Here is a 91682-nt window from a genome sequence, read left to right as displayed (position 1 = left end):
CGTTGGATGATTGAGGGGAGCTGCTCCTAGTACGAGAGGACCGGAGTGGACGAACCGCTGGTGTTCGGGTTGTGTCGCCAGACGCATTGCCCGGTAGCTAAGTTCGGCACAGATAAGCGCTGAAAGCATCTAAGCGCGAAGCTGGCCCCGAGATGAGTCATCCCTAGAGCTTCGAGCTCTCTAAAGGGTTGTTCTAGACTAGAACGTTGATAGGCAGGGTGTGTAAGCGCTGTGAGGCGTTGAGCTAACCTGTACTAATTGCCCGTGAGGCTTAACCATACAACACCCAAGAGGTTTTGGGTTGGACTCGAATAAAGCCAGTTGATTGTGGCGAGAACGAACAGCTTTCTAGATTACCGAATTTGCTTGGCGACCATAGCGCTTTGGACCCACCTGACTCCATGCCGAACTCAGTAGTGAAACGAAGCAGCGCCGATGGTAGTGTGGGGTCTCCCCATGTGAGAGTAGGACATCGCCAGGCTTTGATTACAATTGATTAAAGCCAAGAGATATAAGTCTTTAGTCATACAGCATTGGTGCGGAGTGGTAGTTCAGTTGGTTAGAATACCGGCCTGTCACGCCGGGGGTCGCGGGTTCGAGTCCCGTCCACTCCGCCACTACTTAGAAGCCCTGCTAATTTTAGTAGGGTTTTTTTGTTATTGGCAGGTTCGCCCTGCGGGCGAATGAGTCCCGCAGGATGGCCTGCCCGTTGTCCGCAACCCCGGCCCTCCGCCACTATTTAGAAACCCTAGCTGAGAAGCTGGGGTTTTTTGCGTTTAAGCCCCAGCATCATTGTGTTGGGGCTTTTTGTGTTTATCGCATGACATCGAGTAGAGCGTTGAGTAAAGGCTCTTTTTCGCGGGAAGCTTTACAACAAAGGCCCAGTTCGAGAGGTTGCACAATTTCTTGACGTAATCGCTCAACCTTGTCTTTTACTGGGCTGTTATCAATCACTACATCGGGCGCGACACCAATACCACAGCCCAATGCCACCATACTGACAATCGCCTCATGGCCTGCTATTTGTGCGTAGACGTTTGGCTCGATCCCTTTATTGGTCAACCATTGATCAGCGAGTTCGCGCGCTGTCCCTGCTTCGGGCAAGATTAATGGTGTGAGCTGCCAGTCAATGGCTTGTAGGTCAATGCCACTGCTGGCCATTGCCGGTGCGATAACCGACAAACTGACTGTATCAATCGGTTGAAACACTAAGCTGGATGACAAGCGTTTGGGTTTAGCGGCAATGGCAATGTCGGCACTATTGTCTTGCACCTTCTCTTCTGCTTGAGCGGGGTCGCCGGTTAGCAGTTGTAGCTCGATATTTGGGTATTGTTGACGAAACCGCGCGAGGAGCTCAGGTAAATGGCTATAGCTTGCCGTGACTGAACAAAAGAGCGTGAGCTTACCGCCGAGCAAAGAGGCATGTTCATTGATACTGGCTTTAGTGGTGTGCCAAAGCTGCAGGATATCGCGTGCGACGGGAAGCAGCGTTTTACCTGCTGGGGTGAGATCGACCGCTTTATTGGTGCGAATAAACAGAGGCTGACCAATATCTTCTTCGAGACGTTGGATGATTCGGCTCAGAGCAGAAGGGCTGACGTGCATTGCTTGTGCGGCTCGGGTATAGCTTTTGGTGTCACAGAGGTGGAGAAAGCCCGTGAGTTGCTTTGCATTCATGATTTTATTGTTGCTGTAATTGCAATGTTATGTTGTGAATATATCACTTTAGGCAATATAGTGGTTAGGGTAGTATCAAAAATACGCGGTGAAAACACACCCAATCACGGATTTGAATCAATGGAGCACCCCATGGCGAACTACTTTAATACCCTGAATTTGCGTCAACAATTGGAACAATTAGGCGTATGCCGATTTATGGATCGTGACGAATTTTCCACCGAGGCCGAATTTCTCAAAGGTAAAAAAGTGGTGATTGTCGGCTGTGGTGCGCAAGGGCTCAACCAAGGCTTAAACATGCGCGACTCGGGTCTTGATGTGGCTTATGCACTGCGACAGGCTGCCATTGATGAAAAGCGTCCTTCTTATCAGAACGCGGCTGAGAATGGATTTGAAGTGGGTAGCTACCAAGATTTGATCCCACAGGCAGACTTGGTGATTAACCTTACACCAGATAAACAGCACTCCAACGTCGTCGAAACCGTGATGCCACTGATGAAAGAGGACGCCGCGCTCGGTTACTCACATGGTTTTAATATTGTCGAAGTCGGTCAGCGTATCCGTGAAGACATTACTGTGGTTATGGTGGCACCTAAGTGTCCGGGTACCGAGGTGCGTGAAGAATATAAACGCGACTTTGGTGTGCCGACGCTGATCGCTGTCCATCCAGAAAATGATCCTAAAGGTGAAGGCTTTGAGATTGCAAAAGCCTGGGCAGCTGCAACTGGTGGCCACCGTGCTGGCGTACTTGCCTCTTCATTCGTGGCAGAAGTAAAATCCGATCTGATGGGCGAACAAACCATCCTGTGTGGGATGCTGCAGGCAGGCTCGGTCGTTTGCTATGAGAAAATGATCGCAGAAGGTGTTGATCCAGGTTATGCGGGTAAATTGATTCAGTATGGCTGGGAAACCATTACTGAAGCGCTAAAGTTCGGTGGCATCACTCACATGATGGATCGCTTGTCCAATCCAGCGAAAATCAAAGCCTTTGAGTTGTCGGAGTCGCTTAAAGAACTGATGCGCCCCCTCTATAACAAACACATGGACGACATCATCGCTGGCCATTTCTCCGCGACCATGATGGCCGATTGGGAAAACGGCGATAAAGACTTGTTCACATGGCGTGAAGAAACCGCACAGACCGCGTTTGAAAACTATCCCGAGTCGGATGTAAGCATCAATGAGCAGGAATTCTTTGATAACGGCATTTTGATGGTAGCTATGGTGCGTGCAGGGGTCGAGCTTGCTTTTGAAGTCATGGTGTCATCTGGCATTATCGAAGAATCAGCGTATTACGAGTCATTGCATGAATTGCCTTTGATTGCCAATACTATTGCGCGTAAGCGCTTGTACGAAATGAACGTGGTCATTTCCGATACGGCTGAGTACGGCAACTACTTATTCGCAAACGTGGCGACACCGCTGCTGCGCGAACACTTTATGCCAACAGTGAGCGCAGATGTGATTGGTAAAGGGCTTGGAGAAACCTCTAACCAGGTCGACAACGCCACCTTAATCGAGGTCAATGACCGTATCCGCAACCACCCAATTGAGTATATCGGTGAGGAATTGCGCGGCTATATGACCGATATGAAACAAATTGCGCTCGACAAATAAAAGCGCGGATCGTTTGAGATAACGCGGAAGAGAAGCCTGGCCTGAGGGTCAGGCTTTTTTATATCTGCGTGGGTTATTCTTGGTTATCTGTCGATTGACCCACTTTTGCTTCCATGGCATCCAGCTTGGCTTCGAGTTCGGTGAGCTTTTGACGGGTGCGCAGTAACACCTGGGTTTGTACATCAAACTCCTCACGGCTTACTACATCCAGCTTAGTCAGTTGGCCTTGGATGGCTTGGCGCACACGGCTTTCCATATCCGTGCCTAACTCTTTAACAGGCTGAGGCATGGCGTCGTGAATTTGCTTGGCCATTTGCTCAAGTTTTTTGGGGTCAAACATGGAATACTCCTTTATTAACTGTCTTTATTCTATGTAAATACGCACAGCTTGTCGAAAGGATGATAAAAGAAAAGGGCCCGAAGGCCCTTTGGGTTAGTGTGATGCGCGATAGTCTTCATCGAGCTTATCAAGTTCATCGTCTTCGACAAACACAGGCAGTGGTTTGTGCTTGCTGGCCAGGTAGGTGTAAATCACTGGCAGAACGAATAGCGTGAATAACGTACCGATAGCGAGACCCGCTACGATCACAATCCCGATGCTAAAGCGTTGCTCGGCGCCTGCGCCGGTGGCGAACATTAGCGGGATGAGGCCTGCAATCATCGCGGCAGTGGTCATTAAGATCGGACGCAGACGAATTTTGGCCGCTTCTTTTACCGCGTCCATTCGGCTGGCTTGATGATGCAGTTGCTGCTCTTTAGCCACCTCACAGATCAGAATACCGTGTTTGGTAATCAGACCTATCAAGGTTATCAACCCGACTTGTGAGTAGATGTTCATTGATGATAGCCCCCACGCGAGTGCAATTAAGGCACCACAAATCGCAAGTGGCACAGAGACCAAGATCACCAGTGGGTCGAGCAAGGATTCAAACTGAATCGCCAGTACCAGATAAATGATCGCTAAGGCGAACAAGAAGGTGGCATACAGCGCACTGCCTTCTGTCACGTATTGGCGAGACTCACCGAGGTAATCGTGCTGATAGCCTTTAGGCAACTCTGCTGCCTTGCTTTCGAACCAATCCACCGCGGTACCCATGGTGACACCGGGCGCAGATACCGCACTGATGGTCGCAGCGTTTAGCTGATTAAAGTGCGGGAGTGAGCGAGGCTCCGCGGTGACTTCAATGTCAATCAGCGAGCCCAGCGGAATGGAATCGCCGTTGGCCGCACGAACATAGTAGCTCTCAATGGACTCAGGGTTGAGACGATATTTACGCTCCACTTGCGGGATCACCTCATATGAGCGGCCATCAAAGTCGATACGGTTGACGTAGCCATCCGCCATCATGGTGCCAATGGTGGCGCCAATATCACGCATCGTCACGCCATATGACCCAGCTTTGTCTTTATCAATGCTGATATTCATGGTGGCCGAATCAAAGTTAAGGTTCAGCTCCGAATAGACGAAGTTCGGGCTAGATTGTACCTCGGACATAATTTCGGCGGTCACTTGATAGAGACTTTCGAAATTATTCGGGGTCGTCACCACAAATTGGATCGGCAAGCCGGAGGAGGCACCGGGCAGCTCTGGCATTTCAAAGGTGGTGACCTTCATACCCGGAATGTCTTTCACTTCGTCAGCCATGCGTTTTACCACTTCGGACTGACTGGCTTCCCGCTCACTCCAAGGCACCAGTGAGGCGATACCAAACGCTTGATTCGACTTCGGCACCCCAGAAAAGACCTGAGAAAAGGCCACTTCTGGTTGTTCGTCGAGCTTTTGGTTCACTTCCGCCATGCTGTTTTGGATGTAATCCAGGTTAGCCGTCGAGGGCGCCGTCCCCATCATGACTACCACGCCTTTATCTTCCGATGGTGCGAGTTCACTGGGGATAAAATTAAATAGCACGGGTAAAGAGGCAAAGACGATGACCGCAAAAGATACCACCACAGGACGGCGTTGCATCACCTTACTAAGAAGATGAGCATACTTGTCGGTCATTCCATCCAAGAAGCGATGAACGGCAAGCTCAAAGCGACTTGGCTTGGCGTTGGCTTTCAGCATGGTCGAACACATTACCGGTGAGAGTGTTAATGCGACAATCCCGGAGACAAACACAGCCCCAGCAAGCGTTAACGCAAACTCTTTAAACAGCGAGCCGGTGATCCCGCCCATCATGGCGATAGGGGCATACACCGCCGCCAATGTCAGTGTCATGGAGATAACTGGCACGGCAATTTCCCGTGTACCAATAATGGCCGCGCGGAAAGGGGACTCTCCCAGCTTGATATGGCGGTCGATGTTTTCCAATACCACGATCGCATCGTCGACCACCAAGCCGATAGCCAGCACCATCGCCAGCAGGGTCATCAAGTTCAGTGAGAAGCCAATCATTTCCATCACCAGCGCCACACCAATCAGGGATAGCGGAATGGTGATAATAGGGATAATTACCGCGCGGAATGAGCCCAAGAACAGGGTGATCACCACCAACACGATCAGTGCCGCTTCAATGATGGTTTTGATCACCTCATTGATGGACTCATTGATTGCATTAGATGAGTCATACAGCACATTCATCTCGATATTGCTTGGCATGTTGCGCTCAACTTCCGGCAACATATCCATGACGTCAGCGGCAATATTGATGGGGTTAGCCGACGGGGTAGCATTGATCGCGGCGACAACCGCCTCAGAGCCATTGGCCAGTGCACGTACCCGATCATGGCTTTTCTCGAGTGAGACCTTAGCGATGTCTCCGAGGCGTACGACACGACCATCTTGGGTATCCACCACCAAGTTACTCAGTTCTTCAGGAGTGGAGACCTGGGTATCGGCACTGCCGTTATAGATCATAAAGGTACCAATCGCCTGACCGGTGGCCGACTGGTAGTTGTTGGCATCAAGCACGGACATCACGTCGGTGGCCGCCAGCTTAAATGCCGCCATTTTCTCCGGATCGAGCCACACGCGAAGGCCATACTTCACCCCGCCGTAAAGGTCGATTTTGGAAACGCCATCCACGGTAAACAGCTGAGGTTTGACCACGCGTTCGAGGTAGTCGGTGATCTGACTGGAGTCGAGCTCGGGTGAGGTAAAACCAACATACATCACCGCGGTGGTCGAACCGGTCGACATCGATACTGACGGATCTTCGGCTTCAGCGGGGAGCTGAGCACGCACCGAGTTTACCTTGGCGAGAATATCGGCCAAGGCGGCATTTGGGTCGGTATTAAGCTTCATATTGACCGTAATGGTCGAAGAACCAAGCACCGACTCTGAGGTCATAAAGTCAATATTATCAGCTTGGGCCACGGCTTGTTCGAGTGGCGTCGTAATGAAGCCCTGAATCAAGTCGGCACTGGCGCCATAATAGCTGGTTGTGATGGTGACCACGGTATTGGTCATCTCCGGGTATTCCCTGACTTGCATCTTAAATAAAGATTGCAGGCCGAGCAGCGCAATCAGAATACTGATTGACGCGGCTAGCACGGGGCGCCGGATAAAAATATCAGTAAAGCGCATCACATCCTCGTCTTACAATTGAGGTAATTGTTCTGGTGGTGTGAGAGCGTCGTTTTCGACGATTTTCACTTTGGAGCCATTGCTTAATCGCACTTGGCCGGAGGTGACGACCTGATCGCCAGGTTGCAGACCTTCGATAATGCGTGCTTGATGGCCACGACGCTCACCGACTTTGAGCACTTGTTGGAACGCGCGTTTTTCCCCTTCTTCTTCGCGGATCACGTACACACTTTCCCCGTACAAGGTGAAATTAATCGCGGTTTGATCAATCACGATTTGCTCTTCAATGGTAGGTAGAACGATATCGGCACGGGCAAACATCCCTGAGCGCAACTGACCATCGTTATTCGGGATGTTCGCTTCCACCTTGATAAGACCACTCTGGCTATTGACCGCAGGCTCAATGGCACTGATAGAGCCGATGAATTCCTTTTCAGGATACGCATCGACAGTAATGCGCAACGGCTGGCTCAGACGGATTTTAGAAATATCTGTTTGTGGCACGGTAAAGCGCAGCTTCATCACCGAGGTATCCTCGAGGCGAGCAATATCCGTACCTGGCTGCAAGTATTCACCTAAGAAAACATCACGCAGGCCAATCACACCATCGAAGGGTGCTTGGATATTACGACGGGCAATGGTGGCTTTCAGTGCGTTAATGTCAGCTTGTAGCGAACGATAATTGGCCTCGGCTTCATCCAGCGCTTCTTTAGAGATAGAGCCTTTAGCAAACAGTCCTTGGTAGCGTTTAAACTTGGCTTCCGCCGCCGGTAGGCGCGCTTGGGTGCTGGCTAAATTGGCTTTTTCAACGCTCGAGTCGAGCTCGACCAGGTTTTGCCCACGCTCAACGGTTTGGCCAGACTCAAAATTAATCACATCGACGACACCGGCAATTTGGGTGGTTAAGGTGATCCCTTGGTTAGGCTCAACAAAACCAATGGCGTCAAGCGTTGGTGTCCAAGGCTCAGCCTCAACCGTCACCGCGGTGACTGGGTGGGTGGGCTCTGGCATGTTTGCCATATACTCTGCAATCTTTTGCTGCTTGAACAGGTTAAAGCCAATCACACTGCCAAACAGCAGCAGCGCGAGGATAACCATAAAGAAAAACCATTTTTTCATCGAAGTAAGCTCCGAACGTCGTTAGTGAAGAGAAATTGCATCCCAGCAAGCGTGGATCGCATCTGCGATAGCATGACTGTCCAGGGTTATAACACCCCGAACCTGTTTGCGAGCTAAACAAAAAGCGGGTTCGAGTCCCAAGGTGATTAATGCCTCATCATCGAGGGGCTTGAGCACGCCTTGTTGCTTACCTTCTTGAAAGACTTGATAAAGGTCGGAGAAGGCATCTCGCTCCCGCTGAGCGTGTAACTGGTCGTCCCGTGGCAGCGCATCAAACTGGTCTCGAGACAATAGCAGATGATCGCGTTGTAGCATCATGGTCCAAGTATTGCGCCATAAGCGTTCAAACTGACGTTTGAGTGTTGGTTCATCCTTGACCCCTTGCTGGATATGGGTCGCACACTGCATCATCAGGTGTGAAGACAGTTGGCGAAGCAAATCATCCTTGTCTTTGAAATAGCGATAAATGGTCCCTGCAGCGACGTGTGCTTGTGTCGCCACTTGTTGCATTGAGACTTTATCGAGCCCGACCGTCGCGATTAATTGCTCGGTCGCGGCAAAGATTTGCGTACGTTTGTCCATAGATAATGCACCAAGCAATGAATGAACGTTCATTCATTTTAGAGCGTTTTTCGCGCAAATGACAAGCATAAAGTGTAGCAAGCAAAATGCACTCTGCTGCGGTGAGATAGACATCAGTTGGATTCGCTCTACAATGCTCATTCAGCCACTGATGAGGTGTTGTCACCATGAAACTTAACCCCGCGCAATCCGATGCCGTACGACATATCTCTGGACCTTGCCTGGTCTTGGCAGGGGCCGGCTCGGGAAAAACACGTGTCATTACCCATAAAATTGCCTATTTGGTTCAGCAATGTGGCTATAAAGCGCGCCATATCGCTGCGGTAACCTTTACCAACAAAGCGGCACGCGAGATGAAAGAGCGGGTAGCACAAAGTTTAGGAAAGCAAGAGTCGCGTGGTTTGATGGTGTCGACCTTTCATACCTTGGGCCTCAATATCATTCGGCGAGAATATAAAACCTTGGGGCTCAAGGCAGGCTTTTCGCTGTTTGATGATCAAGACCAATTAGCTTTGTTAAAAGCCCTGACCGAACAAGAGTTGGATAACGATAAAGATTTGCTCCGTCAGTTAGTGCATACCATTTCCAACTGGAAAAATGCCATGTTGGGGCCGGATGAAGCACTGGCTCAGGCGCAAGGCGAGCGTGATCAACTGTTTGCCGCCTGTTACGCGCGCTACCAAAAACAAATGCGTGCGTATAACGCGCTGGATTTTGATGATCTCATTTTGATGCCGGTCGCGCTACTTAGCCAAAACCAAGCCGTACGCGAGCGGTGGCAAGCGCGCATTCGTTATTTATTGGTTGATGAATATCAAGATACCAACACCAGCCAATATCAGTTAGTGAAGCTGCTAGTGGGTGAGCGTGCACGTTTCACGGTGGTCGGGGATGACGATCAGTCAATTTACTCGTGGCGAGGGGCTCAGCCGAAAAATCTGGTGTATCTTCAGCAAGACTTTCCGCGTTTGCACGTGGTGAAGTTGGAGCAAAATTACCGCTCAACCAGTCGCATCCTCCGCGCGGCCAACATCTTGATTGCCAATAATCCCCATGTATTCGAAAAGACCTTATTTTCTGCTTTACCTGATGGCGACATGCTCAAAGTATTGACGGCCAATAATGAGGAACATGAGGCGGAGCGCGTGGTCGGCGAGCTGATAGGCCATCGTTTTCTCGGACGTACCCAATACAAAGATTACGCCATCCTTTATCGCGGAAACCACCAATCGCGTTTAATCGAAAAAGCGCTGATGCAAAACCGCATTCCTTACAAGATCTCGGGTGGGACGTCGTTTTTCTCACGTGCAGAAATCAAAGATATCATGGCCTATCTGCGCCTGCTCACGAACCCCGATGATGACAACGCGTTCTTGCGAGTCGTTAACACGCCACGACGTGAGATTGGCCCTGTGACGTTAGAGAAACTCGGCAGTTATGCCAACCAACGCGGAAAGAGCTTGTTTGCGGCAAGCTTCGAGCTCGGGCTAAGTCAACATTTATCGGGACGTGGTTTGGCGTCGCTACAAGCGTTTACCCGCTGGGTGGTAGAATTATCCGATCAAGCCGAGCGAGGCGATACCGTGGCGGCGGTGAGGGCGCTTTTGCGTGACATTCACTACGAAGAGTGGCTGTACGAAACGTCTTCAAGCCCTAAAGTGGCTGAAATGCGGATGAAAAACGTCTCACAGCTTTATAGTTGGATTGTCGCCGACTTAGAAGGTGATAACCCCGATCAGGTCGAACGCAGCTTAAGAGAGGTGGTTCAGCGCCTTACACTACGTGACATGATGGAGCGGGGGGAAGACGATGATGACGCAGACCAAGTCCAGTTGATGACCTTGCATGCCTCCAAAGGGCTCGAATTTCCTTATGTCTACCTGATTGGCATGGAAGAAGGCTTATTGCCGCATCAGTCGAGTATTGATGAAGACAATATCGATGAAGAGCGGCGTTTGGCTTATGTCGGACTGACTCGTGCGCAAAAGGCGCTGACCTTTGTAGTGTGTCGAGAACGGCGTCAATTTGGTGAAGTGATTAAACCTCAGCAAAGCCGCTTCCTGGAAGAGCTTCCTTTTGACGATGTGGAGTGGGAGTCGCAAAGAAAGCCTGTTTCACAAGAAGAGCGGATGGAGAAAGGGCAAGCCGCGATCGCCAACCTAAAAGCCATGCTGGATAAAAACAAATAACGCCGCAAGGGCGGCGTTATTGTCACACGGGTTGCGCGGCGGTATTAAAGTGCGTCGAGCATGTGCTCGATAGCCGCCACAATCTCATCATCCGAGCAATCCATACACGTCCCTTTGGCAGGCATCGCATTAAAGCCGTTGATAGCGTGCGTGGTCAGCGTTTCCATGCCTTTATCGACACGTGGCCCCCAAGCGGCGGCATCGCCTGTTTTGGGCGCGCCGGCTGCGCCTGTGCCGTGACACGCGGTGCAGTAGGTGTTGTAGACCTGCTCGCCGCTGCGTGGGCCACTCGGCTCTGCGGCGGCGGTTTGCGTTGGCGCTTCGCCGTCAATATACACATCACCAACCGGGGCAATGCGTTCAGCAATAGCGGCTTTTTCTTGCTCAGACACTTCTAGCGCTTGCGCAGCAGAAGCAAATAACAGGGCCGCCACGGTGGCAACCATAATTTGACCTAGACTTTTTCCCTTTGCGCTCACAATGACACTCCCACATTACTGGTGGCTTAACGCCTTTTTTATCTTATTTGCCGCCAACCTAAGGGGGTGAATCAATCAAGGGTGATTCGGTTGCGGCCTGTCAGTCTCGTCTTAACGGATTTGCCAACGTTGCTGGGTTAACTCCGTGTAAAGATTAGGTGATTATAGCGCTTTAGATTGTTACGTTAAACCGTTATAGTAGAGACCTTACTGACGATTTCTACGCAATTTGTTGAAAAAGAGACCAGTCAGTAAAAAAATTAAAAAAAGTGCTAGACGGCTGGTGGTGATATCCGTAATATTCGTCACCGCCAACGGGGCAAGCGCCCGTAGCTCAGTTGGATAGAGTGTTGGCCTCCGAAGCCAAAGGTCACAGGTTCAAATCCTGTCGGGCGCGCCATTCCGGGGATAAAGGAAATTGGCAAAAAATCAGTGGTGGCTGTAGCTCAGTTGGTAGAGCCCTGGATTGTGATTCCAGTTGTCGCGGGTTCAAGTCCCGTCAGCCACCCCATTATTTTCGCTAACAGCGAATATGTCGGTGAATAGCGCAGTTTGGTAGCGCATCTGGTTTGGGACCAGAGGGTCGGGGGTTCGAATCCCTCTTCACCGACCACTATTACAAACCCTAGCCTAACGGCTGGGGTTTTTTTGTTTATGCCTGTTCGTTGGAGAGCGAGGGTCGGGGGCCGGAAGCCCGGTCGCGCGGTAGGCCGCCCCATCGAATCCCTCTTCACCGACCACTATTACAAACCCTAGCCTAATGGCTGGTTTTTTTCGTTTGGCCCCTATGAACATGTCTTCCCCCCTTCAAGCTTCCCTGTTATGGGACTGCTTTATATCGCTTTGCGAGTACGTGTTGGTGATTCTTTTCTCTACGTGGCGACGTTGAGAGAGGATAAAATGCAGAAATTAGAACTCTATCAAGATTCTGATAGATAAAAAGTCACCAATCAGCAATAAAAACCACACCTTTTGATGTGACTGCTATACCTATCATTGTGTGGTTCAAAAAACTGCCTTTCATTTATTAAGTAATCAATTAACTCGAAAAATGCGTTTTTTTTGGTGCTTATCGCTGTCATTGTTTACACGCTGTTAAATAACTTTGCTTTATTCTATGCGCGATTTGCTTTAAAACAGGGGAAAGCGTAATACCTTATATCTTTATGATATGAAGTGTGTTTTTTGTTTGACGCTTGGGTACACAATCGTAGCCAAGTGAATGAATATTCGAGCCGACTGTGTCATTATGGCATTTTCTGCTGTGATGTTGATTTTTTGTGAAATGTTTGCCAGATTAAATCCGCATCTCTCCGAGGCAAGATCATATCACCTTGTTTTGGTAAGGAAGTCGATCGTCACCTAAGACGATATCAAGGATGAAAAATGTCACTGCTAGAAGTAAATAATCTACGAATAGAGTACCCGTCTCGCCATGGCGTTCACGCCGCCGTGACGTCATTGTCATTAACGATTGAGCGCGGTGAGATTGTTGGCGTGGTGGGTGAGTCTGGGGCGGGCAAGTCCACGGTCGGTAATGCCGTGATTGATTTGCTCAGTCCGCCGGGTCGCATTGCCAGTGGCGATGTGTATCTGGACGGTAAAAAAATCTCCGGGCTAACCCCCAACGAAATGCGCAAAGTGCGCGGTGATAAAATTGGGTTTATCTTTCAAGACCCGATGACCTCCCTGAATCCGCTGTTTACGGTCGAGCAGCAGCTTACCGAAACCATTTTGACCAACTTGAATGTGACGCAGCAACAGGCCTATCAGCGCGCGCTTAATTTAATGGAGCAGGTGGGGATCCCTGAGCCAGAGCTGCGCATCAAACAATACCCCCATCAGTTTTCCGGCGGGATGCGTCAGCGCGTGGTGATTGCGGTTGCGCTGGCCGGGGAGCCGGATCTCATCATTGCCGATGAGCCGACCACGGCGTTGGATGTGTCCATCCAAGATCAAATCCTTAACCTCATCCGCGACTTATGCCAAAAGAAAAATGTTGGCTGTATGCTGGTCACCCATGATATGGGCGTGGTCGCCAATGTGACCGACCGTGTCGCGGTGATGTATCGTGGTGATTTGGTGGAGCTGGGCACCACCCAGCAAGTGTTAGGTGAGCCTCAGCATCCTTACACGCAAAGTCTCATTTCAGCGGTGCCACGCTCTGATATCAAGCTGGACCGCTTTCCGCTGGTCAATTATATCGAGGAAGCCGGTGAAACCCTTGAGCTTGATGTCAAGAATCACTGGCTGGGGCAAAGCCAAGATCAGCGCGCTTATAGCGGTCCGCTACTGCAGGTGAAAGATGTGTCCTTGCGCTTTATTACTAAGGATTCTCTCTTTGCGAGCCGCCGCGAATACGTCCAAGCCTCTGATCATGTGAGCTTTGACGTGGTTGAGGGGGAAACCTTTGGTCTTGTCGGTGAGTCGGGCTCAGGAAAGTCGACCATTGCGCGCGCGATCACCGGGCTTTATCCGCCCAACACGGGGCAAATCATTTTTGAAGATATCGATCTGACTGCGATTAAAAACGAACGCGCCCGACGTCCTATCCGTCGCCAAATGCAAATGGTGTTTCAAAACCCGTATTCATCCATGAACCCACGGATGAAGATATACGACATTATCGCTGAGCCCATTCGTTTTCACCGTTTGGCCGAAAGCGAGTCTCAAATCCGCCAAATCGTCGGCGACTTGCTTGATCACGTTGGCCTGGGTCGCGGCGCAGGGATTAAATATCCGCACGAGTTCTCTGGGGGGCAACGCCAGCGTATTTCGATTGCTCGCGCATTGGCGACGCGTCCGCGTTTACTGATTTGCGATGAGCCGACATCCGCGTTGGATGTGTCAGTACAAGCGCAAATTTTGAACCTGCTCAAAGATCTGCAGGACGAGCTCAATCTCACCATGTTGTTTATCAGTCACGATTTGCCGGTGATTCGCCAAATGTGTGACCGCATTGGTGTGATGCGCAAAGGCCAGCTGTTAGAAGTGGCACCGACAGAGCAACTGTTTACTAACCCACAACACGAATATAGCCGTCAGCTTATCTCATTGATGCCAGAGTTTAAGGGAATGAGCACGGAAGGTTTGCAACCGGCATAGCACGCTATGTCGACGCGGCATTGCGCCGCACCTCATCCATGATGCAAACACAGCGGGGGGCAACCCCTACGCATAAAGGAGCTATGCAATGAAAACAATGAAGAGCAAGATTGCCGTGGCGCTTATGGCCGCCGGCCTGAGCGTTAGTGCCGCGGCTGCAGATATCACCGTCGCGTATGATGCGGATCCGGTTTCACTGGACCCTCATGAGCAGCTTTCCGGTGGTACGCTACAGCTATCACACATGGTCTTCGACCCCTTGGTCCGCTTTACCCAAGAGATGGACTTTGAGCCTCGCCTCGCCACGTCTTGGGAGCGTATCGATAATGAAACCGTGCGTTTCAATCTTCGCGAAGGCGTGACGTTCCATTCCGGAAACGCGTTTACTGCCGACGATGTGGTGTGGACCTTTGATCGTTTGAAATCATCCCCCGACTTTAAAGGGATTTTCACCCCAATCGTTGATATCAAAAAAGTCGACGAGCACACGGTGGATGTGGTGACGGACGGTACCTACCCGCTGGTAGAAAACGTCATGACCTACGTGTTCCCGATGGACAGCAAGTTCTACAGTGGTGAGACAGAAGACGGCCGTGATAAATCCGAGCTGAAGAAAAATGGCTCAACCTATGCGTCGACACACCTGTCAGGCACTGGGCCGTATGTGGTTGACGAACGTGAACAAGGCGTGGTTGTCGAGTTTGACCGTAATGAGAATTACTGGGACAAAGACAGCGAAGGCAATGTGGATAACATCACGCTGCGTCCGATAAAAGAAGATGCCACCCGCGTCGCGGCGCTGCTGTCTGGTGATGTCGACATGATTGCGCCTGTTTCTCCTAACGACTATCGCCGTATCGAACGTGCCGACGAGCTGCAATTGGTGACCATGCCAGGGACGCGGGTCATCACCTTCCAAATGAACCAGAGTGTGGTGGATGAGTTTAAAGATCCACGTGTTCGTCAAGCGGTGGCTTATGCGGTCAACAACGAAGGTATCGCGCAGAAGATCATGAAAGGGGCGGCCACGCCCGCGAGCCAGCAAAGCCCAGTCGGGTATGCAGGCTATAATCCTGATCTCGAGCCACGTTATGACCTGGCGAAAGCGAAAAAACTGATGGAAGAGGCCGGTTACCCAGATGGTTTCTCAATCACCATGATTGCCCCTAACAACCGTTACGTGAACGATGAAAAAATCGCTCAAGCGGTGGCGGCAATGATGGCGAAAATTGGTATCAAGGTTGACTTGCAAACCATGCCAAAAGCGCAGTACTGGCCTGAGTTTGATAAGTGCGAAGCGGGCATGCAGATGATCGGTTGGCACCCAGATACAGAAGATTCTGCCAACTTCACCGAGTTCCTCACCATGACACGTGATGCGGACACCGGTAAGGGTCAGTATAACTGTGGCCACTACTCGAACAGCGAAGTGGATAAGCTGGTGATGGAAGCCAACTCAGAAACGGATCTGGAAAAGCGTAGTGCGATGCTGCAAAAGGTCGAGAAGATCCTGTATGACGAAGCGGCCTTCTTACCTCTGCACTGGCAAGATCCATCATGGGCAGCCAAAAATAACGTTAACATCGAGCCGATCGTTAACGGTATGAACTTCCCTTACTTCGGCGATCTAGTGGTCGAGTAATGGACTAAAACAGGGCCCCAACCGCTGGGGCCCTGATTATCCAATCGCTTAGAGGCACACATGGTAACGTTTTTAGTCAAACGTCTGGTACAGGCACTGATTGTGATGTTTGTCATCAGTCTGGTGGCGTTTGCTATCCAAGACAACCTCGGCGACCCCTTGCGGGAGCTGGTGGGGCAATCAGTATCAGAAGCGGAGCGTGATGCGCTGCGTGATGAAATGGGGCTTAACGATCCCTTCTTAACCAAATATACCCGCTTTGTAGGCAAGGCCCTACAAGGGGATTTAGGCAATTCTTATTTCTTTAAGCGTCCAGTCGTGGACGTCATTTTAGATAAATTGGTGGCAACGCTAGAACTCGTGGCGGGGGCGGCACTGATCATTGTCGTGGTGTCGATTCCACTCGGGGTGTACTCGGCGATTCACCCCAATAGCATGCTCACCAAGATAATCATGGGCTTTAGTATCGTGGGTATCTCGATACCTGTCTTCTTGACCGCGATTATGCTCATGTATGTCTTCTCGATTGAGTTGGGCTGGCTGCCTTCTTATGGGCGTGGAGAAACGGCCAATTGGCTTGGCTGGGAGTCCGGCTTTTTCACCCTGGATGGCTTAGCGCATTTGGTGCTGCCCTCCGTGTCGCTGGCATCCATCATGCTACCTTTGTTCATTCGCTTGGTGCGCTCTGAAATGCTGGAAGCCTTGGGAACCGAGTATGTGAAATTTGCACGTGCTAAAGGGTTGCCCGAAAACAAGGTTTATTATCAGCATGCGCTGAAGAACACCATGCTGCCGGTGGTAACGGTTGGTGGTGTGCAAATCGGTACCATGATTGCGTATACCATTTTGACCGAGACCGTCTTTCAGTGGCCGGGGACGGGCTTTTTGTTCCTTGAAGCGATTAACCGTGTAGATACACCGTTGATTACCGCTTACGTGATTTTCGTCGGGCTGATCTTTGTGGTGACCAACACCATTGTCGATCTGCTGTATGGCTTGATTAACCCAACGGTTAACTTAACCGGCAAGGAGGCGTAAGCGATGACACAAGCGAATACAACACCAAGTCGTTGGCAGCGCTTCTTGGGCTCTGACTTCTTCTACCACTTTAAGCGTGACAAGGTGGCGATCGCTAGCTTCACCATTTTCATGGTGTTCTTATTGCTCGCGGTCTTTGCGCCCTTAGTGTCCCCAACCAATCCCTATGATTTAATGGCGATTGATATTATGGACTCTGAGCTCCCCCCTGTCTGGATGGAGTGGAGCGATCCGCGCTTTTTGCTCGGCACGGATAACCAAGGGCGAGATATTTTGTCGACCATTATTTATGGTTTGCGGATCTCTTTGACCATAGGTTTGTGTGCCGTCGGCCTGCAGTTGATTCTGGGGACGGTGATTGGTCTGAGTGCCGGCTATTTTGGTGGCCGCATTGATAGCTTTTTTATGCGTATCGCCGATATCCAGCTGTCTTTCTCGACCATGATGGTCGCTATTATTGTCTCAGCGATTTTTAAAGCCAGCTTTGGCAGTGAGTTTTATAGCCAATACGCGATTTTAATGCTGGTGGTGATTATCGGGATTGCCGAGTGGCCACAGTATGCGCGGACCATTCGTGCCTCTGTCCTGGCAGAAAAGAAAAAAGAATATGTGGAAGCAGCGCGAGTGATGGGTTTCCGCTCGCCACGGATCATGTTCCGTCATATTCTTCCCAACTGCTTGTCACCCATCTTGGTGATTTCAACCGTGCAGGTTGCCAATGCGATTATGTCTGAGGCGGCACTGTCTTTCTTGGGGCTGGGGATGCCGGTCGATCAGCCATCACTGGGCTCATTGATCAGCATCGGTTTTAATTACATTTTCTCCGGCGCGTGGTGGATAACCGCCTTCCCAGGCATTGTGCTGGTCTTACTGGTGCTAGTGATCAATTTGCTCGGCGATTGGCTACGAGATGTTTTCAATCCCAAAATCTACAAAGGGTAAGGAAAATGGCTGCGTTCGCAGCCATTTTTTTTGATGGTTGTCTGACAGCTTGGTGATCCCTTGCTTGAGTCAATGTGTGACTTTGCTTAAGCTGAGCAGATTAGATTATCAAGGGAGCGACTCATGGGGCGGTGGCGAGGTTTGGCTGTCAGTGTGGTAGCAATGTGGGCAATCAGTGCGCCAGTGCGCGCAGAACAGAACCCTTGCGCCATTATCGACCGCCAACAAGGCTGGCCAATCATTGGCGAGACATGTGATATCGGACAAGGGTTGTGGGGCAATCAATCTCCGGATCCGCAGAGCACGGCGTTTTGGGTGCAATGCGGCGCCACGCAAGGCGTGCCATCACGCCAATTCTATCAGTCTCTGCGTCAAGGCTTACCGGACTTGCCGTTTCAAGTGCAGGTGCGTGAGGGCCGAGGACGTTGCTTGATTGGTCCGTATCCTAACCTAGACGTGGCTCAGTTGGTGCTAAAACGGGTTCGTCAATTTGGGCCAACCAAGCAGGCGGTATTAAGACAAACCCGTCAGCCATTGTCGCAACCGGCTGTGATCCGCTTACCGCCGCTGTCTCAAACCCAATCGACCTCGGGAGCTGAAAAGTCGGCGCCGATGGAAACGGCGATTACCTTGAGCCATTTTGGCTTACCAGAGCCAGAAGCTGGCGATAAGCAATACACCGAAAAATCCATGAGTTGGTTGCGTGTCCCTTATGCGCAGGCGGCACCCCGCTGTCAACGTGAAGGGATGGTGTTGGCCTCCCAGCAGGAATTGGTGCAAGTGGCGCAGGCGACAGATCAGCTCCCCATGCGCTTACCGTACTGGGTACAAGGCGCCAAGGGCGTAGATGCTCGAAGTGGCAAAGTGGTGACACGTAACGCCGATGCGGCGCTCAATGTCTTGTGTAAAAAGCGGTAGTTGCTATCCGCAATAATAAGGCGCCCCGCAGTGCGGGGCGTTTTTTCTCATTCGAAGGTAATTGACTGACTGCCTTTTCGGCTGGCGGAAATACTATGCCGCGGGAGGTTGTTCAGGCAGTGCTAACTTTAACGCTGTACGTGAGACATCACTCGCGGCTTTTCCCTGATCAAGCTTATCCAACACATCAGCCAAATACGCATAGTCGGTGACGTCGGCACGATACTCCAGGGCTTTCTCAAAGTGGCTGCGCGCATCTTGCCATTTTCCCGACTGCATAAGCAGTTGCCCAAGGGCGCTGTGAAGTACAGGGTTGCGGCTATCTTGCGTGAGCAACTCTTCCAGCATCACCACCGCGGGGTAGTTATCTGGTAATTTTAGCGTCGGGATCAGGGCAATCAAGCGATCATCGGTGCGCTTTTTCAAGGCCTCGCGTAGCAGAATGTAGGCTTCTGAGTCGGCATTGCGCGCCGCCAGATGTTTGACTAACCCCGCTAAGAGTGAAGGCTGGTTGCGTTTGGCTTTAGGGAGTTGGTTCCAATGCGCCAGCAGTCCCTCGGTGCCTTGTTGACTGGCGACATGGGCCATTACACCCAGCTCAGCTCGCTCGTGTAGGGCATCAAATTGCTCATGATCAAGCAGTTGAGCCTTTTTCAAGGTGGGCAGAAGGTTAAGAAGCGCTGACCAATCTTCGAGGTGAATATAGGTGTCTTTTAGCAGCGCCAGCATCACCGGGTTGCGAGGATGCTGACGTTTAATCGCACGCAACGAGGCCAAGGCTTCTTCGTGCTGACCACTTTGGCTATGGAGCTGCGCACGAGTCAGGGCGAGAGCTAAGCTATTGGCGTTAAGATCAGCAGCTTGCTGAAGGTATTGGTCGCGAGCCTGCAGGTTTTGTCGCTGTTGTGCCGCCTCCGCGGCAGCCAATAAGTTATGCATAGGCGCATCGCTGTGAGGCCGGGCTTTGGCGAGGAGTTTTTCGGCTTTTTTCCACTCCCCTTCGCGTAACTTGATTAAGCCGGTTTGGGTTTGCTGGCGCGCTTTACGTTGCTTACGGCCGGATAACCAGCCTGTTGCGGTGCTGCTGATGGATAAAAGCTTTCTCAGTAGCCACTCCAGTGCCCATAATACCGCGATTAACATGCCAATCAGTACCAACAAGGTGGTAACACTCATTTCCAGTGTTTGTTCTGCCGCGGAGATCAAAACATAACCTTGCTGTCCGGCTAATTGAGGGCCAACCACCAGCCCTGCCGCCAGCACAAGGACGAGCAAAAGCAATCTAATCATGATTGGCCTCCTGTCAGCGGTGCTATGTCTCGACGCAGTCGGGTATTAATTTCATCACTGACTAGCGACTGGCTTTTCAGTTTTTGCGGCAGGTCGACGCCAATGGTTTGTTGGTTCAGCTCGTCAAGCTGCTCGACAAAGCGGCGAGTGGCATTGGCGTCTTGATTATAAAAGCGCAGTGTCCAGTCTTTTCCCATCTCTAGCGCTTCGTGATACAGGGTATCATTGCCTTCATACACGGCGCGCATCGCTTGATCGAGTTTGTTTTTTAAATTTTCTTGCAGGTAGTAACTTTGGGTGGGTGATAACAAGGGCACCACGTTGCCGTCACGTTTGCGGTAGGTGACAAAGTTATCGACAAAGTCTTTGACTGAAGTGGTGAGGTTACTTTTCCAGTCATTCACTGACTCAGAGACAATAGGCGTGTCCACCGCCTCGGCGTCGGGAATGACCGCGCTGGCAAGCGGAAGATTTTCGACCCGCTGTTGCATGCTGGTCAAGCGCAGTACAATCCCATCTCTATCGACCCGTTTCACCGCCTTTAACGCGGTGATATCGTCAGCCATCGCCTGGCGAATCGGCATCAAGGACGGGTCGTTGAGCTGAGCAATGCGGTGATCGGCCGCTTCCATCAGGGCAGTGGCGCTTTGTGCATCTTGTTCGAGCCAAATTTTACGCCCAGCCATTCGGATCAGATAGTCGGCTTCTGCCAGTAACCAGTCATTGGGACGTCGGCCTTTCACTTCAGCGACGGCTTTTTGCAAGCTAGATAAGCTGCTGTCCTGCTGGTTCAAACGTGTTTGAGTGGTGGCTTTCAGTTGCTCTCGCGCTTGTTCTGCCGCTTGCTTTTGTTGGTTAAGATCTTGTTCAAGGCGCGAGATATGAGATTGTTGCGCGGATACGGTGTTTTGCAACACGGTGGCTTGCTGGTGGCCATGATAAAATACCCAGCCACTTGAGCCGAGGGCTAATGCGATGGCGATAGCGCCGAGTAATATGCCGCCACGTCCCCCCGATGAGGTTTGGCTGGCTTTTTCAGGCGCCGGCGCATCTGTCGCGTGGGTCTTGGGTGAAGATGGCGTGGTAGCCTTGCTTTGTTTGGTGTCGGTATTTTTGTTGTCAGTCATCCGAAAGTCCCGTTTTACTTAACCTGAGCAGCGTGTTAACCAGTGCATCATTGGCCACGCTGTCAACGGTCGTAATCGTGTCAAAACCAAGCGCAGTGGCTTGATCTTGAATCCTTTTACTGGGCACCAGTATACGGCATTGGCGCAGCCAGTGCTGTCCGCTCAGTGTGATAAGTTGATCAAAGTAGGCTAATTGTTGGCCACTGGTGATAACGACTGTGTCGATAGCGTCATGCGGCCAGCTTACTACTTGCGATACTAAAGGCTCAATCGCCCATTGTCGCCGATAGGTCTCGCAATAGTGAACTTGTGCGCCTTGTGCTTGTAACGTTTGCCCCATCATATCGCGTCCACTCTCCCCGCGCAGAATCACCACTTGCGTCCCTGTCACGGCACTAAAAGGAGCAAGTGTAAGCATGCCTTCGCTGTCTTCACGGGTGGGGGTCAAGATAGGCTGCCCTGAGACGGCCTGCCACTCGTTGGCAGTGCGTTGCCCAACCGCGACGTAGTGACAGTCAACAGGCCACCTCCCGTTTTGGTGTTGCAAGGCTTGATGAGCAAATGCCACGGCGCGCGGGCTCACTGCGACCAAGATGCTACCGGAAGGCAGTGAGACGAGCAGACTGGCCAGAGACGGTAAGCCTCGCCCCGGCGTAAAACTGACCAGTGGACAGGGGATCGCCGCTAGCCCTTGCTGGGCGAGTAGGGCGACTAACTGACTGCAGTCTGGCTCGGGGCGAACAACAACCGTGGTCATGCGTCGTCTTGATAAAGCTTATCCAAGATTTGACGCGCGCCTTGAGCGAGAAGCTGCTCTGCTAAATCGGTGCCGAGCTGTTCGCCTTTTTCAAGCGGGCCCGTGACTTCGCCACGTAAAATGGTGGAGCCGTCAGGTTCGCCGACCAACGCACGTAGCCAGATTTTATCGCCTTGAATGTCTGAATAGCTACCAATCGGAACCTGGCAGCCGCCCTCTAGGCGGTTGTTCATTGCGCGCTCACATAAGACGCGCTGCGTGGTGCTGGCATCAGACAAGGGCGCGAGCAAGGTGCGAATGCGTTCATCATCAAGGCGGCACTCAATCCCTACGGCGCCTTGGCCGACGGCGGGTAGAATGACTTCTGGTGGGATTTCGCTGCGAATGCGTTCATTCAAACCTAATCGTTTTAAGCCAGCGGCAGCGAGGACAATCGCATCGTACTGGCCGTCATCGAGTTTACCGAGGCGTGTCCCCACGTTGCCCCGTAATGTGTTAATGACCAGATCAGGACGACGCTCGCGCAATTGACACTCGCGGCGCAGGCTAGAGGTACCTACCACCGCGCCTTCAGGTAAGTCGTCAATGCTGTCGTAGTGATTGGAGACAAACGCATCACGTGGGTCGCCGCGTTCACAAATCGTGACCAGCCCTAATCCTTCGGGGAATTCAACCGGGACATCTTTCATTGAGTGCACCGCAATGTCTGCGCGGCCGTCGAGCATGGCTTGTTCAAGCTCTTTAATAAACAAGCCTTTACCACCGATTTTCGCCAAAGGCGTGTCCAGAATCACGTCACCTTTCGTGACCATCGGCACCAGTTCAACCGTTAGCCCCGGGTGAGAGCGCTCTAATGCGTCTTTAACAAATTCAGCTTGCCAGAGAGCCAAAGGGCTTTTGCGCGTGGCAATGCGTACAGGCGTTGAGTACATGGTTTGTTTTCCTTCTTGGTTCATAACACCCATCGTAACATTGGCGCTGGACGACTCGTAATCTCTGCCATGCGGTTTGGCGATTTATGACGGCGTTATGGTCATATAGGTGAAAAAATGTGATCGATAGCGTATTATTTGCGCAAATAATGAGATCTGAAGGCGGCAATATGGCTGACTTACGACTAAGGTAGTAGAGCAAAAAAGTTGATATTGGTCTCAAAAAGCACCTATAGTGCGATGTTGATACCACCACACAGGCATCGGGGTTATTGGCTTTACCCGAGTTGTCGAGAGTGTTACATTGATCACGTTTTGTTATCTGCAATTGGGCGGATACGGTGAAGACAGTAACGTCGACCTGTTGACCGGGATGTCAACGAATCTGGATGATTGCCTTGCAAACATACGTAGAACAGCAAACTGAGCGCATAGAAGCGTTTAACCGCGTGAGAATGGATCGCGCGCGGTCCGCGATGAGCCGTCAGGCGCAAGCTATCTTTGATGTGCTGCCAGTGCTTTTACATCTAAATCACCCCGCATTACCCGGGTTTTGTGGCGACAGCGTGCCTTTCGGTATTGCTGATTACGCGCTCGATGAGACACAACGAGAGTTTGTCTCTGATTGCCTGATCCACTCAAACACCCGCTTCTCTTCTTTAACCGCCTGCGTGGAAGGCCGTGAGCGCCATCCGATCAAAGGCATGTATACCATGGGCAGTACCGGCTCGATGGGGCAAAGCCTCACCAGTGATCTCGATATTTGGGTGTGTATCGATACCTCGGTAACGGCCGCTCAGCGCGATAAGCTTGATGCCAAATGCATGGCGATCTCGGAATGGGCGTTAGGCCAAGGGATAGAAGCCAATTTTTTTGTGGTTTGTGAGGGGCGCTTTCGTCATCATCTCTCCCAAGCGATGACCAGCGATAACTGTGGCACCAGCCAGCATTTCCTTTTGCTGGACGAGTTTTATCGCTCCTCTATGCGACTCGCCGGGCAAAAGCTGTTGTGGTACATGGTACCACCAGAGATGGAAGGCTGTTATGAAGAGTACGTCGACACACTGGTAGCCGAACATGGCCTTGACCGTCGTGATTGGGTCGATTTTGGCGGCCTGCCGACCATCCCGGCCGAAGAATATTTTGGCTCGAGTTTGTGGCAGCTGTATAAAAGCATTGATTCGCCGTATAAGTCGGTGCTCAAAGCGATTTTGCTCGAGGCCTACTCGTGGCAGTATCCCGGCACCCAGCTTTTGAGTGTGGATGGCAAACGCCGCTTCTATGCAGGCTGGGTCGATGTGTATCAATCTGATGCTTATTATCTGATGCTGGAAAAAGTCACCCGTTACTTGGAGTCGATTGGTGACACGCGCCGTTTAGATTTGGTTCGTCGTTGTTTTTACCTTAAAACCCATGAGAAATTGACCCAGTCCCCAGCGACTGGTTCGGTCGCTTGGCGCCGCGAAGTGCTGCGCTTATTGGCGCGTGAGTGGGGCTGGGATGAACAGGCATTGGCGTATCTCGATAATCGTCGCCATTGGAAAGTCGAGGAAGTACAGCACGCCCACAATGAATTGCTTGATGCTTTGATGCAAAGTTATCGGAACCTGATCCGCTTTGCGCGCCGTAACGACATTACATCCGCGATTAGCCCGCAAGACATCAGCATTCTCGCCCGCAAGCTCTACGCGGCATTTGAAGAGTTGCCGGGTAAAGTCACCTTGCTCAACCCGCAAATTTCGCCAGACTTACACGAACCGGATCTCACCTTTATTCAAGTACCGGAGGGGCGGACTAATGCGCCGGGATGGTATTTGTATAAGCACTCGCTTGATCCGGTCGATATCATCGGTCGTGCCCCACTTGAGCACAACAGCTACCTCTCCAAGCTGGTCGCTTGGGCATTTTTCAATGGGCTGCTAACAGAGTCTACACGCCTGGATACCGTGGTACGCGACGCCGATGTTGATATTGATACCTTGTATCAGCTGGTCAGTGATATTCGTAATACCTTCTCGCTCAACCCTCCACGTCCGACGCTGGATGCGTTGTCGAGCCCATGCGAAATCCGTCAGCTCGCCTTGTTTGTCAACCTGGAGCACGATCCGACATCAGCCTACAAAAAGCCGTCGATGCGCTTTGATTTTAAAAATAGCGATATTTTTAGCTATGGCCCTGAACAAACCTGCTTGGTGGGGAGTGTTGACCTCGTTTACCGCAACTCATGGAACGAAGTGCGCACGCTCAATTACCGTGGCGACGATGCCATTTTGGAAGCGCTAAAAACCATGTTGGGTAAAATGCACCAGGATGCGGTGCCGCCTGAGTCAGTCGATGTGTTCTGTTATTCGAGCAAAATGCGCGGTTTAATCCGAAACTTGGTTTACCAACTGGTGGCTGAGTGCATTGAATTACGTTTAAAGCCGGTTGAAAAAGAGAAGCGTCGTCGTTTTAAAGCCTTACGCATCGGCAAGCAAACTCATGGTTTGTTCTTTGAGCGTCGTGGTGTGTCAGTCCAGCGGTTGGAAAACTCGGTCGACTTTTATCGCTGTATTTCCACCAACAAGGTAAACGGCACGCCAGTGATGGTGGTGGATAATCCGCAGGATGTGCATCCGCCGGAAGTCGTGGATGCGTATGCCAGCGAGGGCTTAGTACAGTTTTTCTTTGAAGATTGTACCAATGGTTACAACCTCTATATTCTCGACGAGAACAATCGGGTGGAAGTGTATCGCCAGTGCAGCGGGGATAAAACCGAAATGGTACAGGGCGTAAACCGTTTTTATACCTCGTCCCACGACCGTTACAGCTACAGCGCGAATTTCATTAACTTTAATTTGCCGCAGTTTTATCAGATTGTCACCGATGACGGGGGCGACACCCAAGCCTTGCCCTTTAAATGTGATGGTCAGTGGCAGCCACCACGTCCGCCTTCCCAAGGCGGGTTTACCGGGCAAGTCGCATCATTTAAGTGAGCATAAGCGCCCGAGCCGCGGGCGCTTATGCGTGACCATGTATCACCAAGAAATAGGTTCGCCAGCGTGCTTGCTGCACTCTTGCTGAACTAAATCCATCAGGATCAAGCCGGTTTTGCTGCAGGTCCACTCGCCGTCTTTGAGGGCGAAGTGGAACCCACCACTTTTTGACGCCACCCAAATTTCTTGCATGGGCTCTTGGCGATTAATGATGATCTGGCTACCATCATCGAACTCCAGCGTCATCACGTTGCCAACGCTCTCATAATCGATGTCGGCGCCTGAGTCATCGATACCTTCTTCAATGGCCTGCATTTGTAAATCGACCAACTGATGATATTCCGTTGTGTTCATCCCGTTACATCCTATTGCTTTTCATGGTTGTGATGCGATTATAGAGGGCATTGACTCGATAATCACTGGCATTCACTATGCGAAAACTCGTCATTTTACTGATGTTCACTGGCATCATGACACTGACCGGCTGTGGCCAACAAGGGCCCCTGTATTATCCGGACCAACAACCGACGCAAAATCAATAACCAACGACGACAGGGAAGAGCACCTTGGACTATTTCAATTATCAGGACGACGGCCAGCTGTGGGCTGAATCACTGCCCTTGACCCAACTGGCCCACGACCACGGCACGCCCTTGTACGTATACTCGCGTGCCACCTTTGAGCGCCATTGGCACGCGTTTGACCGCGCCGTGGGCGACCACCCGCATTTGGTGTGTTATGCCGTTAAAGCGAACGCCAATATTGGCGTATTAAATGTGCTGGCACGCTTGGGCTCAGGGTTTGATATTGTCTCTCAAGGTGAGCTTGAGCGCGTGCTCGTCGCCGGTGGTGATCCCGCGAAAGTGGTGTTTTCTGGCGTGGGCAAAACGGCCGCAGAGATGCGTCGTGCGCTGGAAGTAGGCATCAAGTGCTTCAACGTGGAATCACACTCTGAGCTGGACCGCTTAAACCAAGTGGCGGGCGAGTTGGGTGTGCAAGCGCCGATATCGCTGCGTATTAACCCCGATGTGGATGCCAATACTCACCCTTATATTTCTACCGGGTTGAAAGACAATAAGTTTGGCATTGCCTTTGATCAAGCGCTGACGAGCTTCCGTTATGCGGCCAGCTTGCCACACCTTAAGGTCGAAGGTATTGATTGCCATATCGGCTCGCAGTTAACCGAGCTAGCGCCTTTTATTGAATCCACCGACCGTTTGCTGGCGCTGATTGATACCTTGGGCGATGAAGGCATTTCTATTCGCCATCTCGATGTGGGTGGCGGCTTAGGCGTGACCTACAGCGACGAGAAACCGCCGCAGCCATCGGAATATGCCAAAGCGCTGTTGGCGCGTTTGGACAATCATCGTCATCTTGAGCTGATTTTTGAGCCGGGCCGTGCGATTGCTGCCAATGCAGGGGTGTTGCTGACCAAGGTCGAATTCCTCAAGCACAGTGAGCACAAAAACTTTGCCATTATCGATGCGGGGATGAACGACTTAATTCGTCCGTCCCTGTATCAAGCCTATCAAGAGATCATCCCTGTGGTGCCGCGCGACGGTGAACCGCAAACCTATGATTTGGTTGGCCCGGTGTGTGAAACGGGTGACTACTTAGGTAAAAATCGCTCGCTGGTGTTAGAAGCAGGCGATTTGCTGGCGGTGCGCTCAGCCGGCGCGTATGGCTTTGTGATGGCGTCAAACTATAACTCACGCTGCCGTCCTGCCGAAGTGATGGTCGATGGCGACCAGGCACATCTTGTGCGCGAGCGCGAGAACTTGGCGTCGTTATGGCAGCTTGAACAGCGCCTACCAGAATAAGGATTGGCATGCAGGTACAGTTTGCAAAAATGCACGGGCTGGGCAACGACTTCATGGTGGTTGACTGTGTCACGCAAAACGCGTTCTTTTCGCCGGATCTGATTCGGCGTCTGGCTGATCGCCAGCGTGGCGTCGGGTTTGACCAGCTATTGGTCGTGGAGCCGCCTTACGATCCCGAGACGGACTTCCACTACCGCATTTTTAACCCTGACGCATCGGAAGTCTCGCAATGCGGAAACGGTGCGCGCTGCTTTGCGCGCTTTGTGCGAATGAAAGGCCTGACTAATAAGCATCAGATCAGCGTGAGCACCCAAGCGGGTAAAATGCTGCTGCACATTGAAAACGACAACCAGGTGCGCGTGAACATGGGCGAGCCGGTCTTCACACCGGGGAAAATTCCGTTTCGTGCTAACTCACAAGAGAAAACCTACCTAATGCGGGTGGCAGAGCAGACCTTATTTGTTGGCGCCGTGAGCATGGGCAACCCGCATGTGGTGACCGTGGTTGAGGATGTCGACCACGCCGACGTGGACACCTTGGGGCCGTTACTTGAAAGTCACGAACGCTTCCCTGAGCGGGTCAATGCCGGCTTTATGCAGATCCTTTCCCGCAATGCGATTAAGCTTAGAGTGTACGAACGCGGTGCCGGCGAAACCCAAGCCTGTGGCAGTGGCGCGTGTGCCGCGGTTGCGGTCGGGATTATACAAGGCGTGCTTGATGAGCAAGTAACGGTGAGTTTACCCGGTGGAGATCTACGCATTCGCTGGCGCGGGCCGGGCCATCCCTTATCAATGACAGGCCCAGCGACACATGTATTTGATGGACAATTGCAATTATGAATGATGGGGTAGAAGCCTCGACTCTGGAAACCATGCCACTGAGCGACGAGGCGGTGGCGGCGTATTTAAAAGACAATCCAGACTTTTTTACTCGTCACCGCGATTTGCTGACGCAGCTGACCGTGCCACACGGTGAGCAAGGCGCGGTATCGCTGGTGGAAATTCAACTTAAGCGCCTGCGTGAGCGGGTGGCGGAGTTGGAAGAAGACATTACCCAGCTGATGAGCCTGGGGGCGAAAAACGATGCCCTTTTCCGTGCTTTTGCTGAAGCGCATCAGGCACTGTTGCGTGCTAACACGCCACAGTCGGTGCAAGCGGCGTTAACGGCACTTAGCGAGCAACTGCAACTCACCGTTAGCTTGCGGGTGTATGCGCCTATCGACGGGCTGCAGACCATGTCGCGTCAGGCGGTGGATCAATTAAAAAGCCATCATTTTGCTGGTCGTCGTTGCTATCTTGGGCGCTTACGCCGTGTGGATGCGGAAGCGGTGATGGCAACGCCACCGGAGCTAGGCTCTTTTGCGCTGGTACCGATTAAAGGGGAAGGCAAAGAGTGGGGACTGTTGAGCTTTGCGAGCCCAGATGGCGGGCACTTTCAACCAGACATGGACACCCTTTTTATCGAACAGCTGGCCTCGCACTTGGCCATTTTATGCAGCCAATGGGCGAAAAAGGGTGAGCGTCAGTGACAGCGGTAACGCCTGACCAAGCTGCTCCCCGTTCACTGACGGTCCCGCTCGACCGCTTTTATCAATATCAGCTCAGCGAACGGGGCCTTAGTGCCCATACGCAACGCAATTATCAGCGCCAGTTAGATAAGATTGTCGACTTTCTGACCGCGCGGGGCATCGCCCATTGGCAAGACGTGGATGCGGACTGGGTGCGACAAATTTCGAGCCAAGCCAAACGCGATGGCCTTAAACCGGGCAGTATTGCGTTGCGGCTGTCCGCGTTGCGCAGCTTTTTCGACTACCTCGTTCTCACCGAGCAGCTCGCGGCTAATCCGGCCAAAGGGGTCGCCGCGCCTAAGCAAGGGCGTCAGTTGCCGAAAAACCTTGATGTGGATGAAATGAATCAGCTGCTCGAGGTGGATCAAGACGACCCGCTGTCGGTGCGTGATCGGGCGATGATGGAGCTGATGTATGGCGCAGGATTGCGTTTAGCCGAGCTGGTGGCTCTCAACGTGCGTGATGTCTCGGTACGTAAAGGGGATTTGCGTGTCACCGGTAAAGGGGAAAAAGAGCGCATCGTGCCTTTTTCCGGCATGGCCAAAACCTGGGTGATGAACTGGCTGAAAGTGCGTAACCAGCTCCTCAAAGGGCCAGAAGAGGCACTGTTTATCTCTAAACTTGGCCAGCGAATTTCGCACCGTAGCGTGCAAAAGCGTATGGCGGAGTGGGGACAAAAGCAGGCGGTGAATAGCCACATTAATCCTCACAAACTGCGTCATAGTTTTGCCACTCACATGCTGGAGTCGTCCGGGGATTTGCGCGCAGTGCAAGAGCTGCTCGGCCATGCCGATTTAAGTACCACACAAATCTATACCCATTTGGACTTTCAACACTTGGCGAAAGTGTATGACGCGGCGCATCCTCGCGCCCGCAGCACAGGGGCTAGCAAACCTCGCGCAGGCAAAAAAAACAACTCGGAGTCGTGATATGAAATTTTATCGTCGCTTAAACGCGTTTGATGCGGTGAGTTTTGACTTGGATGATACCTTGTACGATAACTGGCCGGTGATCGCACGTGCGGAGGCGGCGCTAAACGACTATTTGAGTGAGCACTGCCCGCCGCTCGCCGCGCTTGATAAAGCGACCCTTGCGGGATTTCGCCGCCAAGCCCGTGATGAGAACCCAGCCCAACGCTTTGATGTTACCGCGATGCGGGTTGCGCAGCTGACGCTTGCCGGTGAACATGTTGGTTTAACCGCGGAGAAGGCGCGCGCACAAGCCCAAGCGGCGACCACCTTCTTTTGCGGATATCGCAGTGACTTTACTCCGCCAGCGCAAAGTTTGGCTTACTTAAAAGCCTGGTCCGAGAAACTGCCATTGGTGGCCATCACCAACGGTAACGTCGACACCGATGCGATTGGCCTGACGCCGTTTTTCCAGCATATTTTCCGTGCCGGTGAACACGGGGCAGCCAAGCCGAGCCCAGAGATGTTTGATAAAGCCGCGCAGGCCTTGGGCATCGCCCCGGCGCGTATTTTACATGTGGGCGATCACTTAAGTTCGGATGTGTCTGGGGCGCGCCAAGCGGGCATGCAAGCATGTTGGATCCGCCCAGAGCGCCAATCCCCCATGATGCATAAAGGACGCACCTTACCGGATGTGGCGATCGACGATTTATCTGAGCTCGATACCCTTATTCAGCAACGGCACCGCTAATGGGTGCCGCTTGGTTTGCGGGTTAGCCAGTTATCGAGGTTAAGCCAACCCGGCCCCCACACACTGACCACCAACAAGATCACGCCCCACATAATGTGGTCATCATAGCCACGCTCCCATAGCAGTGGGTAGGAGGCGACCGCGACGATGTTGAACACAAATAACGCCAACGTCATGGGCCGTGCGAGCAGGCCCAAAGCAACAAATATCGGCAAAATCAGCTCCGCCGCGGTCCCTAAATAAGCGGCCAGCTGCCACGGCAGCAACGGCACTTGATACTCATACTCGAACAGGTATAGGGTGCTGTCCCAATTTTGGTATTTGATCAGCCCGGATTGAAAAAAAATCCACGCTACATAGACGCGACCCACCAGAAGAAGTAGCGGTTGCAGTGGGGTAAGCGCGCGGGCGAAGGTGTGATTGATTGTGGTTAGCCACATGGCTTACTCCTTAGCATTGCAGGCAGTCGTTGGGGTGGTAAATGCATTCATGGCCGCGAGCTCAGACACACACGCAAGTTGCGTCTCTGACAGGGCGCCTAATGGAGTGTGTGGGCAGGCGTTGAGCACACTGACATGATGGGTATTGAGCGCGTACCAATGCACCTTGTCTTGGTTAGCAACCAGTAATAAAGCTTGCGGCTTCTCGACCACCAAGCCTTCGAACTGCTCGGTGGCGATTGCTTGCCACACGTCACTCACCGCGTAGTCGCTTTCAAATAAACGCGCTTGATGGTTGAGCGGTAAACAAACCTGCGCTTGTTGCTCAGGGCTTAGCGACGCGAGCGCGCTGCCTTCAAACGCCGGAGAGGGAGGGGTGAGAGTGAGCACCACTTGCGCCCACTCAAAACGGGCAAGTTCGGCGCAACACGGCACGGGCTCGATAATATTGGGTAGGGCGCGCAAGGTCGCATCGAACTGTGCGCCATAGTCTTCCATCACCCCGGTTTGTGGGGGATGCACCATCGCATGATGACGCGCTACCGCGTCAAAACACGCCTCACCCAGTAGTGCACAGGTCTTGGGATACACGCATTTTAGCGTGTCAGTGAGGGTGACCACATAATGGTTACGATAAATCTGCAATCGTTTGTCAGCGGCAAGGCGACCGTCTTTTATCGGCAGCGGCTGAGGGTCATCTCGCAATGTGGCAGCAAAGGCCTGCTGCAGGGTTGCCAGCGTCATACCGCCTCCTTATGTCGAGCCAGTCGGTGGTGGGCTTTGGCCGCTTCTGCTAACAATCGCTCGGGTGCGGGCAAGTCGCTATCCCACTCAATGAGGGTGTGGCGAGGGCCGTGGCGGTCAATCCACTGTTGATAGAGCGTCCATACTGCCTCGCTAACCGGCTGGTTATGGGTGTCTATCCAAATTTCTCCTGCGGGGGTGTGTTTGACGGTAAACCCAGCAAGGTGAATTTCTTTCACCGCATGGGCGGGAATCGCGTCAAGGTAGGTGCTGGCGCTGAAATCATGGTTAAACGCGCTGACATGAACGTTATTTAAATCGAGCAGTAAATCGCAGCCCGTGCGAGCGTGTACTTCGGCGAGAAAGTCCCATTCGTGGTAGTCACCCTGAGCAAAGCTTAAATAGCTCGATGGGTTCTCAATCAGCAGAGGACGCTGCAGCGCGTCTTGAACCTGTTGCACATTGGTGCAAAACACCCGCAATGCCTGCTCGGTGTAAGGGAGGGGGAGTAAATCGTGAAAGTGCTGCCCGTCTATCCGGCTCCAACTTAAATGGTCAGACACAAACAGTGGCTCGACGTGTTTGACCAGTGTACACAATTTGTCTAAATGTGCCCGATCAAGCGGCTCGTCGCTCCCCAGCGACAGCCCCACGCCATGACAGCTGATGGCGTAATCCTCACGTAACCGCATCAGGGTTGAGAAGGCAGGACGGTGGGGACGGAAATAGTTTTCACTGTGAATTTCTAACCAGCCAAGCTTTGGGCGATATTGGTCGAAGTAGGCGAGATGTGGTTGTCTGAGCCCCACGCCGGTCAAAACGGTTGCCTCATCCATGGTTGCTCCTTGTGGTCAAATGACAAAGCCCGGGGTTAGCCCGGGCGCGCCATATCACGATGACGAGGTACTGCCGCCGGCTAAGCGATCGCACAAGCCTTTTGGTACCATCACAAACGCATCTTTTTGGCCGTCTTCGGTGGAGGTGCCCGCGCAGGAGCTGGTGTTGGTGGCGCAGTCATTTTGTCCGGCTTTGGCGACGCCATAGCATTTTTCTTTTTCTGCCGCATGGGCCGGTGCGCTAGTGAGTGTGGTCGCGCCTACGGCCAGCAATCCTGTGACAGCGGCGGCAACCGCTAGGTTAGTATGTTTCATCATGCTTCCTCTTCTTGTTCCGTGTTGGTGTTATCAGCCCACTGATTGGTGGTGGGCATATAAACCAAGATAGGAAAACACTGCGCAATCTTTCACCACTTAAGCGATTTTTTGCGTGCTGGTGGCTAACCTGCTGAATTATTGTTTAAAAAAGTTGCGTCGGGATCGGGCGCGCAATTTAGTGGCGAGCTGGTATAATCGCTAACCAGTGTATAAATACCCAGTAAAATGGCAGGTGGCGATGGACGTATCAACTCTTCTTGACGGACTCAACGACAAACAGCGTGAAGCCGTGGCCGCGCCGCTCGGCAACCATTTAGTGTTGGCAGGTGCTGGCAGTGGTAAAACCCGGGTGCTGGTTCATCGTATGGCTTGGCTGATGCGGGTCGAAGAGGCATCGCCATTCTCGGTGATGGCGGTCACCTTTACCAACAAAGCGGCAGCGGAAATGCGCGGTCGTATCGAGCAATTGATGCAAGGCACCGCCTCTGGCATGTGGTGTGGCACCTTCCACGGCATTTGCCACCGTATTCTCCGTGCCCACTATTTGGACGCCAACCTGCCACAAGACTTCCAAATTCTTGATTCAGACGATCAGCAGCGTTTGCTACGTCGGTTAATTAAAGCGCAAAACTTGGATGAAAAACACTGGCCCGCCAAGCAAGCGAGTTGGTATATCAATGGCAAAAAAGATGAAGGCTTGCGCCCCAAGCACATTGATACCCGCCATGATCCGGTTGAAAGTACTTGGCTGCGGATTTATCAGGCTTATCAAGAAGCCTGTGATCGCGCCGGTTTGGTGGATTTTGCCGAGATCTTGCTGCGAACCTTAGAGCTATTGCGCGATAAAGCGGTGATCCGCGAACACTACCAAGCGCGTTTCCAGCACATTTTGGTGGATGAGTTCCAAGATACCAACAACATCCAATATGCGTGGCTGCGTATGATGGCCGGCCAACAGGCGCATGTGATGATTGTGGGGGACGACGACCAATCCATTTACGGCTGGCGTGGCGCGAAAGTCGAAAATATTCAGCGTTTTCTGGATGATTTCACCACCCCGCAGACCATTCGTTTGGAGCAAAACTACCGCTCAACCAGTACGATTTTGCAAGCGGCGAACACCCTGATTGAAAACAATGCCGACCGGATGGGCAAAAGCCTGTGGACCGAGGGCAAAGAGGGTGAGCCCATCTCTGTGTATGCCGGTTTTAATGAGCTGGATGAAGCGCGTTTTGTGGTCGGGAAAATCAAAACCTGGCAAGACGAAGGCGGCGCGCTCACCGACAGCGCGATTTTATACCGCAACAACGCCCAATCTCGGGTGCTGGAAGAAGCCTTAATTCAAGCCGGTCTCCCTTATCGTATCTACGGCGGCATGCGCTTTTTCGAACGTCAGGAAATCAAAGATGCGCTGGCCTATTTACGTTTGATGGCGAATCGCAATGACGATGCGGCGTTTGAGCGGGTGGTAAACACGCCCACTCGGGGGATTGGTGATCGCACCCTTGAGACGCTTCGTGGCGCGGCGCGCGATCGTGGCCAAACTTTATGGCACACGGCCGAGCAAATCTTGGCGGAAAAAGCACTGGCAGGACGGGCGGCCAATGCGTTGGGCCGGTTTATCGAGCTGGTCAATGCGCTAGAAGATGACACCCGTGACATGGCACTGTATCAACAAACCGATGCGGTGATCCGTCACTCCGGCTTGCGCGCCATGTACGAGCAAGAAAAAGGTGAAAAAGCGCAAGCGCGTGTCGATAACTTGGAAGAGTTGGTGACGGCTACGCGCCAATTTACGCCTCCTGAAGAGGCGGAAGCGGAAGGGATGACACCGCTGTCGGCGTTCTTGGCCCACGCCGCCCTTGAGGCCGGTGAAAGCCAAGCGGACGAGTTTGATGATGCGGTCCAATTGATGACCTTACACAGTGCCAAAGGCCTCGAATTCCCCTTAGTCTTTATGGTCGGGGTGGAAGAGGGCATGTTCCCCAGCCAGATGTCAGCCGAAGAAGCGGGCCGCTTAGAAGAAGAGCGTCGCCTTTGCTATGTCGGCATGACGCGAGCGATGGAAAAACTCTATCTGACCTACGCAGAAATGCGCCGTGTGTACGGCAAAGACATGTTCCATAAGATCTCGCGCTTTATTCGTGAGCTGCCCGAGGCCTGCTTGGAAGAAGTGCGGATGCGTGCCAATGTCTCACGCCCTGCCGCAAGCGGTGGCCGTTTTTCCAAAACGCAGACTCAGGAGAACTTTAACCAAACCGGGTTTAGTTTGGGTCAGCGGGTTCAACACCCTAAATTTGGTGAAGGCACCATCATCAACTTTGAAGGCAGTGGCGGACAAAGCCGCGTGCAAGTTGCCTTTAATGGGGAAGGGATTAAGTGGTTGGTGACTCAGTATGCCAAACTGGAAGCGCTTTAAGCTCGACCGGTTAACGCCAAAAACACGCCCAGCCTCGGCTGGGCGTGTTGGTATTTATCCTATCACCTGCGTTTTTCAGCTGCATCGTTAGCCGAACACGCCAGCTTGCCAAACGACCGCACCACCTAGCAGCAAAAACAACAGCGCACACAGGCCATCGATAACTGGGGCGACTTTGGTGAGCACTTGTTGTACGCGACTGCCTGATAGCAGCCAGGCGAGTGACGAAAACCAGCCTAATGAGAGCAGAAACACCACCGCCACGGCCATGGCTTTGCCGCTGGCAGACATGCTGGCCGGCACCAAGGTACTCATCAACGAAATAAAAAACACCAAGGCTTTCGGATTAAAAAGGTTGGTCAGCACCCCTTTCCAAAAGGCCTGTTTTTGGCCGCGTACCGCAGGCGCATCATTGGCGGTTTGCGCCGGTGCTGTGGTGGCGGCGAGCAAGCCTTTGATTGCGCTAAGGCCTAAATACATCAGCACACTGCCCCCTGCCACTTGCACCCACATAAACAGTTGTGGGTGCTGATGTACCAACAGGCTGATGCCGGTAATGCTCAGTATTGTGTGCGCCAAAATACTCAGCGATAACCCCAGCGCAATCGCCAAACCAGTAGCACGGCCATAACGGGTCGCATTTTGGAGCACCAAGGCAAAGTCGGGCCCGGGGCTTAGCAGCGCAATCATATGCACCCCCGCCAGCGTGGCGAGAATAGTTAGCTCGTTCATCCTGATTTTCCTGCTGACAAAGGCGTGGTCTCTATCTTGGCTTCTTGCTGTCGTTTCGCTCGATAGGCATCAAAGCTAAATATCGCCAAGGCGGCCCAAATAAAGGCAAAGGTGGTGGCTTTATCTGGGGTAAAGGGTTCGTCATACAAGCCGACGGCAAGTAAAAACATTAAGCTGGGGCCGATATATTGGAAAAAGCCCAATACCGTCAAGGGTAAGCGGGTGGCGGCGCCGGTAAAGCACAGTAAAGGCACCGTCGTGATCAAACCGGCAGCGGCCAGTAGCATATTCAGGCTGATGGGATTATCGAGCAGGTTGGCGCTGGGTGTATCGGCAAACTGCCACAGATAAATCAGCGCAACGGGCAAGAGTGTGCAGGTTTCCACAAACAAACCCGGCACCGCAGGGAGATTGATTTTTTTGCGCAGTAAGCCGTAAATCGCAAAACTGGTGGCCAGCACCAACGCAATCCAAGGCAGTGAACCAAAGGTGATCAGTTGTACTAATACCCCTACCAACGCTAGCGCGGCGGCAAGCCACTGTAGACGGCGGAAACGCTCACCAAGAAAGATCATCCCCAGCGCTACGTTCACCAGTGGATTAATGTAGTAGCCAAGGCTGGCATCTAGCATGCGGTTATTGACAATCGCCCAGATAAAAATCAGCCAATTACAGCCAATAAAGCAAGAGGTGAGCATCAACATCAACAGCTTTTTCGGCTCGCGGATAATCGGCTTGAGCTGATAAAAACGACGGGTGAAAAAAAGCAGTAATGCCAAAAAAACAAACGACCACAATACCCGGTGCGCTAAAATTTCCGGCGCCGGAATATGGTTGACCGTTTTAAAGTACATGGGGGCGATACCCCACATAATGTAGGCCGCAAGGGCCAGTAACACGCCTTGGCGTGTGCGTTTTGGATCAGGAATCACAGCGCAGTCTCGTTATAAGTGTCGGTCAGGGATGAACACGAACGTGTGCATGTTGCCTAGATGTAACAAGTTGTAAGGGCGGGCGCAAGCACCTTTCTCTGTGCTCAGGGTTTCATCGCTTACGGGGTGTCGGTAGAATGAGCGCCAGTTTGAGTAATGAGCTTGATTATGTCCGCCACCCCCGCCCATGCCGATGCGTCAACCGAAACTGACGTCGCTACCGCTGATCCTGCCATGAGTCCTGCCCATCAGGTACTCAAAGCGGTGTTTGGTTATCACCAGTTCCGCGAGGGTCAGCAAGCGGTGATTGATGCGGCGATTGCGGGGCGTGACGCCTTGGTGATTATGCCGACCGGGGGCGGGAAATCACTGTGCTATCAGATCCCTGCGTTGGTGCGCACTGGCTTGACCGTGGTGATTTCACCTTTGATTTCATTGATGAAAGATCAGGTTGACCAGCTTAATGCCAATGGTGTTGCCGCGGCGTGTTTAAACTCAGCGATGACGCCTGAGGCGCAAGCGGACACCTTGCGCACGTTAAATCAGGGGGAGGTTAAGCTACTCTATGTGTCGCCTGAGCGCGCGTTAGGGCGCGACTTTATCCATCGCTTAACGGAGTGGCAACTGGCGTTGATTGCGGTCGACGAAGCGCACTGTATTTCCCAATGGGGCCATGACTTTCGCCGCGAATATGCCTCTTTAGGCCAGCTCAAACAGCACTTTCCTGACGTGCCTGTGATGGCGCTGACGGCCACCGCAGATGCCACCACGCGCGAGGATATTTTATCCCGCCTTGCTCTGCACGATCCCTTGGTACATCTGGGTAGCTTTGACCGCCCTAACATTCGCTACACCTTGCTGGAAAAGCACAAACCTTTGGCGCAATTGGTACAGTTTCTGAGTGGTCAACGCGGCCAATCAGGGATTGTCTATTGTAATAGTCGTAAGCGGGTTGAGCAGGTCACTCAAAAACTGTGTGATAACAATATGCTCGCCGCTGCCTACCATGCGGGAATGACCACCGAGGCGCGCGGCTCCGTGCAAGAGGCGTTTCAACGTGATGATGTCAACATTGTGGTGGCGACCGTAGCATTTGGGATGGGGATCAATAAGCCCAATGTCCGCTTTGTGGTGCACTATGATGTGCCGCGCAATATTGAATCTTACTACCAAGAAACCGGCCGAGCAGGGCGAGATGGATTACCGGCTGAAGCGGTGTTGTTGTACGACCCCTCCGACATGGGATGGCTCCATCGCTGCTTGGAAGAAAAGCCGGATGGGCCCCAAAAGCAGGTCGAAAGCCATAAACTGACCGCGATGGGCGCGTTTGCTGAAGCGCAAACCTGTCGCCGTTTAGTGCTCCTAAACTACTTTGGCGAGAATCGCCAAACCCCTTGTGGCAACTGTGATATTTGTCTCGACCCACCCACCCATTTTGATGGCACCGAACAAGCACAAAAAGCGCTGTCGTGCGTGTACCGTGTTAACCAAAGCTTCGGGGTTGGATATGTGGTGGAAGTGTTGCGCGGGATGCAAAATCAGCGCATTAAAGATCATGGTCACGACAAGCTCTCTACCTATGGCATCGGGCGAGAGTGGAGCCATGAATACTGGGTGAGTATTATTCGCCAATTGATCCACCGCGGTTATCTGGTGCAAAACATTGCCCGTAGTTCGGTGCTGCAGTTGACCGAACAAGCGCGACCATTGCTGCGCAGCGAGATTGCCCTCGAGCTGGCGGTGCCGCGTATTGGCCTCAGCCCTCGCACCAAAGCCAACAAGCTGAGCCAGCGCCATTACGATAAAAAACTGTTTGCCAAGCTGCGTAAGTTACGGAAAGCCATTGCTGACGAAGAAGATATTCCGCCTTACGTGGTATTTAACGATGCCAGTTTGATGGAAATGGCCGAGATGCTGCCGTCATCTCAAGCAGAGCTCCTGGCGGTGAGTGGCGTGGGGCAGCGCAAGCTAGAAAAATTCGGCGATGCATTTTTGGACTTAATTGATGATCATCTCAGTGTGAGTGAATTTGGTTATGGTACCGAGTAACTGGCAACTGATGGCGTCCGACGGCGCCTTGGCGTTTTATCAGCCGCAGCTGGATGCGGATAATGCTAAAGAAGTCTGTCAGCCATTGTTAGAAACCCTCGCAGCCTCTGTGCTTGAGTGGCAACAAGACGCTGACATGATGACCTGGCTGATTGATTTTGAAGGCACGCGCTTGATGCTTAAAGCGGCACATTATACCCAGAGCGTGTGGTTAGAAGCGCTGGATGAGGAGGGCGACGAGGTGATTAGCTTTTTGCGCCGCTGGTGGACGCGTCATCCGCCTCTCTAAATTGCACTGGCACCGTCGATTGATTGCTGTATAATTCGCCACCTCGCGCTACCTGCAGACAGGTAGCTAAGTTTTTTGGGTTCCCTCGCCCCCAATAACAAAAAGGTGCACTATGAGCCACTTTTCTCTTGCTCAGCAGCGTAAAGCGCTGGGCTACCTCGTGATTTTTCATTTACTGATCATTGCCTCCAGCAACTACTTGGTGCAGATCCCCTTTACGGTATGGGGGTTTCATACCACGTGGGGAGCGTTTACCTTTCCGTTTATTTTCTTGGCGACGGATTTAACGGTCAGGATCTATGGTCCAGCATTGGCACGCCGTATTATCTTGCTGGTCATGGTACCTTCGCTGCTGATTTCTTACGTATTATCCGTCTTGTTTTACCAAGGCAGCTATCAAGGCATGGAACAGCTGGGTACGTTTAATCTCACCGTTGCGCGAATTGCGATTGCCAGCTTTATGGCTTATCTGCTCGGCCAGATCTTAGATATTCATGTGTTTAACCGGTTACGCCAGCAACGCCAATGGTGGGTCGCGCCGAGTTGTTCTACCTTGTTTGGTAATGCGTCAGACACGCTCGCGTTCTTTGCGATTGCGTTTTACCAAAGCCAGGATGCCTTTATGGCCGAGCATTGGGTTGAAATTGCCTTGGTAGACTATGCCTTTAAGCTGATTATTAGCTTGGGGCTGTTTATTCCTATGTATGGGGTGTTACTCAACTTGATTATTCGACGAATCACACAGGTGACGCCGTCGGCGACGGTACAGCAAACGTCCTAATTAGTAGCAGAATAAAGAGTCGCATCGCGGCTCTTTTTTTACATCAATGCGGGGAGGTGAGATGGAAATTCGTGCTGGGCACTTAGAGGAGGCGGTAACGGTGCTTAACAGCGTGCCCGAGTTGGATGCGGGTGTATCCTTGGAGCAATGCCACGCGCGATTAGCCGGACGCACGGCATTGGTATTGGTGGGATATCTACACGGTGAGCCTGTGGGGGCGAAAATAGGCTATGCCATCAGTGAGACCCAGTTTTATAGCTGGCTCGGCGGAGTGACCAAAGCGGCCCGTGGCAAAGGGGTGGCGAAAGCGCTACTCAAGGCTCAAGAAGCGTGGGTTGATGAGTCGGGTTATCAAACGCTTGCGGTTAAATCACGCAACCGCTTTACCGCGATGGTGTGCATGCTGGTTTGTCATGGCTATCAGATTGTGGCGTTGGAGGAAAAGGGTCAGCCTGCTGACTATCGCCTTTATTTTGAGAAGAAGATCAATAATTGAGCAGTGAATGCAAAATAATCGCATTTTCTTCTTGATGAACGATAATGAGAATGGTTATTATTAACTTGCACTCAGGGCAAGCCCACATGCTTAACCCTGAAGGCACGACATTGCTCACATTGCTTCCAGTGTATTAGCGGGGCGCTTATCAGACAGTGATTAAGTTAGCCTATTTTTGCTAGGCGACACCTCTCGGGGTGTCGCTTTTTTCTTTTCTGGGCAAGGGCTTTTCGAACCTGGGTTGTTGGTGTGATGGCTGTGGGTGCAATGACAGTTTGATGACAGTGAGAGAGTCTGCGCACAAGATCAACAAATGAAAAAGATTCTCAATTAAGTGTTGAAAACGGTAATGAGAATGGTTATTGTTAACTTGTCTTCAGGGCCAAGCCCACATGCTCAGCGCTGAAGGCACGACATTGCTCACATTGCTTCCAGTGTATTGGGGCCAGCAAACTGTTACTAAGACAGCTTTGACTTTGCGCTCACTTGTTATAGCGACGCCCATCTCGGCGTCGCTTTTTTCTTTTCTCTTCTTTGTCTCTTTGTGGATGAGCGTGGCTTAGGCGAGCTCAACCAATTTTTTTACCATACGATTGATACCAACGGCCGCATCAGTGACGGATGTCGCGAGCATATAGGCGGGGGTGGAAAGCAGATGGTGACGTTGGTCTAACACATAATCCGATACCGGACACTCTATATGTTCACCGCCCATACGGTTAAAGGCGGCGGCGATATCGGGCTCATTACCAATGGTGCCTTTGACGCCTTTCGGGTAGATCTGCGGGATCATAATAGGGGCAATACACATATAGCCAGCAGGCTTCTCGGAACGGGCAAAGGCCTGACACACCGCAAACATATCTTGGTGCACCTGAACCGGATCGCCATTGTAGGCAAAATCCGACAAGTTTTTCGCTGCCCCAAAGCCCCCGGGAACCAGTAAGGCGTCGAAGTCATCGGCGTTCAGATCGGTCAGCGGAAGAATATCTCCACGTACAATGCGGCTGGCTTCAGTGAGCACATTACGCGTTTCGCTCATCGCCTCGCCAGTACGATGGTTAATGACATGGTGCTGATCGATATCTGGCGCAAAGCACTGCCATTGGGCATCGTTTTGCTCAAGGGCAAGTAGGGATAACACAGTTTCTTGGATCTCGGCACCGTCAAACACGCCGCAGCCAGATAAGATCACAGCAACCTTTTTCATGACGCTCTCCTTGTATCGGCATTTACAATATTGCAATCAGAGTGGGCAATGCATAAAGCATCGTCTACGCTTAATGGCGTTTGACAGTGTCGCATTGGCCAAGGGCTTATGCGAAATAGTAGTCAAGATCGCAAGATAAATTGGTGATTATCTCCGCAGTTTGTGATGACTTTCTCTGCAACCTTTGACACCGATAGCGATTTCTTTTTCCACACCACAGGATCCTTTTTCGATCAAGATCTAGATCCTGGGTTTTTATTTAAGTTGATGTTTTTATTTAATAAAAAATCCATTTTTCATGCTTGTTTAGACAAAATCAAAATCCTATAAAATAATTACCAACAAAGTTATCCACAGATTGGCGACCTTGTGGGAAAAACCATGGTTAACAGGGGTCGAGACTCGTGGCATGCTTAACGGCTAACGTGTTTAACTGGCGATCAAGATTCTGATATGGCAACTCTTCCCGACAATCCGTTAATCCTTGTGGATGGCTCTTCGTATCTTTACCGGGCATACCATGCGTCTCCCAATCTCACTAATAGCCAAGGCGAACCCACTGGCGCGGTGTTTGGGGTGGTGAATATGCTGCGCAGCCTGTTGCGACAGTACCCGCATTCGCATGTGGCGGTGATTTTTGATGCCAAAGGGAAGACGTTCCGTGACGACATGTACGAGCAGTACAAAGCCAACCGTCCACCGATGCCAGAGGATCTACGCGGGCAAATTGAACCTTTGCACAAGATTATCAACGCGATGGGCTTGCCTTTACTGGCGGTAGAGGGCGTGGAAGCCGACGATGTTATCGGCACGCTCGCCGCTCAAGCCTCGAAAGCGGGGATGCCGGTGCTTATCAGTACGGGTGATAAAGACATGGCGCAGTTGGTGGATGAGCATGTCACCTTAATCAACACCATGACTAATGTGGTGATGGATCCTGAGGCGGTGCGTGAGAAGTATGGCTTTGGTCCTGAGCATATGATTGATTACCTTGCTCTGATGGGCGACAAAGTCGATAACATTCCCGGTGTACCTGGGGTCGGTGATAAAACCGCGACCGCGTTGATTGCCAATCTGGGCGGCTTGGATGATATTTACGCCAACCTTGATAAGATTGCTGAGCTCAGCTTCCGCGGCGCCAAAAGCATGGCGAAGAAACTGACAGAGCATAAAGAGTCGGCTTATTTGTCACACCAGTTAGCAACGATAAAATTGGACGTTGAACTGGACTTCACCCCTGAACAGCTGGTCAAGCAAGCGCCTGATAATGACACCTTGGTGACCATGTATCGTGATTTGCAATTCCGCCGCTGGCTCAAAGAGCTGGATGAAGGTGATGCGCCGGAAGAAGTGGTGTCTGATGAACCTATCTCGCAAGCGGCCACGATTGACCGTAGTGGCTACCAAACGCTATTAACGCGGGACGCACTAGACACTTGGCTGAAGAAAATTCGTGACGCTGAGGTGGTGGCGGTCGATACCGAAACCGATAGTCTCAACTATATGGAAGCCAATCTGGTTGGGATTTCATTTGCCGTCGCGCCAGGTGAAGCGGCCTATGTACCCGTGGCTCATGATTATCTGGAAGCGCCCGCGCAGTTATCGCTGGATGAAGTGCTGGAGGTGTTACGCCCTTGGTTGGAAGACCCTTCAGCGGCGAAAGTTGGCCAGAATCTGAAATATGATGCCAGTGTGTTTGCGCGTCACGGGATCGCCTTAAAAGGGATTGCCTATGACACCATGCTGGAGTCGTACGTCTACAACAGTGTCGCGGGACGCCATGACATGGACAGCCTCGCTGAGCGCTACTTGCAGCACACCTGCATCAGCTTTGAAGAGATAGCGGGGAAAGGCAAGAAACAACTGACCTTTAATCAAATTCCTCTTGAGCAAGCGGCACCTTATGCGGCGGAAGATGCCGATATTACGTTGCGTTTGCATCAATACCTGATTGGTAAAGTCACCAGTGACGAGAAACTGAAAACCATTTTTGAGTGCTATGAGATGCCGTTAGTCAGCGTGTTGTCGCGTATGGAACGTCATGGTGTGCTAATCGACAAAGACAAGTTGGCGACCCAATCAGAGGCACTACATACTCGCTTGATTGAGCTTGAGCGTGAAGCGTTTGAGATTGCTGGTGAGGAGTTCAACTTAAGCTCGCCCAAGCAACTACAAGCGATTTTGTTTGAGAAAATGGGCCTGCCGGTGGTAAAGAAAACCCCCTCAGGCAGCCCCTCAACCAATGAAGAAGTGCTGCAAGAGCTCTCACTCGATTACCCGCTGCCAGCGCGGATTCTGGAATACCGTGGGTTGGCAAAACTCAAATCGACTTACACGGACAAGTTGCCGCGCATGATCAATGCGCAAACCGGCCGCGTGCATACCTCGTATCATCAAGCCGTTACTGCAACAGGGCGCTTATCGTCCACCGATCCGAACTTACAAAATATCCCTATTCGTAACGAACAGGGTCGCCGTATTCGAGAAGCCTTCACCGCGGAACCGGATCACACCATTCTGGCGGTCGATTACTCGCAAATCGAATTGCGGATTATGGCGCACTTATCCGGTGATAAAGCCTTGCTAGAAGCCTTCCGTGAGGGCAAAGATATTCACGCCGCCACCGCAGCGGAAGTGATGGGGGTAAGCCTCGATGAAGTCACCAGTGAACAGCGTCGCCGCGCTAAAGCGATCAACTTTGGCCTGATTTATGGCATGAGTGCCTTTGGCTTATCTCGTCAATTAGGGATTGGTCGCCATGAAGCACAAAGCTATATGGATACTTACTTTGAGCGTTATCCAGGCGTGAAGGCCTACATGGACCGCACCCGTGAACAAGCAGCGGAAAAAGGCTATGTGGAAACCATTTTTGGTCGTCGCCTCTATTTGCCAGAAATTAAATCGCGTAATGGCATGCGTCGTAAAGGGGCAGAGCGCGCGGCAATCAATGCGCCGATGCAAGGAACCGCCGCCGATATTATCAAGCGTGCGATGATACTGGTTGATCAATGGATTCAAGCCAACGCGGCGGATGATGCTCGCCTAGTGATGCAAGTTCACGATGAACTGGTGTTGGAAGTCAAAACGTCATCAATGTCCAAAGTTGAAAGCCAAGTACGGAAATTGATGGCATCAGCGGCTGACTTGGATGTCCCTTTGATCGCCGAAGCCGGTTTCGGGGATAACTGGGGAGAAGCCCACTAAGTTCAGGGTTTTTATTGACCTTTCTGTCGTTTTATACCGAAAGCCGATATTTTTATCGGCTTTTTTTTGGTCACTATCCACCTGATCTTTGGCGTTTTTACTCTAAACCGCCTTATTTTTATGAAAAAAAATTACGTAAGATACTTTTCAATACTGAGTGATTGATATACAGTTAACAACGTAGGGTACAGAGGTAAGATGTTCTATCTTTCAGACCTTTTGTTTCACGTTATTGGATTTGGCTGATTCAGCAGCCCCAGTCAGGATACTGACTGGGGCTTTTTTTATTGGCTAATCGTCAACGCGATGAGTCGACCCTGCCACTGCCTTTTTTGTGTTTTGCTGATTCGCATCATCCCATTCTTTTCAAAAAAATTAGAGTAATTACTTTAATTATGGCTGGAGGCTTGGTTATAATGCGCACAGCTTCTTGTTCTTTATGTGTCTATGGGGGCTGATTGAGCTCGCTTACGCACAAAGATTCGCCGACTCTCGTATTGAGGGTCGGCTTTTTTTTATCTGCGTAAGCGACAGGTGGGCCCTATCCGTCCAAGAGGGTTAATCGGTTGGCTGTGGGTCGTCTGCGATCACCGGGGGTGTTTGTTGATACCAAGCGTCTAGTTTACGGCGCAATTTGTCGACGCCCATCCCTTTGAGCGATGAGTACAACTCGACCTCAACATCCCCGCAAAAGGCCAGTGACGCTTCGCGGATTTTCATCAGTTGCTGCTTACGTGCCCCTGATTTCAATTTGTCGGCTTTGGTCAGTAGCACTAACACCGGTAAGTGAGATTCAACCGCCCAGTAAATCAGTTGCTGATCCAAGTCTTTCATCGGATGACGAATATCCATCAAGACCACTAATCCGCCAAGTTGATCACGTTTTTGTAAATATTCCCCCAGCGAACGCTGCCACTTCTCTTTCATTTCCAACGGGACTTGGGCATAACCATAACCAGGTAGGTCGACAATGTGACACCCTTCGTCCACTTTAAAGAGGTTAATTAATTGTGTGCGCCCGGGTGTCTTACTGGTCTTTGCTAGGCTCTTTTGGTCACAAAGACGGTTAAGGGAGCTAGACTTACCGGCGTTGGAACGGCCAGCAAACGCAATCTCTATCCCCGTATTATCAGGAAGATGGCGAATGTCGGGTGCGCTGGTAACAAACTGGGTGTTACGGTAATTAAGTGATTGCTCCACTGTTAACTCCGTCTCGTCTTGGTGTAGTAGACTGATTACTTTTGTGTGAATTTGTGTAAAATAACCGTGCTCGGTTTTTGATCGGTAATTGTACCATGACGGTAACTAAGTAGTGGTACTGGAAGCTTGATAATTATAAACGGAATGTCATGAAGAAATTAGCGCTAATATTGACTCTCCTCGCCAGCACTTCAGTCTGGGCCCAAGGAGATGCTGAAGCGGGCAAAGCAAAATCCAATACCTGTGTCGCCTGTCACGGTGCTGACGGTAACAGTGTTTTGCCTGATTACCCAAACTTGGCGGGTCAGCACGCCAACTATCTAGAGAAACAACTGAAAGAATTTAAGCTCGGCGCGCAAAGCGGCGGTGAGCAGGGGCGTTATAACGCTGTGATGGCTGGTATGGTGGCACCGCTCTCTGAGCAGGACATGGCAGACTTAGCGGCTTACTATGCAACCTTAACACCCAAGCCTGGCACCACGCCCGAAACGGCCATCGAAGTAGGCCGTCAGCTCTACATGGCGGGCGATCCGGAGCGCGGTATTGCAGCTTGTACAGCCTGTCACGGTCCTCGCGGGAACGGCACCCCTTCTTCTGGTTTCCCGAAAATTTCTGGCCAGCCTGCGAAGTATCTAGCCAGTCAGTTGAAAATGTTCCGTGCCGGAGAGCGTCATAATGATATGAACAAAATGATGCGCTCGGTTGCGGCGAAACTGACGGACAAGGAAATTGATGCACTGTCTAACTACTTAGGCGGACTCCACTAATAACCGAGCTGTCCAACGAAAACGGTGGCGTAATGTACGCCACCGTTTTTTTTATCTCTTCCATTTATGCGACAGTCTATGACGCTTGGCACGCATTTTGTCAGCACATCACTGATAGCGACAACGGCGACCTTCTGCGTAAGAGATTGGCTATTCTCTTGCAAGAAAAACACGTCATTTTTTGAAAGACATATTTTGTATTCATTTAAAATCAGCAATTTACCTTTGTGCCTTGTTTCCTGATTTAATGTTTTATGGCTGGCATTCTAGGCAGTCGCGCTCATTGCGATATGCTACCACTGTCAACAGGACGTTGGTCTTAAGGACAAGTGATTGAGCCAAGCAAGGCACATGAGCACCAGGACGGTCTGACCACAGGATGTGGATGTTGCCAAGGTAGGCGCACAAGGACGACGTGACACAGGATGTGTGGTGGGTTCGAACGACAAGGACGCAGGAAGCGACTGACACGCAGGTATGCGACCCACGATAACAGGACGTTGATACTAAGGCGCCAAGCGCCATGAGTCAGGGATGAACAAGGTACCAGGACGGACACTATCCGCTTATTATCGCAAGCGCGATACGCGACAGGCTTTATGCCTGTCGCTTTTTTATTGACCCACTTTCTGCTACATTCGCGCCAGCTTTTGGCATAGATGAATGATATGCAGCATTGCCCTTTATGTGAGCACACAACAACCCATCTTTATCATACCGACAAACGCAGAGCGTACCTTCAGTGCGCGGCGTGCGCGTTGGTGTTTGTTGAGCGCCAGGCATTGCTCGCGCCTGAAAATGAGAAAGCTATCTATGACTTACACCAAAATCACCCTGAGGATGACGGTTATCAGCGTTTTTTATCGCGCGTGATCAACCCTTTACTCGACCGCTTATCGGTGCCAGCAAAGGGATTAGATTTTGGTTGTGGTCCTGGGCCTGTCTTGGCCAGTATGCTGCGAAACGCAGGGCATGATGTCGCCTGCTATGATCCCTTCTATGCGCCACAAACCGACGTACTGGATGCACATTATGACTTTATTACCTGTACGGAGGCCATCGAGCATTTCTATTGGCCAAAGGTGCAATGGCAGCAGTGGTTGTCGATGCTCAAGCCGGGGGGGTACTTGGGCATCATGACCAAGCTGGTTAAAGATCCAGACGCTTTTTCACGCTGGCACTATAAGAATGATCTGACGCATGTCAGCTTTTTTAGCCGATATACATTCCAGTTTTTAGCTCACCAAGCGGGGTTGGAACTGACGTTTATCGGCAACGACGTAATTTTAATGAGGAAACCAGAGTCATGACGCGTAAAAAGAAAACGCGCCGCGTAGGATCGGAAGGCCCGGCGCAATACGTAGATAAGAATCAGAACGAGCAAGACCGCATTGCGCGAATGCTGAAAAAGCAAAAAAAGCGTAAAGGCAAAAAAGCCGGCTCGCGTCATTCAGAAGAAGACAACAAGCAAGTGCGTCGCAGCGGTGGCAAAAAAGACCCGCGCATAGGCAGTAAAAAGCCGATCCCATTGGGTACGGATGCAGAAAAACCTAAGCAACCCAAGCTCACACCAGAGCAAGAGCTCGCCAAGCTTGAGCAAGATCCACAATTGAACGTGTTGTTGGATAGAATCGAAAATGGCGAGAAATTAGGGGCGGGTTTACAAGCTTATGTGGATGAGAAGCTGGATCGGATTGAGGTGCTGATGGATAAACTGGGCCTGCTTGCCGACGATAACGAGTTGGATGATGACGACGACCTGCTGGCTAAATTTGAGCAACAGGACGATTAACAAGGAGTAACCGGTGCAGGAGTGGATCTGGATATTGGCAGGACTTGGGGCGCTCATTATTTTAGCGCTATCGGTTTACGCAGGCGTATTGCTGGCGAAGTTAAAGCGACAAACCAAGTGGCAAGCCGAGATGAAAGAGGCAGCGATCAACCAACGCAATGACAAAATCATTGAGAGTGTTGATGTGATTGCGTTTGCCGCACTACAGAATCAATGCGATTTATCGGAGGCTGCGATCCGCCTTTACATGATCATGGATCATCTACAAGGCGATAAACGGGTTGCGTTTGATAGCCGCTACCCGGCCTTGTTTGAACTGTATGAGGCGGTAAAAGATACCCCTCGCGGTGAGGCAAGGAAGGGATTGAAAAAGAATGAGCGCATGCGACTCGACTTAGACCGAGCCAAACATGAAGCGCGTTTGGAAGAGGCGATAAAAGTTGAGCTTGCGGAAATCCTCGCTTTCACCGGCGCGCGTCACATCCCTGATCATATCCTCACGCACTAAGTGTGACTGCCTGGAATGCAGCCTATCGTGGCTGCTTTCCTCTGTCATTTTGCCTCAATACCCTTATAATTATTGGGCGAAAATCGATCTCACCGACACTTTCGCAACACCAGTGCGGGTAGTGCTAAACACCTTACTCAAGGCTGTGGCACACTAGACGCTGTTACTCCTTTCCTAAGCGCTTTTGCGGAATGTAAGCCATGTCATCACCACAAATCATTTGGGATCAAGCCCTTATAAATAAGTACAACTATTCAGGGCCCCGTTATACGTCGTATCCGACGGCACTCGAATTTCATGAGGCGTTTGCGCCCGCGGAATTTGATATGGCGTGTAGTCAGTACCCTGAGCGCCCGTTGTCGTTGTATGTGCATATCCCGTTTTGCCATAAACTTTGTTATTACTGTGGCTGCAATAAAGTGGTGACACGGCACCAACACAAGGCGGATGAGTATTTAGATGCGCTTGAGCACGAAATCCGTCAGCGTGCTTTCTTGCTGGGTTCACGTCGAGTGACTCAGCTGCATTGGGGCGGTGGCACGCCCACCTTTCTCACCAAGGCGCAAATCTCCCGCTTAATGGGATTGTTGCGTCAAGAGTTTGGTTTTGAGCGCGATGCGGAAATCAGCATTGAAGTCGACCCGCGCGAAATTCCACTCGATATGCTCGATCACCTGCGGAGCGAAGGTTTCAATCGCATCAGTATCGGGGTGCAAGACTTTGATAAAAAAGTGCAGCAGCTGGTCAATCGCGAGCAAGATGAAGATTTTATTCACGCCTTGGTTGAACGTGCCCGTGAACTGGGCTTCCGCTCCACCAACCTCGATTTGATTTATGGCTTGCCCAGCCAATCTCCAGAGGGGTTTGCCAAAACCTTAGCGCAAGTTTTGACGATGCGTCCGGGTCGACTCTCAGTGTTTAATTACGCGCACTTGCCTAATTTGTTCGCGGCGCAGCGCAAAATCAAAGAAGAGGATTTACCGTCTCCGGACGCCAAGCTCACCATGTTGCAAGACACCATCAATACGTTAACAGGGGCAGGCTATCAGTTTATCGGGATGGATCACTTTGCTCTGCCTGATGATGAGCTGGCGGTGGCGCAGAGAGAAGGGCGTTTACATCGCAACTTCCAAGGCTATACCACGCAAGGTGACTGTGATCTGCTCGGACTCGGCGTATCGGCGATTTCGATGATTGGTGATTGTTACGCGCAGAACCAAAAAGAGATGAAAGCGTATTATCAGCAAGTGGATGCTGAACGCCATGCACTGTTTAAAGGCGTGATGCTTGAGCCGGATGATCGCATTCGTCGTGATGTCATAAAAGCGCTGATGTGTAACTTCACCTTAGAGAAAGCGGACATTGCGACACGTTACCAGATAGATTTTGATCAGTATTTTGCTGAAGATCTGGCGTTACTGCAGTGCTTTATTGATGACGAGTTGGTGCAAGTGACCGATCAAACGATTACGGTGACCAAAACAGGCCGTATGCTGATCCGCAATATCTGTATGAGCTTTGATGTTTATTTGCGAGATAGAGCGCGTCAGCAACAGTTTTCGCGGGTGATTTAGCCTAAAAAAACCGCCAAATGGCGGTTTTTTTACGGCGCGAGGCTCGCGTGGAGAGGCTCTACGGCGACCTAGCGTGTTGCCGCGTGGGCTGTCAGTGCGGCTTTCTCGCTATCAGACAAGAAAGCAATCGAAAGACCATTTTCTTGCAATGTGGTGATTTGCGCAGGGGTTAAGCCTGCGGCAGGGGCAGCCACTTCATACTCATAGGGCAGCTCAATGCCTTCTACTGCTGGGTCGTCGGTATTCAAGGACGCCAAAATGCCATGGTCGAGGAATTGACGCACAGGATGTTGTGCGAGATCGGCAATGGTGCTGGTTTGGATGTTTGACGTCAGGCAAGTTTCGATACCTATCTGGTGTTTAGCCAAATAATCCATCAGCGCTGGGTCCTCTATTGCCTTGACCCCGTGACCGATTCGGGTGGCGCCGAGCTCATTGATTGCCTGCCACATACTGGCGGCGCCAGCGGCTTCGCCCGCGTGCACGGTGACTTGCAGGTCGCTGGCCCGTACTTTGGCAAAGTGCTCGGTGAATTGGTCACCTGGTTGGCCCAGCTCATCACCGGCCAGATCGATGGCGACTAAGTGTGATTTTTGCGTCAGTAGCGCATCGAGCTCGGCCATACATGCTTGCGTGCCGAAAGTACGGCTCATGATACCAATCAAGTTGGTTTTCACGCCAAAGTCGCGGCTACCCGCCTGCACACCATCTACCACGGCTTCTACCACCCCTTCGAGGGGGAGCTGATGCTTCAGCGCCATGTAGTAGGGCGAAAAGCGCAACTCGGCATAATCAATTTGAGCGTTTAAGGCATCTTCTACGTTTTCGTAGGCGACGCGACGAACGGCATCTAAATCACCTAATACTGCCACGCCCCAATCGAGCTTAGACAGAAACGCGACCAAATCGGGTTCGGCCTCAACCACTTGCACATGTGGGCGCAATGACTCGATATCAGTAGCGGGTAGCGGCATCGCAAATTTTTGCCCTAATGCCAAAATGGTTTCGATACGAATATTGCCGTCTAGGTGGCGGTGTAAATCCGTCACGGGTAAGTCTTTTCTTATCATCATCGGTTCCCAGCAGGTGAGTTGGGGCTCAGTATAGCGAGTGACCTGCTCATCGTCAGTAGTCAGTGTGTCGATGGCGTGACAGCTATCGCGTGGGGAGCTTGTCCGTTACCCGTTCTGTTGGTTGCTCGGTGAGGGGCAGAGGTTTGGCAAACAAGAAACCTTGTGCAAAATGGCAACCGATGTCGCGCAGCCGCTCTGCTTCTTCCTGGGTTTCTATCCCTTCGGCCACTAGGTGTACATCCATGCCACGTGTCATAGCAACCACGGCTTCAATGATGCGTTGGTTGGTGCTGTTTTCAGTCATCGAGTGAACGAAGCTGCGATCAATCTTAAGGCTATCAAACGCCATTTGGTGAAGGTATGCCAGCGATGAATAGCCGGTGCCAAAGTCATCGATAGCAATTTTAATTCCCAGCGCACGGATTTTGGTTAACCCTGAAGTTGCCAAGTGTTCGTGGCTCATCAGCTGTGACTCAGTGATCTCCAAGGTTAAATTATCCGCTGGCAGTTGAGTACGATCCAGCACGCTTTGCAGTTTGTCGATAAAGTCGGCCGACAGTAGCTGACGAGCGGATAAGTTCACGTGTAGCTGATAATTGGCTGGCCATAAGCCTTTTTGAATCTGCGCCACGGTGTCATAGGCGGCTTGCTCAAGTACCTGCATGCCGATTTGATTAATCAAGCCACTTTGTTCGGCCACGGGAATGAATTCAGCCGGGGAGACCATGCCGCGTGTAGGGTGGCGCCAGCGCACCAAGGCTTCTGCGCCGCAGAACCGGCCATCAAGCAAGCGGACAAAGGGTTGGTAATAGACCTCAAACTGGTGATGCTGAACGGCGTGATGAAGCTCGAGGAGAAGCCGTGATTGCTCTTGAATCCGTGCCTGCATATTGGCTTCAAAGTACACGTACATCGCTGTTTCACTGCGTTTGGCTTCACTCAATGCGAGACCAGCGTGATCAAGGCCTTCATAGATGGCATCGCCAAAGGTGTAGCCAAAGACTACGCCCGCACATGCGTCGACCAGGACATCATCGTTGCCGATGGTGACGGGGCGCTTAAATAAACTCAGTAACTGATCGACCAATGCCTCTGATTGCGTTCGGTTAGTGGTATTGGGCGCGAGAACGGCGAACTCATCGCCACGTACGCGTGCCAGTAGCATCCCAGAGCCATCGGAGAGGGCGCTGAGTCGATCGGCAATCGCGCATAAAAGCGTGTCCCCGCCTTCTTGTCCCAGGCTGCCATTAATATTACGAAAGCCATTGATCCCCAAAATCACCAAGGTATTGGGAGCGTGATAGCGTAAGCCCGTGGCCTGTTCAATCAAGCCTTCCCGCGTATAAAGTTGCGTGAGGTTATCTTGGCGGACTTGTTGGCGCAGCGCATCGAAAGAGTGCTGCAATTTGACCGACATATTGTTAAACGCTTCTTTGAGTATCGCGATTTCCCGCAGGCTTGCGGGTGTATTAATGCGGTAAGTCAAATTGCCGGATGCCAGTTTGGCTGCCGCTTCAGCGGTGTCTCTCAATGGGCGAGTCAGTTGGCGTATAATGAAATACACCACCGCAAGCCCGACCAGTGCCATGGCTACCACCAGATAAATACTGATTTCTTGCTGGCTAAGAAGGTTTTTTAACAGTAGCTGATCGGGCAGTGCGACCACCACATACCACTGATGCTGAAAGGGAGCGGGCATCGCCACTTTTTTAATGGTGCCATAAAAATGGCCCTTATCGGCAATATCGAAATTAAAGGGCTTGCCTAAACGGCTGGGGTCGGGCGGCCACGCATTTGCGACCTGGCTAATCGTATTGTCGAGGACTGGATTATGGGTAATATCAGGAAAATGTAAGATATTGCTGGGGCTCTCTTGGCCACTGTGGGCGACCATTCGGCCCTCATCGTCGACAATAAATAATGCCCCGCCGAGCTTTTGTTGACGTTCGCTGAGGAAGCGGTTAAACGCATTGAGCTTGATGTCGCTGGCGACCACGCCCCACACATTATCATCGACCATCACCGGGGCGATGGCCGATAAGGAGACTTCACCAACTTCATCGGCATCACGGTAAATGTCGGTCCAGCGCGGTTGCTCGCGATTAAAAGCAGGAATGTACCATGGTCGGATGCGTGGATCGTAATCGCTGTCTTGGTAAACGACGTTAGCGTTTGGCGTGCGGCCATCAAAAATACGCAGCGTGCCTTGGGTTGCGTCACTCTGCTCCATCAAAATATATTGACCCGCTTGGCTTTTGCGGTAGCCAAAATACGTCCCTTCGGCATCCACCCCAATACTGAGTACCTGCATGTAAGGCATGGCTTGGTAGAGGGAGGTGTAGCTATTGAGAAGATAATCACGCAGCCCTGAGTCAGTCATTGGCGCATCGCCAAGCCGGGCGGCTAGGCTGTCGGCGACAAAGATGTTGGCATTAAAGGGGTGAGCAAGATACTGGCGCAAGTCTCGCTCAATACCGACGGAGTAGTCTTCGAGTAACAATTTGCCGACAAATTGCGAGCTGGCGCGATAGTGGTTGTTGATGGTAATAATGATCACGACCAACGTCAGTGTTAGGACGAGAAACACGGGAAGCATAACGGCAGCGCGTATTGACAATGGGCGTACGTTTCTCATCAGGACAACAACTTCACTCTTATCAGAAAAATAACACGATTGTTGGATTTTACCTCAATCTCTTTACTTAAATTTAGCAGAGGTTCAAAGAGTGTCAGTTTCAATAATGAGTTACGACTCAATATTTAGCTCTTTGAGTTTGCGTGTCAGGGTATTACGTCCCCACCCTAAAATTTTAGCCGCCTCTTGTTTGTGGCCATGAGTGTGCTTGAGCGCCGACTGCAACAAGATGCGTTCGACGCTGGGTAGCGCTTGTTGCAAAATGCCGTGTTGTCCTTGTGTTATCGCATCTTGGGCCCATTGGGTGAGGGCTTGCTGCCAATCATGTGCTTCACTGTCGGCCACCGTGCTGGGCTGGTTGAACAGTTCCCTTGGGAGATCGGAGGGAAGCACTTCCTTACTGCTGGCCATCACGGTCAGCCATCGGCAGGTGTTTTCTAGCTGGCGGACGTTACCCGGCCAAGGTAACTGGCTCATCATGGTTTCTGTGTCTGGGTGGAGTTGCTTGGCTTCGACATCCAGCTCTTTGGCGGCGCGGGCAAGAAAATGCTGACATAGCTGGGGAATATCTTGGCGCCTATCTTTGAGTGAGGGTAGATGAACGCGGATCACGTTCAAACGGTGAAACAGGTCGTCTCGGAAACTGCCTTCTGTCACCAAGCGTTCGAGATCTTGGTGGGTAGCCGCGATAATGCGCACATCCACATCGACCGCCGCGTGACCGCCGACCCGATAGAATTGACCATCCGCTAGCACACGCAGTAAACGCGTTTGCACATCCAATGGCATATCGCCAATTTCATCGAGAAATAACGTCCCCCCATTGGCTTGCTCAAAGCGTCCTTGCCTGACCGCGTTGGCCCCAGTAAATGCGCCTTTTTCATGACCGAACAGCTCGGACTCAATCAAGTCTTTGGGGATGGCGGCCATATTCAGGGCGATAAAGGCTTGATTGGCCCGCGGACTATGACGATGTAGCGCTTGGGCGACTAGCTCCTTACCCGTGCCCGACTCACCATTGATTAACACCGAAATCGAGGAGCGTGACAGCCGGCCAATGGCACGAAACACCTCTTGCATCGCGGGGGCCTCGCCGATGATCTCTGGTGTCTGCGTTTGCGGCTGTTGTGACGTTTGTTGCTTTTGCTGCTCTTTATAGTGGGCCAGTGCGCGCTCAACCAGAGCCAGCGCTTCATCAATATCAAACGGCTTGGGCAGGTATTCAAACGCGCCTTTTTGGTAGGCGTTAACCGCGGCATCTAAATCCGAGTGCGCGGTCATGATGATCACGGGTAAGTCAGGGTGTTGCTCTTGTACCGCTTTTAGCAGCGCCAGCCCATCGCTACCTGGCATGCGAATATCGGAGACCAACACATCAGGGCGACGTTCATGCAGGGCACTGAGTACATTTTCAGCATTGCTAAACGTATCGCAGGTGAGGCCGGCGGCACTGAGGGTGCGTTCCATCACCCAACGAATGGAGCTGTCATCATCAACAATCCAAATGGTCCCTTTACTCATGTGGCGTGTCCTTTTCAATGATTGGCAATTGGATGGTGAAGCAGGTATGGCCTGGCCAGCTATTCACGTCAATTTTGCCTTGATGCTGATCGATTAAATGATGGGTGATAGCGAGTCCAAGCCCATTGCCGTCAGCCTTGCTCGTCACCATGGGGTAGAACAAGGTGTCCTGCAGATGCGGCGCGATCCCGGGCCCATTGTCGATGATTTCAATTTGCGCGACCACTCGGTGACGCTCGCCATGGATCACGGTTTGAAAGCCTGTGCGCGTGCGGAGCGTCAAACAGGCGTCAGGCTGACCGCGTATGGCATCGGCAGCATTGGTGGCGACGTTGAGAATCGCTTGCTCAAGCTGCTCAGGATCCATCTCAAAATCGGGTAAGCTGGGGTCGTAATCGCGAATGATCTGGATGCCTTCGTGGTTATCGAGGCTGATCAATTGGCGGACTTTTTCCAACACAACGTGAATGTTTTGTCGTTGGCGCAACCCAGGGCGCTGTGGCCCCAGTAAACGGTCGACCAAGTTTCGCAATCGGTCGGCTTGCTCGATAATAATTTGCGTATATTCAGCCAAGCTCGCATCAGGCAGCATCTTTTCTAGCAACTGTGCCGCCCCGCGTAAGCCGCCGAGCGGGTTTTTTATTTCATGTGCCAAGCCGCGTACCAACTCTTTTGCCGCTTGTTGTTGCGCTTTTTGGGTAAGCTCCTTACTGATCCTTTGTTGTTGGCTGACCACATTCACTTCCAGTAACAGCCGTCCCTCATCTGCTTGATCAAACAACGGACTGGCGCTGAGTTGCACCTTTTGTGGCTGGCCGTCCACCACCCAGGTCACATCACTGTCCGTCAAGCTTTGCCCGGCACGTGTGGTGTTGGCAATTTGTCCCCAGTCGACGCTGGCGTGCTGAATCTGCGCGGTGAGCGGTTGTGTCAGCAGGCGCCTGGCACTTTGGTGCATCAGCTGCTCGGCGGCCGCGTTGACGTACTGAATACGCCATTGGCTATCCACCACAATGATCGCGGTGAGAAGATGATCGAACAGTTGAGCGGGGGTCATCCGTGTTGCGTCCTTGTTTGCACTGTTTTGGTGCATTGAGTGTAATCGAGATCCTTGCTTGATGCAGCTTGCACTGCCGGGTTTGTGAATTCATCGGCGTTGTCGCGGATTAATCATGCGTTCGATGTGGCTGATTCACATGGGCGCGATGCAAATACACCTGATGCTCAGAGGATGATGCAATTACCTTGCCGCTTTCTAAATAGCGGACTTGAAAACGATGGGTGCCCCTGTCTATCGGGCTGAGGTGCCATTCTAGTGTGAGCTGTGAGGCGCTGCGCGTCTGCTTAGGGTGAGCCTGAACGGGGTTACCGTCCATCACCAGCTGGACCTGGTCGCTTGGGGAAGCCGCCGGAGCAAGGGTGGCTTTTACTGAAACCTTACCGGGATTACTACGTAACGTCGCGCCATCACTGGGGTGAACCAGTGTGATCGCCACGTTTGATTGACTGGCGGGCTGGGTGGTTGTCTGCGGCGGTTGCGTTAACGATGGCGACATCGACGAGGGAGCATAATACCGCACTTGGTGGGGCGCATTGGGAGGCTGATCGCTGATATGCCACTGTCCGTTTTGATCCCGCCATTGGTAAATCGTGCCAGCCTGGCAGGTGACAGTGAGGCTGAACACGATGATGGCTATCCAGCGCATCGCTTACCCTTCTTTTTCTGCAGATATGGACCATGATAAGCCACATCGTGCGGGTAAAAAGCACAAAAAAGCCCACCTGCGAGGTGGGCTGCAATTTGTGGTGTATGAGCCTTTACACTGAGTAGTACAGCTCGAACTCCACAGGGTGGGTCGTCATTTGGATGCGCTCAACGTCTTCGCCTTTCAGCGTGATGTAAGAGTCGATGAAGTCATCAGAGAATACGCCACCTGTGGTCAAGAATTCACGATCCGCGTCAAGCGCTTGCAGGGCCTCTTTCAGTGACTCGGCAACGGTTGGGATTTCCGCTGCTTCTTCCGCTGGCAAGTCGTACAAGTCTTTGTCCATGGCATCGCCAGGGTGGATCTTGTTCTTAATCCCGTCTAGGCCAGCCATTAGCATGGCTGCGAAGCAGAGATACGGGTTGGCTGTTGGATCGGCAAAGCGAAGCTCAATACGGCGTGCTTTCGGGCTCGGTACCACAGGGATACGGATTGACGCTGAGCGGTTACGTGCTGAGTAAGCCAACATGACCGGCGCTTCAAAGCCTGGGACCAGACGCTTATACGAGTTGGTTGAGGCGTTGGCGAATGCGTTGATCGCACGTGCGTGCTTGATGACACCGCCAATGTAGTACAGTGCGGTTTCAGACAAACCACCGTACTTGTCACCGGCAAACAGGTTTTGACCATCTTTGGCAAGCGACTGGTGGACGTGCATCCCTGAACCATTGTCACCAACCAGTGGCTTAGGCATAAAGGTTGCCGTTTTACCAAAGGCGTGCGCGACATTGTGAACCACGTATTTGTAGATTTGAATTTCGTCGGCTTTGGTGGTCAAGGTGTTGAAACGGGTGGCAATTTCATTCTGACCCGCGGTCGCTACCTCGTGGTGATGTGCTTCAACCACTAGACCCATTTCCTCCATCACTAATGACATGGCAGAACGGATGTCTTGTGATGAATCAACCGGTGCAACTGGGAAATAACCGCCTTTCACACCAGGGCGGTGACCTTTGTTACCCCCTTCGAGAGCAGTGCCTGAGTTCCAGCTTGCTTCGACGTCGTCAATTTTGTAGAACGAGCCAGCCATATCGGTGGCAAATTTGACGTCGTCGAATAAGAAGAACTCTGGCTCAGGACCGATGAGAACGGTATCGGCGATGCCGGTTGCGCGCATGTAATCTTCTGCGCGTTTAGCAATTGAGCGTGGGTCACGGTCGTAGCCTTGCATGGTTGAAGGCTCAAGAATGTCACAACGGATATTCAGGGTGCTTTCCTCGGTAAAAGGGTCAAGCACGGCAGAGCTTGGGTCAGGCATCATCACCATGTCTGACTCATTAATGCCTTTCCAGCCCGCAACCGATGAGCCATCAAACATTTTGCCTTCTTCAAAGAAGTCATCATCAATCTGATGTGAGGGAATAGAAACATGCTGCTCTTTACCCTTGGTATCGGTAAAGCGCAGGTCGATGAATTTCACCTCGTTTTCTTGGATCAGTGCGAGCACGTTTTCTACTGACATGTGAAATAACCTCCGGTGTCAAATTGAGTAAATAGCGAGTTGGCTCCTTGCTTCATGACAAAGCGAAAACCGTGCCAACAATTTTAAGCCGCGCCAAACCGCGTTTAACGCGATAAAACCGTGTGCAGCCTGGGTCAAAAGCGTGCATTGTGCACCATTGTAGTGCAAACATGATCGCATATGGTGCAAGGGGCAAAGACGGTGCGCCGCTTTGCACGAGATGCGTGCAGGCATCGTCCCCTCTCTTTGTAGCAGACAATGCATGACAAGAGTGTGGACGGTCTTTAAAAATTCATTTTTTCTCTCATCACGATGAATCCTTGTATTTGCACAATAAATAACCAACTGTGACAGGATGAACCCTGAGTGACGGTGAGCCAATTCACATAATAAGGTGGGTTTTGCGACAAAATCTGGTACATTACGGCCGTTTTTTTAATCAGGTGGCGGTGCCGTCGTGTTAGCATAGCTCGCCAACTTCGGCGCGCGCCCCGTCTATCGAGTGAAAAAGAGAGTCCATGACCAAAATACAGACAGATAAACTAAGAAATATCGCCATTATTGCCCACGTTGACCACGGTAAAACCACGCTAGTGGATAAGCTGCTGCAGCAATCCGGTACGCTGGCTTCCCGCGGTGAGGTGGAAGAGCGTGTCATGGACTCAAACGACATTGAGAAAGAACGTGGCATTACCATCTTGGCCAAGAACACTGCCATTAACTGGAATGACTACCGCATCAACATCGTTGATACCCCAGGACACGCCGACTTTGGTGGTGAGGTTGAGCGTATCATGTCGATGGTTGACTCCGTACTACTGGTCGTCGATGCGGTAGACGGCCCGATGCCGCAAACCCGTTTTGTGACCCAAAAAGCCTTTGCCCATGGTTTGAAACCGATTGTGGTGATCAACAAGATTGACCGCCCTGGGGCGCGTCCTGACTGGGTGATGGATCAAGTCTTTGACTTGTTTGACACTCTCGGTGCGTCGGATGAGCAATTGGATTTCCAAGTGGTTTACGCGTCAGCCCTTAACGGCTGGGCGAGCCTAGAAGAAACCACAGAAGGCGAGGATATGGAGCCGCTGTTCAATGCGATCGTTGATAACGTTGATGCACCGGATGTCGATATCACCACGCCGCTGCAAATGCAGGTGTCTCAGCTGGATTATAACTCTTATGTGGGTGTGATCGGCGTGGGTCGTATTACACGTGGCTCGGTTAAGCCGAACCAGCAAGTCACGATTGTGAGTGCAGATGGCAGCAAGCGTAACGGTAAAGTCGGCAGTGTTTTGGGCTACATGGGCCTAGAGCGTCATGACGTTGATGAAGCCTCTGCGGGCGATATTATTGCCATTACGGGATTGGGTGAGCTGAAAATCTCAGACACGATTTGCGATCCAAGTAATGTGGAAGCCTTGCCTGCACTGACGGTGGATGAGCCCACTGTGACCATGACCTTCCAGGTGAATACCTCGCCGTTTGCAGGTCTCGAAGGTAAATACGTTACGTCACGTAATATCCTTGAGCGTCTGCAAAAAGAGCTGGTCCACAATGTGGCACTGCGCGTGGAAGAGACCGATAACCCAGATAAATTCCGCGTGTCTGGCCGTGGTGAACTCCATCTGTCTATTTTGATCGAAAACATGCGTCGCGAAGGCTTTGAGCTGGCGGTATCGCGCCCAGAAGTGATCATCAAAGAAGAAAACGGCGAGAAATTCGAACCGTTTGAGACAGTGACCATTGACGTGCTCGAAGAGCATCAAGGTGGCGTGATGGAAAGCATCGGTCTGCGTAAAGGCGAGCTGACGAACATGCTTCCAGATGGTAAAGGCCGTGTACGCATGGACTTTGTGATGCCATCACGTGGTCTGATTGGTTTCCAAACAGAGTTTTTAACACTGACCTCTGGCTCGGGGCTGATTTATCATACCTTTGACCATTACGGTAAGTACAAAGGTGGCGATATTGGCCAGCGCATTAATGGTGTGTTGATCTCAAATGCGGCAGGTAAAGCACTGACTTACGCACTGTTTAACTTGCAAGACCGCGGACGCTTGTTTGCCGAGCACGGTGACGAAGTATACGAAGGTCAGGTGATTGGTATTCATAATCGTGCCAACGATCTGACCGTTAACTGCTTGAAAGGTAAGCAGCTGACCAACGTTCGTGCATCAGGTACCGATGACGCGCAGGTATTGAGCCCAGCGATCAAGTACACCTTGGAGCAGGCGCTTGAGTTTATCGATGATGATGAACTGGTTGAAGCGACGCCGGAGAGCATTCGTATCCGTAAGAAGCTATTGACCGAAACCGAGCGTAAGCGCGCAGGTCGTAAAGGTTAATCACGCGGGCATCACCGCGCGATGTGGACAAAGGGCACCCTCGGGTGCCTTTTTTATTGGCTAGCGTTTAATTGAGGGTTTGGATAAAGCGATTTGACGCTTGGATTGCGCGTTGCATGTCAGCGACTGCGCGGTCTATCTCGCCAGAGAGCGCATCTAACTCGCCTTGTAATGCACCAATCGCGCGGGCATTGAGGTTGTGTTTGAGATAAAGGCGGTTATCTTGCAGCGTGTTTAGCACTGGCGTCATGGTTTTTTCCGCACGACGCATCGCATCACGTAACCGCTCGTACTCCTTGCGGGTTTGACGCAAGCGTTGCTCACTATCACGCTGCAGGCGTCGATTGGTGTACAAGTCTAATTCTTCTTCCCACTCATCAAACAGCGCTTCAGAGACGGACTCAAGCGCATCAATCCGCTCGCGCACGCGGGTGACCGCATCATGACTTTGTTGATACTGGTTATCCACTGCCTCGTAAGCAGCTTGTAACTCTCCCCCCTCAAACTCAGTGAGCTGGCTTAAAGCTTGTCGTGCGTCTTTAAATTTTGACTGCGCCGCTTGCTGGGCGTTGGCCGCGTCTTCCACTCTGTCGACCATGATATCGCGTTTATGGATGCCCACTTGCTCCATGGCCGAGTAGTAGGCAGACTGACAGCCAGTGAGTAGGGTGAAGCCGATAACAAAAACAAAGATAGCCCGCACAGGCAACTCCTTAATCATAAATCATGTACACTCATTACGCTTAAGGCTAACACAAGGTTAAGGTGGAAGGATGCGCAAAATTGGGATCCTGGATGAGAAAAGGTGGTGTCATTATCGTCATTGGTTGATGGCGATGCTGACCCATTTATGGCGGCGTATGGGCGAAGATCGGCTCACGGTGAGTGCGGGCCATATGGCGTATGTGACCCTATTATCTTTGGTCCCCTTGGTGACCGTGGTTTTATCCGCCTTTTCGAGTTTTCCTGGTTTTTCAGAGGTGGGTGAGACGTTACAGCAGTTTGTGATTAACAACTTTGTGCCGGCTGCTGGCGAGGTGGTGGCACGCTACCTCAATGAGTTTGTTGCTAATGCCGGTAAAATGACGGCAGTGGGGGTGAGTTTCTTGTTTGTGGTGGCCATCATGCTGATTTCCGCCATCGACAAAAGCCTGAATCACACCTTTAAAATTCAGACCAAGCGACCCACAATGATCGCCTTTTCCATCTATTGGATGGTGCTCACCTTAGGGCCAATCCTTATTGGCACCAGCATTGCGTTGAGCTCCTATTTAACCTCGCTGTCGTTATTACAAAGCGGGATTGCCAATGATTTGTTTACCACCTTATTGCGCGTTTTGCCCTTTATCCTGACCACATTGACCTTCATGGGGCTTTATACGTTGGTCCCCAATACGCGCGTGCGTCTGCGCCATGCCTTTGCCGGGGCGGCGGTGGCGAGTATCCTGTTTGAATTAAGCAAGAAAGTCTTCGCCCTCTATGTGACGCACTTTCCCTCGTATCAACTGATTTATGGCGCGTTGGCGGTGATACCCATTCTCTTTGTCTGGGTGTATTTTAGTTGGTGTATCGTCTTGTTTGGTGCCCAAGTGACGGCGACGCTGAGAGAGTCTGAACGTTGGTGGCCGCGCGCGGAGGGCGACGCTTCTCATTTTGGGTCGAGCGCTCTGGATACGTCATCTCCCCCTTTAACCATTGAAAAAGAGGAAACCCATGATCGCCCTCATTCAACGCGTGAGTGAAGCCAATGTGACCGTAGAAGGCACTCGCGTCGGCTGTATAGGAAAAGGCTTGGTCGTGCTGCTAGGTGTCGAGAAAGGCGACACCGAGACTCAGGCAGCCAAGCTGGCGCATAAAGTGCGCGGTTATCGCGTCTTTGAAGATGACGAAGGAAAAATGAATCTCAATGTGTCACAGGCAGGGGGATCGTTACTGGTGGTCTCTCAGTTCACCCTCGCGGCTGACACGAAAAAAGGAATGCGTCCAAGTTTTTCAGGGGCCTCGCCCGCCGAAGCGGAACGCTTGTATGAGGTGTTTTGCCATGATTGCCAACAGGCTGGCGTGAAGACGCAAACCGGTCAGTTTGCTGCAGATATGAAGGTGAGCTTGGTCAATGATGGGCCGGTGACTTTCTGGCTTCAGGTATAAATGTGCGCCTAACAGGGAGAGATAGGCATGTTTAAAATCGTCACGCCACGTACAGAACAAGAGCTTGCGCGTTACTATGACTTTCGCTATCGCATGTTGCGCGAGCCTTGGCATGCGCCGCGCGGCTCAGAGCGCGATGCCTACGATGGCAATGCCTGTCATCGGATGATTGTCGACAGTGATGATGACCCCGTCGCCATCGGGCGTCTTTACTTAACCCCAGACAACGATGGTCAGATCCGGTATATGGCGGTCTCTCCCGATTTTCGTAATCGTGGCCTCGGGGCGCTCATATTAATGGCACTAGAGTCATTGGCCCGGCAAGAGGGGGCCAAGCGTCTTGTGTGCAGTGCGCGAGAAGAGGCGGTAAGCTTTTATGCTCAACATGACTTCATTCGTCAGGGGGATCTCAGTGATGAGCGCGGGCCGATTCGTCATCAACAGATGGTGAAACCCTTAGACCCTTTGTCTGATGTGGTACGTCATCCTGAGTGGTGTACCGAGCTGCAGCAGCGCTGGCAAGAACAAATCCCTATCAGCGATAAAATGGGGGTGCAGATCAGCCAATTCACCGGCTATCACTTTGAAGTGTGTGCCAATTTAAATGCCAATTTGAACCCGCGTCACACCATGTTTGCGGGCAGCATTTTTAGTCTTGCCACGCTCGCGGGTTGGGGAATGGTGTGGCTGTTAATGAAAGAGCGTCAACTCAGTGCGGATATTGTCCTCGCAGACAGCCACATTCGTTATCGTCGCCCGGTGGCGGAGCGGCCAAGGGCGAGTGTATCGCTGGATAACTTGAGCGGTGAGCTTGATAGGCTGGAAAACGGTCGTCGGGCGCGTGTCACGCTCGAAGTCGAGTTTTTTAGTGGCGACGATAAGGCCGGCGTGTTTACCGGCACTTATGTGTTGCTGCCATCAGACGATGGCGCCACCGCACAGCCTGCCCCTCAGTTGGCACTACTGCGTTAACGTACACTTGGGGTGGCGGTTTGATAAATCGGCCAATCAATCGACACGGATGTGTCCCCCTGAAGAATACCCGTGATATGGCCACGGTCGGCTTTTAGAGAAAGTTGTTCAAACGGGAACGACCGCGACTGGCGTTGCTGGGTTGGCGCTTTTTGAAACCACCCAGACATTCGTTCTGGCCAGCCTTTATCTGGCGTGACATCCGCGTGACCATTCAGCAGGGTAACCGCAAGGGTGCCATTTAAGCCCACGTTGAAACTTTCGGTATCAGACGCCAGCCCAGACCATTGCCCTTGAAGATCGTGAAACCCGCTTAAAGGCAGCGGCCAGTCAAACCATGATTGATAAAGGGATAAGGGGACGTGTAGGCCGTCAATTTGGAATGACCATGGTAGGCTCGGCGTGTTGTAATTCCACTGGCCGGAGGCAGCAAGCTGACCATCGGAAAAACCCAGTAATAATTGACGTAGATTGACGAGCCCATCGCTCGCTTCTACGCGTAAGTAGGGTTCAGCCAGCCACTGCTGATTGATGCTGGCATAGCTGGCGCTCGCGGTCAGTGTTCCATGGCGTAATTGCCACTGCGTGTCATGCCGCAGACGCAGATCGCGCCCATCGATATCAATGCCATCCACCTTGACCGGGAACCCTGGCGATAACGCTAACCACTCATTGTGTTTCAGCGACAGATCGGTAATGACGATATGTGGCGGCCAATCTGGCAATGCGCCTATCAGCGGCCTAAGCCGTTCGCGGCTGAGGGTGAGGCCATTGGCGCGTAGCCTGTCTATCTGCCAAGCTTGGGGCGAAAATTGGCCGGAAAGCGCGATAAACCCTTCATGCCACTGGCTGGTGAATTGATTGACTATCCACGTATCACCGCGACGCTCCAGCTCCCCTAACGGTTGCTCCCACGTTTGCCCTTGCCAACGGATATAGTCGGCATTAAACGAGGCGCGTAGCTGAGGTTGATGCCACCAAGGCGACTGAGGGGTAAACGCTAATTGTTCCGCTGAAAAGGTCAGGGCATTGACCGACAGATGATCCGTTTCGGCACTGAGTTGACGGACGTCCGCTCGAGCGATGGTGACCTGGGTGTTTGACGGCCAATGTGACAAGGCTTCGCGGAGCCGCTGTTGTGTTTGCTCACTATCCACAATGGCATTGCTAATGGTCAATTGGCTCAAGGCGAGTGCACCAGGTTGCCATTGCCCTTGGGCGCTAAAGGCAGCACGTTGCCATTGAAATGAGACGCCATTGAGTTGCCAGCCTTTTGGCGAGGGTTGGGCATCTAGGAGGGCATCAGAGACCGTTAGGTCGTGCCAATCGATCTGTTTGGCTTCCCATTGCGCGCGACCACGGACCGATCCCCATGGTGAGTCGCCCTTTTGCCACTTATCAAGCTGGGCACTCACTTGGTGCGCTTGCCAATCTCCTCCAATGAGATTTAGGTCGTTGAACAAGATACGACCGATTTGCAGGGACGCAGGCAACATCTCTAGGCTAGGTGGTGGCGTGCGGCCCGTCAGATCGATAGACAGGCCATCAATCCGCAGCCAGTGAATGTGTGGCAATCGCGTAGCATCAAGTTGTACGCGCAGCCGGTCGGCCTGCCAGTGTTGCGGACCGACGTGATAGCTAGGCTTGGTGAGGGTCAAACTCAGTGGCTGACGCCAATGATAGACCACCTGTTTGGCGGAGAGATCGCCCGGAAGCAAAGGTGACACGACATGATGAAACAGCGCGGTGCTGTAGCGCGTGTGAAAGAGGACTGCTAACACCAATAATGCGGTGACACAGAGAATGAAAAAGCTGGCGAACAGTTTGGCCAGGATGCGCATGAACCAACCCTATCAAGGCAATCAGTAGCAATAAGACTGGCGCAAAAGTGTCGTCACTTCAACTATTAGCCAGTATCTCGGTCGGGGAAGAGGCCCCCATATCGCACGCGCGATACGGGGGTAGGGGGTTAGTCTAGCTTAGGTCCGGCTGAGACCAGCGCGGCTCCTTCGGGGGTGTCGGTATATTTTTCAAAGTTATCGATAAAGCGCTGTGCCAGATCGTTGGCTTTGCTTTCCCACTGAAGAGGATCGACATAGGTGTCACGCGGGTCAAGAATGCCGTCGCTCACTTCGTCGAGTGAGACGGGCACTTCCAAATTAAAGATTGGAATTGACTTGGTCTCCGCTTTTTCGATGGAGCCATCTAAAATCGCATCAATGATCGCACGCGTATCCTTGATGGAGATCCGCTTGCCTGAGCCGTTCCAGCCAGTGTTGACCAAATAGGCTTCCGCGCCGGCGGCTTCCATGCGTTTGACCAACACCTCTGCGTACTTGGTCGGATGCAAGGTCAAGAAGGCGGCACCGAAGGCGGCGGAAAACGCTGGTGTGGGCTCGGTAATACCACGCTCAGTGCCCGCGAGCTTAGCCGTGAAGCCAGATAAAAAGTGGTACTTGGTTTGCTCTGGCGTCAGCTTAGACACCGGGGGCAGCACACCAAAGGCATCCGCCGACAAGAAAATCACCTTGTTGGCATGCCCCCCTTTTGATACCGGCTTAACGATGTTATCGATGTGGTAAATTGGGTAGGAGACACGGGTGTTTTCTGTTTTGGTGTTGTCGTCAAAGTCGATGGTGCCATTGCCACGAACGGTAACGTTTTCCAGCAATGCATCACGGCGAATGGCGTTGTAAATATCGGGTTCTGCTTCTTTCGAGAGCTTGATGGTTTTCGCGTAGCATCCGCCTTCGAAGTTAAACACACCATGGTCGTCCCAGCCGTGTTCATCATCACCAATCAGCTGGCGTTTGGGATCGGTAGAGAGGGTGGTTTTGCCGGTGCCGGATAAACCAAAGAAGATGGCGACATCACCGTCTTTACCCATGTTCGCCGAGCAGTGCATCGAGGCGATATCTTGCAGTGGCAAGAAGTAATTCATCATCGCGAACATGCCTTTTTTCATCTCGCCGCCGTACCAGGTACCGCCGATGAGCTGCATGCGTTCGGTGAGGTTGAATACGGTGAAGTTTTCCGAGTTCAAACCTTGCTCGCGCCATTTGGTGTTGACACACTTGGCACCGTTCATCACCACAAAGTCGGGCTCAAAGTCTTTCAGCTCTTCATCGGTTGGGCGGATAAACATGTTTTTCACGAAGTGTGCTTGCCACGCTACCTCGGTGATCACGCGAATACGTAATCGGGTATTTGGGTTGGCGCCACAATAGCCATCAATCACAAACAGGCGCTTGCCTGATAATTGATCAGTGACGAGGGCTTTCAGATCTTTCCATACCGCTTGGTCAATCGGCTTGTTGTCGTTTTTGCCTTGATCAGACCACCAAATGGTATCGCGGGTGGTGTCATCGCGGACGATGTACTTATCTTTTGGTGAGCGGCCGGTAAAAATACCCGTATCTACCGCCACCGCGCCGAGCTCGGTCACCACGCCTTTTTCGTAGCCTTCCAGCCCAGGTTTGGTTTCTTCCTCGAACAGTTGCTCATAAGAGGGGTTACGGATGACTTCTTTGACATTTTCCAGACCATGACGGGAAAGATCGATGTCAGCGACCTCGGGTTCGACGTTCAGGACAGTCATAGGTGCTCCTTGGGGTAAGATGTTGTTAACTGTCTTTGTGCTAGCAACCTGAATATGTGATTTCAGGGACTGACTCCATATAAGACTGCACACTGGGGTTATTTTGATTGTAGGGTACGGACCACCAGGTGCCATGTCATAGACATGGTAACGCTTAGTTAATCGTTTGCGCTACCCAAAGACCTATTATTGTTTGTACAAAAATAATGCGAGAAAAAATGTGAGTTAAGTCGGGTAGGAATAAGAAAAAAGCCAGCATAATGCTGGCTTTTGAACTCCGTCAGGTGGATTTGCTTCGGAGCGCTAAAAATGTAGCACGCTGTTACTGCATTTGTGAGGAAGAATCCGCGTTTTGCTCGAAAATAGCTGCAACATCAACACTATCGAAAGCGTAGTCTGTGCCACAATAATCACAATGCAAATGAATCGTTCCCATTTCAGCCACCATTTTATCCACTTCGCTACGCTCAATGGCGGCGATCGCGCTGGCACTGCGCTCACGTGAGCAGCTGCATTTGAATACCACCTCTTGCGCTGGATACAGCGTGACTTTTTCTTGGTGGTACAAACGATACAGCACATCTTTAGCAGACAGGCTAAATAGCTCTTCGTTTTTAATGGTTTCAGTCAACTGCGCCAGATGCTCGAAGTCGCTGTTGTCGCCTTTACCATCTGGCAGGATTTGCAGCATCATCCCAGCCGCATGGGGCTTACCGTCGTGCTCACCCGTGCGCAACCAAAGGCGAGTCATCAGTTGCTCGGAACGGGCGAAGTAATCTTCAAGACAGGCTTGTAAGTTGTCAGACTCAAGACCGACAATCCCTTGATAGCGTTCACCATCGACAGGCTCAATGGTGATGATGAGTTGGCCTTTGCCCATCATCTCCGGCAGGGTTGCATCGTCTTTGACTTCGCCCTTGACGCGAGCCGTTCCCCGCAGCTGCTGGTGGTGATCCCCATTAATCACAGCGAGAGAGACAGGCCCATCGCCTTGCAGTTGCACTGTGATTGAGCCGTTAAACTTGAGCGTAGCGGTCAATAAGCTGGTCGCGGCGAGCATCTCTCCCAGCAAGGCATTGACCGGCGCCGGGAAATCTTGGTTTTCCAGTATGCGCTGATAGGTGTCATCGAGCTTGACCAGCTCACCACGAACAGACACATCTTCAAATAGGTAACGGTGTAGTTGATCGTTTGACATGCAATCTCTCTCCGGCAATGGCGCGAATGCGACCTTAATCTATGCCTTGTTTAAATTTACGAATATCTCGGCGTTGCTTTTTATCCGGCCGCCCATCAGGACTTGGGTTGTGTGCATTTAAGCGACGCATTTCTGACTCGTGCTCGCGCTTGGCGAGGCTGCTCTCGGTTTCTTGATACAAGGTTTGCGCGATCGGCGCCCCCTGCCGCTGCTCCGAAAGCGCCATGACAGTGACGGTTTTTTCATCATTGCCTTGGCGAAGGCGGATTTCTGCACCGACTTCTACCATTTTACTCGGCTTAGCACGTTGGCCATTGTACTGCACTTTGCCCCCGTCAATCATATTGCGCGCAATGGAGCGCGTTTTGTAAAAACGGGCAGCCCATAGCCATTTATCTAACCTGACCGCCGTCAAGGGCGTTGATGCGTGGTTTTTCATCATCCAACTCCTGCGCAATCTGGATCGGCGACATTAGCACAAAATTTACTTTAGAGCAGTATCACAGCATCGCAGTTCCACCTCCCGTCAGGGCAATGACTTCGATAAAATAAAGCTCTATGACTGAAAAAGTCTCACTATCACAAAGCGTTTTTGCTAGCATGCCCAGCTTTTCGTAATCTAATGATGGAATTTGCTGGCAAAAAAAGCCATCAATGGATAAACGGTGACCCAAATTGGTTTAAAAGGAATGATCTCTCAGGCAGGACGCCAACATAATCGCTTCTCTTTTTCGCCACAAACCCTGCGTCGCGCAGCCCCTTGGCTTAATATTGGCTTGGTCTGCGTACTCGCATGGTTGGCAGGTCGTCTGGTGTGGGCTTTCTATCAACCCGCACCATCGGCTTTTACACCTGTAGTACACGAGGCGGGGACATCGCAGTCATCGACCGCAACCTTGTCGATCGCCCCTGTGATGGATGCCCAGCTTTTCGGGCGTTATCAGGCGTCGAAGGCCCAACGTCGCCAAGCGGTTAGTCAGGTGCCGGAAACCCGGTTGCAATTGACATTGGTGGGCGTGGTTGCCAGTGATCAGCCGTCGCGTGCGCTAGCGGTGATTGCCAATCGCGGTCAACAGGCGACCTATGGGGTGGGTGAGCAGGTGAAAGGCACCCAAGTTAGCATCGAACAGGTGTTGCCTGATCGGGTGATTTTGCGCCAGGGGACACGTCGAGAGGCACTGCTGATGCCGGGTGTTGAGGCTAATAGTACCCCGCAAACCGTCTTTTCACCGTCAAAAGGGAAGGTGACGCCCCCAAAGTCCGCTCCCCATGAGACAGCCAGCGCTGACTGGCCGGCCAATCTTGCGCAGCAGCTTAATCAAAACCCCCAGCGTCTCCTTGATTATGTGCAGCTCGCGCAAGTGGGTGATGCCAAGGCGCTGAAAGGCTTTCGTCTCACCCCAGGAAAAAATCCGGTGTTGTTTGAACAATCTGGGTTGCAGCCCGGGGACATCGCGATTGCGATTAATGGCCTCAAACTCAGTCGTTCAGTGGCACTGCCCGACATTCTCAGTCGCATTCAACAACAGGGCACGCTTGATCTGGTCGTCGAGCGGCAAGGACAGCAACATGACATTTCGATTCAATTATAAATTACAACCACCGCTGCGCGCGGCAGTAGGAGCGTGACGTGAATTTAAGGCAACGACTGATCCCCTATTTCATCGCTGTGACTTTTCTTTTTTCTGGACTGTCGGCGAGCGCGGCTGAATTCAGTGCATCGTTTAAAGGCACTGATATTCAGGAATTTATTGAAATTGTGGGTCGTAACCTAGAAAAGACCATCATTGTTGACCCCTCCGTGAGAGGTACAGTTAACGTACGTAGCTACAACACGTTGACCGAAGAGCAGTACTACCAATTTTTCCTCAATGTCTTGGAAGTATATGGCTTTGCCGTGGTGGAAATGGATAACGGTGTCGTCAAGGTGGTACGCGACAAAGATGCCAAAACGTCGCCCGTGCCTGTGGTGGGTGAAGCCGATAACGTGGTGGGCGATGAAGTTGTCACGCGTGTGGTCGCGGTAAAAAACGTTTCGGTGCGTGAGCTGTCCCCTCTTTTACGTCAGCTTATCAACAATGCCGGCGCCGGCAATGTGGTGCACTACGATCCGGCTAATGTGATCATGATTACCGGACGTGCAGCGGTGGTGAATCGCTTAACCGATATTATTCAACGTGTTGACCAAGCCGGTGATAAAGAGGTTGAGGTCGTGCGCCTAGAGCACGCCTCTGCCGCTGAAATGGTGCGTATTGTCGATGCACTGAATGAGCGGGACAATGCCAACACGCGCCCTGAATTGCTTGAGCCGCGTATTGTCGCCGATGAGCGTCTAAATGCGGTCTTGGTTTCGGGCGAGCCAAAAGTGCGTGAGCGGGTGAAAAAACTGATCCGACAGTTGGACAAAGAGATGGCGACGACCGGGAATAGCCGAGTGATTTACTTGCGTTATGCCAAAGCGGACGAGGTGGTCGATGTGCTCAAAGGGGTGTCGGATAATCTGCTGGAAGAAAAAGAGAAAAAGAGCAAGCCAGGGTCGACACAACAGACGGTGCAGATTTCTGCCCACCAGGGGACCAATGCGCTAGTGATCACCGCGCCGCCCGATATATTGAAAACCTTAGAGAGCGTGATTTCTCAGCTTGATATTCGCCGTGCGCAAGTCTTGATTGAAGCACTGATTGTGGAAATGTCCGAATCCGATGGGGCCAATTTAGGGGTGCAATGGGGGTCGCTCGAAAACGGGGGCATTCAGTTCAACAACACTGGCGTCGGTGTGACCAATTATCTGACCGGACAAAAAGCGACCGAAGATACCACGCGCACGGAAACGCGATTTGATAGCAATGGCGATAGCTACGAAGTGCCTATTACCGAATCGGGTGATTACTCGGCGCTCAATGAAGTCTTGGGGGGGCTAAATGGCCTCGCGGCTGGGGTGATCATGGGCGATTGGACGGCATTGGTGACGGCAGTGGCCTCGAACAATGAATCCAATATTCTGTCTTCGCCCAATCTGATGGTACTGGATAACCAAGAAGCCTCGTTTGTGGTGGGGGAAGAGGTACCCGTCATCACCGGCTCGCAAACTGGCTCGAATAACGATAACCCGTTCCAAACGGTCGAGCGTAAAGATGTTGGCATCAAGCTGAAGGTGACCCCTCAAATCAATGAAGGATCGGCGGTGCTATTGGATATCGAGCAGGAGGTGTCTAACGTACTTGGCGCGAGCGGTGCTGTGGATGTGCGCTTTGGCAAGCGCCAGTTGACCACTTCCGTGATGGTAGGCGACCAACAGATGATTGTGCTAAGTGGTTTGATTGATGAACGCACGGTAGAGAGTGAGTCCAAGGTCCCTGTACTGGGAGATATTCCCGTGTTAGGTCACTTGTTTAAGTCGACCTCGACCCAGACTGAAAAGAAGAACCTGATGCTGTTTATCAAGCCGACCATTATTCGTACCGGCTTAACAGCGGATGGCGTGACGCAGCGTAAGTACAACTATATTCGAGCTGAGCAGCTGTTACGGGCACAAGACGGCGTGAAGCTGATGCCGGATGCCGAAAAGCCGGTGCTGCCAGACTACAACAGCGAGGCAGTGATGCCTGCCGAGGTACGCGCGCTAAAAGCGGAGCTAGCAGGATGAGTGATCGCGCGACAGAGCTCAGCCGAGATCCGGACGCTCGTTGGCAGTTGCCTTTTGGCTTTGCCCGCCGTCATGGGGTGATATTACTCAATGACACTGAGCCTGCACGCCTACTGTGCTTGTCGTCTGTGACACCGAACACCCTTGCCGAGGTTCAACGGATGTTAGGAAAAAGTTGTGCCCCTGAAATTGTGTCAAACAGTGACTTTGACCAACATCTCACCCGTTTGTATCAACGCGATAGCGCAGATGCTCAACAGCTAATGGCCGATATTGGCGCGGATGCAGACAGTGATGATTTTTTCTCTCTCGCGGAGGAGTTGCCTCAAAGTGAAGATCTGCTGGAATCGGAAGATGACGCCCCGATCATCAAGCTCATAAACGCGATGATGGGGGAAGCGATCAAAGAAAGTGCGTCTGATATCCACATTGAAACCTTTGAGCATGCGTTATCGATTCGTTTCCGTGTTGATGGTGTGTTACGAGAAGTCCTCTCTCCGAGTCGTAAACTAGCGCCGCTGTTAGTCTCTCGAGTGAAAGTCATGGCCAAGCTGGATATTGCCGAAAAGCGCGTGCCGCAAGATGGTCGTATTTCAGTCCGTATAGGTGGCCGTGCGGTCGATGTGCGGGTGTCGACCATGCCTTCATCACACGGTGAGCGTGTGGTGATGCGTTTACTCGATAAGAATGCCGTACAACTTGATTTAGCCCAACTTGGCATGGCACCAGCGCTTCACCAAGGTTTCCGAGCCCTTATTCACAAGCCTCATGGTATCTTACTGGTCACCGGGCCGACCGGATCGGGGAAATCCACCACTTTATACGCAGGGTTACAAACCATTAACAGTGAGGATCGGAATATCCTCACCGTTGAAGATCCGATCGAGTTCGATCTGGCCGGTATTGGCCAGACCCAAGTCAACCCGAAAGTCGATATGACCTTCGCCCGCGGTTTGCGTGCGATGTTGCGTCAAGATCCTGACGTGGTGATGGTGGGGGAAATTCGCGACTTAGAAACCGCGCAAATTGCGGTTCAAGCCTCCCTGACCGGCCATTTGGTGATGTCCACATTACATACCAACACTGCCATTGGTGCGGTGACGCGCTTGCGCGATATGGGGATTGAGCCTTTCTTGCTTTCATCATCGCTACTTGGTGTATTGGCGCAGCGCTTGGTCCGTACCCTGTGCGAACACTGCCGAGTGCCCTATCAAGCCGACGCAACGCAGCAACAATTGTTTGCAGATGTGGGGCTTGCCAATCAAGGCGAAACCATCACCTTATATAAACCAAATGGTTGCGAGCATTGTCACCAAAAAGGCTACCGCGGCCGCACAGGGATCCATGAGTTGTTGACCGTGGATGAGAAGGTACAAGCACTGATTCACCATGATGCCGGTGAGCATGCCATCGAGGAGGCGGTGCGGGCGCAAAGCCCCAGTATCCGCTATGACGGCTTGGCCAAAGTGCTGAACGGGGAAACCACCCTGGAAGAAGTGATGCGAGTGACCAAGGAGAGTTAATGGCTGCCTTTGACTACCAAGCACTGGATGCGCGAGGGCGCAAACGCAAGGGCGTGATTGAAGCCGATACGGCACGCCAAGCGCGGCAACAATTGCGCGACAAGGGCTTTACTCCCCTCGATGTCCAGGCCACTACCCGTAAGCGTGCGACACAAAAAAGTACGGCTTCTCAGCCGCTTTTTCGTCAGCGCGGGCGCGGTATTAGCACCCAGGAGCTGTCACTGATCACCCGTCAGTTGGCGACCTTGATTGAGGCGGCGATGCCTCTCGAAGAGTGCTTAAAAGCGGTGGCAGAGCAGGCCGAGAAGCCGAGAATTGGCAGCATGATGACCAGTGTGCGCGCGCGAGTGATGGAAGGGTATACACTCGCCGATGCGTTGGCGGATTACCCCAATGTTTTTGACGAACTCTACCGGGCGATGATTTCAGCCGGTGAAAAAGCGGGCCACTTGGGCACCGTCCTCGAACGCCTTGCGGACTATGTGGAAAACCGTCAACGTATTCAAGCCACTTTGTTACAAGCCATGCTGTATCCGGCGATTTTGACATTTTTCTCGGTACTGATTGTCGCCTTCCTGTTGGCCACCGTGGTACCTGATATCGTCGGTCAATTTGTCCAAACGGGGCAATCACTGCCCGCATCAACCCAATTTCTCTTAAACGCCAGTGACTTTATCACTCAGTGGGGCGTGTGGGTGGTCGGTGGGCTGGTTCTTGTCAGTATGGGGATTCGTCTATTGCTGAAAGACACCCAGCGTCGTCTTGCCTGGGATAAGCAAAAGCTCGCGTTACCGATACTGGGTCGGGTAGCGCGCGGATTGAACACATCACGTTTTGCTCGGACATTGGCGATTTGTACCGCCAGTGCAATCCCATTGTTGGATGGGATCAAGGTCGCTGCACAAGTGATCACTAACCAATATGTGCGCAAGCGGGTATTAGAAGCGGCCGATAAAGTGCGCGAGGGGGCTAGCTTACGTGTTGCGCTCGACCAGTCAGGGCTGTTCCCTCCCATGATGCTACATATGATTGCTAGCGGCGAGCGCAGTGGCGAGCTGGAGCCGATGCTCTCACGCGCAGCCGATAACCAAGATAAAGATTTTGAGGCGCAAGTCAATGTTGCCCTGGGAGTATTTGGCCCGTTAATGATTGTAATGATGGCCGGGTTAGTGCTTTTTATCGTGGTGGCCACCTTGATGCCAATTATTGCCATGAATGACATGGTCGGTTTGTGATTTTATGAATTTTAACAAGGAGAAAGAAATGCGTCGTCAACAAGGTTTCACTTTGCTCGAAGTCATGGTGGTGGTGGTGATTATTGGCCTGCTAGCCAGCTTTGTTGCCCCAAACTTGCTGGGCAACAAAGACAAAGCCGCGGTGAAAAAAGCGGTGGCGGATGTCAGTGCGCTTGAAAATGCGCTGGATATGTACAAATTGGATAACAATCAGTACCCCACCACCGATCAAGGCTTAGACGCGCTAGTGACCCAGCCACAAAGTGATCCGGTCCCCCGTAACTACCCCGCGCAAGGTTACATCAAACGTCTGCCGCAAGACCCGTGGAACAATGACTATCGCTATGTCAGCCCTGGCGAGCACGGTGTTGTTGATATCTTTTCTTTAGGCGCTGATGGCCAAGAAGGTGGGGAAGGGGTCAACCAAGACATTGGTAACTGGAACCTCAACGAGCTGCAATAACATGCGTCAAGCGGCCGGCTTTACTTTATTAGAGATCCTGCTGGTGGTCGTCATCGTCGCGGTGAGCACCTCAGGCGTGATAATGGTGATGCCTGAGCCCGCGGACACTCGCACACAAGAAGCCGGGCAAGCACTGTATCAGCGGATGAAGCTGTGGGCAGAGCAAAGTTGGTTGGAAGGACGCACCTATGGCGTGCGTATCGAACAACAGCGCTATCAACTTTTAGTGTTGGGACAAGAGCAATGGCAACCTGTTAGCAGTGACCGCTGGGCGACCCAAGGCCGCCTGCCAGAGCAAAGCCGCTTTGTCTTAACCATGGATGGCTTTGGTTGGCAGCAACAAGATAGGTTGTTCGAGGATAAGCCGCTGTTTGAGGATTTGTTTGACGAAGACGATGAGCAGGCGGTGGCGCCACCGCAAATCTGGCTACTGCCCAATGGTGAGCTGACACCGTTTACCCTGATGATTGAAACAGATGGCCGTGCGGCCTGGCAGCTCAAAGCGAATGAACTGGCGCAGTTTACCTGGCAGCGTGCAGGAGAGGGTGATGATGTTAGTACGCGCTAACTCGCAGCAGGGAATGACCTTGCTTGAGGTCTTAGTCGCGGTGGCGATCTTTGCCGTGGCGGCGCTGAGTGTGATGAAAGCCACTGGACAGCACACCCGCTCACTGAGTCGCTTAGAACAAAAAACCTTAGCCGCTATGGTGGCGGATAATCAACTCGCCGAGGTGGTGCTCAGCGCTAAGGTGCCAGATAAAGCCACACAAGGCACCACCGAGATGGCGGGGCAACAATGGCAATGGCAGTTGGTGCCAGTCGCCACAGAAACGGGCCAGTTACGTGCGGTTGATATGTCAGTGGCTGCCGCCGCAGAGACCGATAACCCGTTAGTGACCGTGAGGACCTATGTCGCCACGCGTTGAACGAGGATTTACCTTATTGGAAGTGCTGTTGGCGTTGGTGGTATTCGCCAGCATTAGTCTGACCGCATACCAAGTACTGCAAACCGTGCAGCGCAGTGACGAGCAGTCTCAGCAGGTGGGTGAGACCTTACAGGAACTGCAGCGCGCGTTGGTGATCATGGACAGTGACTTTCGTCAAATGGCGGCAAGACGTCAGCGGGTCGAAGGACAAGCGCCAACAGAGCAGTTGCTGATCGCGGGTTCAGAGGTATTACAAAGTGATGGGATGGGCGTGCGCTTTACCCGCACGGGCTGGATTAACCCACAAATGCGCTTTCCACGCGGAGAAGTGGTAGCGGTCGGGTACCGTCAGAGAGATGGCAAGCTGGAACGCTTGCGCTGGCGTTACCCAGACCAAGCCGCGAGTGATGAACCCGCGGTGGCGACGCTGCTCAGTGATATTGATGATTTGACCTTTCGCTTCTACGTCAAACAGGATTGGCAAGACAGTTTTGATACCAAACATGCATTGCCGAAAGCCGTTCAAGTGCGCTTTACCCATCCTCGCTATGGCCAGTTAGTGCGCACTTATCTCGTGGCGGGGCAAACCTTGCCGGCACCACTGCAGCGGGAGGCACAATGAATCGTCAGCAGGGCGCCGCCCTTTTGGTGGTGATGATGATCATGGCGCTGATGACCGCGATTGCCGGAAGCATGGCGGCGCGGTTATACACCAACTACCACCGCGCTGAAAACCAGCTGCATTTTCAGCAAGCGTATTGGTTTGGCAATGCGGTTGAAGGCTTGGCGGCATCGGTATTGCGCGAGAGCTTAGCAGGCAGTGAAACGGTGAACTTAAGTCAAACCTGGGCAGAGCCCGATCGAACCTTCCCGCTGGATGGTGGAAAAGTAAGTGGACACTTACAAGATGCGAGCGCCTGTTTTAACCTCAATAGTTTACAGTTACGTGGCGCCAAAGTGGGTGGGGCGACCCCTTATGAGGTCACCGTATTACGGGCGCTAGTGGGGCAGTATGTGGAAGAGGATTATCAAGCGGATGTGATTGCTCAGGCAAGCCGTGATTTTATTGATGAAAACAATCAGCTGGATCAGTCTCTCGGGGCGGAAGATGCGCATTATGAAAGCGTGCAGCCTGCGTATGTGACGGCGGATGCTTTGCTGGCCGATGTGAGTGAGTGGCGTGCGGTGCGCGGGGTTAATGGTGATGTGTTTCGGCGCGCCTCGCCTCAGCTTTGCGCGTTGCCTAGCGCTGAGCTTAAGGTCAATGTGAATACCTTAACCGAGAAGCAAGCGCCTTTGCTTTCAGCCCTACTTACCTCCGCGTTACCGGTGGAACAAGCCCAGCAGGTGATTGCCCAGCGCCCGGAGGAAGGGTGGAAAAGTGTGGCCGCGTTTATCGACACCTTGAACCTCACCGAGTTTGATGACGCCGAGCGAGAGCGAGTCGTGTCCCATCTCAGCGTGACCAGCGAGTTCTTTTTATTACAAGCCGATGTGCAGGTGGCCTCTGCCCAACGTCACATCCAGGCACTATTGCACTATCAAGACGATGGCGAGGTTTCTGTTTTGCGCCGTCGGTTCGGAGGAATGCGTGAGCGAGCGACTGATAATAAGGATCAGTGATGCCAGCCAGCCCATTTATTGGGCGCAGGTTCGTGCCAGTGATAACCAAGTGGTTGAGAGCGGCAGTTGTCAGCAACTGTCAGCGTTAACCGAGCAAGCACAAACGCGGCGAGTAGTGGTGCTGGTGGACAGCACGTGGCTGACATTAACCTCGGTAACATTGCCCCCAGGCTCAAGGCGCCAACGCGACAAGGTGGTGCCTTACTTGCTCGAGGAAGCCTTGGCGGAAGAGGTGGAAGCAGTACACGTGAGTATTGTTGACACCCAGGCAGACACCGCACATGTCGCCGTGGTAGCGCACCAGCAAATGCAAGCTTGGCAACACGCGCTGGATGAGGCAGGCATTGATGCTCGCCAGTGGATCCCCGATGTGCTTTGTGTACCTTGGTCGTCTGATTCGCTCTCACTCTTGGCATTGGGTGAACAGTGGCTGTGCCGTTTTAGTGCAAATCAAGGCGTGGTAGGCTCGGCGGACTGGCTCGCCTTTTGGGGGCAGACTTGGTGGCAACACCGCCAAGACAGTGAGGAAACCCTGTCACCTGAGCAGGCCGACTCTCTCACTATCAAAGGCTATGGCGACGACAAGCCACAGGCTGACAATCCCTTGAGCGCGTTACCGCTCCCTGTCGAGTGGCAGTCAGATCACGCAATGCATCTATTAGCGGTGCAGAGTCATGGCGTGACGGCAAACCTACTGACCGGCGGATATCGCCCTCAAAGCCAAACCAAGCAGACACTTAGACCCTTTTTGCCCGCAGCCTGTCTGTTGATCGCCATGGCTGGATTGCTTGGTGTCGAGCAGTGGTTGTCGATTCGTGACACCCAGCAACAAGCCCGTGCATTACGGGGACAAAGTGAAGCCCTTTTTCGCCAAACCTTGCCCGAGTACGAGCGGATCCCGACTCGCTCATACATGGTGCGGCAAATGGATGCAGAGATAGCTCGGCTAGAAAACCAACAACATGATGCGGCGCTTTTACCCTGGCTGGTCGAACTGGCTCCTCTACTGGAAGATGTACCTGGTATCGAGCTCGAGGCGCTGCGCTACCAAGCCAATCGAGAAGCCTTGATACTGCGAGCAACCGGCAATGATTTCGCGCAGTTTGAGCGCTTACGTGCCACCTTGAGTAAGCATTATGCGACAGACTTGGGGCAGCTTAATCGCAGTGGTGAGACGGTCAGCGGTGAATTTACCCTAAGGAGCCAATCATGATCGCACGTATTCAGACTCAGTGGCAGTCGATCAGCTTGCGCGAGCAACGGCTCGTGTTGATTGCGGCGGGAGTGCTGCTGTTAAGTTTGCTGTATTGGGGCATCGTGGTGCCGATACAGGCACAGGCGGAGCAAGCGCGCGCCGCATTGGTCAGTGAGCGAAAGGTTTACAATGAGCTACAAAAAAAGCGCAATCACATCATGCAATTGCGCTCACAGTCTGGACGCAGTCGCCAAGTAGTGGCCAGTCGAAGCCAACCGCTCAACCAAGTGATCGCTGCCAGTGCGGGTGAGTTTAATCTTACCATTACACGGTTGCAGCCTGGGGAGGACAGCGTGCAATTGGGGCTCGAACCTCTACCGTTTAATCAATTACTACGGTGGATCGAGCAACTCTCTCAGCTGCATGGCATTCAAGTCGCTCGCCTGAGCACTGAAGCGACCGATACGGCCGGTGTGGTGCAAGTAACCCGACTGCAGCTGGAGCGGTAAACGATGTGGAAGAAAACGCTGATAGGGGTGGGGTGTGTATTGGTTTTCGTTGTGAGTGCGATAGTGCACGCCCCAGCAACACTACTGCGCTTAGCGCCTTTGCCGGCCGAGCTACAGCTGAGTGGGATCAACGGCACCGTGTGGCAGGGGCAAGTCAGGCAACTGCGTTGGCAAGATCAGGCTGTCGGCCCAATACAATGGGATCTCCATTGGCACCGGCTATTGACCAGCGCCACGCTGGAAGCCGCGATAAAGGTCCAAAGCCCTCAAGGTGTCAGTGGTAAAAGCGTGGTGGGCTTTAATGGCACCGAGCTAACGCTTTCTCAAACCTTGCTCTCTGCTCCCGCGCATCTGCTGACCCGTTCGGTGGCGTTACCGCCGAGCGTGGCGATTGATGGCCGGCTTGATGTGATTGTACGCGAGGCGGTGTTGGCCGAGTCAGGGTGTCAGCAGTTAGCGGGGCAGATTCAGTGGCAGCAGGCCGGACTCACCCTGCCCTCAGGGCGGCTCAATGATATTCCATTGCGTGCTTCTCTCGCCTGTGATGGCCAAGGTGTCGCTGCGCAGGGTCAAGGCGATTCCCCCTCGTTGAGTAATAAGTTTTCATTGTCAATTACACCGTCTGGGCGATACTCTGTGTCAGGATGGCTGAAGCCGGGGCCGGCCTATCCTGAGCCGATGAAAGCACCTCTCTCTTGGTTGGGTGCACCGGATAATCAAGGACGCTATCGCTTTTCTTTTCGCGGCTAACAAGGCCTGATAGGCTTATCAAAAAGGGTGGCAAATCACGATATGACGCAGCGTAAACTTCCTTACATTCAGTCTAAGCAGGTGGTCGCCACTTCTCGCTTGTTTAAAGTGGAGTCGCTGGAGCTGATTTTTAGTAATGGCGTCGAGCGTACCTATGAGCGGATGAAACCGTCGGGGCGTAATGCCGTGATGATGGTGCCGGTGACCGAATCGGGCGACCTCTTACTGGTACGCGAATATGCCGCAGGCACAGAACAGTATGAGCTAGGCTTTCCCAAAGGGCTGATTGACCCGGGTGAAGCGCCCGAGCAAGCGGCGGTGCGGGAGCTGAAAGAGGAAATTGGGCAAGGTGCCCGTGAGCTAGTGCCACTGAAAGAGGTTGTTCTGGCACCGTCGTACTTTTCTAGCCGCATGACGCTGATGTTGGCACGTGATTTGTATCCAGAAAGCTTGGAAGGGGATGAGCCTGAACCGCTTGAAATCATTCGTTGGCCACTTGCCCAAGCGGAAGAGTTACTCACCCACGGTGATTTTTGTGAAGCGCGCAGTATCACCGCATTAATGATGGCGCTGAAGTACTTACAATCTGAGAGGTGAGGCATGGCATTGCCTGAGTTGTTGCCCGAGGTGATTGATATTGCTCGCTCTGCGGGCCAGGTTATTTTAGATATTTACCAAGACGGTGATTTTGAAGCGATCACTAAAAGTGACCAAACCCCAGTAACCAGTGCTGATTTGGCGGCACATAAGCTGATCACGGAAAAGCTCACCGCGTTGACGCCAGACATCCCCGTGTTATCAGAAGAAGACTGTGGTGTGCCATTAAGCGACCGTCAGCAATGGCAGCGCTATTGGTTGATTGATCCCCTCGACGGTACTCAAGAGTTTATTGCAGGCAGTGGTGACTTTGCCACTATTATCGCGCTGGTGGAGGATAACCATCCCGTCATGGGCGTGGTCTATGCCCCCGTCTCCGGGGTGACCTACTATGCTTGCCAAGACAAAGGGGCCTGGAAAATCACCCCAGATGGCGAAATGCATCGCATCTCGACAATGAAGCGAGAAGAGACGATTACCTCACTCTCTATCGCCATCAGTCGCCGTCAAGATATTCATGCGGTCACCGAAAAGCTGGCACCTGAAATTAATTATGATTTGGTGCCATTAGGCTCCGCGGCACTCAAAGCCTGCTTGGTCGCAGAAGGCGCGGTCGACTGTTATTTACGCCTAGGGCCGACGGGGGAGTGGGACACTGCCGCTACCCAATGCATTGTTGAGCAAGCGGGTGGACGTATTCTGAGCACAGAGCTGGGGGCCTTGTCGTACAACGAACGGGACTCATTACAGAACCCTAACTTTATTGTGTTGGGGGATGAGTCGCTCGCGTGGTCGTCGATACTGCAGGCATCGTAATGATTGACGGCACCGCCAGGTGCCGTTTTCTTTTATGACCGGTTCAGAACAAACGATTTAAGCCATTGAGGGCTGCCACCCGGTAAGCTTCGGCCATGGTCGGGTAGTTGAAGGTGGTATTCACAAAATAATCGATGGTATTCCCTTCGCCTTTTTGCTCAAAAATCGCTTGGCCGATATGAATGATTTCCGAGGCGCGCTCGCCAAAGCAGTGAATGCCTAATATCTCGCGGGTATCGCGGTGGAAAAGGATTTTTAAACTGCCGACATCCATCCCCGCGATTTGCGCGCGTGCTAAGTGCTTGAATAGCGATCGGCCAACTTCATACGGGACTTTTTCTGCGGTGAGCTCTTGCTCGGTTTTACCCACTGAGCTGATTTCTGGAATGGTATAGATCCCCGTGGGGATGTGTTCAATCAAGCGCACGTTGGCGTTGCCTTGGCAAATGGCTTCGGCCACCACGCGCCCTTGATCATAAGCGGCACTGGCAAGGCTAGGATAACCAATCACATCACCGACGGCATAGATATGCCCCACTTCTGTTGCGTAGCTTTCGCTATCAACGTCGAGCTGCCCACGCGAGTTAGGTGTAAGGCCGACCGAGGACAAATTGAGTTTATCGGTATTTCCTGCACGGCCATTGGCATACAGCAGGCAATCTGCTTTCATTTTTTTGCCTGACTCCAGGTGCACAATCACGCCATCGTCGGTGCCCTCAATGTGCTCATAGGTCTCATCATTGCGGATCATGACACCACTGCTGCCAAAGTGATAAGACAAAGCATCAGAGATTTCGTTGTCCAAAAACGACAGCAAGCGATCACGGGTGTTGATTAAATCCACTTTGACCCCGAGCCCACGGAAAATAGACGCATATTCACTGCCAATCACGCCTGCGCCATAAATAATCACGTGGCGCGGGTCATGGGCTAACGACAAAATGGAGTCACTGTCGTAGATGCGTGGGTGGGAAAAATCCACGTCAGCGGGTTGATAAGGGCGAGAGCCGGTAGCAACCACAAAGTGATCGGCTGTATAGGTATCAGCGCTGCCATCACTATGATGCACGGTTAAGGTATGCGCATCGACAAATTCGGCGCTACCATGGAGCAGGGTACATTGGTTTCGGTCATAGAACCCTTGGCGCATACGGGTTTGTTTGCCTATGACTGATTCAGCATGGCTGAGAATGTGTGAGAAGGTACTGTGGATACTCTTGCTGTTTTGGGTGTAGATAGGGCTTTGATTGAATTCAATGATCCGGCTGACAGTGTGGCGTAGTGCTTTAGACGGGATGGTGCCCCAATGGGTACAGCCACCGCCAACGGTGCTTTCTCGCTCAATCACTGCCACCCGCTTACCCGCTTTGGATAAGCCCATGGCGGCACCTTCACCACCGGGGCCACTACCTATCACGATCGCATCAAAATGATCTTGCGGGCGAGGGCTCGACTTGCTCATAGGGTTCAGACCTTATTTTCATTATTGCAACATCTATTTATGACCAGTTTAACGCTTATTATCCGTAAGGTTAACTTTCGCGAGCAAATCTGTGTTCAAATCCGCGCCGCCGCGATGGGGAACACTGCCTGGATTGGCTGATTTAAACGCTAAAATTGCGTATAGTGGCAGCATGGTGACCATGGATAGAGTGCGATGGGTATTCGAGCACAACAAAAAGAAAAAACGCGCCGTTCTGTCATTGATGCGGCGTTCAGCCAGCTCAGTGCTGAGCGCAGTTTTTCCAGCCTCAGCTTGCGCGAAGTGGCGCGAGAGGCGGGAATCGCGCCCACCTCTTTTTACCGCCACTTTAAAGACATGGATGAGCTGGGGTTAACCATGGTTGATGAGGGCGGGTTATTGCTCCGTCAACTGATGCGTCAGGCGCGTCAGCGGATAGCGGCTGAAGGCAGTGTGGTGCGTACTTCGGTCGAAACCTTTATGGAGTTTATCGAGAGCAGCCCAAATGTGTTTCGGTTGCTTTTGCGCGAGCGTTCAGGCACCTCTTCGGCGTTTCGTGCCGCCGTGGCAAGGGAAATACAACATTTTGTTGCTGAGTTGACCGAGTATTTACAATCTCGTACGCAGCTCACCTATGAAGAAGCGTACAATCAGTCAGAAGCGTGTGTGATTTTGGTCTTCAATATGGGTGCGGAAGCGCTTGATCTTGACCCTCACGCCCGCGCAGAATTGGCAGAGCGAATGGTGTTACAATTGCGCATGATAGCCAAGGGAGCTTACTGGTATCGAAAAGACCGTGAGCGGCGAGCCTTACAGGAAAAACTGTCATAAAACAGGTGAAGACATGGAACACGAGCAAGTGAAATCAGAACGTAAATTTTTGCTGCTGGCACTGGTTACCGGCATTTGTGGAAGTGCAACACTCGCGACACTGTTCGTCAGTGGTGTGGCATTTTCTATTTTTCCCATTCTTGCGTTTGTACTGGCCGTGCACGCTTGCTACCAACTTCACGAACGCCAGCCACTGACGGAAGGCACGCCGCTGATTGCGTTTGCCTGCTTCTTGGTGGGGGCATTTGGCTATTCAGCGTTTATTCGTATGCAAATGCCAGAGCTGGGCGGCAACTTCTTCTCGATCTTGGTTGCGATGGCATTAGCGTTTTGGGTCGGTCATAAGCTGGGCTTTTTTAGCCGCAAAGCGAAAAATGATACCGCCTCTGACGTCTAATTGCCTCTAAAACAGCTGTGATTGAAACCCAAAAAAGGCGTCGAGAAGACGCCTTTTTACGTTTATCCGAGCTTGCTTGCCGTGACTATTTGCGCTCTAACCACACCCCGGCTTCGGTATGGTGGGTGAACGGGAATTGATCAAACAGCGCACAGCGACTAATGCGGTGTGTTTGGCTTAGGCGCTCTAAGTTCTCGACCAAGGTCTCAGGGTTACAGGAAATATATAAAATCCGATCGTAACCTTGCACCATTTTGCAGGTTTCATCATCCATGCCCGCACGAGGGGGATCGACAAAAATGGTATTGCACTGATAGTCACTCAGTGTCACCCCTTGATCTTTTAAGCGGCGAAACTCGCGCTCGCCATTGATCGCCTGAGTGAATTCTTCGGCAGACATGCGAATAATCTGCACATTGTCGATGTTGTTAGCGGAAATATTGTACTGCGCCGATTGCACTGAGGGTTTCGCCAGCTCGGTGGCGAGAACGCGGCGAAAGTTTTTCGCCAAGGCGAGGGAAAAGTTGCCGTTCCCGCAATACAGCTCCAGCAAATCACCTTGGCTATCGCGAGTGCAATCGATGGCCCATTCCAGCATTTTCTCCGCCACCGGCCCGTTAGGCTGGGTAAAGCTGTTTTCAATTTGCTGGTAGATCAGCGTTTGACCATCGGCATTGAGCTTTTCTAAAACGTAGTCGCGGTCTAGCACTTTCTTTTGCTTGCGCGCACGGCCAATCAAATTGAGATTAAAGCCCTCATCGTTCAAACGTTGTTTAAGCGCTTGCGCGGCGCTGTCCCACTCTTCGTCTAGCTGGCGATGATAGAGCAACGATACCAAGATCTCACCGCTTAAGGTGGAGAGGAAATCAACCTGGAACAGTTTACGTCGTAAGGGGTCGTTGGGCTTGATGGCCTCCATTAATAGCGGCATGAGGTCATTGATCAAGCGGCTCGCGGCAGGAAAGGTATCGACCCGGTACTTCTGCTTGGTCGCAGGATCAAACATGATGTAATACAAGTCGTCGCCTTCATGCCATACCCGAAACTCTGCGCGCATCCGATAGTGGGTTTCCGGTGAGCGAAAGATCTCTAGCTCAGGTGCGTGAAACGGCGCGAGTTGTGCATTGAGTCGTTGGACTTTCTCAGCAAGCTGTGTGTCGTAGTCAACGGCGGTGTGAGCCTTGGTCATGATGGCTGCCTCAGCGATTGGAAAATGAGCGCAGATTTTAGACAAATCCCCAGCCATGTCCACCCTTGCTCACGATTCTCCCTTATTCAATAAGGTTATCAATGGACAATATCCATCTAGACGGCTAATATCCGAGCGTGGGGAAGTGATCCTGTCTTGCAATATGTGACGGGTCACAGGAATGCGGTGAGAGCCCGCAACTGACGCGCAGCGGTATTAGAGAACGACCCTAACCGGCCTTAGGCCAGACACTGTCGCCAATACTGATTGATGGTATGCGATGGGAAGTCGTTAGCAGTAGGCGGCGAAAGCCATGCTCTTAAGTCCGAATACAGCCCACACTCGCAGCACAGTGCTGCCTATTCTCGCGATTAGGAAGGAAGATCCAATGAACAAACAGATTGTGGCGAGCCTGGTGGCGACGTCACTATTCCCTGCGGCCGCGTGGGCCGAGCAAAACACTGAAACGGTGGTGGTGACCGCCAGTCGGTTTGCGCAGTCCGATGCCTCGGTATTGCAATCAGCAACCATTTTGACGCGTCAAGACATTGCGCGCTTGCAGGCGCGAAGCCTTGTCGATGTATTGCGCACGGTGCCGAGCATCGAGATTGCTCAAAGCGGAGGTAGAGGACAAATTGCCTCTATTTTTATGCGCGGCACGGAATCAGACCACTCTTTAGTCTTGATTGATGGCATGCGTATGGCGTCATCCATTAAAGGCTCGGTAGATTTTAATCAGATCCCAGTGAACAGTATTGAACGCATTGAGATCATTCGCGGCGCACGTGCCACACTCTATGGGTCGAGCGCGATTGGTGGGGTGATCAATATCATTACCAAAACCAATAAAGAGCGAGCCAATGTTTCTGCGACCGTAGGCAGTTTGGATCATCATGCTGTTAGTGGCGCATGGGCAACAACGTTGGGCGATAACGGTCACTTTTCAGGCATCGCTGGGTATGAGTCGAATGATGGATACAATGTTCATCCGACAGCGAGCAACCGGGGTGATCAGCATGGTTTTACCGGCCGCAACGCGCAGCTTGGCTACAGTCATCGCTGGAATACATTTTGGTCGGCCGATGTGACGGGGCGCTGGTACCAGAATGAGTACGATTACGATAATTTTGGCAGCTTAAAACATGGCTGGCTAGAAAGCCAAGCACTGGCCAGCACGCTGAACTACCGCTCTGACGCTTGGAGAGCAACACTCAGCGCAGAAATCTCCCAACAAGAAAACTTCGACTATCGTCCTGGCAGTGACCGTAAAAACAATAAAACCTCAGATGTTGAGCAAGTCTCTACCTCGTTGGGACTCCAGTATCAAGCCACGGAGGATTGGCTGCTTGGTGGCGGTGTGGATTATCGACAAGACACCTTTAATGAAGGCAGCTTGATTACCAACCCCGATGATATTGCAATCAATCCGCGCGATAACCTGGGCACTTACCTTTTAACGCAATTTAGCCCAGTAGAAGCACTGTCTATTGAGGCAAGCGCACGTTCGGATGATAACGAACAATACGGACAGCATGCGACGTGGCAGACGAGTGCGGGTCTTGCGATAGCGGAAGGGTATCAATTGGTCGCTAGCTACGGCACTGCTTTTAAGGCACCAAGTCTGACTGAACTTTACGGATGGGGCGGTAATGCAACGCTCAAGCCGGAGGAGTCGTCAAATACGGAGCTTTCGCTGCGTGGAGCAACGGCTGACGTTGATTGGTCACTCACAGGCTATATTAACAATATCGATAATATGATCGATTGGGATGCAGAGGCCAAGAAAAATCGCAATATTGGTGAGGTAACGATTAAGGGTATTGAGCTCATTGCGAACTTTGATGTGGCATCACTCCATAACCAGCTTTCGTTGGCGTATAAAGATCCCAAAAAGGATAACACCGGTGAGCAGCTCGCACGCCGCGCCAAACGGGTGGCGAAATGGGATGCGTCGTACCAATGGGAGCGACTGCAGCTCGGTACTCAGTGGCAGTATCAAGGTGACCGTCTGGATTATTCCGGTGGAGAGATGTTGGGAAGCTATAGCCTATGGTCGGTCACTGCATCCTATCAAGCGACCGATAACCTGACCGTGAAAGGCAAAGTCGATAATGTGTTTGATAAAGAGTACGAGACAGCGGGTGGTTATCCTGCCGCTGAGCGCGCCTATTTTATGACGTTGGACTATCAGTACTAGTGATTGCTTCTCGGCGAAACTAGCTTTCTTCACGCCCTTGTCGTTATGATAAGGGCGTTATTGATTGCATGAGTGTCCCATGGCGCAGCCCAATATTTTGATTTTTGACTCTGGTGTGGGTGGCTTATCGATTTACCAGTCGGTACGAGAGCAGCTTCCTGACGCTAACTACACCTATTTGTTCGATAACGAAGCTTTTCCATACGGTGAGTTAGATGACACGCGCTTGGTCACACGGGTGGCGGCTCAAGTGCGCGCTGTGTGTGCGCATCATGATATTGATATCGTCGTCATTGCATGCAATACAGCATCGACGCTGGTATTACCGACGCTCCGTCAGCAGTTAGCGCTTCCGGTCGTGGGAGTTGTACCCGCGATCAAGCCTGCGGCCGCAATGAGTCAGCAAAAGACGATTGGTTTATTAGCAACACCCGCCACGGTGGCTCGTCCGTATACCGAACAATTGGTGGCTGACTTTGCCAAAGATTGCCAGGTAGTCTCAGTCGGTACCACGGCACTCGTGCATATGGCAGAGCGCAAACTACGGGGTGAGGCGGTGAACCAGCAAGATCTAGCGGCGATATTGCGTCCGTTTAAAGCGAGCGTCGATACCCTCGTTCTCGGCTGTACTCACTTCCCTTTACTGCGTGATGAAATTCAATCAGTGGTGGGGGATGAAGTCCACTTAATTGATTCGGGAGAGGCGATTGCGCGTCGCGTGGTCTCGCTGGTGAGTCTAGATAGCGACGCAAGGGCTACCGCAGCGACGTCGAAGCATTGCGCTTATGCGACGGCAACCCCTATTAAAGCCGATGCCTTGGCGGACTTTATCCGATCGATAGGTTTTACGGATGTCAGCTATTCGCCTGCTTTTTTGGCTCATTCGCTTCACGGACTTTAAGTGTCCGCTCACCATAAACATTATTATTGAGCGCATTGATAGCATCGTCGGCATGCCCGGCGGCCATCACCACAAAACCAAACCCTCGGCGTTTCCCCGTCCGCTTGTCTTTCATTAGACGAACGGCAAACACTTCTCCATGTTCGCTAAACAGCGTGCGTACATCATTTTCATTCGCACGATAAGGCAAGTTTCCAACGTATAGCGTTTTACTTTGCGGAGACTCTTCTTCTTTTTCGCTCGACGAGGTAGATGTAGATGGTGCTTGCTCTGGCTGAATAAAGTTGGGCAAAGGAAGATATAGGCAAGCCAGGCCACTAAGTATCGCACCCACAGCAAACGTGAGTGCGGGTGAGCTGACGTCCATCAGGCTGACAATAATTGCGCCAAGGACGGCGATGCAGATGACTAAAGCAAAATTAACTGGTGATTTCATAAGCGTAATTAAATAGAACGATTAAAGTGATGACATGACAACATTTCGGCAATGCATGTCGTGAAAAAGACCAAGAAAACAAGCCAGCGTTACCTTGCGGTAAAGGTCTCGTATCAATAATGTTTCAAATCGCTGGTTATTCATCATTTTAGGTGGATTATTGCTCAGTCGAAATAAAAAACGTAAAAATCCCTTGTCAGTGTGATCCGCGTCGCTATACTACGCCCCACATCGACACGGCAAGCGATTTACTGCCATGTCGAGGCAAAAAATCAAATAAAAATAAACGCTTGACGTGAGTTTTTAAAAGATTAAGATGGCCGACCTACTTAACGCCAAGCGTTAGGGGAGTCAAAAAGAGGTTTTATTTCACCCGGCGGGTTGAAAATAAAAGATAAAATTTCTTCTTGACTTTAAAGGTAAGGCGCGTAAGATACGCAGCCCTGACCAAGCGAAGCGCAGCTTCGCACCGTCAACGCTCTTTAACAATTTGACCTATGCAATCTGTGTGGGCACTCGTTGAGAATAGACAAAAAGATTTATTCGATGAACTGAGTGACCAAACGACAACTTTAATAGTTGTTCGGCACAGTCAATTCGTTTTTCTCTTCGGAGAGAAACAGTAATCAGTATTCATTGAGCTGAAACTTCGGTTTCGAAAAAACTTAAATTGAAGAGTTTGATCATGGCTCAGATTGAACGCTGGCGGCAGGCCTAACACATGCAAGTCGAGCGGAAACGGCAGTATTGAAGCTTCGGTGGATTTACTGGACGTCGAGCGGCGGACGGGTGAGTAACGGCTGGGAACCTGCCCTGACGAGGGGGATAACCGTTGGAAACGACGGCTAATACCGCATAATGTCTACGGACCAAAGGTGGCCTCTACATGTAAGCTATCGCGTTGGGATGGGCCCAGTTAGGATTAGCTAGTTGGTAAGGTAAAGGCTTACCAAGGCGACGATCCTTAGCTGGTTTGAGAGGATGATCAGCCACACTGGGACTGAGACACGGCCCAG

The 91682-nt window shown here is 52.0% G+C and carries 81 protein-coding genes, 4 tRNA genes, 3 rRNA genes and 1 riboswitch; of the genes, 55 read left to right on the top strand and 33 right to left on the bottom strand.

Annotated elements, in window-relative coordinates; genetic code table 11:
• From WN56_RS07755 to WN56_RS07745, 3 genes are all read left to right on the top strand, one after another.
• Positions 1 to 279 (top strand): 23S ribosomal RNA (locus WN56_RS07755); the annotation flags it as partial.
• A gap of 86 nt (positions 280 to 365) precedes the next feature.
• Positions 366 to 481, top strand: a 5S ribosomal RNA gene (rrf, locus tag WN56_RS07750).
• Positions 482 to 540: 59 nt separating this feature from the next.
• A tRNA-Asp gene (locus tag WN56_RS07745) sits at positions 541 to 617 on the top strand.
• A gap of 196 nt (positions 618 to 813) precedes the next feature.
• On the opposite strand, the gene ilvY is transcribed toward WN56_RS07745, so the two are convergent.
• Positions 814 to 1677: an HTH-type transcriptional activator IlvY gene (gene ilvY, locus WN56_RS07740; protein ID WP_046074489.1), complete on the bottom strand. Its 864-nt coding sequence runs from the start codon at positions 1675 to 1677 to the stop codon at positions 814 to 816.
• A 132-nt stretch (positions 1678 to 1809) separates the two neighbouring features.
• Between ilvY and ilvC the strand changes: the two genes are divergently transcribed.
• Positions 1810 to 3294: a ketol-acid reductoisomerase gene (ilvC, locus tag WN56_RS07735; RefSeq protein ID WP_046074488.1), complete on the top strand. Its 1485-nt coding sequence runs from the start codon at positions 1810 to 1812 to the stop codon at positions 3292 to 3294.
• Positions 3295 to 3367: 73 nt separating this feature from the next.
• On the opposite strand, the gene WN56_RS07730 is transcribed toward ilvC, so the two are convergent.
• The 4 genes from WN56_RS07730 to WN56_RS07715 form a co-directional block, all read right to left on the bottom strand.
• Complete coding sequence (locus tag WN56_RS07730) at positions 3368 to 3634, bottom strand: accessory factor UbiK family protein (RefSeq protein WP_046074487.1); 267 nt, start codon at positions 3632 to 3634, stop codon at positions 3368 to 3370.
• Positions 3635 to 3727: 93 nt separating this feature from the next.
• Positions 3728 to 6820: a multidrug efflux RND transporter permease subunit gene (locus WN56_RS07725; protein WP_046074486.1), complete on the bottom strand. Its 3093-nt coding sequence runs from the start codon at positions 6818 to 6820 to the stop codon at positions 3728 to 3730.
• Positions 6821 to 6832: 12 nt separating this feature from the next.
• Positions 6833 to 7939: an efflux RND transporter periplasmic adaptor subunit gene (locus WN56_RS07720; RefSeq protein WP_046074485.1), complete on the bottom strand. Its 1107-nt coding sequence runs from the start codon at positions 7937 to 7939 to the stop codon at positions 6833 to 6835.
• A 21-nt stretch (positions 7940 to 7960) separates the two neighbouring features.
• A complete protein-coding gene (locus WN56_RS07715) occupies positions 7961 to 8521 on the bottom strand; it encodes a TetR/AcrR family transcriptional regulator (protein WP_046074484.1) in 561 nt (186 codons plus the stop codon).
• A 167-nt stretch (positions 8522 to 8688) separates the two neighbouring features.
• Between WN56_RS07715 and rep the strand changes: the two genes are divergently transcribed.
• The gene (gene rep, locus WN56_RS07710) at positions 8689 to 10710 is read left to right on the top strand and encodes a DNA helicase Rep (RefSeq protein WP_046074483.1); all 2022 of its coding nucleotides are present in this window, start codon (positions 8689 to 8691) and stop codon (positions 10708 to 10710) included.
• Positions 10711 to 10754: 44 nt separating this feature from the next.
• Here the strand turns inward: rep and WN56_RS07705 are convergent, their stop codons facing one another.
• Positions 10755 to 11048 carry a cytochrome c5 family protein gene (locus WN56_RS07705; RefSeq protein WP_369795698.1) on the bottom strand — a complete coding sequence of 98 codons (294 nt, stop codon included), beginning with the start codon at positions 11046 to 11048 and terminating at the stop codon, positions 10755 to 10757.
• Here WN56_RS07705 and WN56_RS17195 point away from each other — a divergent pair.
• From WN56_RS17195 to WN56_RS07665, 9 genes are all read left to right on the top strand, one after another.
• A complete protein-coding gene (locus WN56_RS17195) occupies positions 11019 to 11108 on the top strand; it encodes a hypothetical protein (protein ID WP_369795697.1) in 90 nt (29 codons plus the stop codon). The genes WN56_RS07705 and WN56_RS17195 overlap by 30 nt on opposite strands.
• Positions 11109 to 11512: 404 nt before the next feature.
• Positions 11513 to 11589: transfer RNA gene (locus WN56_RS07700), tRNA-Arg, on the top strand.
• 35 nt (positions 11590 to 11624) lie between these two features.
• Positions 11625 to 11700: transfer RNA gene (locus WN56_RS07695), tRNA-His, on the top strand.
• Between the two features lie 25 nt (positions 11701 to 11725).
• Positions 11726 to 11802 (top strand) — tRNA-Pro (locus WN56_RS07690).
• A gap of 773 nt (positions 11803 to 12575) precedes the next feature.
• Entirely contained in the window at positions 12576 to 14294 is a 1719-nt protein-coding gene (locus WN56_RS07685) for an ABC transporter ATP-binding protein (RefSeq protein WP_046074481.1), read from the top strand.
• An 88-nt stretch (positions 14295 to 14382) separates the two neighbouring features.
• Complete coding sequence (locus tag WN56_RS07680; RefSeq protein WP_046074480.1) at positions 14383 to 15936, top strand: ABC transporter substrate-binding protein; 1554 nt, start codon at positions 14383 to 14385, stop codon at positions 15934 to 15936.
• Between the two features lie 60 nt (positions 15937 to 15996).
• Positions 15997 to 16974, top strand: coding sequence for an ABC transporter permease (locus WN56_RS07675; RefSeq protein WP_046074479.1), 978 nt, complete (start codon positions 15997 to 15999; stop codon positions 16972 to 16974).
• Positions 16975 to 16977: 3 nt separating this feature from the next.
• Entirely contained in the window at positions 16978 to 17916 is a 939-nt protein-coding gene (locus WN56_RS07670; protein WP_046074478.1) for an ABC transporter permease, read from the top strand.
• Between the two features lie 123 nt (positions 17917 to 18039).
• A complete protein-coding gene (locus WN56_RS07665; RefSeq protein ID WP_046074477.1) occupies positions 18040 to 18834 on the top strand; it encodes an SPOR domain-containing protein in 795 nt (264 codons plus the stop codon).
• 93 nt (positions 18835 to 18927) lie between these two features.
• Here WN56_RS07665 and WN56_RS07660 read toward each other — a convergent pair whose 3' ends face one another.
• From WN56_RS07660 to hemC, 4 genes are read right to left on the bottom strand one after another with little or no spacing between them, the layout of a single operon-like run.
• Positions 18928 to 20124, bottom strand: coding sequence for a heme biosynthesis HemY N-terminal domain-containing protein (locus WN56_RS07660; RefSeq protein ID WP_046074476.1), 1197 nt, complete (start codon positions 20122 to 20124; stop codon positions 18928 to 18930).
• Positions 20121 to 21251 carry a uroporphyrinogen-III C-methyltransferase gene (locus tag WN56_RS07655; protein ID WP_046074475.1) on the bottom strand — a complete coding sequence of 377 codons (1131 nt, stop codon included), beginning with the start codon at positions 21249 to 21251 and terminating at the stop codon, positions 20121 to 20123. The genes WN56_RS07660 and WN56_RS07655 overlap by 4 nt, the downstream gene beginning before the upstream one ends.
• Positions 21244 to 22008 carry a uroporphyrinogen-III synthase gene (locus WN56_RS07650; protein WP_046074474.1) on the bottom strand — a complete coding sequence of 255 codons (765 nt, stop codon included), beginning with the start codon at positions 22006 to 22008 and terminating at the stop codon, positions 21244 to 21246. The genes WN56_RS07655 and WN56_RS07650 overlap by 8 nt, the downstream gene beginning before the upstream one ends.
• The gene (gene hemC, locus WN56_RS07645; protein WP_046074500.1) at positions 22005 to 22940 is read right to left on the bottom strand and encodes a hydroxymethylbilane synthase; all 936 of its coding nucleotides are present in this window, start codon (positions 22938 to 22940) and stop codon (positions 22005 to 22007) included. The genes WN56_RS07650 and hemC overlap by 4 nt, the downstream gene beginning before the upstream one ends.
• Positions 22941 to 23329: 389 nt before the next feature.
• On the opposite strand from hemC, the gene WN56_RS07640 reads away from it, so the two are divergent.
• Complete coding sequence (locus WN56_RS07640; protein WP_046074473.1) at positions 23330 to 25915, top strand: class I adenylate cyclase; 2586 nt, start codon at positions 23330 to 23332, stop codon at positions 25913 to 25915.
• Between the two features lie 42 nt (positions 25916 to 25957).
• Here the strand turns inward: WN56_RS07640 and cyaY are convergent, their stop codons facing one another.
• Positions 25958 to 26269, bottom strand: coding sequence for an iron donor protein CyaY (gene cyaY / locus WN56_RS07635; RefSeq protein ID WP_046074472.1), 312 nt, complete (start codon positions 26267 to 26269; stop codon positions 25958 to 25960).
• 77 nt (positions 26270 to 26346) lie between these two features.
• Between cyaY and WN56_RS16875 the strand changes: the two genes are divergently transcribed.
• From WN56_RS16875 to WN56_RS07605, 6 genes are read left to right on the top strand one after another with little or no spacing between them, the layout of a single operon-like run.
• On the top strand, positions 26347 to 26457 hold the full coding sequence (locus tag WN56_RS16875) for a lipoprotein (RefSeq protein WP_046074471.1): 111 nt from the start codon (positions 26347 to 26349) through the stop codon (positions 26455 to 26457).
• A gap of 24 nt (positions 26458 to 26481) precedes the next feature.
• A complete protein-coding gene (gene lysA / locus WN56_RS07625) occupies positions 26482 to 27735 on the top strand; it encodes a diaminopimelate decarboxylase (RefSeq protein ID WP_046074470.1) in 1254 nt (417 codons plus the stop codon).
• An 8-nt stretch (positions 27736 to 27743) separates the two neighbouring features.
• Positions 27744 to 28574 carry a diaminopimelate epimerase gene (gene dapF, locus WN56_RS07620; protein WP_046074469.1) on the top strand — a complete coding sequence of 277 codons (831 nt, stop codon included), beginning with the start codon at positions 27744 to 27746 and terminating at the stop codon, positions 28572 to 28574.
• The gene (locus WN56_RS07615; protein WP_046074468.1) at positions 28571 to 29263 is read left to right on the top strand and encodes a DUF484 family protein; all 693 of its coding nucleotides are present in this window, start codon (positions 28571 to 28573) and stop codon (positions 29261 to 29263) included. The genes dapF and WN56_RS07615 overlap by 4 nt, the downstream gene beginning before the upstream one ends.
• The gene (gene xerC, locus WN56_RS07610) at positions 29260 to 30231 is read left to right on the top strand and encodes a tyrosine recombinase XerC (protein ID WP_046074467.1); all 972 of its coding nucleotides are present in this window, start codon (positions 29260 to 29262) and stop codon (positions 30229 to 30231) included. The genes WN56_RS07615 and xerC overlap by 4 nt, the downstream gene beginning before the upstream one ends.
• Position 30232: 1 nt before the next feature.
• Positions 30233 to 30961, top strand: a complete 729-nt coding sequence (locus tag WN56_RS07605) for an HAD-IA family hydrolase (RefSeq protein ID WP_046074466.1) — start codon at positions 30233 to 30235, stop codon at positions 30959 to 30961.
• On the opposite strand, the gene WN56_RS07600 is transcribed toward WN56_RS07605, so the two are convergent.
• From WN56_RS07600 to WN56_RS07585, 4 genes are read right to left on the bottom strand one after another with little or no spacing between them, the layout of a single operon-like run.
• Positions 30958 to 31401 carry a DoxX family protein gene (locus WN56_RS07600; RefSeq protein ID WP_046074465.1) on the bottom strand — a complete coding sequence of 148 codons (444 nt, stop codon included), beginning with the start codon at positions 31399 to 31401 and terminating at the stop codon, positions 30958 to 30960. The genes WN56_RS07605 and WN56_RS07600 overlap by 4 nt on opposite strands.
• Before the next feature lie 3 nt (positions 31402 to 31404).
• Positions 31405 to 32145 carry a DNA-binding domain-containing protein gene (locus WN56_RS07595; RefSeq protein WP_052708045.1) on the bottom strand — a complete coding sequence of 247 codons (741 nt, stop codon included), beginning with the start codon at positions 32143 to 32145 and terminating at the stop codon, positions 31405 to 31407.
• Entirely contained in the window at positions 32142 to 32981 is an 840-nt protein-coding gene (locus WN56_RS07590) for a DUF692 family multinuclear iron-containing protein (protein ID WP_046074464.1), read from the bottom strand. Before WN56_RS07590 ends, WN56_RS07595 begins: the two co-directional genes overlap by 4 nt.
• A gap of 54 nt (positions 32982 to 33035) precedes the next feature.
• The gene (locus tag WN56_RS07585; RefSeq protein ID WP_046074463.1) at positions 33036 to 33296 is read right to left on the bottom strand and encodes a DUF2282 domain-containing protein; all 261 of its coding nucleotides are present in this window, start codon (positions 33294 to 33296) and stop codon (positions 33036 to 33038) included.
• Between the two features lie 241 nt (positions 33297 to 33537).
• Between WN56_RS07585 and uvrD the strand changes: the two genes are divergently transcribed.
• On the top strand, positions 33538 to 35718 hold the full coding sequence (uvrD, locus tag WN56_RS07580) for a DNA helicase II (RefSeq protein WP_046074462.1): 2181 nt from the start codon (positions 33538 to 33540) through the stop codon (positions 35716 to 35718).
• Between the two features lie 87 nt (positions 35719 to 35805).
• Here the strand turns inward: uvrD and WN56_RS07575 are convergent, their stop codons facing one another.
• Together WN56_RS07575 and rarD are read right to left on the bottom strand one after the other, a co-directional pair.
• Positions 35806 to 36450, bottom strand: a complete 645-nt coding sequence (locus tag WN56_RS07575; protein WP_046074461.1) for a LysE family translocator — start codon at positions 36448 to 36450, stop codon at positions 35806 to 35808.
• Complete coding sequence (gene rarD, locus WN56_RS07570) at positions 36447 to 37379, bottom strand: EamA family transporter RarD (RefSeq protein WP_046074498.1); 933 nt, start codon at positions 37377 to 37379, stop codon at positions 36447 to 36449. Before rarD ends, WN56_RS07575 begins: the two co-directional genes overlap by 4 nt.
• Before the next feature lie 237 nt (positions 37380 to 37616).
• Between rarD and recQ the strand changes: the two genes are divergently transcribed.
• From recQ to WN56_RS07550, 4 genes are all read left to right on the top strand, one after another.
• Positions 37617 to 39431: an ATP-dependent DNA helicase RecQ gene (gene recQ / locus WN56_RS07565; RefSeq protein WP_046074497.1), complete on the top strand. Its 1815-nt coding sequence runs from the start codon at positions 37617 to 37619 to the stop codon at positions 39429 to 39431.
• On the top strand, positions 39418 to 39720 hold the full coding sequence (locus WN56_RS07560; protein ID WP_046074460.1) for a DUF3630 family protein: 303 nt from the start codon (positions 39418 to 39420) through the stop codon (positions 39718 to 39720). Before recQ ends, WN56_RS07560 begins: the two co-directional genes overlap by 14 nt.
• A 112-nt stretch (positions 39721 to 39832) precedes the next feature.
• Positions 39833 to 40501 (top strand): 7-cyano-7-deazaguanine/7-aminomethyl-7-deazaguanine transporter, encoded by a 669-nt coding sequence (locus tag WN56_RS07555; RefSeq protein WP_046074459.1) that lies wholly within the window; start codon positions 39833 to 39835, stop codon positions 40499 to 40501.
• Between the two features lie 61 nt (positions 40502 to 40562).
• A complete protein-coding gene (locus tag WN56_RS07550) occupies positions 40563 to 40997 on the top strand; it encodes a GNAT family N-acetyltransferase (protein ID WP_046074458.1) in 435 nt (144 codons plus the stop codon).
• 559 nt (positions 40998 to 41556) lie between these two features.
• Here the strand turns inward: WN56_RS07550 and elbB are convergent.
• Positions 41557 to 42207, bottom strand: coding sequence for an isoprenoid biosynthesis glyoxalase ElbB (gene elbB, locus WN56_RS07545; RefSeq protein WP_046074457.1), 651 nt, complete (start codon positions 42205 to 42207; stop codon positions 41557 to 41559).
• 453 nt (positions 42208 to 42660) lie between these two features.
• Here elbB and polA point away from each other — a divergent pair, with 453 nt between their 5' ends.
• Positions 42661 to 45411 carry a DNA polymerase I gene (gene polA / locus WN56_RS07540; protein WP_046074456.1) on the top strand — a complete coding sequence of 917 codons (2751 nt, stop codon included), beginning with the start codon at positions 42661 to 42663 and terminating at the stop codon, positions 45409 to 45411.
• Positions 45412 to 45969: 558 nt separating this feature from the next.
• On the opposite strand, the gene yihA is transcribed toward polA, so the two are convergent.
• Positions 45970 to 46611 carry a ribosome biogenesis GTP-binding protein YihA/YsxC gene (gene yihA, locus WN56_RS07535; protein WP_046074455.1) on the bottom strand — a complete coding sequence of 214 codons (642 nt, stop codon included), beginning with the start codon at positions 46609 to 46611 and terminating at the stop codon, positions 45970 to 45972.
• A 149-nt stretch (positions 46612 to 46760) separates the two neighbouring features.
• On the opposite strand from yihA, the gene WN56_RS07530 reads away from it, so the two are divergent.
• From WN56_RS07530 to hemN, 5 genes are all read left to right on the top strand, one after another.
• Positions 46761 to 47378 (top strand): cytochrome c, encoded by a 618-nt coding sequence (locus WN56_RS07530; protein ID WP_046074454.1) that lies wholly within the window; start codon positions 46761 to 46763, stop codon positions 47376 to 47378.
• Between the two features lie 668 nt (positions 47379 to 48046).
• Positions 48047 to 48688, top strand: coding sequence for a class I SAM-dependent methyltransferase (locus WN56_RS07525; protein WP_046074453.1), 642 nt, complete (start codon positions 48047 to 48049; stop codon positions 48686 to 48688).
• Entirely contained in the window at positions 48685 to 49170 is a 486-nt protein-coding gene (gene yihI, locus WN56_RS07520) for a Der GTPase-activating protein YihI (RefSeq protein WP_046074452.1), read from the top strand. The genes WN56_RS07525 and yihI overlap by 4 nt, the downstream gene beginning before the upstream one ends.
• Positions 49171 to 49183: 13 nt before the next feature.
• On the top strand, positions 49184 to 49678 hold the full coding sequence (locus WN56_RS07515; RefSeq protein ID WP_046074451.1) for a DUF2489 domain-containing protein: 495 nt from the start codon (positions 49184 to 49186) through the stop codon (positions 49676 to 49678).
• A gap of 200 nt (positions 49679 to 49878) precedes the next feature.
• A complete protein-coding gene (hemN, locus tag WN56_RS07510) occupies positions 49879 to 51252 on the top strand; it encodes an oxygen-independent coproporphyrinogen III oxidase (RefSeq protein ID WP_046074450.1) in 1374 nt (457 codons plus the stop codon).
• Between the two features lie 68 nt (positions 51253 to 51320).
• On the opposite strand, the gene add is transcribed toward hemN, so the two are convergent.
• The 6 genes from add to glnA form a co-directional block, all read right to left on the bottom strand.
• Positions 51321 to 52322, bottom strand: coding sequence for an adenosine deaminase (gene add / locus WN56_RS07505; protein WP_046074449.1), 1002 nt, complete (start codon positions 52320 to 52322; stop codon positions 51321 to 51323).
• An 85-nt stretch (positions 52323 to 52407) separates the two neighbouring features.
• Positions 52408 to 54960, bottom strand: a complete 2553-nt coding sequence (locus WN56_RS07500; protein ID WP_082084434.1) for an EAL domain-containing protein — start codon at positions 54958 to 54960, stop codon at positions 52408 to 52410.
• A 111-nt stretch (positions 54961 to 55071) separates the two neighbouring features.
• Positions 55072 to 56481, bottom strand: coding sequence for a nitrogen regulation protein NR(I) (gene glnG, locus WN56_RS07495; RefSeq protein ID WP_046074447.1), 1410 nt, complete (start codon positions 56479 to 56481; stop codon positions 55072 to 55074).
• Positions 56474 to 57538, bottom strand: a complete 1065-nt coding sequence (gene glnL, locus WN56_RS07490) for a nitrogen regulation protein NR(II) (protein WP_046074446.1) — start codon at positions 57536 to 57538, stop codon at positions 56474 to 56476. The genes glnG and glnL overlap by 8 nt, the downstream gene beginning before the upstream one ends.
• Before the next feature lie 109 nt (positions 57539 to 57647).
• Complete coding sequence (locus WN56_RS16545; protein WP_052708043.1) at positions 57648 to 58187, bottom strand: DUF4124 domain-containing protein; 540 nt, start codon at positions 58185 to 58187, stop codon at positions 57648 to 57650.
• A gap of 112 nt (positions 58188 to 58299) precedes the next feature.
• On the bottom strand, positions 58300 to 59709 hold the full coding sequence (glnA, locus tag WN56_RS07480; protein ID WP_046074445.1) for a glutamate--ammonia ligase: 1410 nt from the start codon (positions 59707 to 59709) through the stop codon (positions 58300 to 58302).
• A 518-nt stretch (positions 59710 to 60227) separates the two neighbouring features.
• On the opposite strand from glnA, the gene typA reads away from it, so the two are divergent.
• Positions 60228 to 62054 carry a translational GTPase TypA gene (typA, locus tag WN56_RS07475; RefSeq protein ID WP_046074444.1) on the top strand — a complete coding sequence of 609 codons (1827 nt, stop codon included), beginning with the start codon at positions 60228 to 60230 and terminating at the stop codon, positions 62052 to 62054.
• A gap of 67 nt (positions 62055 to 62121) precedes the next feature.
• Here typA and WN56_RS07470 read toward each other — a convergent pair whose 3' ends face one another.
• The gene (locus tag WN56_RS07470) at positions 62122 to 62757 is read right to left on the bottom strand and encodes a DUF2959 family protein (protein ID WP_369795699.1); all 636 of its coding nucleotides are present in this window, start codon (positions 62755 to 62757) and stop codon (positions 62122 to 62124) included.
• A 70-nt stretch (positions 62758 to 62827) separates the two neighbouring features.
• On the opposite strand from WN56_RS07470, the gene WN56_RS07465 reads away from it, so the two are divergent.
• Genes WN56_RS07465 through WN56_RS07455 form a run of 3 tightly spaced genes read left to right on the top strand, consistent with a single transcriptional unit; the run spans position 62828 to position 65174 of the window.
• Entirely contained in the window at positions 62828 to 63796 is a 969-nt protein-coding gene (locus WN56_RS07465; protein WP_082084433.1) for a virulence factor BrkB family protein, read from the top strand.
• Complete coding sequence (gene dtd, locus WN56_RS07460; protein WP_046074442.1) at positions 63768 to 64202, top strand: D-aminoacyl-tRNA deacylase; 435 nt, start codon at positions 63768 to 63770, stop codon at positions 64200 to 64202. Before WN56_RS07465 ends, dtd begins: the two co-directional genes overlap by 29 nt.
• A 27-nt stretch (positions 64203 to 64229) precedes the next feature.
• Positions 64230 to 65174 carry a bifunctional GNAT family N-acetyltransferase/hotdog fold thioesterase gene (locus WN56_RS07455; protein WP_046074441.1) on the top strand — a complete coding sequence of 315 codons (945 nt, stop codon included), beginning with the start codon at positions 64230 to 64232 and terminating at the stop codon, positions 65172 to 65174.
• Here the strand turns inward: WN56_RS07455 and WN56_RS07450 are convergent.
• The 4 genes from WN56_RS07450 to hslR form a co-directional block, all read right to left on the bottom strand.
• Positions 65171 to 67015, bottom strand: a complete 1845-nt coding sequence (locus WN56_RS07450) for an AsmA family protein (protein WP_046074440.1) — start codon at positions 67013 to 67015, stop codon at positions 65171 to 65173. The two genes, WN56_RS07455 and WN56_RS07450, sit on opposite strands and share 4 nt — an antisense overlap.
• Before the next feature lie 128 nt (positions 67016 to 67143).
• Entirely contained in the window at positions 67144 to 68772 is a 1629-nt protein-coding gene (gene pckA, locus WN56_RS07445; RefSeq protein WP_046074439.1) for a phosphoenolpyruvate carboxykinase (ATP), read from the bottom strand.
• Positions 68773 to 69094: 322 nt separating this feature from the next.
• Positions 69095 to 69970, bottom strand: coding sequence for an Hsp33 family molecular chaperone HslO (gene hslO / locus WN56_RS07440; protein WP_046074438.1), 876 nt, complete (start codon positions 69968 to 69970; stop codon positions 69095 to 69097).
• A gap of 34 nt (positions 69971 to 70004) precedes the next feature.
• Complete coding sequence (gene hslR, locus WN56_RS07435; protein ID WP_156146667.1) at positions 70005 to 70409, bottom strand: ribosome-associated heat shock protein Hsp15; 405 nt, start codon at positions 70407 to 70409, stop codon at positions 70005 to 70007.
• 226 nt (positions 70410 to 70635) lie between these two features.
• Between hslR and gspC the strand changes: the two genes are divergently transcribed.
• The 14 genes from gspC to cysQ are packed head-to-tail and all read left to right on the top strand — an operon-like array spanning position 70636 to position 83253.
• Positions 70636 to 71562, top strand: a complete 927-nt coding sequence (gene gspC / locus WN56_RS07430) for a type II secretion system protein GspC (RefSeq protein WP_052708042.1) — start codon at positions 70636 to 70638, stop codon at positions 71560 to 71562.
• Positions 71563 to 71618: 56 nt separating this feature from the next.
• Entirely contained in the window at positions 71619 to 73616 is a 1998-nt protein-coding gene (gene gspD, locus WN56_RS07425) for a type II secretion system secretin GspD (RefSeq protein ID WP_046074493.1), read from the top strand.
• Positions 73613 to 75139, top strand: a complete 1527-nt coding sequence (gene gspE / locus WN56_RS07420; RefSeq protein ID WP_046074436.1) for a type II secretion system ATPase GspE — start codon at positions 73613 to 73615, stop codon at positions 75137 to 75139. The genes gspD and gspE overlap by 4 nt, the downstream gene beginning before the upstream one ends.
• Entirely contained in the window at positions 75139 to 76374 is a 1236-nt protein-coding gene (gspF, locus tag WN56_RS07415) for a type II secretion system inner membrane protein GspF (protein WP_046074435.1), read from the top strand. The genes gspE and gspF overlap by 1 nt, the downstream gene beginning before the upstream one ends.
• Positions 76375 to 76378: 4 nt before the next feature.
• Positions 76379 to 76837: a type II secretion system major pseudopilin GspG gene (gene gspG / locus WN56_RS07410; RefSeq protein ID WP_046074434.1), complete on the top strand. Its 459-nt coding sequence runs from the start codon at positions 76379 to 76381 to the stop codon at positions 76835 to 76837.
• Between the two features lies 1 nt (position 76838).
• Positions 76839 to 77405, top strand: coding sequence for a type II secretion system minor pseudopilin GspH (gene gspH, locus WN56_RS07405; protein WP_046074433.1), 567 nt, complete (start codon positions 76839 to 76841; stop codon positions 77403 to 77405).
• Complete coding sequence (gspI, locus tag WN56_RS07400) at positions 77386 to 77763, top strand: type II secretion system minor pseudopilin GspI (RefSeq protein WP_227486554.1); 378 nt, start codon at positions 77386 to 77388, stop codon at positions 77761 to 77763. Before gspH ends, gspI begins: the two co-directional genes overlap by 20 nt.
• Positions 77747 to 78385 carry a type II secretion system minor pseudopilin GspJ gene (gene gspJ / locus WN56_RS07395; RefSeq protein ID WP_046074432.1) on the top strand — a complete coding sequence of 213 codons (639 nt, stop codon included), beginning with the start codon at positions 77747 to 77749 and terminating at the stop codon, positions 78383 to 78385. The genes gspI and gspJ overlap by 17 nt, the downstream gene beginning before the upstream one ends.
• The gene (gene gspK / locus WN56_RS07390; protein ID WP_046074431.1) at positions 78382 to 79386 is read left to right on the top strand and encodes a type II secretion system minor pseudopilin GspK; all 1005 of its coding nucleotides are present in this window, start codon (positions 78382 to 78384) and stop codon (positions 79384 to 79386) included. Before gspJ ends, gspK begins: the two co-directional genes overlap by 4 nt.
• On the top strand, positions 79355 to 80599 hold the full coding sequence (gene gspL / locus WN56_RS07385; RefSeq protein WP_046074430.1) for a type II secretion system protein GspL: 1245 nt from the start codon (positions 79355 to 79357) through the stop codon (positions 80597 to 80599). Before gspK ends, gspL begins: the two co-directional genes overlap by 32 nt.
• Positions 80596 to 81090: a type II secretion system protein GspM gene (gene gspM / locus WN56_RS07380; protein ID WP_046074429.1), complete on the top strand. Its 495-nt coding sequence runs from the start codon at positions 80596 to 80598 to the stop codon at positions 81088 to 81090. Before gspL ends, gspM begins: the two co-directional genes overlap by 4 nt.
• 3 nt (positions 81091 to 81093) lie before the next feature.
• Positions 81094 to 81840: a type II secretion system protein N gene (locus tag WN56_RS16540; RefSeq protein ID WP_052708041.1), complete on the top strand. Its 747-nt coding sequence runs from the start codon at positions 81094 to 81096 to the stop codon at positions 81838 to 81840.
• A 42-nt stretch (positions 81841 to 81882) separates the two neighbouring features.
• Complete coding sequence (gene nudE, locus WN56_RS07370) at positions 81883 to 82437, top strand: ADP compounds hydrolase NudE (protein ID WP_046074428.1); 555 nt, start codon at positions 81883 to 81885, stop codon at positions 82435 to 82437.
• 3 nt (positions 82438 to 82440) lie between these two features.
• Complete coding sequence (cysQ, locus tag WN56_RS07365; protein ID WP_046074427.1) at positions 82441 to 83253, top strand: 3'(2'),5'-bisphosphate nucleotidase CysQ; 813 nt, start codon at positions 82441 to 82443, stop codon at positions 83251 to 83253.
• 43 nt (positions 83254 to 83296) lie between these two features.
• Here cysQ and sthA read toward each other — a convergent pair whose 3' ends face one another.
• A complete protein-coding gene (gene sthA / locus WN56_RS07360) occupies positions 83297 to 84715 on the bottom strand; it encodes a Si-specific NAD(P)(+) transhydrogenase (RefSeq protein WP_046074426.1) in 1419 nt (472 codons plus the stop codon).
• 195 nt (positions 84716 to 84910) lie between these two features.
• Between sthA and fabR the strand changes: the two genes are divergently transcribed.
• Together fabR and WN56_RS07350 are read left to right on the top strand one after the other, a co-directional pair.
• Positions 84911 to 85546 (top strand): HTH-type transcriptional repressor FabR, encoded by a 636-nt coding sequence (fabR, locus tag WN56_RS07355; protein ID WP_046074425.1) that lies wholly within the window; start codon positions 84911 to 84913, stop codon positions 85544 to 85546.
• A gap of 13 nt (positions 85547 to 85559) precedes the next feature.
• The gene (locus WN56_RS07350) at positions 85560 to 85943 is read left to right on the top strand and encodes a YijD family membrane protein (protein ID WP_046074424.1); all 384 of its coding nucleotides are present in this window, start codon (positions 85560 to 85562) and stop codon (positions 85941 to 85943) included.
• 85 nt (positions 85944 to 86028) lie between these two features.
• Here WN56_RS07350 and trmA read toward each other — a convergent pair whose 3' ends face one another.
• Positions 86029 to 87132, bottom strand: coding sequence for a tRNA (uridine(54)-C5)-methyltransferase TrmA (trmA, locus tag WN56_RS07345; RefSeq protein ID WP_046074490.1), 1104 nt, complete (start codon positions 87130 to 87132; stop codon positions 86029 to 86031).
• Between the two features lie 178 nt (positions 87133 to 87310).
• A riboswitch (cobalamin riboswitch) is annotated at positions 87311 to 87465 on the top strand.
• Positions 87466 to 87520: 55 nt separating this feature from the next.
• Between trmA and WN56_RS07340 the strand changes: the two genes are divergently transcribed.
• Both WN56_RS07340 and murI read left to right on the top strand, forming a co-directional pair.
• Positions 87521 to 89329, top strand: a complete 1809-nt coding sequence (locus WN56_RS07340; RefSeq protein ID WP_046074423.1) for a TonB-dependent receptor domain-containing protein — start codon at positions 87521 to 87523, stop codon at positions 89327 to 89329.
• A 79-nt stretch (positions 89330 to 89408) separates the two neighbouring features.
• Complete coding sequence (murI, locus tag WN56_RS07335; protein ID WP_046074422.1) at positions 89409 to 90230, top strand: glutamate racemase; 822 nt, start codon at positions 89409 to 89411, stop codon at positions 90228 to 90230.
• Here murI and WN56_RS07330 read toward each other — a convergent pair.
• Positions 90184 to 90666, bottom strand: a complete 483-nt coding sequence (locus WN56_RS07330) for an RNA-binding protein (protein WP_046074421.1) — start codon at positions 90664 to 90666, stop codon at positions 90184 to 90186. The two genes, murI and WN56_RS07330, sit on opposite strands and share 47 nt — an antisense overlap.
• A gap of 667 nt (positions 90667 to 91333) precedes the next feature.
• Between WN56_RS07330 and WN56_RS07325 the strand changes: the two genes are divergently transcribed.
• Positions 91334 to 91682, top strand: a 16S ribosomal RNA gene (locus WN56_RS07325); the annotation flags it as partial.

Origin of the sequence: Salinivibrio sp. KP-1, assembly GCF_000968645.1 — a bacterium.
Classification (GTDB): domain Bacteria; phylum Pseudomonadota; class Gammaproteobacteria; order Enterobacterales; family Vibrionaceae; genus Salinivibrio; species Salinivibrio siamensis.
This window is presented reverse-complemented; position numbering and strand designations above follow the sequence as displayed.

Bases quoted from the DNA above. Each gene is read 5' to 3' on its own strand.
- WN56_RS16545 (WP_052708043.1), bottom strand. From the start codon at position 58,187: ATGCGCTGGATAGCCATCATCGTGTTCAGCCTCACTGTCACCTGCCAG.
- WN56_RS07530 (WP_046074454.1), top strand. From the start codon at position 46,761: ATGAAGAAATTAGCGCTAATATTGACTCTCCTCGCCAGCACTTCAGTC.
- WN56_RS07455 (WP_046074441.1), top strand. From the start codon at position 64,230: ATGTTTAAAATCGTCACGCCACGTACAGAACAAGAGCTTGCGCGTTAC.
- WN56_RS07350 (WP_046074424.1), top strand. From the start codon at position 85,560: ATGGAACACGAGCAAGTGAAATCAGAACGTAAATTTTTGCTGCTGGCA.
- WN56_RS07595 (WP_052708045.1), bottom strand. From the start codon at position 32,145: ATGACGCTGGCAACCCTGCAGCAGGCCTTTGCTGCCACATTGCGAGAT.
- typA (WP_046074444.1), top strand. From the start codon at position 60,228: ATGACCAAAATACAGACAGATAAACTAAGAAATATCGCCATTATTGCC.
- gspG (WP_046074434.1), top strand. From the start codon at position 76,379: ATGAATTTTAACAAGGAGAAAGAAATGCGTCGTCAACAAGGTTTCACT.
- sthA (WP_046074426.1), bottom strand. From the start codon at position 84,715: ATGAGCAAGTCGAGCCCTCGCCCGCAAGATCATTTTGATGCGATCGTG.
- uvrD (WP_046074462.1), top strand. From the start codon at position 33,538: ATGGACGTATCAACTCTTCTTGACGGACTCAACGACAAACAGCGTGAA.
- WN56_RS07500 (WP_082084434.1), bottom strand. From the start codon at position 54,960: ATGAGAAACGTACGCCCATTGTCAATACGCGCTGCCGTTATGCTTCCC.
- WN56_RS07330 (WP_046074421.1), bottom strand. From the start codon at position 90,666: ATGAAATCACCAGTTAATTTTGCTTTAGTCATCTGCATCGCCGTCCTT.
- WN56_RS07615 (WP_046074468.1), top strand. From the start codon at position 28,571: ATGAATGATGGGGTAGAAGCCTCGACTCTGGAAACCATGCCACTGAGC.
- hslR (WP_156146667.1), bottom strand. From the start codon at position 70,409: ATGAAAAACCACGCATCAACGCCCTTGACGGCGGTCAGGTTAGATAAA.
- recQ (WP_046074497.1), top strand. From the start codon at position 37,617: ATGAGTCCTGCCCATCAGGTACTCAAAGCGGTGTTTGGTTATCACCAG.
- gspK (WP_046074431.1), top strand. From the start codon at position 78,382: ATGAATCGTCAGCAGGGCGCCGCCCTTTTGGTGGTGATGATGATCATG.
- fabR (WP_046074425.1), top strand. From the start codon at position 84,911: ATGGGTATTCGAGCACAACAAAAAGAAAAAACGCGCCGTTCTGTCATT.
- WN56_RS07660 (WP_046074476.1), bottom strand. From the start codon at position 20,124: ATGATTAGATTGCTTTTGCTCGTCCTTGTGCTGGCGGCAGGGCTGGTG.
- WN56_RS07585 (WP_046074463.1), bottom strand. From the start codon at position 33,296: ATGAAACATACTAACCTAGCGGTTGCCGCCGCTGTCACAGGATTGCTG.
- gspF (WP_046074435.1), top strand. From the start codon at position 75,139: ATGGCTGCCTTTGACTACCAAGCACTGGATGCGCGAGGGCGCAAACGC.
- WN56_RS07670 (WP_046074478.1), top strand. From the start codon at position 16,978: ATGACACAAGCGAATACAACACCAAGTCGTTGGCAGCGCTTCTTGGGC.
- trmA (WP_046074490.1), bottom strand. From the start codon at position 87,132: ATGACCAAGGCTCACACCGCCGTTGACTACGACACACAGCTTGCTGAG.
- nudE (WP_046074428.1), top strand. From the start codon at position 81,883: ATGACGCAGCGTAAACTTCCTTACATTCAGTCTAAGCAGGTGGTCGCC.
- WN56_RS07560 (WP_046074460.1), top strand. From the start codon at position 39,418: ATGGTACCGAGTAACTGGCAACTGATGGCGTCCGACGGCGCCTTGGCG.
- WN56_RS07575 (WP_046074461.1), bottom strand. From the start codon at position 36,450: ATGAACGAGCTAACTATTCTCGCCACGCTGGCGGGGGTGCATATGATT.
- gspE (WP_046074436.1), top strand. From the start codon at position 73,613: ATGAGTGATCGCGCGACAGAGCTCAGCCGAGATCCGGACGCTCGTTGG.
- polA (WP_046074456.1), top strand. From the start codon at position 42,661: ATGGCAACTCTTCCCGACAATCCGTTAATCCTTGTGGATGGCTCTTCG.
- WN56_RS07550 (WP_046074458.1), top strand. From the start codon at position 40,563: ATGGAAATTCGTGCTGGGCACTTAGAGGAGGCGGTAACGGTGCTTAAC.
- rep (WP_046074483.1), top strand. From the start codon at position 8,689: ATGAAACTTAACCCCGCGCAATCCGATGCCGTACGACATATCTCTGGA.
- pckA (WP_046074439.1), bottom strand. From the start codon at position 68,772: ATGACTGTCCTGAACGTCGAACCCGAGGTCGCTGACATCGATCTTTCC.
- glnA (WP_046074445.1), bottom strand. From the start codon at position 59,709: ATGTCAGTAGAAAACGTGCTCGCACTGATCCAAGAAAACGAGGTGAAA.
- WN56_RS07465 (WP_082084433.1), top strand. From the start codon at position 62,828: ATGCGCAAAATTGGGATCCTGGATGAGAAAAGGTGGTGTCATTATCGT.
- hemN (WP_046074450.1), top strand. From the start codon at position 49,879: ATGTCATCACCACAAATCATTTGGGATCAAGCCCTTATAAATAAGTAC.
- elbB (WP_046074457.1), bottom strand. From the start codon at position 42,207: ATGAAAAAGGTTGCTGTGATCTTATCTGGCTGCGGCGTGTTTGACGGT.
- hslO (WP_046074438.1), bottom strand. From the start codon at position 69,970: ATGTCAAACGATCAACTACACCGTTACCTATTTGAAGATGTGTCTGTT.
- WN56_RS07730 (WP_046074487.1), bottom strand. From the start codon at position 3,634: ATGTTTGACCCCAAAAAACTTGAGCAAATGGCCAAGCAAATTCACGAC.
- WN56_RS07605 (WP_046074466.1), top strand. From the start codon at position 30,233: ATGAAATTTTATCGTCGCTTAAACGCGTTTGATGCGGTGAGTTTTGAC.
- WN56_RS07725 (WP_046074486.1), bottom strand. From the start codon at position 6,820: ATGCGCTTTACTGATATTTTTATCCGGCGCCCCGTGCTAGCCGCGTCA.
- ilvC (WP_046074488.1), top strand. From the start codon at position 1,810: ATGGCGAACTACTTTAATACCCTGAATTTGCGTCAACAATTGGAACAA.
- gspM (WP_046074429.1), top strand. From the start codon at position 80,596: ATGATCGCACGTATTCAGACTCAGTGGCAGTCGATCAGCTTGCGCGAG.
- WN56_RS07590 (WP_046074464.1), bottom strand. From the start codon at position 32,981: ATGGATGAGGCAACCGTTTTGACCGGCGTGGGGCTCAGACAACCACAT.
- glnG (WP_046074447.1), bottom strand. From the start codon at position 56,481: ATGAGTAAAGGGACCATTTGGATTGTTGATGATGACAGCTCCATTCGT.
- WN56_RS16875 (WP_046074471.1), top strand. From the start codon at position 26,347: ATGCGAAAACTCGTCATTTTACTGATGTTCACTGGCATCATGACACTG.
- gspH (WP_046074433.1), top strand. From the start codon at position 76,839: ATGCGTCAAGCGGCCGGCTTTACTTTATTAGAGATCCTGCTGGTGGTC.
- WN56_RS07680 (WP_046074480.1), top strand. From the start codon at position 14,383: ATGAAAACAATGAAGAGCAAGATTGCCGTGGCGCTTATGGCCGCCGGC.
- WN56_RS07650 (WP_046074474.1), bottom strand. From the start codon at position 22,008: ATGACCACGGTTGTTGTTCGCCCCGAGCCAGACTGCAGTCAGTTAGTC.
- add (WP_046074449.1), bottom strand. From the start codon at position 52,322: ATGATAAGAAAAGACTTACCCGTGACGGATTTACACCGCCACCTAGAC.
- WN56_RS07525 (WP_046074453.1), top strand. From the start codon at position 48,047: ATGCAGCATTGCCCTTTATGTGAGCACACAACAACCCATCTTTATCAT.
- WN56_RS16540 (WP_052708041.1), top strand. From the start codon at position 81,094: ATGTGGAAGAAAACGCTGATAGGGGTGGGGTGTGTATTGGTTTTCGTT.
- cysQ (WP_046074427.1), top strand. From the start codon at position 82,441: ATGGCATTGCCTGAGTTGTTGCCCGAGGTGATTGATATTGCTCGCTCT.
- WN56_RS07555 (WP_046074459.1), top strand. From the start codon at position 39,833: ATGAGCCACTTTTCTCTTGCTCAGCAGCGTAAAGCGCTGGGCTACCTC.
- WN56_RS07450 (WP_046074440.1), bottom strand. From the start codon at position 67,015: ATGCGCATCCTGGCCAAACTGTTCGCCAGCTTTTTCATTCTCTGTGTC.
- dtd (WP_046074442.1), top strand. From the start codon at position 63,768: ATGATCGCCCTCATTCAACGCGTGAGTGAAGCCAATGTGACCGTAGAA.
- WN56_RS07685 (WP_046074481.1), top strand. From the start codon at position 12,576: ATGTCACTGCTAGAAGTAAATAATCTACGAATAGAGTACCCGTCTCGC.
- murI (WP_046074422.1), top strand. From the start codon at position 89,409: ATGGCGCAGCCCAATATTTTGATTTTTGACTCTGGTGTGGGTGGCTTA.
- cyaY (WP_046074472.1), bottom strand. From the start codon at position 26,269: ATGAACACAACGGAATATCATCAGTTGGTCGATTTACAAATGCAGGCC.
- ilvY (WP_046074489.1), bottom strand. From the start codon at position 1,677: ATGAATGCAAAGCAACTCACGGGCTTTCTCCACCTCTGTGACACCAAA.
- WN56_RS07600 (WP_046074465.1), bottom strand. From the start codon at position 31,401: ATGTGGCTAACCACAATCAATCACACCTTCGCCCGCGCGCTTACCCCA.
- dapF (WP_046074469.1), top strand. From the start codon at position 27,744: ATGCAGGTACAGTTTGCAAAAATGCACGGGCTGGGCAACGACTTCATG.
- gspJ (WP_046074432.1), top strand. From the start codon at position 77,747: ATGTCGCCACGCGTTGAACGAGGATTTACCTTATTGGAAGTGCTGTTG.
- yihI (WP_046074452.1), top strand. From the start codon at position 48,685: ATGACGCGTAAAAAGAAAACGCGCCGCGTAGGATCGGAAGGCCCGGCG.
- glnL (WP_046074446.1), bottom strand. From the start codon at position 57,538: ATGACCCCCGCTCAACTGTTCGATCATCTTCTCACCGCGATCATTGTG.
- hemC (WP_046074500.1), bottom strand. From the start codon at position 22,940: ATGTACTCAACGCCTGTACGCATTGCCACGCGCAAAAGCCCTTTGGCT.
- WN56_RS07655 (WP_046074475.1), bottom strand. From the start codon at position 21,251: ATGACTGACAACAAAAATACCGACACCAAACAAAGCAAGGCTACCACG.
- WN56_RS07675 (WP_046074479.1), top strand. From the start codon at position 15,997: ATGGTAACGTTTTTAGTCAAACGTCTGGTACAGGCACTGATTGTGATG.
- WN56_RS07340 (WP_046074423.1), top strand. From the start codon at position 87,521: ATGAACAAACAGATTGTGGCGAGCCTGGTGGCGACGTCACTATTCCCT.
- WN56_RS07640 (WP_046074473.1), top strand. From the start codon at position 23,330: ATGATTGCCTTGCAAACATACGTAGAACAGCAAACTGAGCGCATAGAA.
- WN56_RS07665 (WP_046074477.1), top strand. From the start codon at position 18,040: ATGGGGCGGTGGCGAGGTTTGGCTGTCAGTGTGGTAGCAATGTGGGCA.
- gspI (WP_227486554.1), top strand. From the start codon at position 77,386: ATGATGTTAGTACGCGCTAACTCGCAGCAGGGAATGACCTTGCTTGAG.
- WN56_RS07720 (WP_046074485.1), bottom strand. From the start codon at position 7,939: ATGAAAAAATGGTTTTTCTTTATGGTTATCCTCGCGCTGCTGCTGTTT.
- WN56_RS07715 (WP_046074484.1), bottom strand. From the start codon at position 8,521: ATGGACAAACGTACGCAAATCTTTGCCGCGACCGAGCAATTAATCGCG.